This window comes from Pseudomonas sp. FR229a, assembly GCF_030209115.1.
In the GTDB taxonomy this organism is placed as follows: Bacteria; Pseudomonadota; Gammaproteobacteria; order Pseudomonadales; family Pseudomonadaceae; genus Aquipseudomonas; species Aquipseudomonas moraviensis_A.
Genome location: NZ_JARVSP010000009.1, coordinates 115,344 through 200,255 on the forward strand (window position 1 = coordinate 115,344; position 84,912 = coordinate 200,255).

Consider the following 84,912-nt stretch of genomic DNA (forward strand, 5'->3'; position numbering starts at 1 on the left):
GGTATCAGCTTGTCGCGTTTGAGGGTGAACAGCTCCGCAGTTGGCGCGCCGTCCTTGAGGGGCATCAGATACAGGTCTGGCCGCTTGCGGTCGAGCCGCGCGACCAATTGATCGCCCTCGAGGCGTTCATCGACATGAAACAGACTCAGCGACTTCGCTTCCTTGGGCACTTCCAGGCGCAAGTCGTAGATCAATTGCAGCGACGCCGTCGGTAGATGCACGTAGGCCCGTGGTCGCTCCAGCAATTGCAGGTTGGCGCAGCGCACCGGACGCGCCGAACCGGACAGCGGCGTCAGGCGAAACGGCAATGCCTCGCGATAATGCAGCGCAGCGGAGTAGGGCGCTGGCAGCCAGGTGTCGTTGAAACGCCCGCCGAGCCAGCCTTCCGGGGTTTCCAGCAGGCATTCTTCAGCAATTTCCTGAATCGCCGTATGCAGCGGAATGTTCAATTCGTGGGCCGGCACGTAACCGGAAATCAGCTTCAGCACCACGTCGCCGCGATCCTGCCGACGTTGGCGCACCAGCACCCAGTAATCGCGGTTCTGCCAATGCAGGGTCAGGCGCACGGATACGCCGAGATTGGCCAGCTCCAGGGCAAAGCGCTCGCTGTCGGCAACGCTGACCGGTTTGCGCCGTTGCAGGGTCTGGGCGAAATTCAGCGGCATGCCGACGCTCTGATAGCTCAGGCCCTCGGGCGTGGCTTCGACGAACAGCGGCAGCGTCTTGAAGTTGCTCGGGTTCTTGCGGATGAGCGTGCGCGGCATATCGGCTCCTGCTTAAGGCCGCGGGGCGGCGTCAGTGACCACGCAGGACCTGGGCAACGGTCGCGGCGTTGTGGGCGAGGTGCAGCGGATTGATCGTGCCGACAATAGCACTGGCGACGCCCGGCTGAGCGAACAGCAACTCGAAGCTGGCGCGCACCGGATCGACTCCCGGACTCAGACAGACATGACCGCTGGCCAGGGCTTTTTTCACCAGAATGGCTTTGCCGTGGGCAGCAGCATAGTCAATGACTGCCTTTTCGTTTTGTTCGTTCAGATTGTAGGTGACCATCGCGCAGTCGCCTTGCTCCAGCGCCTTCAACCCGCCTTCGACGGTTTTGCCGGAAAAACCCAAGCCGCGAATCTTACCCTCGGCCTTAAGCGCCGCGAGGGTGGCGTACACCTCTTCGTGCTCAAGGATGGCCATGTCATTGCCGTCGGAGTGCACCAGGACCAGATCGATAAAATCCGTTTCCAGACGTTGCAGGCTGCGCTCGACCGACATCCGCGTGTGCGCAGCGCTGAAGTCATGGCGTGACATGCCATCGGCAAACTCTTCGCCGACCTTGCTGACGATCACCCAGTCCTGACGCTGACCACGCAGCAGCGGGCCGAGGCGTTCTTCGCTGCGACCATAGGCCGGCGCAGTGTCGATCAGGTTGATGCCCAGGTCGCGCGCCTGGCGCAGCAGCATGCGCGCCTCGTCGTCGCCGGGAATCTGGAAACCGTTGGGGTATTTCACCCCTTGGTCGCGGCCGAGTTTGACCGTGCCCAGGCCCAGCGGCGAAACCGTCAGGCCGGTGCTGCCCAGCGGACGATGGAGTTGGTGCAGAGTGGCGATGGTCATGGCAGCAGTTGCTCCCAGGCGGGCACGCCGAGCGGCGGTTTCGGCAACGGCGGCAACGGCTCGGTCGCTTGCGGCTGGATGCCGTCGTGTTGCAGCGAAGCGATGACCCGGTCGGCGAAGTCCGGCGCCAGTGCCAGTTTGGTCGGCCAACCGACGAGCAGACGACCTTCCTCGGCGAGGAACGCGTTGTCCGGGCGGGTCAGACCGGTCTGCAGCGGCTCGGCACGGTCAACCCGCAGGGTCGCCCACCGCGTGGTGCTGAGGTCGATCCACGGCAGCAATTGGGCGATTTCCTTTTGCGCGGTGGCGATCTGCTCGGCCGGCTCTCGCGCCACGCCTTCGCTTTCGGCGATATCGCCGCCCATGTACCAGACCCATTGGCCGTCAGCCGCCGGGTGCGTGGTCACGGTGATGCGCGGTTTGCTGCCGCCGCCCAGGCAGTGGGCGTACAGCGGTTTCAGGCCAGGGCCCTTGGCGAGGATCATGTGCAGCGGCCGGCGTTGCATGGCCGGCCGGCTCAGGCCCAGGGCTTCAAGCAATTGGGCGGTGCCGGCGCCAGCGCTGAGGACAATGCGCTGGGCGCGGATTTCGCGGCCATCGACTTTCAGGCCGACCAGTACGCCTGCCTCCAGCAGCGGCTCGATGACCTGACCGGCGAGCAGGCCGTCACCGGCGAGATCAGCCAGACGCTGGATCAGGCTTGGCACATCGACCACCAATTCGGCGAGACGGTAGACCTTGCCCTTGAAACGCTTGTCTTGCAGGGCCGGCGGCAGGTCGTCGCCCTTGACCTGATCGACCCGGCCACGCACGGCTTTGCTGGCGAAGAAACTGGTGAGGTTGCCCGCCAGCGTGCCCGGCGACCACAAGTAATGCGCCTCCGATAGCAGGCGCACACCGGACAGATCCAGCTCGCCAGTCCCGGCCAGCGCTTCACGCCAGCGGCGCGGCATGTCGGCGATCGCTTCCGAGGCGCCGGTCAGTGCACCGTGCAGCGCGTACTTGGCACCGCCGTGGATGATGCCCTGGGACTTCACGCTCTGCCCGCCACCGAGGCTGGCGCTTTCCACCAGCACGGTCGAAAAACCCTGGCGGCGCAGGCGCGCATTCAGCCAGAGGCCGGCGACGCCAGCGCCGACAATCAGAACGTCGGTGGAAATAACGGATGGCATGCAGCGACCTCAGTGTTCAAGACGAGGGCGCAGTATACAGACTCGGGAAAAGGACGGATTTGTCGATGATCAACTGGCTGAGCGCGAAACCTGTAGGAGTGAGCCTGCTCGCGATGGCGGTGTAGCAGACGACATAAATGTTGAATGACAGACCGCTATCGTGAGCAGGCTCACTCCTACAGGGGAGATGTGTTTGTCGTTAATGCCCGGCGGTCTTGGAAAACAGCTGGATCACGACGACGCCGAGCACAATCAGCGCCATCCCCAGCATCGCCGGTACGTCGAGCTTCTGCCCGTAGATGAACAGCGCCGCGACGCTGACCATGACGATGCCCATTCCCGCCCAGACGGCGTAGGCAACGCCCACCGGTACAGTGCGCACCACCAGCGTCAGCATCCAGAATGCGATCCCGTAGCCGACGATGATCAGAATCAGCGGCAGTGGCGTGCTGAAGCCTTTGACCGCTTTCATCGAAACGGTGGCGATCACTTCGGCGCAGATGGCGATGGCCAGATAGACGTAGGCGTTCATGATTTCAATCCCTCAGATAAATCGTTGCTTGCTGAGGCGATATTCTAGGGATTGCCCAGATGGGGTAAAGTCATTACCTATCTGTTCTGAAGATGGGTTGAAACAGGCATGCAATGGAATCTCGAGCAGTTGCGGGTATTTGTCGACGTCGCCGAGCAGCGTTCGTTTTCCGCCGTGGCGCGGCGGCAGCGCAAGGCGCAATCAGCAATCAGCAGCGCCGTTGCGATGCTCGAAGACGATCTAGGCGTGAGCCTGTTCGAGCGCAGCAGTGGCCGCCAGCCGATTCTCACCGAGGCCGGCGAGGCATTGCTGGAAGAGGCCCGCGAAGTGTTGCGCCAGTGCGAGCGCCTCAATGGCCGCGCCATGGCCATGCTGCGCGGCCAGGAGGCGCAGCTGCGTGTGGCCCAGGACGAGGCGATGCCGTATCAGGCGCTGGTAGAAAGTTTCGGCGAGCTGGCCGAGCAGTTTCCCAGCCTGGAAGTGCAGTTGACCAGCGCCGCCCAAGGCGAAGTTGCGCGCAAACTGGTCGAACGTCGCGCCGACCTCGGCCTGCTGTTCTATCACGATGAAATCCCCGAAGCCCTTGAGCGCCGCGTGCTGGGTCGTGTCGAGATGGTTACGGTGTGCGGCGTCAACCACCCGCTGGCGCAGCAGTCTTACGTGACCTGTCAGCAACTGGCGCAACACCGACAACTGCTGATGTCGACGCAGACCAGCGTCTATCCCGGCAACGAGCCGGCCAGCCCACAGGTGTGGCGTGCCGACAGCTTCTACGTGATGTCCGAATGGCTGGTCCGCGATCTCGGCTGGGCCTGGCTGCCGCGCCACGTTGTGCAGTATTCGGCGTATCAAGGCCAGATGATTGAACTCGACAGCGAATGGACGCCGCCGGCGCTGGTGGTGGAGCTGGTCTGGCGCCGCGACGAACCGCTCGGCCCGGCCGCGCGTTGGCTGGCGGAACGTTTTGCCGTGCACTTGCGGGCGATCGGTGACAAAAGCCGATAAACTCCGCCGCCATGAATAGAACTCTCTACACCGTGCTGTTTTACCTGGGGCTGCCATTGGTGGCGATTCGGCTGTGGCTGCGCGCGCGCAAGGCGCCGGCGTATGCCAAACGCATTGGCGAGCGCTTCACGCTTGGTATGCCGACGCTGCAGCCCGGTGGCATCTGGGTGCACGCGGTGTCGGTGGGCGAAAGCATTGCCGCCGCGCCGATGATCCGCGCCTTGCTGCAGCGCTACCCGGCGCTGCCGATCACCGTGACCTGCATGACCCCGACCGGCTCGGAGCGGATTCAGGCGCTGTTCGCCAATGAGCCGCGCATCCAGCACTGCTATCTGCCGTATGACTTGCCGTGCGCAGCGGCAAGATTTCTTGATCGGGTGCAGCCCAAGCTTGCAGTGATCATGGAAACCGAGCTGTGGCCCAATCACATTCATCAGTGCGCGAAGCGCGGGATACCGGTGGCGCTCGCTAACGGACGCTTGTCCGAGCGTTCGGCGCGTGGTTATGGCCGCTTCAGCAAACTCACGGCGCCGATGCTGGCGGAAATGAGTTTGTTCGCCATACAGACCGAAGCCGAGGCCCAGCGCTTCCGTGATCTCGGCGCGCGTCCGCAAACAGTCGAAGTCACCGGCTCGATCAAGTTCGACCTGACCATCGACCCGCAACTGCTGCAACGCGCAGCCGAGTTGCGCAGCCAGTGGCAGGCACAGGACCGCCCGGTGTGGATCGCCGCCAGCACCCACGAAGGCGAAGACGAGGTGCTGCTTGATGCCCATCGTCGCTTGCTGAGCAGTCATCCCGATGCATTGTTGATTCTGGTGCCACGCCATCCGGAGCGCTTCAACTCGGTGTTCGAACTGTGCCAGCGCGAAGGCTTCGCCACGGTGCGTCGTTCGACCGGGGCAAATGTCGATGCGCAGACGAGCGTGTTGCTCGGCGACACCATGGGCGAATTGCTGTTTCTCTATGCCTTGGCCGACAGCGCCTTTGTCGGCGGCAGTCTGGTCCCGAACGGCGGGCACAACCTGCTCGAACCTGCCGCGCTGGCAAAACCGGTGCTCAGCGGCCCGCACCTGTTCAACTTCCTCGATATCGCCGCGCAGATGCGCGAAGCCGGGGCGCTGGTCGAAGTCGATGACGCCGAAGGCTTGGCGATTGAAGTGCAGCGTTTGTTCGAATTGCCCCGCGATGCGCAGCGTATGGCTGAGGTCGGGCTGGCGGTGATGCGCCGCAATCAGGGTGCGTTGCAGCGGCTGCTGGATAGCTTGGGCAGATTGATCAAGTAAGCAAAAAGATCGCCGCCTTCGGCAGCTCCTACAGGGAAATGCATTCCAACTGTAGGTGCTGCCGAAGGCTGCGATCTTTTGTTTTTAACGCTTAAGGCCGGGCTTTGAGCTGTGCTTCAGCAGCCTTGGCCAGATCCGGCGGCAGGAAGTCCTTGTCCGGGTTGTAGTCGGCTTTCAGATAGCGCCGCAGATCTTCCAGGTCACCCGGATTCAACGTTCCCGCCGCTTGCTTCAGGCGCAGGTTGTCGAGGATGTAGTCGTAGCGGGTGTTGTTGTAGTTGCGCACCGAGGTGTAGAGCTGGCGCTGCGCATCAAGGACGTCGACGATGTTGCGCGTGCCGACCTGATAACCGATTTCCGTGGCTTCCACGGCGCTCTGGTTGGAGATGATCGACTGGCGGCGCGCCTGCACCTGCTCGACATCGGTGTTCACCGCGCGGTGCAGATTGCGGGTGTTTTCCACCACCTGCCGGCGCAGCGATTCGCGCTGCTGTTCGCTCTGATCGAGTTGCGCATAGGACTGACGCACTTGCGAACTGGTCAGCCCGCCGCTGTAGATCGGGATGTTCAGTTGCAGGCCCAGGGTGCTCTGCTCGACGTTGCCGCCGTAGGGCACGCCGAAGGAATTCGGGTTGCCGAAACCCAGTGCGTCGTTGTCGCCTTTCTCGTATCTAGCCACCGCATCGAGGGTCGGCAAGTGGCCGGCCTTGCGCTGCTTGAGCGTCTGCTCGGCGGAGCTGACCGCGTAGTTGCTGGCGAGCAGATTAAGGTTCTGCCGCGCCGCCGTGTCGACCCAGGATTTCGCATCGTTGGGCGCCGGCGGCAGGATCGGCAGGGTATGGACGATGCCTTGAATCGAGTTGTACTGACGGTTGGTCAAGGTGATCAACGCCTCGAAGGCGTCATCGACCTGACGCTGGGCGACGATGCGGTTGGCCCGTGCGGTGTCGTAACTGGCTTGCGATTGCAGCACATCAGTCTTGTCCGAGAGGCCGACATCGAAGCGCTCGTTGGACTGGTCGAGCTGACGTTTGAACGCCGCTTCTTCAGCCTTGGTCGAGGCCAGATTGTCCTGGCTGCGCAGCACGTTGAAGTAGCTTTCGGCCGATTGCAGGATCAGGTTCTGCTCGGTGGCCGAGAGCTGCAGCGCGGCCTGTTCGTTGACGTCCTTGGCCGCTTGATACTGAAACCAGCGATCGGCGCGGAACAGCGGCTGCGCCAGCGTCGCCTGATAGGAATGCGCGCTGCGGTTGGCGATGGCCGAGGGCTGATCGATCGAGGTACGCACGTCGGCGACTTCGGCGCCACCGGACAGGTTCGGCAGCAGACCGGCGCGGGCCTGGGGCACTACTTCTTTCTGCGCACCGTACTGGGCGCGGGCCGCCGCGAGGTCGGCGTTGTTGTCGACCGCTTCCTGATAGACGCTGACCAGATCGGTTCTGGTCGACAAGGGTGCTTCCGCTGCCCAGGCCATTGTGTTGGACGCACAGGACACGGCAACAGCCAGTGAAAGTTTGCGCAGCATGAGGCGATCCCTAGCATGAATATTATGGAGGTAATCCGGGCGCCAAAGGTAAGGCGCAGCCCGCGCAGCGTCAAGGCTGAGCCGGGCCAAGCGAGTGTAGTTGCGCATTGCTCCGGCAACAATCGGGCAAGCCTGTGTATTTACGCCATTCATCAAGGCGTTCGCTGCGGTGTTGGCGTTCCCCGGCGGTTGTGTCTAGACTGGCCGGGTTCTTGTCGGGGTGCCTTGCTATGAGGCTGAGATCGAATAATTTCGGATCCCGTTGAACCTGATCAGGTTAGCGCCTGCGTAGGGAACAAGATTTCTCGTCACCCGGCGAGTCCTCTTGTGCTTCGTCCGGGATATTGTTCGACAATCGAACGCTCGTGACGAATGCACAGCACCGGTCCTGGTGCGTCCGTGCCTTTCAGGTTCTGCTCCGACAATCCACTGCTGGATGCTGTCTGGAGAGCCCGTGATGACAACAAAAGAAAATAACGCGATCAATCTGAGTGACTCGGCTAGGGTCGACGAGCAATCGGTCAAGCCGTTCACCCGTTCGCAAAAAATCTACGTTCAGGGCTCGCGCCCGGACATCCGCGTGCCAATGCGCGAAATCAGCCTCGATGTAACCCCGACCGACTTCGGCGGCGAGATCAACGCGCCGGTCACCGTCTACGACACCTCCGGCCCGTACACCGATCCGAACGTAGTCATCGATGTGCGCAAAGGTCTGGCCGATGTGCGTTCGGCGTGGATCGATGATCGCGGCGACACCGAGCGCCTCGCCGGTCTGAGCTCCAACTTCGGCCGCGAACGCCTGGCCGATCCGGAACTGACCAAACTGCGCTTCGCCCACGTCAACAACCCGCGCCGCGCCAAGGCCGGGCACAACGTCACGCAGATGCATTACGCACGGCAGGGCATCATCACGCCCGAGATGGAGTTCGTGGCCATCCGCGAAAACATGAAGCTGGAAGTGGCTCGCGCCGCCGGCCTGCTCGATCAGCAACACCCCGGCCACAGCTTCGGCGCCAGCGTGCCGAAGATCATTACCCCGGAATTCGTCCGCGACGAGATCGCCCGTGGCCGCGCAATCATCCCGGCCAACATCAACCACACTGAACTGGAACCGATGATCATCGGGCGTAACTTCCTGGTGAAGATCAACGGCAACATTGGCAACAGCGCCCTGGGTTCTTCGATCGAAGAAGAAGTGGCGAAACTGACCTGGGGCATTCGCTGGGGCGCGGACAACATCATGGACTTGTCCACCGGCAAGCACATTCATGAAACCCGCGAGTGGATCATCCGCAACTCGCCTGTGCCGATCGGCACCGTACCGATTTATCAGGCACTGGAAAAAGTCGGCGGCGTTGCCGAAGACCTGACCTGGGAGTTGTTCCGCGACACGCTGATCGAACAGGCCGAACAGGGCGTCGACTACTTCACCATCCATGCCGGCGTGCTGCTGCGTTACGTGCCATTGACCGCCAAACGCGTGACCGGCATCGTCTCCCGTGGCGGTTCGATCATGGCCAAGTGGTGCCTGGCGCATCACAAGGAAAACTTCGCCTACACCCATTTCGAAGAAATCTGCGAAATCATGAAGGCCTACGACGTCAGCTTCTCGCTCGGCGACGGCCTGCGTCCGGGCTCGATTGCCGACGCCAACGACGCCGCGCAATTCGGTGAACTGGAAACCCTCGGCGAGCTGACCAAGATCGCCTGGAAGCACGATGTGCAAACCATGATCGAAGGCCCGGGCCATGTGCCGATGCAGTTGATCAAAGAGAACATGGACAAGCAGCTCGAATGCTGCGACGAGGCGCCGTTCTACACCCTCGGCCCGCTGACGACCGACATCGCCCCGGGTTACGACCACATCACGTCCGGCATCGGTGCGGCAATGATTGGCTGGTTCGGTTGCGCGATGCTCTGCTACGTGACCCCGAAGGAGCACTTGGGCCTGCCGAACAAGGATGACGTGAAAACCGGGATCATCACTTACAAGATCGCCGCGCACGCAGCGGACTTGGCCAAGGGGCATCCCGGTGCGCAGATTCGCGACAATGCGCTGAGCAAGGCGCGTTTCGAATTCCGTTGGGAGGACCAGTTCAACCTCGGCCTGGATCCGGATACCGCGCGTTCCTATCACGACGAGACCCTGCCGAAGGACTCGGCCAAGGTCGCGCATTTCTGTTCGATGTGCGGGCCGAAATTCTGCTCGATGAAGATCACCCAGGAAGTCCGCGAATACGCGGCCAACCAGCGCATCGATGCGGTCGACGTGGACGTCGCCAAAGGCCTCGCGGAGCAGGCCGAGCGGTTCAAGAAGGAAGGCAGTCAGCTGTACAAGAAAGTCTGACCGAGCGGCGTTCACCTGTGGCGAGGGAGCTTGCTCCCGCTGGCCTGCGAAGCAGGCCCAAAATCAGTCACCGCGTTCTGGCAGTCAGAATCGTGGTGACCGGATGGGCGGCTGCTTCGCAGCCGAGCGGGAGCAAGCTCCCTCGCCACAAGGGTGATCAGCGACCCAAAATAATAAGCTCCCCTGAGATATTCCTGTGAACATTCAACCCGGCACCTATTCCCCCGATCTCGCCGTCCCCGCTGCAAAGCGTGTCTTCGGCGGGCGCGATCTGTTTTCCCTGTGGTTCTCCCTCGGCATCGGTCTGATGGTTTTGCAGACCGGCGCATTGCTCGCGCCGGGCCTGGGCCTGTCCGGCTCGTTGCTGGCGATTTTCCTTGGCACGCTGGTGGGCGTACTGCTGCTGGCTGCGGTCGGCGTGATCGGCAGCGACACCGGCCTGTCGTCGATGGCGGCGCTGAAGCTCAGCCTCGGCCGCAAAGGCGCGAGCCTGCCGGCGTTGCTCAATCTGCTGCAACTGATCGGCTGGGGCTCGTTTGAAATCATCGTCATGCGCGATGCCGCCAGCCTGCTCGGCACCCGAGCGTTCAGCGAAGGCTCGCTGTGGGCCAATCCGATGCTGTGGACGCTGTTTTTCGGGGCGCTGGCGACCTTGCTCGCCGTGAGCGGGCCGTTGACGTTCGTGCGGCAGATTCTGCGCAAGTGGGGCATCTGGCTGCTGCTCGCGGCGTGCCTGTGGCTGACCTGGAACCTGTTCGCCAAAGCCGACCTCCCGGCACTGTGGGCGCGTGCCGGTGACGGTTCGATGCCATTCGCCGTGGGCTTCGACATTGCCATCGCCATGCCGCTGTCGTGGCTGCCGCTGATTGCCGATTACTCGCGTTTCGGCAAGCGCGCGAAGAACGTGTTCGGTGGCACGGCGGTGGGTTTCTTCATCGGCAATTTCTGGCTGATGAGCCTTGGCGTCGCTTATACCCTGGCGTTTGCCCCGAGTGGGGAAGTCAACGCGTTGTTGTTGGCTCTGGCCGGCGCCGGTCTGGGCATTCCGCTGCTGCTGATTCTGTTGGATGAGTCGGAAAATGCTTTCGCCGATATTCATTCGGCGGCGGTTTCCAGCGGGATTCTGTGGCGTCTGAAAGTCGAGCATCTGGCCCTGGCCATCGGCGTGATCTGCACGCTGATCGCCCTGCTGGCGCCATTGGCGCAGTACCAGAATTTCCTGCTGCTGATCGGCTCGGTGTTCGCGCCGCTGTTCGGCGTGGTGCTGGTCGATCACTTCATCCTGCGCAAGCGCAGTGCGCAGGTCGCGTCAGCCGCATTGCGCTGGCCGGCGTTGCTGGCGTGGCTGGGTGGGGTCAGCACTTACCACTTGCTGGCGAATCTGTACCCGGAGGTCGGCGCCACCCTGCCGGCGCTGGTGCTGGCAGGGCTGCTGCAACTCCTCCTGGGCCGGGCTTTCAGTTACGGCCGGGAAACAGCTCAGGCTTGAGAATGCCGTTCAGGCGCGGATAAGGAATCTTCAGTTCGACGTGGCCCAGCGCGTAAGGTGCAATGGTGGTCACGTCGTACTTGAGGATCACGCCGCCGTAGGTCAGTGCTACGTGCGGGGTTTTGACGAACGGCCAGTTCGCCACGAATTCAGCCTCCTGATCGAGTTTGGTGCTGATCAGCCAGCTGTTGTGCGCCACTTGCGCGGCTTTCCAGAACGCCTCTTCCTGACCCGGCAGCAACATGTCCGACAGGTTCAGCACCTTGTGCTGCTGGCGCGAATAGTTGATGAAACCGCGACCCGGAGTGCCATGGGCGCCGCCGGTGTCGAGGTAGCTCGAGAGCTCTATGATCACCAGTCCGTCATGCTGCTCGCGTACTTTTGCTTGCAGGTAGCTGCTGTTGCGCGGGCCGGCGCTGGCCAGGAACTGCTCGCGGTAGGCGGCCAGGGTTGGCGCTACGGGTGCGTTCTTCTCGGTGCGGGTCATTTGCAGCAGACGCTTTTCGATGATGCCGTCCAGTGCCGGCTCATCCGGGAAACGCAGGGTGTCGATGTTCACCAACGGGCAATCGGGGTTGGAACAGCCGGGTTTGAGTTGTTCCGAAGCGTCGCGGGTGGTTTCCAGCGGCGTGCGGTAGTTGGGCTGGAACAGGCTGGCACACGCGCCCAGAGTCAGGGCAATAGCGGCCACAGAGGCGATTTTGAAAAGCGACATGGGCGTCCTTTCGAAAGCAGGGGAAGGCGAAAAGTTACCGCTTCGACTCTCAACGAGGCAGTCAGTTCGCCACTAAGCTAATTAGAGTGGGTTTCACCGTCACCGTCCATCCCGCTGACGGTAAAGGGGCTGCATCAAACGGTGCGGGCGCGTTAGGATGGCGCGAAGTCGAGGTTGCCGGTTGTACTCAGAAACCTCGTAATGGATGTGCAGTAAAGAGGATGATTATGACTGACTTTGCCAACGCCATTCCGACCGCCGTCGATATCGTGCGGCGCGAAAAATGCTACGAGGGCTTTTACAAGCTCGACCGTGTGCACCTGCGCCATGAATTGTTCGCCGGTGGCATGAGCCGCGAGATCAACCGTGAAATCTTCGTGCGCCACGATGCCGTGTGCGTGTTGCCTTACGATCCGCAGCGCGATGAGGTGGTGCTGATCGAGCAGTTTCGCGTCGGCGCCATGGGCAAGGCCGACAACCCGTGGCTGGTCGAACTGGTCGCCGGTCTGATCGACAAGGATGAGCAACCGGAAGAAGTTGCTCACCGCGAGGCGCAGGAGGAAGCTGGGCTGGACATCAAGGCGTTGTGGCCGATGACCAAGTATTTCCCGTCGCCGGGTGGCAGCAACGAGTTCGTGCATTTGTATCTGGGGCGTTGCAGCACCGACGGCGTCGGCGGTCTGCACGGGCTGGAAGAAGAGGCCGAAGACATTCGCGTAACGGTCTGGGCATTCGAAGATGCCTTGCAGGCCGTTCGTGACGGACGTATTGCCAACGCGGCGAGCATCATCGCCTTGCAGTGGCTGGCGCTGAACCGCGCCGAAGTGAGGGGGCTATGGTCGTAAACAAGCTGCGCGATCGTTATCGGGTTGACCTCGTGGGGCTGCAAGCCGCCTGCGAGGCCAACTACGCGCGCCTGATGCGACTGCTGCCGGACATGCGCAACGAACCCGAGGCGCGGCGTATCGCCGTGACCCAAGGCGAGCAGATGCTCGGCGTGCTCGCCCTCGAAGTGCTGCAGACCTGCCCGTACACCACGACCTTGCAGGTGCGCCAGGAGCACAGCCTGCCGTGGTTGCCGGTGCCGCAACTGGAGGTACAGGTCTATCACGACGCGCGCATGGCCGAAGTGGTCAGCGCCGAACATGCACGACGCTTTCGCGGCATCTATCCTTACCCGAACGCCGCCATGCACCAGCCTGATGAGAAGGCCCAGCTCAATGTGTTCCTGGGCGAATGGCTGAGTCATTGCCTGGCGTTGGGGCACGAGTACGAAGTCGTTCGCTAGTTGTGAACTGCGTCCGCTTCGGCGGTTTCCCCTTTGTGTCATCCCCCAGCATAATTGCCGCACCCATTCATTGCGTGCCTTAGCCCGGGAGAACGCTTTGTCCAGCGTATCGACATTGACCAGCGCCGACCCGGCACTGCTCGTGCAGTTGTCCGACAGCCACTTGTTCGCCGAAGCGGACGGCAAGCTGCTGGGCATGAAGACCCGCGAAAGCCTGCAAAAGGTCATCGACCTGGCGTTGGGGCAACAGCCGCGGATCGATCTGGTGCTGGCCACCGGCGATATTTCCCAGGACGGCACGCTGGAGTCGTATCAGGCCTTTCGCCAACTGAGCGCGCAGATCGATGCGCCAGCGCGCTGGATTCCCGGCAATCACGACGAGCCGATGGTCATGGCCGAGGCGGCGGTGCAGAGCACGTTGCTGGAGCCAGTGGTCGATATCGGCAATTGGCGGGTGACGATGCTCGACTCAGCCGTGCCGGGCTCGGTACCGGGCTATCTGCAGGACGATCAATTGCAGTTGCTGGCGCGCTCGTTGAGCGAAGCGCCGGAGCGTCATCATCTGGTGTGCTTGCATCATCATCCGGTGTCGATCGGCTGCGCGTGGATGGAGCCGATCGGCCTGCGCAACCCGGAAGCGTTCTTTGAAGTGCTGGATCGCTTTCCTCAGGTTCGCGCGGTGTTGTGGGGGCATGTGCATCAGGAAATCGACTGCGAGCGCAATGGCGTGCGCTTGATGGCCTCACCTTCGACGTGCATCCAGTTCGAGCCGGGGAGTGCGGATTTCAAGGTCGGCGAGCAGGCGCCGGGGTATCGGTGGTTGCGGTTGTTGCCGGATGGACAGTTGGAAACCGGGGTTGAGCGCGTTACCGGTTTTGCTTTTACCGTTGATTACGGTTCCGAAGGTTACTGATTTTCGATCAAGAGCCCCTCACCCCAGCCCTCTCCCGGAGGGAGAGGGGGCCGACCGAGGTGTCTTTCGCGATCCGCCGACCTGCAACGGCGGTGGCGATTATGGATTCGCCAAATCACTTTCAGGTCGGTGTATCTCTTCAATATCCCCCAATCAGTCCCCTCTCCCTTTGGGAGAGGGCTAGGGTGAGGGCCGCTCCCGCTGAATGACCAATTTCTCGAAACCACCCCCAATCCCATCTTCTCTCCCTGTAAACTCCGCAAACCCAAACCGACAGCCAGGGAGCTCAAATGTCCGGTTCGATTCTCTATATCCACGGTTTCAACAGCGCGCCGGCCTCGAAGAAGGCCTGTCAGCTGGTCGCGGTCATGGAGCGGCTGGGATTGAGCGGGCAATTGCGCGTGCCGGCGCTGCATCACCATCCGCGCGAAGCCATCGGTCAGCTCGAGCAGGCAATCGCCGAGCTGGGCCGGCCGTTGCTGGTGGGAAGTTCGCTCGGCGGCTACTATGCGACTCACCTGGCCGAGCGCCATGGCCTGAAAGCCTTGCTGGTCAATCCGGCGGTCAGCCCGCACCGGATGTTCGATGGTTATCTGGGCACGCAGAAAAACCTCTATACCGATGAAACCTGGGAACTGACCCACGACCACGTCACGGCGCTGGCCGAACTGGAAGTGCCGGCGCCGCAGGATCCGCAGCGTTATCAGGTCTGGTTGCAAACCGGCGACGAAACGCTGGATTATCGCCTCGCCCAACAGTATTACCGCGCCTGTGCCTTGCGCATCCAGGCGGGCGGCGACCACAGTTTTCAGGGCTTTGCCGGGCAATTGCCGGCGTTGCTGAGTTTTGCCGGCATGGCTGCCGATATGTATCAGGCAATCGATTTCACCACGCTGTGAAGTCTTGCCCCTCTTTCATGAATGACTGACGACGAGACCTTATGGCCACTCCCAGCGCTAGTTCTTATAACGCCGACGCCATCGAAGTCCTCTCGGGCCTCGACCCGGTGCGCAAACGCCCCGGCATGTACACCGACACCAGTCGGCCGAACCACCTCGCCCAGGAAGTCATCGACAACAGCGTCGACGAGGCCCTGGCCGGCCACGCCAAATCGGTGCAGGTCATCCTGCACGCCGACCATTCGCTGGAAGTCAGCGACGACGGCCGTGGCATGCCGGTCGACATTCACCCGGAAGAGGGTGTATCCGGTGTCGAACTGATCCTCACCAAGCTGCACGCGGGCGGCAAGTTTTCCAACAAGAACTACCAGTTCTCCGGCGGTTTGCACGGGGTGGGTATTTCCGTGGTCAACGCGCTGTCCACCGAAGTGCGCGTGCGGGTCAAACGTGACGGCAACGAATACCAGATGACCTTCAAGGACGGCTTCAAGGCCTCCGAGCTGGAAATCGTCGGCACCGTCGGCAAGCGCAACACCGGCACCAGCGTGTACTTCGCGCCGGACCCGAAATACTTCGACTCGCCGAAATTTTCCATCAGCCGCCTCAAGCACGTGCTCAAGGCCAAGGCTGTGCTGTGCCCTGGGCTGCTGGTCAGCTTCGAAGACAAAGGTACCGGCGAGAAAGTCGAGTGGCATTACGAAGACGGCCTGCGCTCCTATCTGGTGGATGCGGTCAGCGAATTCGAGCGCCTGCCGAACGAGCCATTCTGCGGCGCCTTCGCCGGTAATAAAGAAGCGGTCGACTGGGCGCTGCTGTGGCTGCCGGAAGGCGGCGACGCGGTGCAGGAAAGCTACGTCAACCTGATCCCGACCGCGCAGGGCGGTACCCACGTCAACGGTTTGCGACAGGGCCTGCTCGATGCGATGCGCGAGTTCTGCGAATTCCGCAGCCTGCTGCCGCGCGGCGTGAAGCTGGCGCCGGAAGACGTCTGGGAGCGCATCGCGTTCGTCCTGTCGATGAAAATGCAGGAACCGCAATTCTCCGGCCAGACCAAAGAACGTCTGTCATCCCGGGAAGCGGCGGCGTTCGTCTCCGGTGTGGTCAAGGATGCGTTCAGCCTGTGGCTCAACGCCAACCCGGAAACCGGTCTGGCCCTGGCCGAACTGGCGATTAACAACGCTGGCCGTCGCCTCAAGGCGAGTAAGAAGGTCGAGCGCAAACGCGTCACCCAAGGTCCGGCGCTGCCCGGCAAACTGGCTGACTGCGCCGGGCAGGACCCGATGCGTTCCGAGCTGTTTCTCGTCGAGGGTGATTCCGCCGGCGGTTCGGCCAAGCAGGCGCGGGACAAGGAATTCCAGGCGATCCTGCCGTTGCGCGGCAAGATCCTCAACACTTGGGAAGTCGACGGCAGCGAAGTACTCGCCAGCCAGGAAGTGCACAACATCGCCGTGGCCATCGGCGTCGATCCGGGCGCGGCGGACATGAGCCAGCTGCGCTACGGCAAGATCTGCATCCTTGCTGACGCCGACTCGGACGGTCTGCACATCGCCACGCTGCTTTGCGCTCTGTTCGTCCAGCACTTCCGCCCGTTGGTGGATGCCGGTCACGTCTATGTGGCGATGCCGCCGCTGTACCGCATCGACCTCGGCAAAGAGATCTACTACGCCCTCGACGAAGCCGAGCGCGACGGTATTCTCGATCGCCTGGTGGCCGAGAAGAAGCGCGGCAAGCCGCAGGTCACCCGATTCAAGGGGCTGGGTGAAATGAACCCGCCGCAACTGCGTGAAACCACCATGGACCCGAATACTCGGCGTCTGGTGCAGTTGACGCTGGGCGAAGACTTCGCCGAAACCTCGGAAATGATGGACATGCTGCTGGCGAAGAAGCGCGCCGGTGACCGCAAATCCTGGCTGGAATCCAAAGGCAACCTCGCCGAGGTGCTGGCCTGATGCAGTTTGGCTGGGCCTTGGCGGGTGCGTTGCTGCTGAGTGCGCTGAGCGTGTCGGCCGAGCCGTTGCAGGAACTGCGCGTGCTCTCCGAGCACCCGGTCGAGGGCATGCGCGGCGGCAACCTGTCGGGTCTGGCCATGTGCGGCAATGAACTGTGGACGGTGTCCGATCGCGATGACGAGCAGATCTACCGGCTCGATACCCGCGATCCGGTCTGGCAAGCGCAAACCGTGCACATCGACGTGCCGCCGGTGCCCGAAAGCGGCTTGCCTTGGGGCTTGAGCTCGCGTACCTGGGCGGCGTCGTTCATTCGCGGTGGCGATCTGGATTTCGAAGGCATCAGTTGCGACAGCGCTGGCAATCGCTACATCGTCAGCGAGGCTCACGCAGCGGTATTGCAGGTGCCGGTCAGCGGCCCGGCAAACTGGCTGAAGATCTCGCCGCTGCTGGTTCGCGAAGCGCGGGCGAGCGGCCTGCTGCTGAAGTTCAATTCGATCTTCGAGGGCCTGGCGATCAACCCGGCCGGTGATCAGATGTGGCTGGCCGCCGAACGGCAAAAGCGCGGCCTGCTGCTGATCAAGCGCCAGCAGACAGTGTGGGATTGCGACGGTCGCTGCGTGCTGCTCAGTGAGGGCGGCAAGGAGATGCAGCCGCCACAGTTTCCCAAGGCGAAAGCGGTTCATCGCGACTTTTCCGACATTTCATTGTTCAACGGCAAGCTGTTTACTCTTGAACGCAACGCTTATGAGATCTGTCGTCGCGATGCACAGACGGCCAAGGTCGAGAAATGCTGGTCGTATGCCGATGAACTGTTGCAGGAAAAACGTCGCTACTCGCAGAACTACGGGCTGGAAGAAGCGCTGATCGTTGACGCCGAGGGCGCGTGGATCGGCGTCGATAATAATTTCGGCCCGCGTGCCGACGGCGAGGCCCGCCCGGTGGTCTGGCGCTTCGCCGCACCGGACGGTGGCTGGAGCGCCAGGCCATGAGCCGGCAACCGCCGGGCAAGCGTGCCGGTCGGGTGTTGATGGTTCTCGCCTGGTGCGCGGCGCTGTTTCTCGCGACGAAATTTTTCGGTCAGTGGGAACAGCGCCAGCAGAATCCGAACATTGTTGTCACCTCGGAGCAGGGCGAAGGTTTTATCGAGGTGAAACTGGCGAGCAATGCCCAAGGGCATTTTGTCGCCAGCGGCCAGATCAACGGCGAGCCGGTCGAGTTCATGCTCGACACCGGCGCCACCGACGTCGCGATTCCCGCGGATCTGGCCAAGCGTTTGAAACTGCAAGAAGGTTTCGGCGTGACCCTAAGCACGGCCAATGGCCTGAGCCAGGGTTATCGAACGAAGATTGCCCGCCTGCAATTGGGCGACATTGTGCTGCGGGATGTCCGCGCACTGGTGGCGCCGGGACTGCACGGCGATCAGGTGCTGCTCGGCATGAGCGCCCTGAACAAACTTGAATTTACCCAGCGCGGTGGCACCATGCTGCTGCGCCAGACAACGAACCGATGAGGCCCGCATGAGCGACTCCCTTGATCTCAGCCTGGACGGTGTAGAACGCCGCTCGCTGGCTGACTTCACCGAAAATGCCTACCTCAACTACTCCATGTACGTGATCATGGACCGTGCCTTGCCGCATATCGGCGACGGCCTGAAACCGGTACAGCGGCGTATCGTCTACGCCATGAGCGAGCTGGGGCTGGATGCCGATTCCAAGCACAAGAAATCGGCGCGTACCGTCGGTGACGTGCTCGGCAAGTTCCACCCCCACGGCGATTCGGCGTGCTACGAAGCGATGGTGCTGATGGCGCAGCCGTTCAGCTATCGCTACACGCTGGTCGACGGCCAGGGCAACTGGGGTGCGCCGGACGATCCAAAGTCCTTCGCCGCCATGCGCTACACCGAAGCGCGGCTGTCGCGCTATTCCGAGGTGCTGCTCAGCGAACTCGGTCAGGGCACCGCTGACTGGGGCCCGAACTTCGACGGCACCCTGCAGGAACCGCTGGTGTTGCCGGCACGCCTGCCGAACATTCTGCTCAACGGCACCACCGGTATCGCCGTAGGCATGGCCACCGATGTGCCGCCGCACAACCTGCGCGAAGTCGCCACCGCCTGCGTGCGCCTGCTCGATGAGCCGAAAGCCACGGTCGAGCAGCTCTGCGAACACATTCAGGGGCCGGATTATCCGACCGAAGCGGAAATCATCACGCCGCGCGCCGACCTGCTGAAAATGTACGAAACCGGCAAGGGCTCGGTGCGTATGCGCGCCGTGTACCACGTCGAGGACGGCGACATCATCGTCACCGCGCTGCCGCATCAGGTCTCCGGGGCCAAGGTGCTGGAGCAGATCGCCGCGCTGATGCAGGCGAAACCGTCGAAAGCACCGCAGATCGCCGATCTGCGCGACGAATCCGACCACGAAAACCCGTGCCGCATCGTGATTATCCCGGTCAACAGCCGCGTCGATCACGAAGCGCTGATGCAGCATCTGTTCGCCAGCACCGAGCTGGAGTCGACCTACCGGGTCAACGTCAACATCATCGGTCTGGACGGCAAGCCGCAGCTGAAAAACCTCCGCGCCTTGCTGGTCGAATGGCTGGAATTCCGCGTGCTGACCGTGCGTCGTCGCCTGCAATTCCGCCTCGACAAGGTCGAACGTCGCCTGCACCTGTTGGACGGTTTGCTGATCGCCTACCTCAACCTGGATGAAGTGATCCACATCATCCGTACCGAGGAGCACCCGAAAGCCAAACTGATCGAGCGTTTCGCCCTCAGCGAAATTCAGGCCGACTACATCCTCGACACCCGTCTGCGGCAGTTGGCGCGACTGGAAGAGATGAAGCTGCGCGACGAGCAGGACGAACTGCTCAAGGAACAAGCCAAGCTGCAAGCCCTGCTGGGCAGCGAAGCCAAGCTGAAGAAACTGGTGCGCACCGAGCTGCTCAAAGACGCCGAAATCTATGGCGACGACCGCCGCTCGCCGATCGTCGAGCGCGCCGAAGCCAAGGCGCTGAGCGAACACGATCTGCTGCCGAACGAGAAAGTCACCGTCGTGTTGTCGGAAAAAGGCTGGGTACGTTCGGCCAAGGGCCATGACATCGACGCCACCGGTCTGTCCTACAAGGCGGGCGACGGCTTCAAGACCTCGGCGGCGGGGCGCTCCAACCAGTTTGCCGTGTTCATCGACTCCACCGGCCGCAGCTATTCGGTCGCCGCTCACACCTTGCCGTCGGCCCGTGGCCAGGGCGAGCCGTTGACTGGCCGCCTGACGCCGCCACCGGGTGCTTCGTTTGAATGCGTGCTGATGCCCGAAGACGATGCGCTGTACGTGATCGCGTCCGATGCCGGTTACGGTTTCGTGGTCAAAGGTGAAGACCTGCAAGCCAAGAACAAGGCTGGCAAGGCCCTGTTGAGTCTGCCGAACAACGCCAAGGTCATCGCGCCGCGCCCGGTCGCCGATCGTGAGCAGAACTGGCTGGCCTCGGTCACGACCGAAGGTCGCCTGCTGATCTTCAAGATCAGCGATCTGCCACAATTGGGTAAGGGCAAGGGCAACAAGATCATCGGTATTTCCGGTGAGCGCGTGGCCAGCCGCGAAGAATATGTCACGGACATCGCCGTCCTGCCGGAAGGCGCCACCCTGGTGTTGCAGGCTGGCAAACGGACCCTGTCGCTGAAGGCCGACGACCTCGAGCACTACAAAGGTGAGCGTGGACGTCGCGGAAACAAACTTCCGCGTGGCTTCCAGCGGGTGGATGCGCTGCTCGTCGAAAACCTCAATTAGGCTGGAACGCCTTCCTAGAGCGTTCGATCTGCGATTAAACGCGTAGATCGACGCTTTGGCGCTGGAGTCGGAACGCATATTCACGGATGATATGGCCTTTCAAGCGCCGGCGTGGTCGAGCGTTCTTCATATTTATTGAGTATTTTCACTGTGGTCAGCCTTGTGGCGGCCACCTGGACGGGATGATGACTGCTCTACGCCCCCTTATTTTGTTGCTCGCCGGCGTGCTTGGCCTGGCGGGTTGCAGCGTTCACCAGCCGGTGTCGCTGTATCAACTGGACAGCGGAAGTCCGGTTCAGCCTGCGCAAAGCGCGGGCATGGCGGTTTTGCTGGGGCCGGTGGTTGTGGCCGATTACCTTCAGCGCGAAACCCTGCTGCAACGTCAACCGGACGGCAGCCTGCAAGCGGCGACCGACGGTCGATGGGCTGGCAGCCTTTCGTCGGATATCGATCAGTTGCTGATGCGTCAGGTCGCCGGTCACCTGGACAGCCAGCGTGTGGTCCTGGCGCCTGCTACCGCCGGATTCACCCCGGATGTGCAGGTGCTGCTGACCATCACCCGTCTGGACTCGGGTGCGAAACAACCGGCGATTCTCGATGCGCAATGGCGTTTGATCGATCGTCGCGGCAAGGTGCGCGATAACCGCATCATTCATCTGCAGGAATTGCACGCTGGCAGCACCGCTTCGCAGGTGCAGGCGCAGGGGATCCTGTTGCAGCGTCTGGCCGAGCAACTGTCGGTGGCACTCAAGCCACTCGCCAACCAGCCGCCAGTGGCCGAGGCCCCGCGTAAAGCCGCGCCGAAACCTGCAGCGCCGGCGGCGGATGCCGAGAAGCAACCGAAGATTCCGATGGCCTCGCCGATTCGTACCGATATGGAAGTGTTTCGCTTCTGAGGCTGGAACGAGTCAGGACAGAGCCCGCCTTGTGCGGGCTTTGTTGTGTCTGGAGGTGGGGTGGAAGATCAAAAGCCCCTCACCCTAGCCCTCTCCCGGAGGGAGAGGGGACCGACCGAGGTGTCTGGCGTCTTACATCGACCTGAAAGATTTTGGCGATTATGGATTCACAGCCAAACGTTCATGTCGATGTAACTCTCAAATATCCCCCAATCTGTTCCCTCCCCCGGAGGGAGAGGGGACCAATCGAGGTGTCTGGCGTCTTACATCGACCTGAAAGATTTTGGCGATTATGGATTCAAAGCAGGGGGTTCAAGTCGGTGTAACTCTGGAATCTCCCCCAATGTGTTCCCTCTCCCCCTGGGAGAGGGCTAGGGTGAGGGGCTTTTCAGGGATACACACCATCCCAATAACGCCGCGCACAAAAAAGCCCGCAGACAATCACTCGTCTGCGGGCTTTTGCGTATGTTGCCTAAACCTTACGCCCGGCGCTCATGCATCCGCGCCAGTTGCCGCTCCAGCATCGACGGATAAGGCTCCATCAACCGCTCGACACAGCAAGCGCCTTCAGGGCTGGCGATCGGCCGGATCCGCGCACGTTGGCGGATCAGCGCGTCATCGCTGATCTTGCGCTCGACCAGCAGCAGGTTGCGGCTGTGCTGCGACAAGGCCAGTGCATCCTGGGCCGAATCGGTCAGCAGCAGATCAATCTGGCTCAGACCGAACAACTCATCGCCTAAGGTCAGGCCAAGCTGCAGTTGCAGGGTGATGCCGCTGTCCGCGACCTCGATCTGCAACTGATGACCCAGAGCACGCAGCAATTCGCCGCAGCAGATGGCATTGGTCAGGTAGTCGTCGCCGCAATCTTCGGTATGGAACAGCAGCAGCGTGCTGCCATCATTGAGGGTTTCGATTTCGCCCTGATACAGCGAAGCCGCCTGCTCGAGGCAGTCGCGATAGCGTACCTGCAATTCTTCCAGACGTGCGCGAGGCAGGCGGCGCAGTTGTTCCTGCGAACCCAGTTGCACGGCCAGTACCGCGGTGTGCTGTGGCACGTCAGGGGTCGGTTTGCGCGTCAGCGGTTGTGCGGCGCCGGTGATCGATTCGTCGCGCAGGTCGGCGAAAGCGTCATCGTCATCATCGTCTTCGACGGTGCTGACCAAGTGGCGCGGTGCGGGTTTCTTCGCGGCCAGCGGGCGGCTTTCGTCGAAGCTCGGATCACGCAGGTTACGCACCTCGAATTCCGGCTCGTCTTCATCCTCGGCGAATTCCGGCTCGGGTTCAGGCTCAGGCTCGGGTTCCGGGGCGTAGCTGGCGTGCAGCTGGCGCGCCAGATCGCCGATTTCATCCTGACGATCGATACCCGGCGTGTGTGCGTCGATCCGGCGCAGCCACACGCGCAATTGCAGCAGCGGCGTCGACAGATAACGACCCATGCGCAGGCTCAGGGCCAGCGACAGTGCCAGCAGAATCGCGCTCAAAATCCCCATGCTCTGCAGGCTGATGGTCATCGGCTGCTGGAACTGATCCATGTCCAGGCTGATGCGCAGTTGCCCGGCGGTCACGTCCTGGAAAGTGATCTTGCTCTCGTACATGCCCTCGGCTTCGCCCAAGAGGCTGTGCTTGGGCCGCTGACCGGACTCGGCGAGGATACGGTTATCCACACTGTAGATCGCCGCATGGGCCACCAGTTTGTTCTTGGTCAGGTTGTTGAGCAGCACGTTGAGGCTGAGGATGTCATTGGACACCAGCAGCTCGGTGGCGGAGGTGGCGGTCTGCGTGGTCAGGCTCTCGCCCAGCGCATCGGCCTGCTCGTGCATGGCCTGCTTGAATTGCAGCCCCATCACCCCGGCATAGATCACCAGGGCCAGAGCGACCAGGATCACGTTGTGGCTGGCAATGCGCAATGCAATCGGTACACGGCGGTGGCGCAGTGCACGGAAGATCAGCAGGAAGAAGTTATCGGTTTTGACTGGCGTGGGCCGGTTCACTTGAGCTCGGCTCTTTGTCCGTGAAGTTGACGCGCAGTATAGCGACAGGCCCCAGACCGGCAAAGCGCTCGCGGTGCCCGATGGTCACTGAAAGTGGGTAGAATGCGGTTTTTTTCCAGTTGCGGGGGTGCGCGTTGCGCGAAATCGTCCTGATTAACATCACGGGAGTCGACCGTCCGGGTCTGACGGCGGCCATCACCGGTGTTCTGGCACAAGGTGGTGTGAACATTCTCGACATCGGTCAGGCGGTGATCCACGACACCCTGTCGTTCGGCATCCTGGTTGAAATTCCCGATTCCGAGCAGGGCAAGTCGGTGCTCAAGGACATCCTGTTCAAAGGCTACGAACTCGACCAGCAAGTCCGCTTCACCCCGGTGTCCGAAGAGGATTACCAGCAGTGGGTGGGCAATCAGGGCAAGAAACGCCATATCGTTACTCTGCTGACGCGCAAAGTCACCGCCGGCCAATTGCAGGCTGTCAGCGCGATTACCGCCAAATATGGCCTGAATATCGACCATATCGACCGTTTGTCAGGGCGCATGCCGCTGGACACGCCGGCCGACAAGGGCAAGGGCTGCATCGAATTCTCCGTGCGCGGCGAAGCCGCCGATCCGCAGGCCTTGCGCGCCGAATTCCTCAGCGTCGCGCAGGAATTGAACGTCGACATCGCCTTTCAGGAAGATTCGCTGTTCCGCCGCAACCGGCGCCTGGCGGTATTCGACATGGACTCGACGCTGATCGAAGCGGAAGTCATCGATGAGCTGGCCAAGGCAGCAGGCGTGGGCGATCGGGTTTCGGAAATCACTGAGCGCGCGATGGCCGGCGAACTGGATTTCCGTGCCAGTTTCAAAGAGCGTCTGGCCCTGCTCAAGGGCCTCGACGTCAGCGTGCTTGACTCGATCGGCGCCTCGCTGCGTCTGACCGAAGGCGCCGAAACCCTGTTCGCCGAACTCAAGCGCCTCGGTTACAAAACCGCGATTCTGTCCGGCGGCTTCACTTATTTCGCCAAACAGCTGCAAGCCAGACTTGGCATCGACTACGTGTTCGCCAACGAGCTGGAAGTGGTCGACGGCAAGTGCACCGGCGTGGCGATCGAGCCGATTGTCGATGCACAGCGCAAGGCGGATCTGCTCAAGGAGCTGGCGCACAAGGAAGGTCTGCGCCTGGAGCAGACCATTGCCGTCGGCGACGGCGCCAACGACCTGCCGATGCTGGCAATTGCCGGTTTGGGTGTGGCGTTCCGCGCCAAGCCGCTGGTCAAGCAGTCGGCGAAGCAGGCGATTTCAACGCTGGGTCTCGATGGTGTGTTGTATCTGTTGGGCTTCCGCGATCGCGACGGGCAGCTTTGAGTTCTTGAGCGCCTGAACCGGCCCCTTCGCGAGCAGGCTCGCTCCCACAGGGAACCTCATTCCAGTGTGTGAGCGAGCCTGCTCGCGAAGGCCGCGCCTCGGTCTAGAGCGAATTCCATAACGAATCGAAATCCTCTTCACCCCCGCCATTCTGCGCAGGATCCAGCGAGCGATAGGCGAACTGGTTGAAACTGTGGGTACTCGCCACCCGCCGATCCAGCCCGGCGCGGTGTTCCTCTCCTTGAGTGTTGATCAGCACTTTGTTGCCTTCCTGAAACGGCAGGCGCGGCGCCAGTACGGTGGCCGGCAAGTCGATCGCGCTGATCTCCGGCAGCAGCAAAGCGCGCAAGTAATGGCCGTGATCGTCCTTTGAACGCACCAGTTGCAGGCCGCACGGCTGGGCGTGTGGCGCGACCAGTTCGATGCCCATCTGCGTGCCGCTGCCGCGTACCTGGCGGATCCAGCGAATCACCGCAATGCTCCAGCCTCTGCTTTCGCTGTCCTGAATGCCGAGCATTTCCCCGGCCTGTAATTCGGCGGGCACCTCGCTCGGCCAGGCCAGGCAATAGCCGCCGGGGCTGTGGTTGATCACGGGCAAGGCGTAGGTCGGATAGTTCGGCGCGTTGCCGGGGCCTTCATCCTCGGCTAATTGGTCGTACTGGATTTCTTCGTACGGCAACAGCTCATCGTTACTCTGCGGTGCGGCGTCGAACGCCTGACTCCAGCTGTCCTTTTCGCCGTTGGCCACCACGCTGCTGAAATTTGCCGCGCGGGCACCGGGGTGTTTGAGCAATTCGCTGAACGTGCGCTCGCCGCCGAGGTAGAAGTGCAGGGCGCTCATGCCGACGCACACGGTCAATGTGCCTTGCCCGGCGCTGCGCTGGAAGCTGCGTTCGGCAGCCTGGCCCCAGGTGGCGTGCAGATGTTGCAGGGTATCGATGCTGAGGCCGGCGGAGACGGGTAAGGGTGTCGAGGTCGGCTGCTGCCGTAAATGCGTTTCGAGCTGCTTGACCAGCGGTTGCGGATCGAAGCCCAGCAGTCCGCTCTGTTGTTCGCTGCGAAACATCTTGCGGTAGCGTGGGCCAACATCCAGTTCCGGGCTGACCGCAAACAAACCGTCGTCTGCGCGGCCTGGATGCAGTGTGAGCAGGGCGCTCCACGGTTCGATGACCTCGGCCAGTCTGGCAATCTGGCTCTGACGCAACTGATTGCAACGGGCACTGCCCAGCAGCAGGGCGGCGATGTAGGTCTGCTCCACGCTCAAATCGCTGGTCAGATAAGCCAGATCATCGCGCAGTCGCCGCTGCTGCAGCTGTAATTGCGCAGCGCTGCAATACAGCTGATGCAGTTCGAACCACACGTGTTCCGGCGGTGAGCTGTACAGCTGCGTGGCGCGCACCAGTTGCGCCTTCAGCGCATGCGCGGCGCGTTGCATTGCGGTGCTGACCAGCGTCGCGCGGTCCTTGCTGTATTTCGGCAGGATGCGCAGGACGATCTGTTTATAGCCGATGGCCAGCTGACCCTGCAGCGCCTGGCAGAGGTTGCTGACCTTGCGCGAGCGCTCGTCGAGCATGATCGCCTGATGCAAAAAATGCCGTTCCAGATGCTGGCAGACGAAATACACCTCGGGCCGCAGCAACTCCAGCAGTTGCAGGCGATTATCACTGGGGGTGAGCAGCAGGTTGAGTTCGCCCAGGCCCTGATAGAGCAGGCGCGCGGTTTCGCCGATGTTGGCTTTGGGCAGGCCAGCGATCCAGCGCTTGAGGTCGCGCGGGCTGGCGTCGCAGAACGACAGGCGCGTTTGCGTAGGAGTCGGAGCGCGTAACTTGGGAGGGAAGAGGTTTTGGCTCATGAGCAAAACCATAGCAGCAATTGCCGCGGTTTGCGGAAGCAGCCTCGGCTGCTTCCGCGAACAGGATCACGCTTTTGGCAGTGCCAGACCCTGGCCCATCTGCACTGGCGAGCCGGCCACCAGCTCTTCGGCCCACTTCACCTGATCCGGGCCAAACAGCACGATCGCCGTCGAACCCAGCTTGAAGCGCCCCAGTTCAGCGCCTTTCTCCAAGTGAATCGGTGCGCGCGCGGCTTCGTCGTAGCGGAAGGTTTTCAGCTCGCGCTTCGGTGGCGTGACCAGACCGGCCCACACGGTTTCGATCGAAGCGACAATCATCGCGCCGACCAGCACCACCGCCATCGGTCCGCGTTCGGTGTCGAAGATGCACGCCACGCGCTCGTTGCGGGCGAACAGCTCGGGAACGTTCTCGGCGGTGGTCTGATTCACCGAGAAGATCCGGCCCGGGATGTAGACCATTTCGCGCAGGGTGCCGGCCAGCGGCATGTGCACGCGGTGGTAGTCCTTCGGCGACAGGTAAATGGTGGCGAAGTCACCGCCCATGAATGGCGCGGCGTTGGCCGCATCACCGCCGAGCAATTCGAGCACGCTGAAACTGTGGCCCTTGGCCTGGAACACGCGACCGTGCTCGATCGGGCCGAGCTGGCTGACCGCGCCGTCGGCCGGGCTGAGGATCGCGCCCGGAGTTTCGTCCAGCGGACGCGCGCCGTCTTTCAGGGCGCGGGTGAAGAACGCGTTGAAGTGCTCGTAAGCGGTCAGGTCTTCGACCAGCGCTTGCGACATGTCCACTTGATAACGCTTGGCAAACCACTGGGTAAAGGCATTCTTGAACCAGCGCACGCGGCATTCGGCGATGCAACCGGCCAGGCGCGACAGCAGGTGATGCGGCAGCAGGTATTGGCTGAGGATAAACAGACGCTCTTTCATTAGTTGTCCTTGGAAGCTTGAATCTCGACAGGCGTGTCGGGGTGGTTGCCCCATTCGCCCCAGGAACCGGCGTAGCCCTTGACCCGCGGATAACCGAGGGATTTGGCCACCAGATAAGTGAAGCCCGACCGGTGATGGGTCTGGCAGTGGGTAATGATTTCCTTGTCCTTGGTGATCCCGAGGTTTTCGAGGATCTGCGGCATGTCGGTGCGAATGCGCAGCTGGCGTGCCTGATCCATGCCGGCAGTCCATTCGAAATTGACCGCGCCGGGGATGTGGCCGCCCTTGGCGGCGAGGACTTTCTCGCCGGAATATTCCAGCGGCCCGCGCGCATCCCAGATCGCCAGATCGGCGGCGCCGAGACGGCTTTGCAGGTATTCGCGGGTGGCGGTCGGTTCATCGTGCAGGGTCAGCGACACCGGGCCGCCGACCGCGGCGGGCACCTGGATCGACATGGGCATGCCGGCCGCCAGCCAGGCCGGCAGGCCACCGTCTATATAGTGGTACTTGTCGTGGCCAATGACGTCGAGCAGCCAGATGAAGCGCCCGGCCCAACCTCCGCCTTCATCGTCATACACCACGTAGACCGCGTCCTTGCGATGGCCAAGCTCACCGAACAACGCTTGCAGATCGGCTTTCGCCGGCATCAGTCCCGGCGCCGGCGGCTGGCCGAGCTGGGTGCGTTTCGGATCGACAAAGCGTGCGCCGGGCAAGTGACCTTCGGCATACCGGGCAGGGCTGGTCAGGTCCACCAGAATCAGTTCCGGGGACTCCAGGCGCGGCAGCAGGTCGCTCGGCTCGATGACGAGCGGCAAGCCAGAGAAGTCAGACATGTGAGGTCTCCAGAGCACAAAGGGGAGGATTGTAGCGCAGGCTCATTGGCCGCGGCTGCTAAAGCTGTGCAGGGCTTTTTCGATGCACTGCGCGGTTTTGCCGAAGGCCTGCACGGTGATGTCGGCGAACGGCCCGCCGCCCTGATCGGCGACGACAATCATGATCACCCGGCCATTGTTGACCAATGAACGCAGGAACAGATGCTCGCCGCGAAACAGCGTGCGCAGCCCCGCGGGTAACAAGGCGGAGAACTGAGCGTTGTTCTCCGGGGTGATTCGCACCTGTGCCTGCTGGGCGAGCAGACGCTGCAGGACTTTGCTTTGGCTGACGGCAAAACTCAGCGCTGCCGCGTCCTTCGGCAGGCCAGCGGTTTGCTGCACGCGAAGGGTCGAGTGGGTGCGGTCAGCCATCAGAATCATCACTCGGCGCATGCCGCTGGCCACCAGTGCCTCGCGGGCAGCGACGGTCAGGCTCATCGCGTTGGTGAAGCGGCTGGGCTCGGCGAGCAGCTCGGCGCATTGCCGACGCCATTGGCCCAGATCTTCCGAATTGGGTGCTGCTGCCGGGAGCATGCCGGCAGGCAAGCGACGGCTGCCCCACGGCCAGATCAGCGAAACCGCCGGGTGCCACAGATCGGGCATTGCATGCTGACGTGCGCTGTTCGCCGCTTGCTGGTGCAACTGCTGCTGCACTTCGTCCATCGAGATTTGCAGGTACAGGCTGGTCAGGTACTGCCAGCGCTTGCTGTGCGGACTGTCCCAGGCCTGTTGCGCCGACAGCGCCAGACCGTTGGCCAGCAGCACGGTATTCGCCGGTTGGTTGAGCCAGCGCCGTAGCGTCGGGTCATCGTCGAGGCGGTTCTGCTGGCGCAGCGGGTGTTCGCTGTCACGGGCGATGCGCAGCACTTTGACCAGTTCGCGTTGTTCGCTGAGCAGCAATTTGTAGCCTTGCTCGACCCAGATCGGCAGGTGCCAGGCATGCACCAGGGCCTCGGCAATCTTCAACAGGCGCACGCCGAACAACTGTTTTTCAACCACACGTGCCGATTCGCCCTTGTGGATCACCCGCAATTCCCACTCTTCGAGCAACTGGGGATAGGTCAGCGCCAACGGCCACAGCGGCGAGAGGAACAACAGGCTGCCCCAATGAATGTCCTGCCATAGCCGTGCCAGGCGACTGGCGAAAAAACCGTTGGCCTGTTGCGTCGCATGCTGGCTGATCAACTGCAACTGGCGCAGGGCCTTGGGGATCTGCATGTGCGCTTCGGCGGGCAGGCGCGCGAGCAGTTCTTCGGTACGGGCCAGGCCCAGGCGATTGATTGCCACCTCAAGATTTTCCGCCGGCGCAGCCATCGTACCGTGGGTGTGACGATTGGCCTCACGGATGATGCTCAAGGCCAGCGCCGGGCTGTCCTGCATCAGGTCGGCGATGTCGCGCAGCGAGCTGCGGTTGTCGCGGATTGCCCGGCAGACTTTGTCGTGAGCCTCTTGCGGCACGGGCAGGCGGACGCTGTCGAGCAGCTTGACCCACGCCTGGAGGGTGGTCGGTTTTACCGATGGAATGTTCGTTTCATTAGCCATGTCTGGACGAGATCTTCACTGACTGTAGACGCGCCCGGCATGGGCTAAATTGGCTTTTCGCCTGAACTGGCTATAGTCTGGCGCAGTTTTGCCGATAAGTAGAAGAAGAGATTTTTTAACTTCCGAATATGACCTTGAACCCGACTTAAACAAGTACCTTCTACCTATGGCTAAAATTATCGGCATCATCGTCGTATTCGCGAGCGTGCTCGGCGGATACGTGCTCTCCCACGGCAAGATTGCCGCCCTGATCCAGCCCTTCGAGGTGATGATCATCGGCGGTGCGGCCCTCGGCGCTTTCCTCCAGGCCAACCCCGGTTACATGACGATGCACGTGCTCAAGAAATCCCTGAGCATGTTCGGTTCGCGCTTCACCCACACCTTCTACCTGGAAGTGCTCGGGCTGATCTACGAGATCCTCAACAAGAGCCGCCGCGAAGGCATGATGGCAATCGAAGGCGACATCGAAGATGCCGCCGCGAGCCCGATCTTCGCCAAGTACCCCGCCGTGCTCAAGGATGAACGCATGACCGCGTTCGTCTGCGATTACCTGCGCATCATGTCCTCCGGCAACATGGCTCCGCACGAACTGGAAGGCCTGTTCGACATGGAGCTGTACAGCCTCAAGGAAGACCTCGAACACCCATCGCACGCGGTCAACGGCATCGCCGACGGCATGCCCGGTTTCGGTATCGTCGCGGCGGTACTCGGTATTGTGGTGACCATGGCCTCGCTGGGCGAGGGCGACCAGGCGTCGATCGGTCTGCACGTGGGTGCGGCACTGGTCGGTACCTTCTTCGGTATTCTCGCGGCGTACGGTTTCTTCGGCCCGCTGGCGCATTCCCTGGCCCACGATGCCAAGGAAGAGCTGAACGTCTACGAAGCCATCAAGGCCTCGCTGGTGGCTTCGGCATCCGGCATGCCGCCGTCGCTGGCGGTCGAGTTCGGCCGCAAGGTTCTGTACCCGGCGCACCGTCCAAGCTTTGCCGAGCTGGAACAAGCGGTTCGCGGTCGTTAAGTTATGGAAAATAATCAGCCGATCATCGTCAAGCGCGTCAAGCGCATTGCCGCCGGGCACCACGGCGGGGCGTGGAAAATCGCCTTTGCCGACTTTGCCACGGCGATGATGGCGTTCTTTCTGGTGCTGTGGCTGCTGTCCACCGCTACACCGGAACAGAAGATCGCCATCGCCGGTTATTTCAAGGACCCGGTCGGCTTCTCCGAAAGCGGCACGCCGTACATCATCGATCTCGGTGGCACGCCGACCCTGGCGCCGGAAAATACCCTCAACCCGGAAGTGAAGTCGCAGCCGCAGCCTGACAAGGTCACGGTCGACACCGAACAGGTGGAAGGCATGGCCGAACAGGTCGAGAAGGAGCGTCTCGAACTGCTGCTGCAAGAACTGCAGAACAAGGTCGACGAGAACCCGCAACTGCAGAAATTCAAGGATCAGATCCTCTTCGAAATCACGCCAAACGGCTTGCGCATCCAGATCATGGACGCTGAGAACCGGCCGATGTTCGACTCCGGTTCCGCGCGCCTGAAACCGTACTTCGAAGACATCCTGCTGGCCATGGCCGACACCATCAAAGCGGTGCCGAACAAGATCAGCATCAGTGGCCACACCGACGCCAAGCCATACATCGGCACTGGCGATTACGGCAACTGGGAACTCTCGGCCAACCGTGCCAACGCGGCTCGTCGTGCCTTGGTCGCCGGCAGCTATCCGGATGCGCAAGTAGCGCGGGTGGTCGGTTATGCCTCGTCGGCATTGTTCGACCGGGAAAACCCGTTCAACCCGGTGAACCGCCGGATCGACATTGTCGTGCTGACCAAAAAAGCCCAGGCGGCGATTGAAGGTGCGCAGGGTCCTGAGGCGGCGAAACCGGCGGATCAGGGGCAGAACGGTGCTGCTCCGGCAGCCCCGGTTGATCCGAACGCATTGCCGGCGGACAAGCAGCCAGTGCCGGCCCACGAGTTGCGCGAACGCTTGAATCTGTTCGATGACGCCGCGCCGAAGCCGGCTGAGCCGGGTGGGGCTGCGCCAGCGCCTGCGCCGAAGCAGTAAGTGACAAAAAAGCCGACAGTGATGTCGGCTTTTTTGTCAGGATTTTTTTCGGCTTGAGAGTTGTGTAACCAGACAGACCTCTGCCCCTCACCCCAGCCCTCTCCCGAGGGAGAGGGAGCCGATTTCCGGGGGGCCAAAACCTGAGTTCGACTGAGTAATTTCAAGTCGACGTTATTCTTGAACGCGACACGGTCAGTCCCCTCTCCCTCCGGGAGAGGGCTAGGGTGAGGGGCCTTTAGAAAGTGACTACATTCTAGAACCCACGACGAATCCGGTTCTTCAGCTGTTCATGAAACATCTCTGCATCACGCTTGTAGGCCCCTTTCACCGACTCGCTGATCGAGTCCAGCGTCATCGAGCGCTGGTTCGACACCTCATCCCGATACGCCTCGATAAAGAAATCCAGATCGCTGGCCGTGCTCAGCTTCGGCCACTTGTCCAGATAGATCGGCAGCTCCGCCGGCCCGGTCTTGAACGTACAGATCCGCCGGTTGCTGATCGTGGCCTCGCCAATCTCAAACGGCACCCACCACGACAGCGCTGTCCTCTCCGACACCACCGCCAGCAAATGCGTGCATTCGGTGATGTTGCGGGTGATGACCCCGGTGATGTCGTCGGTGGTCTGCGATTCCGGATCGAGCACGTCCAGGTAAGTCCTGATCTTCGCCTGAGTCAGGCGGGTGTTGATGGCAATCGCATGAGCGCGATCCATATGGCGGTAGCTGATAAAGACGGGCATCAGAAGTGTCCTTTGAGGGCGAGTTCGCGGTAATAAGCGCCGAGTGCCGTCAGGCGGCAGCCGATCGAGTGAATCGCGGCGTAATACATGTGCTCGGCGTCGACCGGTTCGATCAGGCTGTGGCGGTTGCACTTCTGCAACTGGGCGAAGACCTCGCCATGCTCGGGCAGGAACGCCTTTTCAGTCGGCTCATAGCTGGGATCGAGCGGGAACACCGATTCGGCCTCGGCGAACCAGTCCGGCAATTTGCGCAGGATGTCCTTGGGGATCAGCGGCGAGACTTCGCGCAGGGAAATGAACTGCGACACATTGGTCTTGAACACCGGACGCTGTTCCCAGGCACCGAGGGCGTTGTCCACGAAGGAATACAGGCTGCCGGGAGTGATCTTGCCGAGGATGTTCGCCGCGCCGCCATGCAGCGCTTGCAGGAGCAGGCCGGTGAATACGCCATGCTGCGCGCCCTCCATGGCCGGCTCGGTTTTTTTGCAAGCGGTGAGAATGCTCATGCCTTCGCCGACCATGCTGCTCTCGCTGCGCAAGGCGCGCACTTCGCCGGCCGAGCCGCTCTGGCAGCAGTCGAGGATGATCACTTTGTTTTTGATCCGCGTGGCTTTGTCCGCCCAGTTGAGAATGTCGCTGATGCGGATGCCGTCCTTGGGGGTACGGTAATCCTGGGGGATCAGCATGCCTTCATCGCTGTCGGCGTCGAAATCACCATGGCCGGCGAAGTACAGCAGAGCGACGTTGCTGTCGCCGGAAAACAACTCGCGGATCTGGTCCTCGATTTTCTCCCGGCTCAGATAATCCTCAGCGGACGTCAACACGACATTCTTGAAATTGGGGTCGCCATTTGCGTTGGTTTTGAGTACCGACGCCATGGCCATGGCGTCGTTGCAACAGCCGCTCAGCCCGCAAATATGCGCATAGTCATTGATGCCGATAAACAGTGCCTTGCGCATGGTTACACCACCGTGTGCAGGCTGTTCGCGCTGACGATTCTGTGGGGATTGCACACGTGGGCGATGCGAGACGATTGGCTGATGAATGAATGGCAGCTTTGCATTGGATTCCTCTTGGATCGCAGTAAGCGAAGGAGGAAACGAATGTAGGCCGCTGGTAAAGACCTACAAGGTCCGCGCGGCAAAACAGAAAGGTCCTGCAGGCAGGCGCGCAAAAGCCTACAGACAGGGCTGATGTTTAAGAAGGGCGTGATTGTGTCAGATGCGATCCGACAGCCGGCGGCCCATGGCGCAGGGCTGCCGGCGCGGCTGTTTAATAGCCGTTTTCAGGCAGGCTGGCGATGATCGAGCGGTAGCTGTTCATGCGCTGCTGCTGGATGCGGCCGTCTTCGAGCGCCTTGAGCAGCGCGCAACCCGGTTCGCGGTCGTGCTTGCAGTCGCGGAAGCGGCAGGTGCCGAGCAGGTCGTCGAACTCGATGAAACCGGCTTCGACGTCGGCGCGGCTGACGTGGCCCAGACCGAATTCGCGGATGCCCGGGGAGTCGATCAGTTCGCCGCCGCCGGGGAAATGGAACAGACGCGCGGTGGTGGTAGTGTGCGTGCCCTGTCCGGACAGCTCGGACAACGGCCCGACACGGGTTTCGACTTCCGGCAGCAGGCTGTTGACCAGCGACGACTTGCCGACGCCGGACTGGCCGACGAATACGCTGATGCGCCCGTCGAGCTGCTTTTGCAGCTGTTCCATGCCGTCGCCGTGGTGCGCCGAAACTTCCAGCACCGGGTAACCCAGCGTGCGATACACCGCCAGCAACGCGTTGAGCGCCGGGGCGTTCTGCTCGTCGATCAGGTCGAATTTGTTCAGCAGCAGAAGCGGGCGGATGCCGGCATGTTCGGCGGCAACCAGATAGCGGTCGATCAGGTTGGCGTGGGGCTCGGGCAGCGGCGCGAAAACGATGACGATCATGTCGACGTTGGCGGCAACCGGCTTGAGCTGACCACGGCTGTCCGGGCGGCACAGTTCAGTGCTGCGCGGCAGTTGCGCGACGATCACGCCGATGCCTTGGTTACCGGCGCGCCAGACGACTTTGTCGCCAGTGACCAGCGCCGGCAGGTTGGCGCGCAAGTGACAGCGGAACACTTGACCGGCGAGTTCGCCGTCAACGGCCTCGACTTCGACCTGTACACCGAAGTGAGCGATCACCAGACCGTGTTGCTCAGGGCCGAGGTCGCCGCCCTCTAGGGCTTCGACCGCCGAGGACTCGCGTTTGGCGGCGCGTGCGGCGCGCTCGCCCTGAATCTTTTCGATGCGCCAGTTTTGACGACGATTGAGTTGGCGTTTGGCCATGGGTGTTCCGTCTGAAGAATGCAGCGATTAGGTAAAACGGCCGCGAGTTTAGCACGCCCGGCCACCGGCCTAGGCTAAACTGCGCAGCATTGCCTAGGAGCCCGAATATGCAAAACCCGCAGAACCTGATCTGGATCGACCTGGAGATGACCGGTCTGGATCCAGACAACGACGTGATCATCGAAATGGCTACCATCGTCACCGACAGTGAGCTGAACACATTGGCTGAAGGTCCGGTAATCGCCATCCATCACAGCGACGAAGTCCTTGCGCGCATGGATGAGTGGAACACCCGCACTCACGGCAACTCCGGCCTGACCCAGCGTGTGCGCGAGAGCCGCATCAGCATGGCCGAAGCCGAGGCCGAAACCATCGCCTTCCTGGAACAATGGGTGCCGAAGGGCAAGTCGCCGATCTGCGGCAACAGCATCTGCCAGGACCGTCGTTTCCTTTACACCCACATGAAGGCGCTGGAAAGCTACTTCCACTATCGCAACCTCGACGTTTCCACACTCAAGGAACTGGCCGCGCGCTGGGCGCCGGACGTGCGTGACAGCTTCAAGAAGGGCAGCACGCACCTGGCGCTGGACGACATCCGCGAATCCATCGCCGAGTTGCAGCATTACCGTAAGCATTTCATCAAGTTCTGATGGTGTTGTGCAGGAGCCGCCACAGGTGGCTCCTGCATTGGAGCGTGGCGCCCCTGCGCGAAACGATCTCAAGGCGTTCACCCTGATCGGCGGCATCTGTTGCAATGACAGCCGCTGACCTTTCAACGCTGTTTATGCCGGCGTTAGTGCTGCAACTGTTTGGAAGTTGCATGTCATGTATTTATCTGTTGTTTCCATACTGACATTGGGTCTGGCGGTGAATTGTTCTCGCTCTGGAAGTGTAAGCTTGTGTCTGGAAGTTTGTTACTGTGTGTTTGCGTAAGGTCAGGCCTTTGAAGTTTTTCAATCAGGATGTCTCTTGAATGAGGGGTGCCTGCGTTCGTCTGTTTTATTAACACTTTCAGGTGATGGATTTTCCTTCCCGTATGTTATTCATGCTGCTCAGTGTTGCGAACCACGTAATGTTCGAGTTTATGTCTGGCAAGGAAGTAATTCATGAGTGAACAGTTGAATGCGTTACGTCGTCAATCCGATGAGTCTGGCGTCGCAGAAAGTATCGGTAGTTTTGCTGTAAAATTTGACGCCGGCGCATCCAGTCGCAGCAAAGTGCTCTACGCCAATGGGCGCATGCAGGTCAAAGTCCAGGTCGTAGTTGCTGGTCTGGATCGCGATGGTAACGTCGTTGCTGTGTCCGACGAGGTCATGGAGAGTATCCGTCTTATTCACTACGATAGCGGCAAAACCTTGCGCAATGGGTGGCGAGCCAGCGCGGAGCAGGGCCGTTTCACCTTGGCGGTAGCGCACAACCCCAACGCTATGGAAGATGAGGATGATGGCAACGAGGATGCCTCGGACCAGCGCCGGGTACGCACATTCTGGGTTTCCAGCGAAAATGTTGAAACCATTCAGATCGGTGCTTCCATAAAGTTTGCTGATACCGTCATCCGCAGTAATGGGACAACGCTGTCGAGCAGGCATGACAGCAGTATCAGCATTGAAGCCATCCTGCCGGTCACCTACGCGATTGAGCAATTCCGTTGGGAAGATGTCTGGTACGACGGCGGATTCAGGAATCAACGTATTTACAAATACTATCTCGGCCTTTATCCCCATTCGCAGCAAGTCAAGTTGGTGGACTGGATTGCTGAAGGTCCGGTAAAGAATGTTGTATTTGCTTTCGGTAATAAAGTCGAAGCATGGAATGCAGCGTTTCAGGCAGGAATTCTGCTTCGCCCGGACAGGGAAGTTTTTAACGTCTCGTTACCGTATGCCGAGACTTCCGGCTCGACGCCTGACTCCATCAGTTTCATTCATCGCGAGAAGGACTATGAGGTTCGAGTGAACGACCGCGTCGGAGAACTGACGGTTGTCCAGGTATTGTCCCCCGTGGCACGAGATCAATTGCCTGCCGACAGATCGGAAGTTTTTCGCTTCACCGCTCTGGATCAATTCGGCACTGAGCATAAGTTGGCTATCCGCACTGACTTCAAAGAGCGAAGCTTCAGGCTGGAACGCGGTTGATACTTCATTTTTTCTGAAATCCCACCGCCGGCATTCCGTTCCGTCACCCATGACGGCGGCTTTAAATCGGAGCGAGCTTAGCGTCATCTCTGTCGGTGCCGGCGCCTAGTGGCTAAACTGCGCGCCTCACTGCCAGGATTGCCCCCATGTTGCTGATGCTCTATCTGATTGCCATCACCGCTGAAGCCATGACTGGCGCGCTGTCTGCCGGTCGTCGCGGCATGGACTGGTTCGGTGTGGTGCTGATTGCCTGCATCACGGCGCTGGGCGGTGGCTCAGTGCGTGATGTGTTGCTTGGGCATTATCCGCTGACCTGGGTCAAGCACCCGGAATACCTGGTGCTGACCTCGGTTGCGGCAATGTTCACCGTATTCACCGCGCGCTGGATGCGCCATCTGCGCTCGCTGTTTCTGGTGCTCGACGCTGTCGGTCTGGTGGCGTTTACGCTGATCGGCTGCATGACCGCTCTGGAAATGGGCCATGGCATGTTGGTGGCTTCGGTCAGCGGCGTGATCACCGGGGTATTCGGCGGCATTCTGCGGGATATTTTCTGCAACGACATCCCGCTGATTTTTCGGCGCGAACTGTATGCGAGTGTCTCCTTCGCTGCCGCGTGGTGCTACATGCTGTGTCTTTATTTGAATGTGCCGAGCGAACAAGCCATTTTGATCACGCTATTCGGCGGGTTTTTGTTACGTCTGCTTGCCATCCGTTTCCATTGGGAAATGCCAAAATTCGTTTATAACGACGAGCATTAATATCTTTTGCATGGAATATTGGCCTGTCGAATAAAGGCTGGTAAACCGCCAGGGACTTGCAAGTGTATGTTTCTTACATTTTTCGCTTTGCTGTTTATTTGAAGGGTCTGTAGTTTTTTTGTTGGCATATTTTCGATGTCAATATTCAAATACAACTTTTCAAGGAAATGCATCATGAGTGAAAGCATGGACGCTACACACGGTCAGCAAACCGCTGCGCCAGTACTTACAGGCCTCGCCCGTTTAAGCGTCAAGTTCGACGCCAATGACAGTACTCGCAGCAAAACACTGTTTGGTAATGGCCGGATGCAGGTCAAGGTTCAAGTTCTGGTTACCGGGGTAGACGCCGACGGCAATACCATGCACGTACCGGCTGATGTAATGGACAGTATCGAACTCATTCATTACAGCACCGGCAATACGTTGCGCGACGGCTGGGCCGCGAGCACTGTGCAAGGTCGCTTTACCCTTGAGGCAAGGCCTTCACTCACTGCCTCAGAGGTTCACGACGATGATCTGGAAAATGATAGTGCCCATCCGCAGGTGCGCACGTTCTGGGTATCCACGTCCAGCGCCGGGACCACCCGGATTGGCGCGCGTCTGTCTCTGAACGGTGAGAGGATTCTCAGCAACGGAACCACACTTTCCAGTGTCCAGGACAGCAGTGTAACCATCGAAGCACAACCCCCTTCGGCGTACTCAATGGAAGAATTTCGTTGGTATCAAACCCGGCGCGGCGACGAGTTGCCGGGTAATCGGATCTGGAGCTATCGTCTGGGACTGTATCCGCGGGGGCAGCAGATCAAGCTGGTCGATTGGGTTGTAGACGGTATAGAGAAAGGGGCTGATCATGATTTTGCGGGGGGTAACAGGCTTAATGAAAGCAAAACCAATTATATGAAGGTCATTCTTGCCAGCCCTGAAACCCGTGAGGTGACAGTGTCCTTGCCGGTTAAAGGTGATCCTTTTGTATTCGCTTTTTTCCCCGACGCCCATACCTGGGAGGACGAGAATTATACTGTCAGGGTTCAGAGCGACGGCGAGTTTACCGTCGTACAAGCGCTGTCGGAATACTCGAAAATCGGAAAGGCATTCAAATACGGAAATAAACTTTATTTTCTGGCCATTGATGAACACGGCACGGAGCATAGGCTGGCGATTCGCGTGAACTTCTACGAGCGTAATTTATACCTGGAGCGAGGTTGAGTCTCCACTGATGCAATGTCGGTGGATGGAATAGATATATATATGCTTTTTGGCATGACGACTACCGATAAGCTGCGGTGTTCAGTTATCAGGTAATCGCACCCAACGTGCTGTTATTTATATCTAGCGTTGGCCCTCCAGCTATGCGAGGGCCAGCACACCCATATATCAAGGATGAGTAGTCATGACTGGCAAACCGCCCAGAGTCAAACCTGTACCCGCCCCAACCAAAACCCCCGATTTCAGCGTAGAGGATACTCACTGGTCATCCTCCGTTTCTTCATCAACCCCGGCTCTGCCCATCCCGCGCCGCCTGGAACCCGCGCATCCTTCTCTGGCGCCTGACCCGGCCGCATTGACGCCAGAGATCTGGGTGAGCGTGAACCCGAGCTCTTCCGTGATCAATGAACTCACGATGCACGTCGCGAAGTCTTCACTGGCAGATTACTGGATACCCACACCCAAAAAACTCGGCGAGTTCGATGCGCAAGGCATGCGGATCGTGAAGCAGCGTCAGTATGTTGCCGTAGACGATGACCATATGGTGCAAGTGGTGCTGGATGTCGAGAGTGGCCTGTTTCGTGCCACGCTGGCCAGTGAACTCGACCCTTCCGGCCCGCTGATGAAACTCGACAGCGAGGGCCGGTTCTGGGGCCCGCTTGACAGCGATTTCGCCACCGTCACCGATTCAATATCAGTACAAACCGCACAACTTTTCCGCCGGATGGGTCGTTCTGTGGCGCAGTTTTCCGACGCCACGGTTGCACGCCTGCTGGCAGTGAGTGGCGTCGATGAAGTCGCCCTGCGCGATGTGCTCATTAATGATCGTCCTGCGCCGTTTTTACTGGAGGACACCATCAGGCGCTTCGAACTTGATCAGAAGATTCAGGCGCAGGGACGCGGGGCCGCACCTGAGCGGTTTACGAGGTTCAAGGAACTGGAAGAAGCCTTTGAAGCCAATTGCGATGAACATACTTTACGGATGCGCCGGGTATTTCCAAATCTGCCGAAAACGGCTGCACTGGCGATATGGCGCAACATGAGCGCCACCGAGCGTTTACATATGCACAACCAGCCAGGCATGCCACAGCGAGTGGCGAAAGAGGCACTGCTGGCGCTTCGGGATATTCGCCTGGCGAGGGCCAGGGAAGGTATTTATCTGGAGGCGGTATCCAATCTGGACAGTGATCGGCTAGTGCTGCATATGCTCGGAAATCTCGCGAACTGGCCGCGGCAGATTGCTTTCGAGATTCGCCAGGGGGCCGGAGACGGGCCTGTCCTCAGCACTAGCGGCGACGCCCGGTCGCCGTTTCGTCACATACTGATTCGTGAGGGTGATGGCTATGTCATCCAAAGCAGCGACGCCCAAATACCTGAGGGCTCGAAGGATCTGTATTCAGCCATCTGGCTTGTGTTGTTGCCCGGGCATCGCCGTTTGCTGGGTGTGACAGAAGGTGGGGGTGCGGCACTGCAACAGCTGATTCGTGCACTGCCGTTGCCGTCGCACCATGCCGTGAACGAATTGCTGGGGCTGCCGACGCTTCCGGTTACCGCCGATCCAGCCATCGCGCGATATGGGCAAACGGGGCATCTGCGAGGGGGAGGTGACGACAACCCGTTATCGCCAAAGTCCGTTGTAGAGCGCGTACGCAATCTATATCCGCATCTTCCAGATGAGGAGGTGACGGCATTTATCACTGAGCGCTTGAAGAGTGATTCATCAGAGGTTTTGTTTCGCCTGGAAACAGAGCTTGCGACGTTGCGTGAGGAATTGGCGGTATGGACGGCCGAAGGGACATTACCCCATACGCCGACAGCGCAACCAGAAGGCGCGCCGACACCCGCCGGACAGCGCCAGGCTCGCGAGCAGTTCAGCGCAAAGTTGCAAGCTATCTGGCAACGCAAGTCGGTTTCGAAGTGGGACGAGGGAGACGATCATTTTTCTCACTACGTTGATTTTTCGGGTGTATTACCAAGGTTGTCAAGCCGGTTTGAATATGTAACAGAGTTAATATTGACCGCCAATGAACCGATAGCACGGATAGGTGCGTTTCTTGACAGTTTTCCAAATCTTCAACATTTGGGAGTGTTTGGCATAAAAACAGAGGAATTCCCGTCAGGAATATTTCAAATGCGCCAGTTAAGCGAGCTTGCGCTGGACGGGTGCTCGCTGACACTATCCGAGGCCACAGTTGAAGGATTGTCCAGAATTGAAACGCTTACCCGCTTGAATCTGGCAAACAATCCTCTGACAGTTACTCCGCATGTAGGCCACATGGCGGGCTTGACCGGATTGATGCTGAGCAACGCAAATCTTTCAAGCATTCCTTCAGGCATAGATCGGCTCACGAAACTGGGTGTCGTGGCATTGCATGATAATAATATTTCAGACGTGGGATATGAACTGTTAGAGATTCCGGATACCCAGGATCTGTTCATCGGTTTATTGAATAATCCGCTGAGTGCCGAGTCAAGGCAGCGGATTGGTCAGTATCTTGAAAATTCCAGTATGGATCGAAAGGTGGAAATCCATACGGAGGATGTAGTTTTACAGTCCGACTCCGATAGTGAGTCCTCGGAGAGCGGTTTTTCGACAGGTTCAGAGAGTGACTGAATATTGGTTAAAGTAACGACTCCTTTGTTTTGCTGACATAGCCAGACAAGAAATAGACTACTCGATGGCTCCGCTTCTGATTCTGTGACGTTCAGGTCGGGAGGGGAGCAATCATTGAGTGCCGGAACCAAAGGATGGCAGGGGAGTTGTTGCAGGCGGTTTTATAAAACTCACGATTCTTCAAGGTATTAGTATTTATGTAAGTTGTTGGAGGTGATGTTGAAATATTACTTCCTCATAATTTGTCTAATGTCGCAGCTGTTATTATTTAAATCTAGCCTCAATACTTTGCTGAGTCCTTAAAGGGCGAAATCTTCAGTCAGCCAGGTATTGTTAAATGTTTAATGATCATATTGGTATTTCTCGTATCGAGGTAAAACTCGACGCCACCAGGTCTGGCCAGCATAAAGTGCTATATGCCAACGGACGTATGCAGGTGCGCGTGCTGGTGCTTCTGCACGGGATCGATAACAACGGCGATGGTGCATCACTGCATGGGCACCCCGCCTTACAGTCCCTGCGACTTATTGACTATAACGGTGCTCGGCCGCTGGAAGGGGCCTGGAGCGTTTCGTTGCAGGAAAACCGTTATGCCCACGAAATGTCAGGTGGGGCACCGCGGATTACCGAAATCCCACGTGCCACGCATAACCGGATAAGCGACGACTCTGATCCGGTGCAGATTTTTCAGTATTGGGTTTCGGCCACCCGGCCTGGTGTCATGGAAGTAGCCGCTGAAATCGTTATGGATAACGTGGTATTGCGAAGTAACGGAATTGGTTTTGACAGCAGTGTCACGCTGGAGGCGATCCCGCCGAAAAAATATAACCAGAGTAGTTTTTCTCTTCACAAGTACGGCACGTTCAGCGAAAGAGTCTACGAGGAACGCGTTCAGTATTTTCATCTCGGACTTCACGCTGACGGTCGTCAGATTCAGCTGCTCGACTGGTATAGCAACGATATAGAGCTTAACCCGTATGATGCTGAAGATGCAGTGATGGTGTACTCGTCAGGCATGATAAACCACTACAGTGGCGGCGGCAGAACTTTCTATGGTTATCTGGCGCCGATATACGGACGATCGGCCTCGGTCAATACTCCTCTCGGTTACATTACCTTTCCGATTAACGATGTGCAGGGCGTGTTGACTCTTGTGCAGCGCACGACTCTGCAGACAGAGGAGAAGCCGGCAACCGGCGAAACCTTCGAAGTTGCCGTTATTGATGAGTTCGGTACGGAGCACTGGCTTGGTATCAAAGGTGATATAGAGCAGCGAACTTTCATTCTGGGTGAATCGAAGCGTTCAACAAAACAATTTGCCTGATTTCATCTGCATGGTCAGCGGGTTCTCGCTGGCCGTTTTTTGATCTGCCAGTAGCACAATCTTGAAATAAAGGGACGTTTTTCAATGGCAAGTAATTCATCTTCCGCTGTTCATTCAAACGCTTTCAACTTTGGTGAGTTTGTATCAGGAGGCGTTGACCCGCGCACCGGCATGTACACGAGCTCTTTTTCCTTGGGAAAGTTGCACTCGTCGGATCTTAATGGTCCTGAATTTTCACTTTCACTGAGCTTCAATCCGCTCAACCAGGCGGACTCCGGTTTCGGCATCGGTTGGTCTTTGACGATGACCAATTACGACATGCTCAGCAAAGTCATGACGCTGTCCAACGGTGAGCGCTACAAGGCTGCGGAAACATCCACCGGTCTGAAGTTCAGGGAAATGAAGCTGCAAACGGCGAAGGTATTGGTGACCGGAGCAGGGCGCTATGAAGTTCGATACAAGGATGGTCGGCGTGAACTGCTCAAGGTCCTGGCTGGCACTCAGGTCGCCGTAGCGGAAAAAATAATCGCGGCGAACGGTGTGAGCATTTCGCTCAAGCATGAATTATTCAATCAGTTTCCCAGACTGGCCGAAATCCGTGATGCCAAACGATGCCTGCTGAAAATTACCCGCACTGAAGGTCAAGTGAAGTTGACCCGGCATCCTGACACTTCGTCCAGTTCAACCTACAAGTTGATCTTGAAAAACAGTCGGGTAACGGCCATCGAGCTTCCGGTCGGTAACGGCTGGGAGCTGGAATATGAAATCATCGATGGGGCCAGCTACTTGTGGCGCGTCGTCAACCCGTTGCGTGGCGTAGAAATCATTCGCTACAAGCGCCAGGGTCACCATTTCGTCAATGACGGGGAAAAGACACTCCCGTTTGTCATAGCTCACGATGCTTATCCAGGACGTGGCCAGCCCCGGCTTTGCAGGGCATACACATACTCCGACCATAATTTTCTCGGACAAGGCCTTCTCCCGGCCACGGACAATGATCTGGATCCGCTCTATCTGGCGCCCGGTCACTATGTCTACACCTCGGACGAGCAGTTGCTGGTGAGCGGCAAAGTCCATACCCGCATTAAACGCAGCTACAACAAGTTCCATCTGTTGGTGGCTGAGGTTACAACCTGCGGCGACGCCCAGATCGCCACCGCCACGGAGTATCACGGTTCTGTCGCCAAACCTTTCAATGAGCAGTTGGCGCAATTCCGCCTGCCCAAGGTTCAGACGGTGACTTACCTCGATCGGCGCACTCAGCAGAAGCGCGAGGAAACGACCGTCACCGAGTTCGATGGCGAAGGCAACCTGATCAGGCACGTCGAGCCGAGCGGGGTGACGACTTCGACGGAGTTTCATCCGGCAAGCGGAGGCGACAATTGCCCCGAGGATCCGCTGGGGTTTTCCAGATTTCCAAGGAAGAGGACGGTCACCGCTGCCGCGTCGGGCGGTGCTGCGACGGTCACGTACTACGACTATGCCCTGCACCCGGCGTTGGAAGGTGCGGAACTGCCATCCGTATTACCGATCACGGAGCGTTTTTACGAAGTTGTGGAAGGTGTTGAGGTCTTGCGTTCGACTACCGAGCGCAGTTATCTGGACACGCCCAAGGACCCGCTCAAGCACGGGGCCACGAAAGAGCAAAGCATCATTCTGAATGATAAAAAAACCTCTACCGAATTTTCCTATGAGCTTGAGGGTGACAGGTTGCGGGTCAAGTCCAGCACACGCGGATTTGACGGCGCGCTACAGACCAGTGAGAAAGTGCTGTCGACGCTGACCGGATTACAGGTCTCTGAAATCGCTGTCGAGGGCGAGCGCATCGAGCATGAATACGATGCGATCGGCCGCGCAGTGTGCAAAACGGTTGCTTCCGGCACCCCCTATGCTGCTTCTACCCGGTGGGCCTATCTGGCCGCCAGCAAACAGCAGCCGGCTACCGTGGTGACTACCGATCCCGTTGGCGGCGAGCAAAGAGTGACCTATGACGGCCTGGAGCGGGTAGTCACCGTTCAGGAAAAGGACTGCGATCATCCCGACAAGGACGGTCTCATCCAGACGCGCACGCTTTATTCTGCCCTGCATGATTCGGTCGGTCACAGGGTGAAAGCGACGCTGACGGATTGGCGTGATGGCAAGCCGTATCCGGTCAGCACCCGCTACGAATTCGATTCCTGGGGCCAGGTCTGCAAGACGCTGCATGCCGATGGGCGTATCGAACACAGCGAGATGGATCCGGTCCTTCGCCAGCAAACCACCCGGCTCCAGGGGATGGGCAAGACACTCACCGTCATTAGCGACTTCGGTAAACCGCTCAGTGTCGAGAGCTTCAATCTGAAGAACAAGAGTCTCGGCAAGACCGTTTACACCTATGACGGATTCGGGCGCACAACCAGCGAGACAGATCCCGTCGGCAATACCACTCGATATGAATACGACGTTTTTGACCGGATAATTCGCACCGTCCTGCCTGACGCCAGTGAGGTAGTGACCGACTACGCCGAACATAGCGATGAAGGGCTGCCGATCGGCATCAAGGTCGGTGACAAAGCGTTGGGACAGCAGGCCTACGATGGTCTGGGTCGTTTGATACAAAGTACCGTGGGCGGACGAAAGTCCGAGGCTGGCTATGAAGCGGGCTTCACTCAGCCACAGTGGTTCAAGAGTGCTGATGGCCAGAAAACCGAATTCACTTACTTGCGCGATCTGGGCGGTTTGCTGACTGAGCGCAAGGCGGGGGGGCTGGTCACGACCATGACTTATGACCCCGTCAGCGGCAATCCCTTGACCTGTACCGAAAACGGCAGGGAACGCCGTTTCACCTATTACCCTTCCGGGCGCGTGAAAACCGAAACTACGACCCTTGGTGCCGTCACGAAAGCAACATCCCGTACCTGGTCCCTGCAGGGGCGGCCGATCACCCATGTCGATGTACTCGGAGCCGAAAGCACATCCGAATACGATCAGCATGGTCGCCTGCTATCCACCTCGCAGGGCACGCTGAAAACCGAGTTCCACTACAACATACAGACGGGGATGCTGGACTGGACTAAAACCGAAGAAACCTCGATCAAGCGTCAGATGATCACCCGGTTTGCCTATGACGATGTCGGTCGCGAAACCCGCCGTACATTCGAGATTCAGGGCCAACCCGACCAGACCCTGGAGTCGACCTACACGCTGGCTGGCAAACTGGCGCAGAAAGTCTCCAGGCGCGGCACGCAACTATTGCGTGACGAGCAATTCACCTACGATGTGCGCGGGCGTCTGATCCAGTACGACTGTGCCGGCACCCAAAAGCCCCGCGATCCGTATGGCAAGGAAATTGTCCAGCAAACGTTCACCTTCGATGCGCTGGATAACATCCTCACCGTGCAGACTAAGTTCCCGCTGGGCGTGAATCTGACCACGTTCAGTTATGACAATCCCGATCCCGCCCAGCTCAGCGCAGTCAAACATTCCCATGTCGACTATCCACCGGCAGTGACGCTGGAATACGACGCCAACGGCAGGATGATCAAGGACGACCAGGCGCGGACTCTGGCCTATGACGCCTTCGGACGTCTTGAGCAATTGTCCGGCGCAGGGGGATCAGTCATTCGTGGCTACCATTACGACGGTTTCGACGATCTGGTTGAACTGTCGCAACCCGAAAAGACAACTGTGCAGCGTTACTACCACGCAGGCCGGGTCGCCAATGAGGTGAGTGGTGAAAGCTCATCCAGTGTTGTGCGTCACGGTGGCGCGCTGGTGGGCCAACAGCAATTTGGTTTGCACGCTGGCGCGCAGCTATTTGGGACCGATCAGCAGCAAAGCGTGCTGGCAACGCTGGGCAAGGAACAGCTCACCGATTGCGCCTACAGCCCTTACGGCCATCGTCCTGCCGAGGGTGGTTTGTTCAGCTTGGCGGGGTTCAACGGCGAGCAGCTGGATCCGGTGACCGGGCTGTATCTGCTGGGTAACGGTTACAGGGCCTATAGTCCGACATTGATGCGATTCCTCGCCCCCGACAGCATGAGTCCGTTCGGCGCGGGCGGATTGAATGCCTACAGTTATTGCCTGGGCGACCCTGTCAATCGTGTCGACCCTACCGGGCATATCTCCTGGCAATCGATATTGGGCATCGGACTCAGTATTCTCGGGATCGTTGCCAGCGTGTTGACGATGGGCGCCGCGACGCCATGGGCAGTGGCGGCGCTGGGGCTGGCCGTGACTTCAGGCCTGGCGGGTATTGCCAGTGAAGTGGTCAATGAGCTGGCACCGGATTCTCAAGCAGGCGAGATACTGGGCTGGATCAGTTTCGGTCTCGGGCTGGCTTCGCTCGGTGCAGGTTTGGCGGCGGGTGCAAAAGCTGCTGTGAATGCGGGCAGGAAGATGGCTTCAGCGTTTAGCCAAGGGCTTAGTGGCAGGGGCGCAGGAAAAGCGGGGAAATATTTAAAGAAGACCGGGAAAGGCGCCAGGGCTGCGGCCAAAAAAGTCAATGCTCCTGTGGAGCCTGTGGCGGATGAACCTTGGCAATTGGTCAGGGCCACCGGGACGGATGACGTGTTGAGCGCCACCGGTTCCGTGAATTATCAGAAAAAGGCGGAGGATTTCTACAAACTCATTGAAAGCAATAAGTCTGCCCGCCAGGCAGCTGGGGAGGCGGGTCTGGCGTACTCGGAACTAGCCAAATACAGCCAAACCAGAAAGTTGACGCATGTTTATATGACGAAGATCACTGGAGGCGGGGATCGTATTTATCTTCTGGAGGATAGTGCAACGAGAGTTTGCAAAGTCCTTCAGTCGGGCGGCCATTGGTCTCCCGGGCAAACTTCCGCAAGAATAAGAGCGGCGGGAAATATGGATACAGCTCGCATGTGAGCAACCTGAGTACTTGGCTTGCCCTTCATGGGTTTGAAGGTCTGGAGTGCCGTTCCAGTGCCCACTCCACATGTTCCCTGACCAACTCTGACGGATGATCCCGTCGCGCCTTCAACGCTTCCAGCACCGGAATCGTTGAAGGCGCATTGCCCAGTCCTACCGCCAGATTCCTCAACCAGCGCTCATACCCCGCCCGCCGCAACGGCGAGCCTTCGGTGCTGCTCAGGAACGTCTCTTCATCCCATAAAAACAGCTCGGCCAGCTCGGCGTTGTCGAGGTTGTGCCTTGGCTTGAAATCGCCTTCCCCGGAGGGCTTGGCGAAGCGGTTCCATGGGCAGACGATCTGACAGTCATCACAGCCAAATACGCGATTGCCGATCAACGGACGCAGGTCTGCAGGGATGGCGCTTTTCAGTTCGATGGTCAGGTAGGAAATGCAGCGCCGCGCATCCAGCACGTACGGGCCGACGAAGGCGTTGGTCGGGCAGATGTCCAGACACGCAGTGCAACGGCCGCAATGTTCGCTGCTATGCGGTTCATCCACCGGCAACGGCAGGTCGACAAACAGCTCGCTGAGGAAGAAATAACTGCCTGCCTTGCGATTCAGTACAAGGGTGTTTTTGCCGATCCAGCCCAGCCCGGCTTGCTCGGCGATGGCTTTTTCCAGCACCGGCGCGCTGTCGACAAAGGCGCGAAAACCGAACGGGCCGATCTGCGCCTGAATCCTGTCGGCCAATTGCTGCACACGTTTACGGATCAATTTGTGGTAATCGCGGCCCAAGGCATAACGCGACACGTAGGCTTTTTCCGGTTCAGCCAGGCGTTTGGCCATTTCGGTATCGCCGGGCAGGTAGTCCATGCGCAGCGAGACCACGCGCAGCGTGCCCGGTACCAGCTCTTCGGGGTGCGAGCGTTTGCTGCCGTGGGCGCCCATGTAGTCCATTTCGCCGTGGTAGCCGGCCTCGAGCCAGCGCGCGAGGTGCTGCTCATGCTCGGCCAGATCCAGACCGCTGATGCCGACTTGCTGAAAGCCCAGCTCGCGGCCCCAATCCTTGATCGATTGGGCGAGGGCGGGCAGGTCTGTGGTGATGGCGGACATGAGGCGAGAGAAACCGGAGCTGAGGTGCGTATAATTCTGCCAGACATCGGAGCCCGAAGACGCATGCCGCAGACGAAAGATGATTTACCCGACGCGCTGTACCGCGCCGTGCAGGTGCGCGAACTCGACGCACGGCTGATCGCCGCCGGGACGCCGGGCTTCGAATTGATGCAGCGCGCCGCCCGCGCCACCTGGCGCGCACTGCTGCGCAAATGGCCAGCAGTGAATGAACTGACGGTGCTCGCCGGGCACGGCAACAATGCCGGTGACGGTTATCTGGTGGCCGCACTGGCGCTGCGGGCAGGTTGGACCGTGCGCGTACTGGCAGTCGGCGATCCGCAGCGTTTGCAGGGTGATGCCGCACTGGCCCGTGCCGAATCCATAGCTGCTGGCGTTGCGGTGCAGAGCTGGCAGGCAGAGAACGAGCTGCGCGGTGCCGTTCTCGATGCCCTGCTCGGCACGGGTCTCAGTGGCGAAGTGCGTGAGCCGTACGCCGCTGCCATCGCCGCCATCAATGCCAGCGGTTTACCGGTGGTGGCCGTCGATATTCCCTCCGGGCTGTGCGCCGACACCGGTCGGGAACTGGGCGTCGCGGTGCGTGCCGATCTGACGGTGACATTCATCGGCATGAAGGTCGGGCTGTTGACCGGCGACGCAGCGGATCATATCGGTGAACTGGTCTTCAACGATCTGCAAGCCACCGATGACATTTTCAATGACATTCCTGTCTGCGCTCGACGCCTCAGCGCCGCTAATCTTCCGGCAATTGCGCCGCGCGCGCCGACTTCGCACAAGGGCCGCTCTGGCCATGTGCTGTTGATCGGCGGCGATCATGGTTTCGGCGGGGCGATTCTGCTCAGCACTGAAACGGCGTTGCGCAGCGGCGCGGGCATGGTGTCGCTGGCGACCCGTCCCGAGCATGTGCCGGCAGCGCTCACTCGCGTGCCGGAAGCCATGGCCCTCGGCACCTCGTCTGCCAATCAACTGATGGGCCTGCTGGAAAAGGTTTCGGTATTGGTCGTCGGACCGGGCCTTGGCCAGGCAAGCTGGGGCCGCGCCTTGTTGTCGGCAGCCGCCAATGCGTCGGTACCGCAGGTTTGGGACGCCGACGCGTTGAACCTGTTGGCCGGCGGTTTTGTCCAGTTGCCCAGGGATTGCGTGATCACCCCGCATCCGGGCGAGGCGGCGCGGCTGCTCGGCATCAGTACTGGCGAAGTACAGGCCGATCGTCCGGCCGCTGCATTGGCGTTGAGCAAAAGGTATTCAGCGGTAGTGGTTCTGAAAGGCGCCGGTAGTTTGATCGCGCATCCCGATGGGCGTCTGGCCCTGTGTCATCAAGGCCATCCGGCAATGGCCACGGGCGGGCTCGGTGATGTGCTGGCCGGTCTGACCGGCGCATTGCTGGCGCAAGGCATGGACGCTTTCGACGCTGCAAGCCTGGCCGTCTGGCTGCACGCCAATGCCGGCCTGCAACAAGGCAAATTCGGCCGTGGGCTGGCGGCCAGTGATCTGATTCCAGCCATTCGTCAGTTGTTGGAGGAGCATGCACCGTGTCTGAAGTAACCCTGTACCTGGCCGATGAACAGGCCATGAGCGACTTTGGCGCACGGATCGCCCGCGTGACCCAGGGCCATGGCCTGATTTTTCTCGAAGGCAATCTGGGCATGGGCAAAACCACCCTGTCGCGGGGCATCATTCGCGGGCTGGGTCATGTCGGCGCGGTGAAAAGTCCGACCTTCACCTTGGTCGAACCCTACGAGATCGGTGACATCCGCGCCTTCCACTTCGACCTGTATCGCCTGGTCGATCCGGAGGAGCTGGAGTTTCTCGGCATCCGCGACTACTTCGAAGACGACGCGATGTGCCTGATCGAATGGCCCGATAAAGGTGCAGGCTTTTTGCCAAAGCCTGACCTGACCATTACCATTGGCCCGCAAGACAGCGGGCGTTCGCTGAAAATTTTAGCCGAGGGCTCGCGTGGCGAGGCCTGGTGTGCCGCTTTGGCATTGGAATCCAATTAAATGATGGGGTTTGGTATGCGCTTTCGCGCGTTGGTGGCTGCCGCTGGACTGATGTTGATGGCAGTAACCGTCAACGCTGTGGCCGATTCAAAGGTCAACAGCGTGCGCCTGTGGCGGGCGCCGGACAACACGCGACTGGTCTTCGACCTGAGCGGCCCGGTGCAGCACAGCGTCTTCACCCTGACCTCACCGGACCGGCTGGTGATCGACATCAACGGCGCCACCCTCGGTGCGCCGCTGAATGTACAGACCGCGAACACGCCTATCACCGCGATGCGCTCGGCTCAGCGTACGCCGACCGACCTGCGCGTGGTCATCGACCTGAAAAAAGCCGTCACCCCGAAAAGCTTCTCGCTGGCGCCGAATGCGCAGTACGGCAACCGTCTTGTGGTCGACCTGTTCGACAACCCGGCCGACGCCGCACCGCCGCCTGCGCCAACGCCGCAGGTCGCCACCGTGCCAGCGGTGCCGGTAACTCCAACCGAACCTGCAATCAAGTTGCCGCCAGCCCCCGCCGGCAAGCGCGACATTATTGTCGTGATCGACGCCGGCCACGGTGGCGAAGACCCGGGTGCGTCCGGTTCGCGCGGTCAGCGTGAGAAAGACGTGGTACTGCAGATCGCCCGCGAACTGCAGCGTCAGGTCAACGGCATGAAAGGCTTCCGCGCCGAACTGACCCGTACCGGCGACTACTTCATCCCGCTGCGTGGCCGTACCGAAATCGCCCGCAAGAAGGGCGCTGACCTGTTCGTATCCATTCACGCTGACGCTGCGCCGTCGGCTGCAGCCTTCGGTGCTTCGGTGTTTGCCCTGTCTGATCGCGGCGCCACGTCGGAGACCGCCCGCTGGCTGGCCGACAGTGAAAACCGATCCGACCTGATCGGCGGCGCCGGCAACGTCAGCCTCGACGACAAGGACCGCATGCTCGCCGGCGTCCTGCTCGACCTGTCGATGACTGCGTCGCTGACCTCCAGTCTCAACGTCGGCCAGAAGGTTCTGACCAACATCGGTCGGGTCACGCCACTGCACAAACAGCGCGTGGAACAGGCCGGCTTCATGGTGTTGAAGTCGCCGGATATCCCGTCGATCCTGGTCGAAACCGGCTTTATCTCCAACGCCAACGAAGCGAACAAACTGTCTGCATCCAGCCACCAGCAGGCGCTGGCCCGATCGATCAGCAGCGGCGTGCGCCAGTTCTTCCAGCAGAATCCGCCACCGGGCACCTACATCGCCTGGCTGCGTGATTCCGGCAAGATTGCCCAGGGCCCGCGCGACCACCGCGTCGGCCCTGGGGAAACCCTGGCGATGATCGGCGTGCGCTATCAAGTCTCCCCGGCCACTCTGCGCGCCGCCAACAACCTGAAAAGTGATGAGCTGAAAGTCGGTCAGCACCTGACCATTCCCGGCACCGAACTGGCGTCCAAAGAATGAACCAGGTATTGAACACTGCGCGCATCGAGCTGCTCAGCCCGCGGCTGGCGAACCAGATCGCCGCCGGTGAAGTGGTTGAACGTCCGGCCTCTGTTATCAAGGAGCTGCTGGAAAACAGCCTCGACTCCGGCGCCAAGCGTATCGACGTCGATGTCGAGCAGGGCGGCGTCAAGTTGCTGCGGGTGCGCGATGACGGCAGCGGCATTTCTGCCGATGACCTGCCGCTGGCTCTGGCCCGTCACGCCACCAGCAAGATCCGCAACCTCGAAGACCTTGAACAGGTGATGAGCCTGGGGTTTCGTGGCGAGGCGTTGGCGTCGATCAGCTCTGTGGCGCGCTTGACCCTGACCTCGCGCACCCGCGATGCCGATCAGGCCTGGCAGGTCGAGACCGAAGGCCGCGACATGGCACCGCGCGTGCAGCCGGCGGCGCATCCGGTCGGCACCTCGGTGGAAGTTCGCGACCTGTTCTTCAACACCCCGGCCCGGCGCAAATTCCTCAAGACCGAAAAAACCGAATTCGATCACCTGCAGGAGGTGATCAAGCGTCTGGCGCTGGCGCGTTTCGACGTGGCATTTCATCTGCGCCACAACGGCAAGACCATCCTCAGCCTGCACGAGGCCCATGACGATGCGGCCCGTGCGCGGCGCGTGGCGGCGATCTGCGGTTCCGGTTTCCTCGAACAGGCGCTGCCCATCGAGATCGAGCGCAATGGTCTGCACCTGTGGGGCTGGGTCGGTTTGCCGACTTTCAACCGCAGTCAGGCGGACTTGCAGTATTTCTTCGTCAACGGTCGGGCGGTGCGCGACAAACTGGTGGCCCATGCGGTGCGCCAGGCTTATCGCGACGTGCTGTTCAACGGCCGGCATCCGACCTTCGCGTTGTTTTTCGAGGTCGATCCGGCAGCAGTAGACGTCAACGTCCACCCGACCAAGCACGAAGTACGCTTCCGTGACGGGCGCATGGTTCATGACTTCCTGTACGGCACGCTGCACCGTGCGCTGGGCGACGTGCGACCGGAGGATCAACTGGCCGGTTCGGTCACCACGGCGATCGTTCGACCCAGCGGAATCGAGGCGGGCGAATTCGGCCCGCAGGGCGAGATGCGTCTGGCCGCCAATGCGCTGCTCGAGCAGCCGCAGGCGCAACCTGCGTTCAACACGTCATCCGGTGCCAGCGCTGGCGGTGCCTATCAGTACCAATACACGCCGCGGCCGCAATCGACAGTGCCTGCCGCCGAGGCGCAAGCCGCTTACAAAGAGTTTTTCGCGCCGCTGCCAGAAGCCAATGCCAACGCGCTTCCGGCTGGTCAGGAAGATATTCCGCCGCTCGGCTATGCACTGGCGCAGCTCAAGGGCATCTATATCCTGTCTGAGAACGCCCATGGCCTGGTGCTGGTGGACATGCACGCCGCCCACGAGCGGATCATGTACGAACGCTTGAAAATCGCCATGGCCAGCGAAGGCCTGAGTGGTCAGCCGTTGCTGGTGCCGGAGTCGTTGGCGGTCAGTCAGCGCGAGGCCGATTGCGCTGAAGAACATGCGGCGTGGTTTCAGCGACTTGGTTTTGAGTTGCAGCGGCTTGGCCCGGAAACCCTGGCGATCCGGCAGATTCCTGCGTTGCTCAAACAGGCGGAAGCCAATCGGCTGGTCGGCGATGTTCTGTCGGACCTGATGGAATATGGCACCAGCGACCGCATTCAGGCGCACCTCAACGAACTGCTCGGCACCATGGCCTGCCACGGCGCGATCCGCGCCAACCGGCGTCTGGCCCTGCCGGAAATGAACGGCCTGCTGCGCGACATGGAAAACACCGAGCGCAGTGGCCAATGCAACCATGGCCGACCGACCTGGACCCAACTGGGCCTGGACGATCTGGACAAACTGTTCCTGCGCGGTCGTTGATGAGCCAGCTCCCTCCAGCGATATTTCTGATGGGCCCGACCGCTGCGGGCAAGACCGATCTGGCCATCGAGCTGACCAAGGTGCTGCCGTGCGAATTGATCAGCGTCGATTCGGCGCTGGTCTACCGCGGCATGGACATCGGCACCGCCAAGCCTTCGAAAGAGCTGCTGGCCCAATACCCGCACCGGCTGATCGATATCCTCGACCCCGCTGAGGCGTATTCCGCTGCCGATTTCCGCCGCGACGCCCTGCAAGCCATGGCCGAGATCACCGCGCGGGGAAAGATCCCGCTACTGGTCGGCGGCACCATGCTCTATTACAAGGCTCTGGTCGAAGGTCTGGCCGACATGCCGGCGGCCGATCCCGAGGTGCGCGCGCAGATCGAGGAAGAAGCTGCACGTCTGGGCTGGCAAGCGCTGCACGATCAGTTGGCGCAAATCGATCCGGTGTCGGCGGCGCGGATTCATCCAAATGATCCGCAGCGCTTGAGTCGGGCGCTTGAAGTCTATCGAGTCAGCGGGCAGAGCATGACCACCCTGCGTGAGCAACAATCTGCGCAAAGTACTGAAGCAGCCGCTTCGGGACGCCAACAATTGCCCTATACTGTCGCGAACCTGGCCATTGCTCCGGCGAATCGTCAGGTTCTGCACCAGCGAATTGAACAAAGATTCACAAATATGTTGGAACAGGGATTCATCGACGAGGTCGTAGCCCTGCGTAAAAGAAGTGACCTGCATGCCGGGTTGCCGTCTATACGTGCGGTAGGCTACCGCCAAGTCTGGGATTATCTGGACGGCAAGCTGACATTGGCCCAGATGCAGGAGCGCGGCATCATCGCCACGCGCCAATTGGCCAAGCGCCAGTTTACCTGGCTGCGCAGCTGGGACGATTTACACTGGCTGGACAGTCTTGATTGCGACAATCTGCCACGCGCCTTGAAATACCTCGGGACCATCTCCATATTGAGCTGAGTCCTTGCAATTGCCGTCTATCCTTGGGGGTGTGACGGCCGAAGCCATCTGAATTTACCTGTTTTTATTATTGAATCCTTAAAGGAGTGCGGCACATGTCAAAAGGGCATTCGCTACAAGACCCTTACCTGAACACTTTACGTAAAGAGAAAGTCGGGGTTTCCATCTACCTGGTCAACGGTATCAAGCTGCAAGGAACGATCGAGTCGTTCGACCAGTTCGTGATCCTGCTGAAAAACACCGTCAGCCAGATGGTCTACAAACACGCTATCTCGACCGTCGTGCCGGTTCGTCCAATTCGTCTGCCTAGCGCAACCGAAAACGAACAGGGCGATGCCGATGCAGCGCCGGGTAACGCCTGATAGGAGTCTCCTTTGTTCTTTGAGCGCCACGGTGGTGGTGAGCGAGTCATCCTCGTTCACTTGGATGGACAGGACCCTGAGGCGCGCGAAGATCCGCAGGAGTTTCAGGAGTTGGCAAATTCGGCTGGCGCCGAGACCGTTGCGTTTTTTAACGTGCCGCGTCATCGGCCAACCGCCAAATATCTGATCGGCAGCGGCAAGGTCGAGGAACTGCGCGACCTGGTCAAGGCTGAAGAAGCCGATCTGGTGATTTTCAATCACATCCTCACGCCCAGTCAGGAACGCAACCTCGAACGTGTTTTCGAGTGTCGCGTGATCGACCGCACCGGGCTGATTCTCGATATTTTCGCTCAACGCGCACGTACCCATGAGGGCAAGCTGCAGGTCGAACTGGCCCAGCTTGACCACATGAGCACGCGACTGGTTCGCGGCTGGACTCACCTTGAACGTCAGGGTGGCGGCATCGGTATGCGCGGCCCGGGTGAAACCCAGCTGGAAACCGACCGCCGTCTGTTGCGGGTCCGTCTGCGCCAGATCAAGGGGCGGCTGGAGAAGGTGCGCAGTCAGCGCGAGCAGTCGCGCCGTGGCCGATCCCGTGCAGACATTCCTACCGTGTCGCTGGTGGGCTACACCAACGCCGGCAAATCGACACTCTTCAACAACGTGACGAAGTCCGACGTGTACGCGGCCGATCAACTGTTCGCCACACTCGACCCGACCCTGCGCCGCCTGGAGCTTGACGACCTCGGTCCGATTGTCCTGGCCGACACCGTGGGTTTCATTCGTCACCTGCCGCACAAGCTGGTCGAGGCATTTCGGTCTACGCTCGAAGAGTCGAGCAATTCCGACCTGTTGTTGCACGTGATCGATGCGGCCGAACCGGATCGCATGTTGCAGATCGAGCAGGTGATGGTGGTGCTGGGCGAGATTGGCGCTCAGGACTTGCCGATCCTGGAGGTCTATAACAAACTCGATTTGCTTGAAGGCGTCGAGCCGCAGATCCAGCGCGATGCCGATGGCAAGCCGCAACGGGTCTGGCTGTCGGCGCGTGATGGCAGTGGTCTGGAGTTGCTCGAACAAGCGATCGCCGAGTTGCTCGGCAGTGACCTGTTCGTGGGGACCTTGCGCCTGCCGCAACGATTCGCTCGACTGCGTGCGCAGTTCTTCGAACTCGGAGCGGTGCAGAAAGAAGAATACGATGAAGAAGGTGTCAGCCTGCTGGCCGTTCGTTTGCCCCGGATCGAGCTGAATCGATTGGTAAGCCGCGAAGGATTGCAGCCGATGGAATTCATCGAGCAACACACTTTGCAATAAAAGCCTGAAAAAGCGGTTGTGCCGCGACGGCAGGCATTCTGTAGCATTGGTCGGCGCGCCGTGGGTGCGTCTTTGCTTTATCAGATGGAGAGCGCTATGGCTTGGAATGAGCCGGGTGGCAACTCGAATAATCAGGATCCCTGGGGTGGCAAGCGCCGCAATAACGGCGACCGCAAGGGACCACCGGATCTCGACGAGGCCTTCCGAAAGCTGCAGGAAAGCCTGAACGGGTTGTTCGGTGGTGGTAAGAAACGCGGTGATGACGGCGGCGGTTCCGGCAGGAGCAGTGGCGGCTTCGGCGGTCTGCTCGGCATCGGCCTGGTCGTGCTGGCGGCCGTCTGGCTGTACAGCGCGGTTTACGTGGTGGACGAGCAGGAGCAGGCCGTGGTGCTGCGCTTCGGCAAGTACTACGAGACTGTCGGCCCGGGCCTGAACATCTACTTCCCGCCGATCGACAAGAAGTACATGGAGAACGTGACGCGTGAGCGTGCGTACACCAAGCAGGGCCAGATGCTGACCGAAGACGAGAACATCGTCGAAGTGCCGCTGACCGTGCAGTACAAGATCAGCAACCTGCAGGACTTCGTGCTGAACGTCGATCAGCCGGAAATCAGCCTGCAGCACGCGACCGAAAGTGCACTGCGTCACGTGGTCGGTTCCACCGCCATGGACCAGGTCCTGACCGAAGGCCGTGAATTGATGGCGAGCGAAATCAAGGAGCGTCTGCAACGTTTCCTCGATACCTATCGCACCGGTATCACTGTCACCCAGGTCAACGTACAGAGCGCAGCGGCACCGCGTGAAGTGCAGGAAGCCTTCGATGACGTGATCCGCGCCCGTGAAGACGAGCAGCGTTCGCGTAACCAGGCCGAAACCTACGCCAACGGCGTGGTGCCGGAAGCCCGTGGTCAGGCCCAGCGCATCATCGAGGATGCCAACGGTTACCGCGACGAGACCATCTCGCGCGCCAAGGGTGAGGCCGATCGCTTCACCAAGCTGGTCGCCGAGTATCGCAAGGCTCCTGAAGTCACCCGCGAGCGTCTGTACCTGGACACCATGCAGGAAGTCTTCAGCAATACCAGCAAGGTCCTCGTGACCGGCAACAAGAACGGCCAGAGCAATCTGCTCTACCTGCCGTTGGACAAGATGATCCAGAACAGTTCGGGTAATGCACCGGTGACCGGTTCGGCCGCCAGCAACAACACGGACGTCACGCCGCATGTCACTGACGTGCCGCAGACGCGTACAAGGGAGACCCGCTGATGAGCAATAAATCGCTGATCGCCCTGATCGTTGGCGTCGTCGTGGTACTGGTGGGCTGGAATTGCTTCTACATCGTCGCTCAGACCGAGCGCGCGGTGCTGCTGCAATTCGGTCGTGTGGTTCAGGCCGATGTCCAGCCGGGTCTGCATGTGAAGGTGCCTTACGTCAACCAGGTGCGCAAATTCGACGCGCGCCTGCTGACGCTGGATGCACCGACGCAGCGCTTTCTGACCCTGGAAAAGAAAGCCGTGATGGTCGATGCCTACGCCAAGTGGCGGGTGAAAGATGCCGAGCGCTTCTACACCGCGACTTCGGGTCTGAAGCAGATCGCCGACGAGCGTCTGTCCCGTCGTCTGGAATCCGGTCTGCGTGACCAGTTCGGCAAGCGCACCCTGCACGAAGTGGTGTCGGGTGAGCGTGATGCGCTGATGGCTGACATCACTGCATCGCTGAACAAGATGGCGGAAAAAGAGCTGGGTATCGAAGTGGTCGATGTGCGGGTCAAGGCCATCGATCTGCCGAAAGAAGTGAACCGCAGCGTGTTCGAGCGCATGAGCACCGAGCGTGAGCGTGAAGCTCGCGAGCACCGCGCCAAGGGTAACGAGCTGGCCGAAGGCATCCGTGCCGATGCCGATCGTCAGCGCCGCGTGTTGCTGGCCGAAGCCTATCGTGAATCCGAAGAGGTTCGCGGTGACGGTGATGCCCAGGCTGCAGCGATCTACTCCAAGGCCTACGGTCAGGATCAGGAGTTCTACGGTTTCTACCGCAGCCTGCGTGCCTACCGTGAAAGCTTCGCGAACAAATCCGACGTCCTGGTCCTCGACCCAAGCAGCGACTTCTTCCGTTACCTGGAAAAAGCCAAGCCTTGACACGACGTTGACCTGAATCATTCCGCCCGGCGGCTAAAACCTCGGGCGGGGTGATCCTTTCGGAAAACGTGTGTATGATGCGGCAGCCGGGAAATTCCCGGCTTTTTTGCGTCTGCATGTTTGATTGCTGTTTTTGTTGCAGGCGTCGGGTTGAACGGCCCGAGCGTTTTTCGAGGAAAGTGATGGGCGAAGCCGGTAACAGGCCTTTCGCTGCGTCGTTCATGCGCGTGCGTTTTGAACGCCCCGGTCATTTTCTGCTTCACTCAAGGCTCGCCCTCGTGCTGGCCGCCCGGATCAAAGGGGAATGGCGTAATGGCAACGGTAGACCGCTGGCTGCTGCCAGATGGCATCGAAGAAGTACTGCCACCGGAGGCGGCGCGCATTGAAGTCGCGCGTCGTCAGGTGTTGGATCTGTTCCAGAGCTGGGGTTACGAGTTTGTCGTGACTCCCCATATCGAGTACCTGGAATCCCTCCTGACCGGCGCGGGCCAGGACCTGGATCTGCGTACCTTCAAGGTCATCGACCCACAATCGGGCCGGCAGATGGGTTTCCGCGCCGACATCACGCCACAGGTCGCGCGTATCGATGCGCACACCCTGCGTCGCGAGGGTCCGAGCCGTCTGTGCTACGCCGGCAGCGTCCTGCACGCCCAGCCCCGTGCATTGTCGTCCTCGCGCAGCCCGATCCAGCTGGGCGCCGAGTTGTACGGCGATGCCAGCCCGAGCAGCGACGTCGAAGTCATCAGCCTGATGCTGGCCATGCTGCAACTGGCCGATGTGCCGGATGTGCACATGGACCTCGGGCATGTCGGCATCTACCGTGGTCTGGCGCGCGCCGCCGGTCTATCCGGTGAAGTCGAGCAGCAGTTGTTCGATGCCCTGCAGCGCAAGGCCATCGATGAAGTGATTACCCTGACCGAAGGTCTGCCGGCCGATCTGTCGGGCATGCTGCGCGCCTTGGTTGATCTGTGTGGCGGCCGTGAAGTGTTGAATGCTGCGCGCGAGCGTCTGGCCAATGCGCCGGCGCCGGTTCTGGCAGCGCTGGAAGATCTGCTGGCGATTGCCGAGCGGCTTTCCGTGCGCTTCCCGCAGTTGCCGTTGTATTTCGACCTCGGCGAATTGCGCGGCTATCACTACCACACCGGTGTGGTGTTCGCGGTGTTCGTGCCGGGCGTTGGTCAGTCCATCGCTCAGGGCGGTCGTTACGATGACATCGGCGCCGACTTCGGTCGCGCGCGTCCGGCGACTGGCTTCTCTACCGATTTGAAAACCCTGGTGACCCTGGGGCGTGCTGAGATCGAGCTACCGTCTGGCGGTATCTGGATGCCTGACAGTACGGATGCGGCACTCTGGCAGCAGGTTTGCCAGTTGCGCAGTGAGGGTCAGCGTGTCGTTCAGGCGTTGCCTGGACAACCTTTGGCCGCCGCCCGTGATGCGGACTGCGACCGGCAATTGATTCAGCAGAACGGGCTTTGGCAAGTATCGCCACTGGCTTCTTGAGTTTTCCTGCCGGCCATCGCCGGCACCAAGTTTGCGCGAATGAGGACAAGTGTTATGGGTAAGAATGTCGTAGTCCTGGGCACCCAGTGGGGTGATGAGGGCAAAGGCAAGATCGTTGATCTGCTGACCGAACATGCTGCCGCCGTAGTGCGCTACCAAGGTGGCCACAACGCGGGTCACACGCTGGTGATCGACGGCGAGAAAACCGTTTTGCACCTGATTCCGTCGGGCGTGCTGCGCGAAGGCGTGCAATGCCTGATCGGCAACGGCGTGGTGGTTGCACCTGACGCCCTGCTGCGCGAGATCACCAAGCTGGAAGAGAAAGGCGTACCGGTGCGCGAGCGCCTGCGTATCAGCCCGTCCTGCCCGCTGATCCTGTCCTTCCACGTCGCGCTGGACCAGGCCCGTGAAAAGGCCCGTGGCGAGCTGAAGATCGGTACTACCGGTCGCGGCATCGGCCCGGCTTACGAAGATAAAGTTGCCCGTCGTGGCCTGCGTGTCGGCGACCTGCTGAACATGCCACGTTTCGAAGACAAGCTGCGTGAACTGGTGGACTACCACAACTTCATGCTGGTCGGTTACTACAAAGAGCCAGCCATCGAGTTCGAAAAGACCCTGGCCGAGTGCAAGGAATACGCTGAGCTGCTCAAGCCGCTGATGCTCGACGTGACCGCCGAGCTGCACGACCTGCGTCGTGCCGGCAAGGACATCATGTTCGAAGGCGCGCAAGGTTCGTTGCTCGACATCGACCACGGCACCTACCCGTACGTGACCAGTTCCAACACCACCGCTGGTGGCGTAGCGACCGGTTCGGGCGTTGGTCCGATGTTCCTCGACTACATCCTGGGCATCACCAAGGCTTACACCACTCGCGTCGGTTCCGGCCCGTTCCCGACCGAGCTGTTCGATGACGTCGGCGCGCACCTGGCCAAGCAAGGTCACGAGTTCGGCGCTACCACCGGCCGTGCTCGTCGTTGCGGCTGGTTCGACGCCGTTATCCTGCGTCGCGCTATCGATGTGAACAGTATCTCGGGTATCTGCCTGACCAAGCTGGATGTGCTCGACGGTCTGGAAACCATCAACATTTGCGTCGGCTACAAGGATGCCGAAGGCAATGCCGTTGCCCCGACCGATGCGGACAGCTACGTAGGCCTGCAGCCTGTGTACGAAGAAGTGCCGGGCTGGAGCGAATCGACCGTGGGTGCCAAGACCCTGGAAGAGCTGCCGGCCAATGCTCGTGCCTACATCAAACGCGTTGAAGAGTTGATCGGCGCGCCGATCGACATTATTTCGACGGGTCCGGACCGCAACGAAACCATCGTCCTGCGTCATCCGTTTGCCTGATAAGTCGTTGATGCGAAAAACAAAGGCCCCTTAATCGGGGCCTTTGTCGTTTATGCCTGTTGGACGGCATGACCTTTGCTGTGAATCTGTCTACAAGAGTGCCATCAAATTAATGGCGTCAGAAGTAGAGGGATTTAAAGTGTCAGCCGTTCTCTCACTGTTACAAAGCCGTTTGTTGCGGCCGGTGTTCGTTACCCTTGGTATCGCCCTTTTGGTGCAGGTGCTGGTCGCAGTCGCCCTGACGCGGAGCACGGTCACGGCGCTGGAAGCCGATCTGGCCGTGCGCCTGGGTGCCGACAGTCAGAAGCTCTCCGGTGAGCTGGAGCAGGCCGGGCGTGAAGTGACCTCGAGTCTTGATGCGTTATCGGCCAGCACTCGTCAGCGCCTGACCGCCGGTTTGTCTGCCCGCCTCAAAGAAGAGCAGGCGCAACTACGGGCGACCCTCGAAAAGGATCTCAAGGATTCGGCCAACGACATGGCGCAGTTGCTTGCATCCGTAGCGCCGCGTGCCATGTGGGACAGCGACGTACCGACGCTGTCGGAGTTCGCCCGCCGTGCCCAGCGCAACCCCAACGTGCTGTTCGTGGTGTACGACGACGCCACCGGCCAACATCTGACTCGTTATCTCAATCGCGAAAACCCGATCAACAAGGCCTTGCTGGAGAAAGGCCAGGGCGAGCGTGCGCTGGATAAAGTGCTGGATGCGGCGAAAAACGATCCTTCGGTTTACTACCTCGAAGCCTCGATCAATCCCAACGGCGTGGAAATCGGCAAGGTGCTGATGGGCGTGTCCACGGCCTCGGTGGAAACCGATCTGGCAGAGCTCGACAAGCGCTTTCTGGCGCTGATTGCCAGCAGCGATCAACTGGTCGGTGACAGCCTCAAAGGCGCGGCTGCGGACAGTGCCAAGGCCATGCAGGCGCGCCTGCAATCGGCACAGGCCACCGCTGGCGAAATGAAAGCCAACACCGCACAAACCGTTCAAGAGGCGGCTGCGACATTACGCTGGCGCATCGGCCTCGGACTGGCACTGGTCGGTTGCGGCGTGCTGCTGTTGCTGGCGGTGGTGCTGGGTCATCGGGTGGTCAATCGCCTGAAAATGCTCAACGCGGCGATGGATGATCTGGCGGCAGGCGAGGGCGATCTCACCAAGCGTGTGCAGATCAATAGCAAGGATGAGATTGGCGACATGGCATCGGCGGTCAATCGCTTCGTCGACAAGTTGCAGCCGATCGTACGCGAGGCGGGCGACGTCGCTCAGCGCACCGGCGTGGAAATAGGTGCGATGACCTTGCGCAATGCCGGCGCCGATGCGGCTGCCGGGATGCAGCGCGATGAGGTCGCAGAAAGCCTGCGCGCTCTGTCGCAAATGGCCGACGAGGCGCAGTCGGAAAGTCAGGCGATGCAGGCGGCGTTAAAGCAGGTTGTCGACATTCGCCAGGCCACTGATGAGAACACTCGTACTTCCGCCAAAGTCGGCAGCCTGATTGAGGCACTGGCAGGGCAGGTCGATACCGGAGCGAAAGTCATCGAGCGGCTGGCGCAGCAGAGCGAACAGATCGAAGTGGTGCTGACGGTGATTCACGGGATCGCCGAACAAACCAACCTGCTGGCGTTGAACGCTGCGATCGAGGCGGCGCGGGCCGGTGAAACCGGGCGTGGGTTTGCCGTGGTGGCGGATGAAGTGCGTGCCCTGGCGAGCAAGACGCAAAGCTCCACCGGCGATATTCAGGCGCACATCGTCGCTCTGCAGCAGGGCGCGCGTGAAGCGGTCGAAGCGATTGGCCAGGCCGGACGGCAGGCCAGCGAAGGTTTGCTGGTATTGCGCGACAGTGCGCGGTTGCAGCAGTCGGTGCAGGCTTCGGTTGAGCAGGTGCATGCGGCGATCGGTCTGGCGACGCAAGCAGCAGCGCATCAGGCGCAGGGCGCGCAGGCAGTGCGGGGGCGTGTCGAGACGATCCATGCACAGGCCGAAAAAGCGGCGCAGGCAGTGGTGGAAACCACGGCCAGTGGCAAGGTGCTGGATGGTCTGGCGGCGCAGCTGAAAGCCAGCCTGGGGCAGTTCCGCGCTTGATGTTGGCTGGGCTGGCCGCATCGCGAGCAGGCTCACTCCTACATTTGGAATACGTTCCCCTGTAGGAGTGAGCCTGCTCGCGATGGCTGTTTCAGCGGCTCAAATACATCCGCGTCGTTAGCAGATATACCGGCAGTCCGGAAACCAGAATCAACAACGCCGCATACGGCGCCGCTGCCGCAAACTCGACATTCGCCGTGTGCGCCCAGACCTCTGTTGCCAGCGTATTCAGTCCAGTCGGACTGAGCAGCAACGTCGCCGTCAATTCCTTCATCGCATCGAGAAACACCAGCGCAAACGCCGCGCCCAGTGCCGGGAAAATGATCGGCAGGGTCACCCGGCAAAACGCCGTGAACGACGACGCGCCCAGCGTACGCGCTGCTTCTTCCAGCTGCGGTGCAGCCTTGTTCAGCGCGGTACGGATCGGCGCTTGCGCCAGTGGCAGGAACAGCAGCGCATAGGCGATCAGCAACAAGCCCGACGTCTGATACAGCGCCGGCACGTAATGCAGGGCGAAATACACCAGCGTCAACGCAATCACCAGTCCCGGCAGCGCGTGCAGCAGATAAGGCAAGCGTTCGGCCCAGATTGCCAATTGGCCTTTATAGCGCACCACCAGCAGTCCGACCGGAACCGCCAGCAGCAGGCACAACGCCGCGCCGCCCAGTGACAATGCCAGCGACGACAATAACGCCTCGCTGATCGCTGCTACCGGGAACGCTGCTGACGAACCGACCGCCAGCCAGTACGCCAACATTCCCAACGGAATTCCGCTGCCGATGATCGCCAGCAACAGGCAATACACCTGACCGAGCGCAGCCCACGGCCCAAGCTTTACTTGTTCGGCCTGTCGGGCTGCGCCCTGGCCGGTGCGCACATGCCGGCCCTTGCCGCGCACGCGCAACTCCAGCCACAACAAGAGCAGACACAGCGCCAGCAACACCGCAGAAAGCATTGCGGCATTGGCGTTGCTGAATTCCAGTTCGAATTGCTGGTAGATCGCCGTGGTAAACGTCTGCAGGCCGATGATCGACAGCGCGCCGAACTCCACCAGCATGTGCAGGGCAATCAGCAACGAGCCGGCCAGCAGCGATGGCCACAGCAGCGGCAGGGTGACGCGGAAAAACACGCCCCAGCGATTCTGCCCCAGCGTGCGAGCGGACTCTTCGAGAGAGGGATCGAGATTGCGCAGGGTCGCCGCGACTGGCAGAAAGATCAGCGGGTACTTCGACAGGCTCATCACCAGAATCGCGCCGCCGATGCCTTCGAACTGCGCACTCAGCGACACCCAGGTGAAGCTGCTGACGAATGCCGGCACTGCAAACGGCAGGCACAGGATCACGCCCCACAGGCGTCGACCTGGCAGATTGCTGCGTTCCAGCAGCCATGCCAGCGACAGGCCGATCACGCCGCAGGTGATCGTCACGCCGATCATCAGTGCCAAAGTATTGCGCAACAGGCCAAACACATACGGGCGCCACAACAAGTGCAACGCCTCGGCCCAGCCGGCCTGCCAGGCTTTCACTCCGACGTAGGCCAGGGGCAACAGGCTTAATACCACCAGTAGCAGAACCGGCAGCACCAGCCAGATCGACGGCCGTTTGCGTCTTGGCACATAACCCCCGCGCGCGGCGGGGGCCGATAACGATGCTGCCATCAGTTCAGGCCAACTTCGCGTTCCAGCTCCAGGGCTTCTTCAGCATTGCCCAGATCCGCCGGAGTGACGTTCGGCGCTTCCAGTTCGCTGAATGGCTTGAGGCCGCGATCCGATTCCATGCCTTTGTGCAGCGGGTATTCGGCGGTGGTTTGGGTGATCACGCGCTGGCCTTCTTCGCTGGCCATGAACGCGAGGAATTGCTGGGCTTCTTTTGGATGTTTGCTGGATTTGAGAACCGCAGCGCTGGACACGGTGATCAAGCCGCCAGCGTCGCCGCCGGTGAAATAATGCAGTTTGGAGTCGAGCTTGCCTTTCTCGCGCTGCAGGGCGAACCAGTAATAATTGTTCACCAGCACCGTGGCGACTTCGCCGTTCTCCACGGCTTTGAGCGCGACCATGTTGTTGCTGTAGGTCTTGCCGAACGCGCGCAGACCGGTCAGCCATTCTTCGGCAGCGTCGCGACCGTGCAGTTTGATGATCGCAACGGCCTGCTCCTGGAAGGCGCCGCTGGTCGGAACGAAACCGACTTTGCCCTGCCATTGTGGCTCGGAGAACTCCATGACCGATTTCGGCAGGTCTTTTTCATCGATCAGTTTCGGGTTGAACGCTACCACGCGCACCCGGGCGGTAACACCGATCCAGGTGCCATTGGCGGCGACATATTTTTCCGGCAGAACCGCCAGTGTGGCGTCATCGGCCTTGGCCAGCAGGCCCTGTTCGCCGAGGTTGTTCAGCGGCGGCGACTCTTCGGTGTAGATTACGTCGGCGGGGGAGCGATCGCCTTCTTCGATGATCTGGCTGGCGAGCTGATTGCTGCTGCCTTTGCGCACGTTGACGTGAATGCCAGTCTTGGCCTCGAAAGCCTTGGCAATCGCATCGCCGACTTCCTTGTGCTGGCCGTTGTAGAGGGTCAGGGAAACCGCATCGGCAGCCTGGGTGAGGGGAGTGGCGAGCGCCAGGCCGAGGAGGGTGAAGGTCAGGCCTCGGCGCAGGGTATTTCGAAACGTCATTCGCAGGGTTCCTCACTGTCGCATTGCAAAAACTTGCAACAATGATAAACGATATTGTTTCTCAAGTGCGCCTTGTGCGGGACAAGGGGATCGGGTAGACCTGCGGAAATTCAGGGAGCCAGAAACGCAAAAACCCGCTTTCGCGGGTTTTTGGGAAATCCAAGGCCTGAACCTTGGATTTGAATTGGTGCCCAGAAGAAGACTCGAACTTCCACGACCGTAAGGTCACCAGCACCTGAAGCTGGCGTGTCTACCAATTTCACCATCTGGGCAATCATCGCAAGCGTTGCCGCTGTTGATGTGGCGCACTATACGGAGGCCTTTTTGATCTGTAAACCCCTGATTTGGTTTTAATAAATCAGTGTGAACAAAAGCTTTCCCGCAAATGCAAAAAACCCGCTTTCGCGGGTTTTGTGTGAGTCTTGAAACTGATCTAGTCTCAAACTCGAAATTGGTGCCCAGGAGAAGACTCGAACTTCCACGACCGTAAGGTCACCAGCACCTGAAGCTGGCGTGTCTACCAATTTCACCACCTGGGCATCATCGAAAGCGCTTGTGCGTCGTCGATGGCGCGCACTATACGGAGCGTCTTTTTAACTGTAAACCCCTGCTGCAGAAAAAACTGAATTTTTTTACCAGCGGCGTTCAAAAGCGTATCTGCGCGTCGATACAGGGCCTTGTAAGGCCTTATAGAGTCGGAAATTTCCCGTTTCCCGGCGCCTATGCCAAACTAACCCGCATATAGACAAGGTGAAAACTCTCTAATGGCCGATTGGCAGTCCCTCGATCCCGAGGCCGCTCGTGAAGCGGAAAAATACGAAAACCCTATTCCCAGCCGCGAACTGATCCTGGCGCACCTCGCCGATCGGGGTTCGCCTGCTGCCCGCGAGCAACTGGTCGAAGAGTTTGGTCTGACCACAGAAGACCAGATCGAGGCCCTGCGCCGCCGCTTGCGCGCTATGGAGCGCGACGCTCAATTGATCTACACCCGCCGCGGCACTTACGCGCCGGTGGACAAGCTCGACCTGATCCTCGGCCGCATCAGCGGTCACCGTGACGGCTTCGGCTTCCTCGTGCCGGACGACGGCAGCGACGACCTGTTCATGAGCCCGGCGCAAATGCGCCTGGTGTTCGACGGTGACCGCGCACTGGCGCGGGTTTCCGGGCTCGACCGGCGTGGTCGCCGCGAAGGCGTGATCGTCGAAGTGGTATCCCGCGCTCATGAAACGATCGTCGGCCGCTACTTCGAAGAAGGCGGCATCGGTTTCGTCGTTGCCGACAATCCGAAGATCCAGCAGGAAGTGCTCGTCACCCCGGGCCGCAATGCCAACGCGCAGATCGGTCAGTTCGTCGAGGTGAAGATCACCCACTGGCCAACGCCGCGCTTCCAGCCTCAGGGCGATGTGGTCGAAGTGGTCGGCAACTACATGGCGCCGGGCATGGAAATCGATGTTGCCCTGCGCACTTACGACATTCCGCACGTCTGGCCTGAAGCCGTTCTGAAGGAAGCCGGCAAGCTCAAGCCGGAAGTCGAAGAGAAGGACAAAGAGAAGCGCATCGACCTGCGCCATTTGCCGTTCGTCACCATTGACGGCGAAGATGCCCGCGACTTCGACGACGCGGTCTACTGCGAAGCCAAACCGGGCAAACTGCGTCTGTTCTCCGGTGGCTGGAAGTTGTACGTGGCGATTGCCGACGTTTCCAGTTATGTGAAGATCGGCTCGGCGCTGGATAACGAGGCTCAGGTTCGCGGCAACTCGGTGTATTTCCCCGAGCGCGTGATCCCGATGCTGCCGGAACAGCTGTCCAACGGCCTGTGCTCGCTGAACCCGCAGGTCGATCGTCTGGCCATGGTCTGCGAGATGACCATCTCCAAGTCCGGCGAAATGACCGACTACTGCTTTTATGAGGCAGTGATCCATTCGCACGCCCGTCTGACCTACAACAAGGTCAGCGCGATGCTGGAAACGCCGAAAGCTACCGAAGCGCGCAAATTGCGTGGCGAATACACCGACGTCGTGCCGCACCTCAAGCAGCTCTACGCGTTGTACAAAGTATTGCTGGCTGCCCGTCATGTGCGTGGCGCGATCGATTTCGAGACCCAGGAAACCCGGATCATCTTCGGCTCGGAGCGCAAGATTGCCGAAATCCGTCCGACCGTGCGCAACGATGCGCACAAGCTGATCGAGGAATGCATGCTGGCGGCCAACGTCGCCACCGCCGAATTCCTCAAGAAGCACGAAATTCCTGCGTTGTATCGCGTTCACGCCGGCCCGCCGCCAGAGCGTCTGGAAAAGCTGCGCGCTTTCCTGGGTGAGCTCGGCCTGTCCCTGCACAAGGGCAAGGACGGTCCGTCGCCGAAGGATTACCAGGCCCTGCTGGCCAGCATCAAGGATCGTCCGGATTTCCATTTGATCCAGACCGTGATGCTGCGTTCCTTGAGCCAGGCGGTGTACAGCGCTGAAAATGACGGTCACTTCGGCCTGAATTACGAAGCCTATACCCACTTCACCTCGCCGATCCGTCGTTACCCGGACCTGCTCACGCACCGCGCGATCCGTAGCGTGATCCATTCCAAACACGACACCCCGCACGTTCGTCGTGCCGGTGCGATGACCATTCCCAAGGCGCGCATCTATCCGTACGACGAAGCGGCGCTGGAGCAACTCGGCGAGCAGTGCTCGATGAGCGAACGCCGCGCCGACGAAGCGACCCGCGACGTGGTGAACTGGCTCAAGTGCGAGTTCATGAAGGATCGCGTCGGCGAGTCGTTCCCGGGCGTGATCACCGCTGTGACCGGTTTTGGCCTGTTCGTCGAATTGACCGACATCTACGTCGAAGGTCTGGTGCACGTCACCGCGCTGCCGGGCGATTACTACCATTTCGATCCAGTGCATCACCGCTTGGCGGGCGAGCGTACCGGTCGCAGTTTCCGTCTTGGCGACACCGTTGAAGTGCGGGTCATGCGCGTTGATCTCGACGAACGCAAGATCGACTTCGAGATGGCGGAAAAAACCATCAGCGCGCCGATCGGTCGCAAGAAACGTGGCGCCGAAACTGCTGCGCCTGCTGCCAAGGCTTCGGAAGAAAAGGCTCCAGCGAAAACCGCCAGCCGTCGTCCGGCCAAGGAAAAGGTTGCCGAAGCCTATCGCCCGAGCGATGCCGTGGCGAAAAACGCCGAGCTGCGCAAAAGCCGTGAATTGAAGAAGGCCTTGCTGGCCGATGCGAAAAACGGTGGTAAAGCGGCGTCCGGGGGAAAGACCGGGCGGTCGGCGTCTGACAGGGCGACCGACGGCAAGCCAGCCAAGCCGAGCAAACACCGTAAGGGCCCGCCAAAAGCGGGTTCCGCTCCAGCCAAAAGCGGCGGGGCGCGTAAACCGAAGGCGAAGTCATGAGTCAGTTGGAAAAAATCTACGGCGTTCACGCGGTAGAAGCGTTGCTGCGTCACCACCCCAAACGCGTCAAGCAGATCTGGCTGGCGGAAAGCCGCAACGATCCGCGCGTGCAGACGCTGGTCGAACTGGCCAACGAAAACCGTGTGCAGGTCGGCCAGGCCGAGCGTCGCGAAATGGACGCCTGGGTTGAGGGCGTGCATCAGGGTGTGGTCGCGGAAGTCAGTCCGAGCCAGGTCTGGGGCGAGGCAATGCTCGACGAGTTGCTCGATCGTACTGAAGGCGCGCCGCTGTTGCTGGTACTCGACGGCGTGACCGATCCGCACAACCTCGGCGCCTGCCTGCGTTCGGCCGATGCGGCCGGGGCGCTGGCGGTGATCGTGCCGAAAGACAAGTCGGCCACGTTGACCCCGGTTGTGCGTAAAGTCGCCTGCGGAGCAGCGGAAGTGATTCCATTGGTGGCCGTGACCAACCTGGCACGCACGCTGGAAAAGCTTCAGCAGCGCGGCCTCTGGGTAGTCGGCACGGCCGGTGAAGCCGAGGTCAGCATTTATGACCAGGACCTGACCGGCCCGACCATCCTGATCATGGGCGCCGAAGGCAAAGGCATGCGTCGCCTGACCCGTGAGCATTGCGACTATCTGGTAAACCTGCCGATGGCCGGCAGCGTCAGCAGCCTCAACGTCTCGGTCGCCACCGGCGTGTGCCTGTTCGAGGCCCAGCGCCAGCGCGGGGCGAAGGCCAAGGCTGCCGCGAAAAAATAAGCTTCACGCAATCAATTGTAGGAGTGAGCCTGCTCGCGATAGCGGAGTTACATTCAGCACATAAGTTGAATGTTGCACCCTCATCGCGAGCAGGCTCACTCCTACATTGCTTTGCGCCAAGGCGAAGATCGGTGGTTGTTCAAATAATCACCAATTGCCTTGCGCCCCCGCAGTCCCTTCTCTACAATTGCGCCCCTTGCTGTGACGGCAGGCACGCATGTGCCCCGCGCCAGCAAGTCCATAAGTGTCATTCACTCCTTGTCTGACCGTTTTTGAGCGGCAGGCTACAACCCGTAAGGAGCATTCATGCGTCATTACGAAATCATCTTTCTGGTCCACCCGGATCAGAGCGAGCAAGTCGGCGGCATGGTTGAGCGTTACACCAAGCTGATCGAAGAAGACGGCGGCAAAATCCACCGTCTGGAAGACTGGGGCCGTCGTCAACTGGCCTACGCAATCAACAATGTTCACAAGGCTCACTACGTGATGCTGAACGTTGAGTGCACTGGCAAGGCCCTGGCCGAGCTGGAAGACAACTTCCGCTACAACGATGCAGTGATCCGTAACCTGGTCATCCGTCGCGACGAAGCCGTTACCGGCCAGTCCGAGATGCTCAAGGCTGAAGAAAACCGCAGTGAGCGCCGTGAGCGTCGCGACCGTCCTGAGCACGAAGGCGCCGAAGGCACCGACAGTGATGACAGCGACAACAGCGATAACGCTGACGAGTAATCCACGGACCTTATTAAGGAGCCTATCAAATGGCACGTTTCTTCCGTCGTCGTAAATTCTGCCGCTTCACCGCTGAAGACGTGAAAGAGATCGATTACAAAGATCTCAACACTCTGAAAGCCTACGTATCCGAGACCGGCAAAATCGTTCCAAGCCGCATCACCGGTACCAAAGCTCGTTATCAGCGTCAGCTGGCCACCGCTATCAAGCGCGCCCGCTTCCTGGCCCTGCTGGCCTACACCGACAGCCACGGCCGCTGAGACCGGGCAGTCGACAAGTAGCAAAGGATTGAATGCATGCGCGCCTTAGCTGAGTTCATCATGCGAGGCCGAATGCAGGCCACTCTCGTGGTGGCCGGATGTGCAACATTGCCGTTGTTGTATTGGTTGGGTGCTGCCGCCGGGAGCCTTGTGCTGCTGCGGCGCGGATTGGCGGACGCCCTTGGCGTTCTGTCCCTGGGACTGCTGCCAGCCTTGATCTGGTGGCTGTATGCCGACGACCCACGGGCACTTCTGGTGCTGCTGGGGTCTGCGGTGCTTGCGTTGGTTTTGCGCGCAAGCGAATCCTGGGTCCGTACGCTGCTGGTCAGCGTAGTGATCGGAGTGGTGTTTTCAGTGGTGCTCGGGGTCGCGTTTGCGGCCCAGATCGAGATGCTCGCACAGGCCCTTATAAAGGTCATGCCGGCGCTTCTCGGTGAGACCTACAAGCAATTGTCGGTCGATGAGCAAGCGCGTTTCGCGTCCCTGATTGCACCGGTCCTGACCGGACTGATTGCGGCCTTGTTGCAGATCGTCAGCGTGCTGAGCCTGATTGTCGGGCGGCATTGGCAGGCGTTGTTGTACAACCCGGGTGGTTTCGGTCGCGAGTTTCGCGCCATCCGCATCCCGCTGGGGCCGGCGATGTTACTGCTGGCGTTGATGCTTCTGGGCCCGAATCTCGGTGCACAGATGGCCATGTTGACGCCGTTGTGCAGTGTACCGCTGGTGTTCGCCGGGCTGGCCCTGATTCATGGGCTGGTCGGGCAGAAGCGACTGGCCGGTTTCTGGCTGGTGGGGTTGTACGTCACGCTGCTGTTGTTCATGCAGCTGATCTATCCGTTGCTCGTGGTTCTGGCCATTGTCGACAGCCTGATTGATTTTCGCGGTCGTCACGTGTCGAAAGACACCGACAGCGCGAACGGTGAAGGTTAAAAGTTAGAGGATTTTCACATGCAACTGATCCTTCTGGAAAAAATCGCCAACCTGGGCAACCTGGGCGACAAAGTAAACGTTAAGGCCGGTTACGGCCGTAACTACCTGCTGCCTTTCGGCAAGGCTACCGCTGCGACCGCTGCCAACCTGGCTGCGTTCGAAGAGCGTCGCGCCGAGCTGGAAAAAGCTGCCGCAGACCGTAAGGCATCGGCTGAAAGCCGTGCTGCCCAACTGGCCGAGCTGGAAGTGACCATCACTGCCACCGCTGGCGACGAAGGCAAGCTGTTCGGTTCGATCGGTACTCACGACATCGCTGACGCACTGACCGCTTCCGGCGTTGAAGTGCAGAAGAGCGAAGTTCGTCTGCCGAACGGCACCATCCGCAACGTGGGTGAATTCGACGTGGCCGTGCACCTGCACGCCGAAGTTGAAGCCACCGTACGCGTTGTCGTGGTAGCAGCTTAAGCAACATCGATCGGCTGGCGGCTTGTCCGTCAGACGGTTAACATCGGGCACGATCCTGTTTACAGGTCGTGCCCTTTGTCTTTCTGAATTCCCCGCTTTTCACTAATACTCAAGTGGCCATGAACGATATCTCCGCTCCCGAGCAATACGATCTGCAAACCGCTGCCCTGAAGGTGCCGCCGCATTCCATCGAGGCCGAACAGGCCGTACTCGGTGGTCTGATGCTGGACAACAACGCCTGGGAACGCGTGCTCGATCAAGTCTCCGACGGCGATTTCTATCGACATGACCACCGCCTGATCTTCCGTGCCATCGCCAAACTGGCCGATCAGAACTCGCCGATCGACGTCGTGACCCTTGCCGAGCAATTGGACAAGGAAGGTCAGACGTCGCAAGTCGGCGGCCTCGGCTATCTTGGCGAACTGGCGAAAAACACGCCGTCCGTCGCCAACATCAAGGCCTATGCGCAGATCGTCCGCCAGCGTGCGACGTTGCGCCAACTGATCGGGATCAGCACCGAGATCGCCGACAGCGCCTTCAACCCGGAAGGCCGTACTGCCGAAGAAATCCTCGACGAAGCCGAACGGCAGATCTTCCAGATCGCCGAAGCGCGGCCGAAGACCGGCGGCCCGGTCGGCGTCAACGAGCTGCTGACCAAGGCCATCGACCGCATCGATACCCTGTTCAACACCGCAGACGCGATCACCGGCCTGTCCACCGGCTACACGGATCTCGACGAGAAAACCAGCGGCTTGCAGCCGTCCGACCTGATTATCGTCGCCGGCCGTCCGTCGATGGGTAAGACCACCTTCGCAATGAACCTGGTGGAAAACGCCGTGTTGCGCAGCGAGAAAGCGGTGCTGGTCTACTCCCTCGAGATGCCAGGCGAATCGCTGATCATGCGTATGCTGTCGTCGCTCGGCCGGATCGACCAGACCAAGGTGCGTTCCGGTCAGCTCGAAGACGATGACTGGCCGCGCCTGACTTCGGCCGTCAACCTGCTCAACGATCGCAAACTGTTCATCGATGACACCGCGGGTATCAGTCCTTCGGAAATGCGGGCGCGAACCCGGCGCCTGGTGCGTGAGCATGGCGACGTCGGTCTGATCATGATCGACTACCTGCAACTGATGCAGATCCCCGGGTCCAGCGGTGACAACCGAACCAACGAGATCTCCGAGATTTCGCGATCGCTGAAAGCGCTGGCCAAGGAATTCAACTGCCCGGTAGTCGCCCTGTCGCAGCTCAACCGTTCCCTTGAACAACGTCCCAACAAGCGCCCGGTGAACTCCGACTTGCGGGAATCCGGAGCGATCGAGCAGGACGCCGACGTGATCATGTTCGTTTACCGTGACGAGGTGTATCACCCGGAAACCGAGCACAAGGGCATCGCCGAAATCATCATCGGCAAGCAGCGTAACGGTCCGATCGGGTTCATTCGGCTGGCGTTCATCGGCAAGTACACGCGTTTTGAAAACCTTGCGCCTGGCAGCTACAACTTCGACGACGACGAGTGACAGCAGGCCGAAATCGATCGGCCCGCTGTCACGCTGCACCGCTTACCCAGTCGCGCCGCTTGGTCCCGGACTTTCATCCGCAGGCGTGCCGTCGACAGCAGGTGCCTCGATGGTCGCTCGGGGCTGCAGTTCCTTGCGCGTCAGCGTTTGAATCAAAGTCGCTTCGACAATCGCCAGCTGCGCCGTCACATCATCGGTTTTTGATCTGTATTGAGCGTCGGTCAGCAGGCGTTGCGCTGACTGGCTGTCCAGCATCTCTTGCCGATCCTGAAACGGCTGGCGGCTCGCATCGAATTGCGCCTGGTATTTGTGAACGATGAAGTCCTGCCAGAAATCCATCGATACCAGCGCCTGAAATTCTTCAGGCGAACCGTCCAGCGCAATGACCTTTTTATAAGCCACCTCCAGCATGGCCGGAGTCACCCCGGCCATGCCGATAAAAGTGAGGGATTGCGGTTGAAACGGTAATTGCAGCCGATCCTTGAGGCCAAAGCGATAAGCCATGGTCATTTCATGGGGATCGCGGATGCGCAGGCTGTGGCTGTTTCGCAGCTCCGGGGATGTTGCCGGATTGTCGATGATTGCCTTGCTCGACGCGATCTCTGCTGCCGCAATCTCGTCAACGTGCTTCAAACGAAACAATCCTTTGGACAATTCCACCAATGGCCCGCCCTGCAGGTCCTGTCTGGCCTGCACGCGAGCCTTGTGCGTCATGGCCAGCACCTGCAGGTCGGTGAACGTCGCTGCGGCGAGGTCAGTGCAACCGGCTTCGCATGCGCGAGCGAACAGCTCCCTGCGCAAGGTTCGCGACTGTTGATTATCTTGGCTGATGACATCGATCACGTCCCAGGCCTGGCGCCGGAAATCGGCGTGGTGAACGCGGCTTGCCAGGATGTTGAAGAAGCCGTCCGAGCCTTCATGTTCGCGCAATGTGCGCCATTGCGCATTTCTGCGGGAGACTTCATCGACGGTTAATCCCGCGGTCCATTGGGGGTCCGGTTCCATGTTGTTTCTTGTAATGGGGCGCCGGGTAACGGTGACAGACGTCGAGATCAGGTTGGATCTTCGGTTCAGTGGCGTTCTCGCCAGCCTCAGTCGCTCGCCGTAGGCTTGCAACTGCAGGCGGCTGGCGTCAGACAACGGGTTATTGCTCACCAGCGTGCCACTGTTGACCTGAACCGAATGCGCCAGGCGCTCGACGGCCACTGGGGTGACAAACTCAGGAATCGTGGTGATCTGATTGTCGCTCAGATCGATTCTGGTCAGCCTGGGTTGATCGAACAGGCCGGTCGGCCACTGTGAGATTCCGGTATTCGCCAGACTGGCTTCACGCATATCGGGGATCTGGCTGAAGTCCGGTAGCACGCCAAGATGCGGATTATTGTCTATCCAGAGTGCTCTGAGGGTAGTGCGTTCGGCCAGTATTTGCGCCGTTTCCGCGTTGAGTTCAAGTTGGTTGTTCTGCAAGAACAGCCGCGTCATCCCATGCATTTCGCCCACGGCCGGCGGTAAGTCCCCCAGCCCGTTGCTCGACATGTCGAGCCAGCGCACATGACGAAAGCGGGTGAGGAAACCTTCCGGAGACGCCGTCAGGCTCATTCCTCTCAACCGCAGTGAGCCAACGTGACTGAAGTCCATGCTCAGATCCGGCAGCGTCGGCAAGGTCAGGCCGCTCAAGTCAAGTTCCAGGCCAATTGGCGAGCCATCAAAGGCGTGCACCTGCGCCGTTTCACGCCGCCAGCAACTGATGATTCGATCTCGCGCGGTGGTGCGGTCATTGCGGGTCATGGCGTTGATTTGCAGTTCATTGGCACGCACGTAATGCTGCCTGTTGCCAGCGCCGGAAAACACCCAATCGTCGAGCTGGCCTTTCAGCTGTTCGAACTCTTGTTCCAGCGCGAGCAAGCGCGGGGCAACGGTGCCTCGGTCATGATTCCAGATGAATTCTCTGCACTCTTTAATGGTTTTGGCCGGATACAGAGTTCGATAGCGTTGCGCCCTCGAGTTTTCGCTATCGAACACGGCGGGGTGGGCGGGCTCCATCAGTTCGGGGTGAGATTCTTTGAGGCGCTTCCAGTAGCTGTCGAATTTTCGCCAGTACGCAGCCGGAAAGTCGTTGCCTTCTAGCCGCGTGACATTGTTGATTCGCGCGACAACGGACAGCGTCTCGGGTGTCGGGTTGAGGTTCGCCTGGGGAACCTCGCTCAAGCGATTGTCGCGCAGGTCCAGGCTGGTCAAGCCGGTTTTATCCAGCAGCCCGACCGGCCACTGATTGAGGCCGGTGTTTTTCAGGTTCAAGACCTGCAAGCCGGGCATGGCGCTGAAGTCGGGCACTGTACGCAGTTGGTTGTTGGACAGATCGATGTGTTTCAACTGATGCGATGCACTCACTGCCGAAGCGCTTTGCTCATCCAGCTTTATCCGGTTTGAACTCAGGTTCAGATGGCTGAGTTTGTCCAGCTCGGCAATCCTGGCGGGTAATTTTTCAAGGCCTGAGTGGACGATGGTCAGGCTTTGCAGATTGGGGCAGTTGGACAGCAGAGTAGTGGCCGTGTCCGACCAGATCACCGAGTCGAGTTCGAGGGTTCTGACGTGACTGAAGTCCACGGTCAGCAACGGCAGCGGGCCGTACATCGGTGGCAGTTTCAGCACGCCATCCGAGTCGCCGAGCCAGCAGCCTCTGATGATTCTCGCCAGGCGCGTTGCGTTGATCCTGTCCGGCCCCATGACGCTGGCCGGGCCGGGTTGACTGTCGGCTATATAGGCTTGCAGTTGCGTTTCCAGCAGTTCGAAACCGGCAATCCGTTGGGCTATCCGAGTCTCGGCGCCATCACCCAGGCCAATCAGATACTCCCTGGCGGCTTGCACATCCTTGTCCGGGTACATGCGTCGTACCATCGCTAATTCAGGAATTTCCCCATCCAGTCTGAACGCATCTGCACGAGAGTCAGTGCGCATCGATGGAAAATCGTTCGCCACACGCCGCCAGTACACTTCGAGGGTTCGCCAATAGCCGGCGGGGAAGGGGTTGCCTTCAATCAGGGTGACCGAGTTGATACGGGCGCTGGCCAAGAATTGATCGCTGGGCGGATTGAGGATCGCCTGGGGAATTTCGCGCAGTTGGTTGTTGCGCAGGTCGACCACCTGCAGTGCCCCCTGCTCGCGCAGACCGCTCGGCCAGCTCTGCAGTCCGGCGTTGCTCAGGTTCAATGACCGCAGTTGCGACATGCCGCTGAAGTCCGGCGTTTTTCCGAGCGGGTTACCCGATAGATCCAGTTGTTCGAGCTGGTGGAGCGCGCCGAGTTCTATCGCCGTTTGCTCACTCAGCTCGATGTGATTGGAATTCAGCTCCAGGGTTTTGAGACCGGACATCTTCGCAATGCCGGCGGGCAGCTTATCCAGAGAGGAGTGGGTCACCGAGAGTTTTTCGAGGTTGGGAAAACTGCCGAGGAAGGTGTTGGCGCTGTCAGTCCAGGCAAGCGCTTTCAACTCCAGCGTGCGTACATGGCTGAAATCGGCAGTCAGTGGGGCGAGGATTGCATCCCCCAGGTCAAGTTTCAGCGTCTCCCCGGTCTGGCGCTTCCAGCAGCGTTTGATTTCTTCGACCGCATGCTCCACCGCGGGGTGCACAGGGTCGGTGGCGGACTCTGGGGAAGTCTTCTTGATCCAGGCAGCGAGTTCTGCCTTGAGCAACGTGTATTCATTCTCGCGCTGGCTCAGAAAGCTGCTGACGTTTTCCCCCTTCGAGCGCAGAAGTCGAGTGATTCCCTCGCTGTCGAGTGCCGGAAAGAGCTTTCGTGCACGCGACTCAGGGGTACGCAAACGATTGACCGCCGTGGCAAGCCGTTGCAACAGGCCTGGGTGCGCGGGGGCGCCCGACTCGCTACGGAACATGCCGCCGGCACCGCCGACCTCGGTTCCCAGCCAGCCTTCGCGGGCATCGAAAATAATCGGTTCCGACCGCCCCGGACGCGTGGCGATATACGTATTGGCGCTGTCGCGGGCAACCGGATCCTGCGCACGGACGATACGCATCACCGTCGTCGACGGGGTTGACGCATCAACGTCGTGCAGCACTTGATAGCTGTGGTTGTCGATCACCGCATACAGTTTGCCGTTGAACCGGTGCAGACCATCGTTGCCGCTTTGCAAGCCGCTGAAGTCCAGCGGTGTACGGAATGCCTCCAGGCGGGTGGCCGACAACGCGATACCGATCGGTTCGAATTGTTCCAGCACATGCCAGACACCTGAACTGGAGTCGCGCAGCAGCACCGGGCCCGAGGGGCTGGACTCGCTGGGCCGTCTGGCTCTGTACAGTCCCGTTTCCGGATCCTTGCCGACCAGTACGACGCCACCGGGCACGTCGACGTACTGGCGGCCCTTGTGCGTTCTCAAACCGTCAACGTTGCGATCCGACAAGCCGCTGGCCGCGGGCACCCAGTAGTGCTCCAGGGACTGGCTTGCCCCATGCGCATTATCAATGGGCGACCCGGGCTGATGAACCGTGACGCCTGGTGCCGGCTCGATCGCGTCGATATCGGCTGGCGTTGGCAAGCGGCCCGGTCGTGATGACTGCCCACCGGGTATCGAGATCTCTGAAGCTGTGCGCAGTGGCAGGTCGAGACGCGGGGTGTCCACGTCTGGCACAGCGTTTTGCCGAACCGGGGGGTTGCCGGAACTGTTTCCTCTGGGAGGCGATTTAACGGGCATGTCTTTCTATCCTTGCAGGGTTTGCGCATCAGCCCGACTGAACGGGAACTGATGGCAGGGTCGGCGTCATTGCCTGATGGATGGTGTTGTCCTGAGTCCTTCACTCAGCCCTGGCGGGCACAGCAGCCGGGTTGGCCAGTGCAAATATTTTGCTCGCGGTCTTGCCATCGAAGGTCTGGCGCCAGATCGCCACGTGCGGCAAGCCGGCCTGTTCGTCGCGGCGCTGAGCGTCGATGCCGCGTCGGCTCTGTTCTAGGGTTTTAAGGTGGCCGCCCCGTGTGGTGAAACTCAGGGGCGGGGCGTCGCGCTGGTCATAGTGGAAATGTGCCTCCCACAGCGGTGCGTCATTGGCGCGATCAGTGATCGAATAAACGTCGAGAAACGACTTGCCCTTGCCTTTGCCCAACTGCTTGCGATCAACGGTTTTGCTCACGCTGACTTCGTCGGCATCCATCAGATAATTCAAACGCATGATGTCGAGCACGTCGCTGTTCTTGTACATGCGCACAAGAACGCTTCGGCCATGAGCTTCCAGTAACTTGGCAGCGGTTCGCAAACGCGCAGCCAGGTCGAGGATTTCGCGGTCACCGGGCGCGTCCTCATGGCCTTCCAGGCGTCTCGCCTGCTCGTTCATACGCTCGGTTTCTTTGCTCAGGTCTTCGACAATCTCGCTCGGATTGGCTTTTCTCGTTTCATCCACCCTGGCCTTGGCAACGTGTTGTTCGACATCGGTCAGTAACCGTTTCGCCTCGGCGACCAGATGGGGTCTTGGGGTGCTGGCGATAGGCGGTCGCACTGGCAACCATTCACCCTGTCTTTTTTCATAGCGGGCGGAGGGAGAGCCTGGGCGCAACGGGTCTGGAACCCTGACGATGACATTGCCGTCCTGAGCGGTTTCCGTTTCGCCGACCAGAACCCGGTAGGTGCCGTGTTGGCGGACCCGGAAAACTTTTCTCGGTGTCAGGGGGCGGGGACTTTCGGAAGGGTCGGGCTGCGCTGGCAGGAAATCGAAATCGATATCGTGGTCGATGTCGGGCAGTTCCCGATCGCGGCCGATCGATTCCAGAATGCCGCTGAGCCTGTTTTCGATCCGCGTCTCAAGTGGATCAATCAGATTGAGGATTTCCCTGAGATACCCGGCCTTCACAGCATCGGTGTCAGCGTTGGCGACCAGTTGCATTGCAAATCGGGACCTGTCCGCCCTGATCTGGTCAAGGCTCAAGAGCAGCGCCATCGGGTGCTCGTGTTGCGGAATGTTTTTCAGGTCTCCGGTGACCAGGTCGACACAGGAAAGCGATGGCATGGTGGTATTGGGCGAATGGTCTGGCGTGCCCGCATAAAGGTGTACGTAAAGGGTCAGCTTGTTGAAGTTGATGCGCTCGGCCGACGGTACTTGCTGCCTGATTTCTTCGAGTATCGGCTCCGCTCCAGGCGCGGCTTTTCTGATTTCTGCCAACACCACTTCACGTTCTTCGATAAACCTCAGTTTCTTGTTCAAGTGAGGAATGATCTTTTTGCAACTGTCGGCATCCAGCCTGGAAATCGTAGGCTTGACCCTCAGGTCCATGACCGCCATGAGCCGGTTGAGGAATTCGCCGCGTTCTATGCGGAAGGTGTGCAGTTCCTCCTTGAACAACCCGCCGGCTTTTGCAAGGACCAGCCATTTCCTGTTGAGCACCAGCGATTCCACGAAATCCGCCTGCTTTTGCACATGCTTGAGCAGGTGCACTTCAAGGCTCAGCAATTTTGCGTTTCGCTCTGCGCTGCCCTCTGGCAGTTTCCGGGTTTCTTCCCAGAGGGTGTTATGACGTGCCGACGAGTTGGTCAAATCGGTGTGGGCCTTGTGAAAAGGCTCATACATCTGCATCAGCGTATCTTTACTCAAGCGCGCAATCTCTGCGTCCTGAATGACTTTCTTCAGGTCTGGCAGGTGATAGACCCAGCGACTGCCGTCATCGCGCCTGACCGGCCGCGTCTCGGCGCTGCGGCTGGCCCGGTAGATGTTTGCGCTGTCGGCTGCCACGGGGTCTTTCTGGTTGACGATACGCCAGGCTTTTTGTGTCGCAGTGGAGGCGCTCACATCGTGCATGACCTGATAAACGTGATTGTGCAGGGTCAGGTATAGCCGACCCTCATGGCGCACCAACCCGTCGCTGTCGACCTTGGCGTCGGTGATAGGCACAGGCGTGTGAAACGTCTGCAGGTGAGTGTCGGCCAAGGTAACGGCGTCACCGTCGTTGAGCGAATGCCACAGTCCGCTGCCAGTGTCACGCAGCATGAGCGGACCCGAGGCAACCCGCTCGGCGGCGAGTTGGGCGCGGTAGAGGCCGGTCTGCGGATCGACTCCGACCAACACGATGCCGCCATCCGCGACATCGACGTATTCGCGTCCTTTGTACGTCCTCAAGCCCTCGGTATTGGCGAGGGACAAGCGTTCAGGAGCCGGGATTCGATAGCGCTCCAGCGATTGTGGCCCTGTGGCGCCCCTTTCTACCGAGCCCGTAGTCGCATGCGCGATGACGACTGGAGATTGTCTTGTCAGCTCAGGGCCGGCTGTGCCGTGAGTGCCGAGCGGCCGCACCGGAGGAGGGGTGGACAGGGACGGTTCAGGCTGCGTCCGTGGCGCTCGCCCGCTATGGCCTGGCTGCGGCGAATCCGGGCTGGTCGGAGGATTGACTTTGATGCTGCCCTTGGCGGGCTGTTTGGGTGACATTGCTTCATCCTTGAAGGGTTGTCACATCAGTCGGCACAGATGCTCGACTAATGGATGTTGTATTGGAGCGCTGATTTTTTTCACTGTGACGGGCTGTCAGGCGGGCTCGACGTGGTTGTAAGAGAAACCGACCATTGCCGTCGGAATTGGTTAATTTTTGTGCTATATTCCGCGCCCGCGATTTTTCACTTCAACACCGGTCGTCGACATGCAAGCAGCCAAGCCGTTATTTGACTATCCAAAATATTGGGCCGAATGTTTCGGGCCAGCGCCATTCCTGCCGATGAGCAGGGAGGAGATGGATCAGCTTGGCTGGGATTCGTGTGACATCATCATTGTTACCGGAGATGCCTACGTCGATCATCCGTCGTTCGGCATGGCAATCATCGGCCGGCTGCTGGAGTCGCAAGGCTTCCGCGTCGGGATCATCGCGCAGCCGAACTGGCAGTCCAAAGACGACTTCATGAAGCTCGGCGAGCCGAACCTGTTCTTCGGCGTCGCGGCGGGCAACATGGACTCGATGATCAACCGCTACACCGCGGACAAGAAAATCCGCTCCGATGACGCGTACACGCCCGGCGGCATGGCCGGCAAGCGTCCGGATCGCGCGAGCCTGGTCTACAGCCAGCGCTGCAAGGAAGCCTACAAGCACGTGCCGATCGTGCTCGGCGGCATCGAAGCCTCGCTGCGCCGCATCGCCCACTACGACTATTGGCAGGATCGCGTGCGCAACTCGATCCTGATCGACGCCAGCGCCGACATTCTGCTGTACGGCAACGCCGAGCGGGCCATCGTTGAAGTCGCCCAGCGGCTGTCGTGGGGTCACAAGATCGAAGACATCACCGATGTCCGCGGCACTGCGTTCATCCGTCGCGACACGCCGCAGGGCTGGTACGAAGTCGACTCCACGCGCATCGACCGTCCGGGCAAGGTCGACAAGATCATCAACCCGTACGTCAACACACAAGACACCCAGGCCTGCGCCATCGAGCAGGAAAAAGGCCCGGTCGAAGATCCGCAGGAAGCCAAGGTTGTGCAGATCCTCGCCAGCCCGCGCATGACCCGCGACAAGACCGTGATCCGCCTGCCGTCGATGGAGAAGGTGCGAAACGACCCGGTTCTGTACGCCCACGCCAACCGCGTGCTGCATTTGGAAACCAACCCGGGCAACGCCCGTGCGCTGGTGCAGAAGCATGGCGAGGTCGATGTCTGGTTCAACCCGCCGCCGATTCCGATGACCACCGAAGAAATGGACTACGTGTTCGGCATGCCGTACGCCCGGGTGCCGCACCCGGCGTACGGCAAGGAAAAGATCCCCGCCTACGACATGATCCGTTTCTCGGTGAACATCATGCGTGGCTGCTTTGGCGGCTGCACCTTCTGCTCGATCACCGAGCACGAAGGGCGGATCATCCAGAACCGTTCCGAAGAGTCGATCATTCGCGAAATCGAAGAGATCCGCGACAAGGTCCCGGGCTTCACCGGCGTCATTTCCGACCTCGGCGGCCCGACCGCGAACATGTACCGCATCGCCTGCAAGAGCCCGGAAATCGAATCCGCGTGCCGCAAGCCTTCCTGCGTGTTCCCCGGCATCTGCCCGAACCTGAACACCGACCACTCGTCGCTGATCCAGCTGTACCGCAGCGCCCGTGCATTGCCGGGTGTGAAGAAGATTCTGATCGCCTCCGGCCTGCGTTACGACCTCGCCGTCGAGTCGCCGGAGTACGTCAAGGAGCTGGTGACCCACCACGTCGGCGGTTACCTGAAGATCGCCCCGGAACACACCGAGGAAGGCCCGCTCAACCAGATGATGAAACCGGGCATCGGCAGCTATGACAAGTTCAAGCGCATGTTCGAGAAGTACACCAAGGAAGCGGGCAAGGAGCAGTACCTGATTCCGTACTTCATCGCCGCCCACCCGGGCACCACCGACGAAGACATGATGAACCTCGCGCTGTGGCTCAAGGGCAACGGCTTCCGCGCCGACCAGGTGCAGGCGTTCTACCCGTCGCCGATGGCCACCGCCACGGCGATGTACCACTCGGGCAAGAACCCGCTGCGCAAGGTCACCTACAAGAGCGACGGCGTGACCATCGTCAAGAGCGAAGAGCAGCGTCGCCTGCACAAGGCGTTCTTGCGTTACCACGATCCGAAAGGCTGGCCGATGCTGCGTGAAGCGTTGGTGCGCATGGGCCGCGCCGATCTGATCGGTTCGGGCAAGGATCAGTTGATTCCGGCGCATCAGCCGACGACCGACAGCTACCAGAGCGCCCGTCGCAAGAACTCGACGCCGGCCGGCAGCCACAAGGTCGCCAAAGAGAAGACCACCAAGATCCTCACCCAGCACACCGGCCTGCCGCCGCGTGCCAGTGATGGCGGTAATCCGTGGGACAAGCGTGAACAGGCCAAGGCTGCGGCATTTGCCCGCAACCAGCAGGCGGCCAAGGAGCGCAAGGATGCGGCGAAGGGCAAAGGACCGAAGCCGACGCGCAAGCCGGTCGTGCCGCGCTAAATACTGCTTAAGCTGAACAGAACGCCAACCTTCGGGTTGGCGTTTTGCATTTCTGTCGTTGGATTTATTCAGGCCCCAAGATCCATCCCCCTCACCTGATCTGGCTTAATGATTCTGGACACTCCTAAAGGGCGGTAATCTACGCCCATAG

General features: G+C 60.1%; 63 protein-coding genes, 2 tRNA genes and 1 riboswitch (1 of these 66 cut by a window edge). Of the genes, 43 read left to right on the forward strand and 22 right to left on the reverse strand.

All coding sequences use genetic code 11. From position 1 onward, the window contains the following. The 4 genes from QRN33_RS09510 to QRN33_RS09525 all read right to left on the reverse strand — a co-directional run. Window positions 1-764 carry the 5' portion of a hypothetical protein gene (locus tag QRN33_RS09510; protein ID WP_042607772.1) on the reverse strand. 202 nt of this gene lie to the left of the window's left edge, so the window shows 764 of its 966 coding nt (coding positions 1-764); the start codon lies at window positions 762-764; its stop codon lies off the left edge, out of view. 31 nt (window positions 765-795) lie between these two features. Next, window positions 796-1,608 (reverse strand): aldo/keto reductase, encoded by an 813-nt coding sequence (locus QRN33_RS09515; protein WP_285408254.1) that lies wholly within the window; start codon window positions 1,606-1,608, stop codon window positions 796-798. Then, window positions 1,605-2,780 carry an NAD(P)/FAD-dependent oxidoreductase gene (locus QRN33_RS09520; protein WP_116657173.1) on the reverse strand — a complete coding sequence of 392 codons (1,176 nt, stop codon included), beginning with the start codon at window positions 2,778-2,780 and terminating at the stop codon, window positions 1,605-1,607. The genes QRN33_RS09515 and QRN33_RS09520 overlap by 4 nt, the downstream gene beginning before the upstream one ends. Before the next feature lie 199 nt (window positions 2,781-2,979). Further along, on the reverse strand, window positions 2,980-3,312 hold the full coding sequence (locus QRN33_RS09525) for a DMT family transporter (protein WP_042607775.1): 333 nt from the start codon (window positions 3,310-3,312) through the stop codon (window positions 2,980-2,982). Between the two features lie 108 nt (window positions 3,313-3,420). Between QRN33_RS09525 and QRN33_RS09530 the strand changes: the two genes are divergently transcribed. Together QRN33_RS09530 and waaA are read left to right on the forward strand one after the other, a co-directional pair. Next, on the forward strand, window positions 3,421-4,317 hold the full coding sequence (locus QRN33_RS09530) for a LysR family transcriptional regulator (RefSeq protein ID WP_285408256.1): 897 nt from the start codon (window positions 3,421-3,423) through the stop codon (window positions 4,315-4,317). An 11-nt stretch (window positions 4,318-4,328) separates the two neighbouring features. After that, window positions 4,329-5,603, forward strand: a complete 1,275-nt coding sequence (gene waaA / locus QRN33_RS09535) for a lipid IV(A) 3-deoxy-D-manno-octulosonic acid transferase (RefSeq protein ID WP_285408257.1) — start codon at window positions 4,329-4,331, stop codon at window positions 5,601-5,603. A gap of 91 nt (window positions 5,604-5,694) precedes the next feature. Here waaA and QRN33_RS09540 read toward each other — a convergent pair whose 3' ends face one another. Then, window positions 5,695-7,128 (reverse strand): TolC family outer membrane protein, encoded by a 1,434-nt coding sequence (locus QRN33_RS09540; RefSeq protein WP_064363155.1) that lies wholly within the window; start codon window positions 7,126-7,128, stop codon window positions 5,695-5,697. A gap of 206 nt (window positions 7,129-7,334) precedes the next feature. Next, window positions 7,335-7,440: riboswitch (TPP riboswitch) on the forward strand. 145 nt (window positions 7,441-7,585) lie between these two features. Here QRN33_RS09540 and thiC point away from each other — a divergent pair. Together thiC and cytX are read left to right on the forward strand one after the other, a co-directional pair. Continuing rightward, window positions 7,586-9,475 (forward strand): phosphomethylpyrimidine synthase ThiC, encoded by a 1,890-nt coding sequence (gene thiC, locus QRN33_RS09545; protein ID WP_116657175.1) that lies wholly within the window; start codon window positions 7,586-7,588, stop codon window positions 9,473-9,475. Window positions 9,476-9,671: 196 nt separating this feature from the next. After that, window positions 9,672-10,964 (forward strand): putative hydroxymethylpyrimidine transporter CytX, encoded by a 1,293-nt coding sequence (cytX, locus tag QRN33_RS09550; protein WP_227973538.1) that lies wholly within the window; start codon window positions 9,672-9,674, stop codon window positions 10,962-10,964. Here cytX and QRN33_RS09555 read toward each other — a convergent pair. Next, the gene (locus QRN33_RS09555) at window positions 10,933-11,679 is read right to left on the reverse strand and encodes an RsiV family protein (protein WP_016771974.1); all 747 of its coding nucleotides are present in this window, start codon (window positions 11,677-11,679) and stop codon (window positions 10,933-10,935) included. The genes cytX and QRN33_RS09555 overlap by 32 nt on opposite strands. Window positions 11,680-11,906: 227 nt before the next feature. Here QRN33_RS09555 and QRN33_RS09560 point away from each other — a divergent pair, with 227 nt between their 5' ends. The 9 genes from QRN33_RS09560 (at window position 11,907) to QRN33_RS09600 (ending at window position 21,406) form a co-directional block, all read left to right on the forward strand. Further along, window positions 11,907-12,524, forward strand: a complete 618-nt coding sequence (locus QRN33_RS09560) for an NUDIX domain-containing protein (protein WP_024011344.1) — start codon at window positions 11,907-11,909, stop codon at window positions 12,522-12,524. Then, on the forward strand, window positions 12,515-12,967 hold the full coding sequence (locus tag QRN33_RS09565) for a DUF1249 domain-containing protein (RefSeq protein ID WP_016771972.1): 453 nt from the start codon (window positions 12,515-12,517) through the stop codon (window positions 12,965-12,967). The genes QRN33_RS09560 and QRN33_RS09565 overlap by 10 nt, the downstream gene beginning before the upstream one ends. Window positions 12,968-13,064: 97 nt before the next feature. After that, window positions 13,065-13,880 carry a 3',5'-cyclic-AMP phosphodiesterase gene (gene cpdA / locus QRN33_RS09570; RefSeq protein ID WP_285408258.1) on the forward strand — a complete coding sequence of 272 codons (816 nt, stop codon included), beginning with the start codon at window positions 13,065-13,067 and terminating at the stop codon, window positions 13,878-13,880. Between the two features lie 290 nt (window positions 13,881-14,170). Continuing rightward, window positions 14,171-14,779 (forward strand): YqiA/YcfP family alpha/beta fold hydrolase, encoded by a 609-nt coding sequence (locus QRN33_RS09575; RefSeq protein WP_042607782.1) that lies wholly within the window; start codon window positions 14,171-14,173, stop codon window positions 14,777-14,779. A gap of 41 nt (window positions 14,780-14,820) precedes the next feature. Then, window positions 14,821-16,728 (forward strand): DNA topoisomerase IV subunit B, encoded by a 1,908-nt coding sequence (parE, locus tag QRN33_RS09580; protein WP_024011346.1) that lies wholly within the window; start codon window positions 14,821-14,823, stop codon window positions 16,726-16,728. Continuing rightward, window positions 16,728-17,717, forward strand: coding sequence for an esterase-like activity of phytase family protein (locus QRN33_RS09585; protein WP_042607783.1), 990 nt, complete (start codon window positions 16,728-16,730; stop codon window positions 17,715-17,717). Before parE ends, QRN33_RS09585 begins: the two co-directional genes overlap by 1 nt. After that, window positions 17,714-18,238 (forward strand): retropepsin-like aspartic protease family protein, encoded by a 525-nt coding sequence (locus QRN33_RS09590; protein WP_042607784.1) that lies wholly within the window; start codon window positions 17,714-17,716, stop codon window positions 18,236-18,238. The genes QRN33_RS09585 and QRN33_RS09590 overlap by 4 nt, the downstream gene beginning before the upstream one ends. 7 nt (window positions 18,239-18,245) lie before the next feature. Continuing rightward, window positions 18,246-20,510: a DNA topoisomerase IV subunit A gene (gene parC, locus QRN33_RS09595; protein WP_285408259.1), complete on the forward strand. Its 2,265-nt coding sequence runs from the start codon at window positions 18,246-18,248 to the stop codon at window positions 20,508-20,510. A gap of 185 nt (window positions 20,511-20,695) precedes the next feature. Then, window positions 20,696-21,406 carry a PqiC family protein gene (locus QRN33_RS09600; protein WP_039756820.1) on the forward strand — a complete coding sequence of 237 codons (711 nt, stop codon included), beginning with the start codon at window positions 20,696-20,698 and terminating at the stop codon, window positions 21,404-21,406. A 479-nt stretch (window positions 21,407-21,885) separates the two neighbouring features. Here the strand turns inward: QRN33_RS09600 and QRN33_RS09605 are convergent, their stop codons facing one another. Next, window positions 21,886-23,397 (reverse strand): AhpA/YtjB family protein, encoded by a 1,512-nt coding sequence (locus QRN33_RS09605; protein WP_285408260.1) that lies wholly within the window; start codon window positions 23,395-23,397, stop codon window positions 21,886-21,888. Between the two features lie 134 nt (window positions 23,398-23,531). On the opposite strand from QRN33_RS09605, the gene serB reads away from it, so the two are divergent. After that, window positions 23,532-24,746: a phosphoserine phosphatase SerB gene (gene serB / locus QRN33_RS09610; RefSeq protein ID WP_041477650.1), complete on the forward strand. Its 1,215-nt coding sequence runs from the start codon at window positions 23,532-23,534 to the stop codon at window positions 24,744-24,746. A 103-nt stretch (window positions 24,747-24,849) separates the two neighbouring features. On the opposite strand, the gene QRN33_RS09615 is transcribed toward serB, so the two are convergent. The 4 genes from QRN33_RS09615 to QRN33_RS09630 all read right to left on the reverse strand — a co-directional run bounded on the left by QRN33_RS09615 (window position 24,850) and on the right by QRN33_RS09630 (window position 29,939). After that, complete coding sequence (locus QRN33_RS09615) at window positions 24,850-26,598, reverse strand: cyclic-di-GMP receptor FimW-related protein (protein WP_285408261.1); 1,749 nt, start codon at window positions 26,596-26,598, stop codon at window positions 24,850-24,852. Window positions 26,599-26,664: 66 nt separating this feature from the next. Further along, the gene (gene asd, locus QRN33_RS09620; RefSeq protein WP_024011354.1) at window positions 26,665-27,525 is read right to left on the reverse strand and encodes an archaetidylserine decarboxylase; all 861 of its coding nucleotides are present in this window, start codon (window positions 27,523-27,525) and stop codon (window positions 26,665-26,667) included. Continuing rightward, on the reverse strand, window positions 27,525-28,358 hold the full coding sequence (gene rhdA, locus QRN33_RS09625) for a thiosulfate sulfurtransferase (RefSeq protein WP_064363127.1): 834 nt from the start codon (window positions 28,356-28,358) through the stop codon (window positions 27,525-27,527). The genes asd and rhdA overlap by 1 nt, the downstream gene beginning before the upstream one ends. A gap of 42 nt (window positions 28,359-28,400) precedes the next feature. After that, window positions 28,401-29,939, reverse strand: coding sequence for an HDOD domain-containing protein (locus QRN33_RS09630; protein WP_252881199.1), 1,539 nt, complete (start codon window positions 29,937-29,939; stop codon window positions 28,401-28,403). A gap of 166 nt (window positions 29,940-30,105) precedes the next feature. On the opposite strand from QRN33_RS09630, the gene motA reads away from it, so the two are divergent. Both motA and motB read left to right on the forward strand, forming a co-directional pair. Next, window positions 30,106-30,957 carry a flagellar motor stator protein MotA gene (motA, locus tag QRN33_RS09635; protein WP_024011357.1) on the forward strand — a complete coding sequence of 284 codons (852 nt, stop codon included), beginning with the start codon at window positions 30,106-30,108 and terminating at the stop codon, window positions 30,955-30,957. Between the two features lie 3 nt (window positions 30,958-30,960). Continuing rightward, entirely contained in the window at window positions 30,961-32,007 is a 1,047-nt protein-coding gene (motB, locus tag QRN33_RS09640; protein ID WP_064363123.1) for a flagellar motor protein MotB, read from the forward strand. A gap of 253 nt (window positions 32,008-32,260) precedes the next feature. Here motB and QRN33_RS09645 read toward each other — a convergent pair whose 3' ends face one another. The 3 genes from QRN33_RS09645 to rsgA all read right to left on the reverse strand — a co-directional run bounded on the left by QRN33_RS09645 (window position 32,261) and on the right by rsgA (window position 35,050). Next, the gene (locus QRN33_RS09645) at window positions 32,261-32,746 is read right to left on the reverse strand and encodes a toll/interleukin-1 receptor domain-containing protein (RefSeq protein ID WP_042607791.1); all 486 of its coding nucleotides are present in this window, start codon (window positions 32,744-32,746) and stop codon (window positions 32,261-32,263) included. Then, window positions 32,746-33,705 carry a caspase family protein gene (locus QRN33_RS09650; protein WP_285408264.1) on the reverse strand — a complete coding sequence of 320 codons (960 nt, stop codon included), beginning with the start codon at window positions 33,703-33,705 and terminating at the stop codon, window positions 32,746-32,748. The genes QRN33_RS09645 and QRN33_RS09650 overlap by 1 nt, the downstream gene beginning before the upstream one ends. A gap of 313 nt (window positions 33,706-34,018) precedes the next feature. Next, on the reverse strand, window positions 34,019-35,050 hold the full coding sequence (gene rsgA, locus QRN33_RS09655) for a small ribosomal subunit biogenesis GTPase RsgA (RefSeq protein ID WP_024011360.1): 1,032 nt from the start codon (window positions 35,048-35,050) through the stop codon (window positions 34,019-34,021). 107 nt (window positions 35,051-35,157) lie between these two features. On the opposite strand from rsgA, the gene orn reads away from it, so the two are divergent. From orn to QRN33_RS09690, 7 genes are all read left to right on the forward strand, one after another. Continuing rightward, window positions 35,158-35,700: an oligoribonuclease gene (orn, locus tag QRN33_RS09660; protein ID WP_042607793.1), complete on the forward strand. Its 543-nt coding sequence runs from the start codon at window positions 35,158-35,160 to the stop codon at window positions 35,698-35,700. Between the two features lie 456 nt (window positions 35,701-36,156). After that, the gene (locus QRN33_RS09665) at window positions 36,157-37,182 is read left to right on the forward strand and encodes a hypothetical protein (RefSeq protein ID WP_123419888.1); all 1,026 of its coding nucleotides are present in this window, start codon (window positions 36,157-36,159) and stop codon (window positions 37,180-37,182) included. 146 nt (window positions 37,183-37,328) lie between these two features. After that, entirely contained in the window at window positions 37,329-37,940 is a 612-nt protein-coding gene (locus QRN33_RS09670) for a trimeric intracellular cation channel family protein (protein WP_042607795.1), read from the forward strand. Between the two features lie 174 nt (window positions 37,941-38,114). Further along, complete coding sequence (locus QRN33_RS09675; RefSeq protein ID WP_285408267.1) at window positions 38,115-39,146, forward strand: hypothetical protein; 1,032 nt, start codon at window positions 38,115-38,117, stop codon at window positions 39,144-39,146. Between the two features lie 184 nt (window positions 39,147-39,330). Then, window positions 39,331-41,760: a leucine-rich repeat domain-containing protein gene (locus tag QRN33_RS09680; RefSeq protein ID WP_285408269.1), complete on the forward strand. Its 2,430-nt coding sequence runs from the start codon at window positions 39,331-39,333 to the stop codon at window positions 41,758-41,760. Between the two features lie 337 nt (window positions 41,761-42,097). Next, on the forward strand, window positions 42,098-43,084 hold the full coding sequence (locus QRN33_RS09685; protein ID WP_285408271.1) for a hypothetical protein: 987 nt from the start codon (window positions 42,098-42,100) through the stop codon (window positions 43,082-43,084). An 84-nt stretch (window positions 43,085-43,168) separates the two neighbouring features. Then, entirely contained in the window at window positions 43,169-47,950 is a 4,782-nt protein-coding gene (locus QRN33_RS09690; RefSeq protein WP_285408272.1) for an RHS repeat domain-containing protein, read from the forward strand. A gap of 25 nt (window positions 47,951-47,975) precedes the next feature. Here the strand turns inward: QRN33_RS09690 and queG are convergent, their stop codons facing one another. Further along, on the reverse strand, window positions 47,976-49,049 hold the full coding sequence (queG, locus tag QRN33_RS09695) for a tRNA epoxyqueuosine(34) reductase QueG (protein ID WP_285408273.1): 1,074 nt from the start codon (window positions 49,047-49,049) through the stop codon (window positions 47,976-47,978). Between the two features lie 63 nt (window positions 49,050-49,112). On the opposite strand from queG, the gene QRN33_RS09700 reads away from it, so the two are divergent. The 9 genes from QRN33_RS09700 (at window position 49,113) to hflC (ending at window position 59,184) form a co-directional block, all read left to right on the forward strand. After that, window positions 49,113-50,612, forward strand: coding sequence for an NAD(P)H-hydrate dehydratase (locus tag QRN33_RS09700; protein WP_285408275.1), 1,500 nt, complete (start codon window positions 49,113-49,115; stop codon window positions 50,610-50,612). Beyond that, window positions 50,600-51,070 (forward strand): tRNA (adenosine(37)-N6)-threonylcarbamoyltransferase complex ATPase subunit type 1 TsaE, encoded by a 471-nt coding sequence (gene tsaE, locus QRN33_RS09705; RefSeq protein ID WP_042607801.1) that lies wholly within the window; start codon window positions 50,600-50,602, stop codon window positions 51,068-51,070. The genes QRN33_RS09700 and tsaE overlap by 13 nt, the downstream gene beginning before the upstream one ends. Window positions 51,071-51,121: 51 nt before the next feature. Continuing rightward, complete coding sequence (locus tag QRN33_RS09710; protein ID WP_502944974.1) at window positions 51,122-52,501, forward strand: N-acetylmuramoyl-L-alanine amidase; 1,380 nt, start codon at window positions 51,122-51,124, stop codon at window positions 52,499-52,501. Next, window positions 52,498-54,405 (forward strand): DNA mismatch repair endonuclease MutL, encoded by a 1,908-nt coding sequence (gene mutL / locus QRN33_RS09715; RefSeq protein ID WP_042607803.1) that lies wholly within the window; start codon window positions 52,498-52,500, stop codon window positions 54,403-54,405. Before QRN33_RS09710 ends, mutL begins: the two co-directional genes overlap by 4 nt. Then, window positions 54,405-55,376 (forward strand): tRNA (adenosine(37)-N6)-dimethylallyltransferase MiaA, encoded by a 972-nt coding sequence (gene miaA, locus QRN33_RS09720; RefSeq protein WP_064363106.1) that lies wholly within the window; start codon window positions 54,405-54,407, stop codon window positions 55,374-55,376. Before mutL ends, miaA begins: the two co-directional genes overlap by 1 nt. A gap of 95 nt (window positions 55,377-55,471) precedes the next feature. Further along, window positions 55,472-55,738 carry an RNA chaperone Hfq gene (gene hfq, locus QRN33_RS09725; RefSeq protein ID WP_016771947.1) on the forward strand — a complete coding sequence of 89 codons (267 nt, stop codon included), beginning with the start codon at window positions 55,472-55,474 and terminating at the stop codon, window positions 55,736-55,738. A gap of 12 nt (window positions 55,739-55,750) precedes the next feature. After that, entirely contained in the window at window positions 55,751-57,052 is a 1,302-nt protein-coding gene (gene hflX / locus QRN33_RS09730) for a ribosome rescue GTPase HflX (protein WP_042607805.1), read from the forward strand. Window positions 57,053-57,148: 96 nt separating this feature from the next. Beyond that, a complete protein-coding gene (gene hflK, locus QRN33_RS09735) occupies window positions 57,149-58,315 on the forward strand; it encodes an FtsH protease activity modulator HflK (protein ID WP_024011368.1) in 1,167 nt (388 codons plus the stop codon). Beyond that, complete coding sequence (gene hflC / locus QRN33_RS09740) at window positions 58,315-59,184, forward strand: protease modulator HflC (protein WP_016771945.1); 870 nt, start codon at window positions 58,315-58,317, stop codon at window positions 59,182-59,184. The genes hflK and hflC overlap by 1 nt, the downstream gene beginning before the upstream one ends. Before the next feature lie 17 nt (window positions 59,185-59,201). On the opposite strand, the gene QRN33_RS09745 is transcribed toward hflC, so the two are convergent. Further along, window positions 59,202-59,447: a hypothetical protein gene (locus tag QRN33_RS09745; RefSeq protein WP_133247382.1), complete on the reverse strand. Its 246-nt coding sequence runs from the start codon at window positions 59,445-59,447 to the stop codon at window positions 59,202-59,204. A gap of 49 nt (window positions 59,448-59,496) precedes the next feature. Between QRN33_RS09745 and QRN33_RS09750 the strand changes: the two genes are divergently transcribed. The 3 genes from QRN33_RS09750 to QRN33_RS09760 all read left to right on the forward strand — a co-directional run bounded on the left by QRN33_RS09750 (window position 59,497) and on the right by QRN33_RS09760 (window position 64,102). Further along, window positions 59,497-60,684 carry an ATP phosphoribosyltransferase regulatory subunit gene (locus QRN33_RS09750; RefSeq protein ID WP_042607806.1) on the forward strand — a complete coding sequence of 396 codons (1,188 nt, stop codon included), beginning with the start codon at window positions 59,497-59,499 and terminating at the stop codon, window positions 60,682-60,684. Window positions 60,685-60,738: 54 nt separating this feature from the next. Then, window positions 60,739-62,028 carry an adenylosuccinate synthase gene (locus QRN33_RS09755; RefSeq protein WP_042607807.1) on the forward strand — a complete coding sequence of 430 codons (1,290 nt, stop codon included), beginning with the start codon at window positions 60,739-60,741 and terminating at the stop codon, window positions 62,026-62,028. Between the two features lie 139 nt (window positions 62,029-62,167). Next, a complete protein-coding gene (locus QRN33_RS09760) occupies window positions 62,168-64,102 on the forward strand; it encodes a methyl-accepting chemotaxis protein (RefSeq protein WP_083354083.1) in 1,935 nt (644 codons plus the stop codon). Window positions 64,103-64,193: 91 nt separating this feature from the next. Here QRN33_RS09760 and QRN33_RS09765 read toward each other — a convergent pair whose 3' ends face one another. The 4 genes from QRN33_RS09765 to QRN33_RS09780 all read right to left on the reverse strand — a co-directional run bounded on the left by QRN33_RS09765 (window position 64,194) and on the right by QRN33_RS09780 (window position 67,308). Continuing rightward, complete coding sequence (locus QRN33_RS09765) at window positions 64,194-65,759, reverse strand: ABC transporter permease (protein WP_285408283.1); 1,566 nt, start codon at window positions 65,757-65,759, stop codon at window positions 64,194-64,196. Beyond that, window positions 65,759-66,769, reverse strand: coding sequence for an extracellular solute-binding protein (locus QRN33_RS09770; protein ID WP_016771941.1), 1,011 nt, complete (start codon window positions 66,767-66,769; stop codon window positions 65,759-65,761). Before QRN33_RS09770 ends, QRN33_RS09765 begins: the two co-directional genes overlap by 1 nt. Before the next feature lie 185 nt (window positions 66,770-66,954). Then, window positions 66,955-67,041, reverse strand: a tRNA-Leu gene (locus QRN33_RS09775). A 180-nt stretch (window positions 67,042-67,221) separates the two neighbouring features. Next, window positions 67,222-67,308 (reverse strand) — tRNA-Leu (locus tag QRN33_RS09780). 225 nt (window positions 67,309-67,533) lie between these two features. Between QRN33_RS09780 and rnr the strand changes: the two genes are divergently transcribed. The 7 genes from rnr to dnaB all read left to right on the forward strand — a co-directional run bounded on the left by rnr (window position 67,534) and on the right by dnaB (window position 74,826). Beyond that, on the forward strand, window positions 67,534-70,164 hold the full coding sequence (gene rnr / locus QRN33_RS09785) for a ribonuclease R (protein ID WP_285408284.1): 2,631 nt from the start codon (window positions 67,534-67,536) through the stop codon (window positions 70,162-70,164). Then, complete coding sequence (rlmB, locus tag QRN33_RS09790) at window positions 70,161-70,925, forward strand: 23S rRNA (guanosine(2251)-2'-O)-methyltransferase RlmB (protein ID WP_024011372.1); 765 nt, start codon at window positions 70,161-70,163, stop codon at window positions 70,923-70,925. The genes rnr and rlmB overlap by 4 nt, the downstream gene beginning before the upstream one ends. Window positions 70,926-71,231: 306 nt before the next feature. Further along, window positions 71,232-71,654, forward strand: coding sequence for a 30S ribosomal protein S6 (gene rpsF, locus QRN33_RS09795; protein WP_016771938.1), 423 nt, complete (start codon window positions 71,232-71,234; stop codon window positions 71,652-71,654). A 29-nt stretch (window positions 71,655-71,683) separates the two neighbouring features. Continuing rightward, entirely contained in the window at window positions 71,684-71,914 is a 231-nt protein-coding gene (rpsR, locus tag QRN33_RS09800) for a 30S ribosomal protein S18 (protein WP_002551829.1), read from the forward strand. Between the two features lie 36 nt (window positions 71,915-71,950). Further along, window positions 71,951-72,844 (forward strand): hypothetical protein, encoded by an 894-nt coding sequence (locus QRN33_RS09805; protein WP_042608968.1) that lies wholly within the window; start codon window positions 71,951-71,953, stop codon window positions 72,842-72,844. Window positions 72,845-72,862: 18 nt separating this feature from the next. Continuing rightward, the gene (gene rplI / locus QRN33_RS09810) at window positions 72,863-73,309 is read left to right on the forward strand and encodes a 50S ribosomal protein L9 (RefSeq protein WP_003221136.1); all 447 of its coding nucleotides are present in this window, start codon (window positions 72,863-72,865) and stop codon (window positions 73,307-73,309) included. Window positions 73,310-73,428: 119 nt separating this feature from the next. Then, complete coding sequence (dnaB, locus tag QRN33_RS09815) at window positions 73,429-74,826, forward strand: replicative DNA helicase (RefSeq protein ID WP_016771936.1); 1,398 nt, start codon at window positions 73,429-73,431, stop codon at window positions 74,824-74,826. Between the two features lie 42 nt (window positions 74,827-74,868). Here dnaB and QRN33_RS09820 read toward each other — a convergent pair whose 3' ends face one another. Both QRN33_RS09820 and QRN33_RS09825 read right to left on the reverse strand, forming a co-directional pair. After that, window positions 74,869-79,263, reverse strand: a complete 4,395-nt coding sequence (locus tag QRN33_RS09820) for an NEL-type E3 ubiquitin ligase domain-containing protein (RefSeq protein ID WP_285408285.1) — start codon at window positions 79,261-79,263, stop codon at window positions 74,869-74,871. 373 nt (window positions 79,264-79,636) lie between these two features. Next, window positions 79,637-82,249, reverse strand: coding sequence for a hypothetical protein (locus QRN33_RS09825; RefSeq protein ID WP_285408286.1), 2,613 nt, complete (start codon window positions 82,247-82,249; stop codon window positions 79,637-79,639). A 208-nt stretch (window positions 82,250-82,457) separates the two neighbouring features. Between QRN33_RS09825 and QRN33_RS09830 the strand changes: the two genes are divergently transcribed. Continuing rightward, window positions 82,458-84,761, forward strand: coding sequence for a YgiQ family radical SAM protein (locus QRN33_RS09830; protein ID WP_064363086.1), 2,304 nt, complete (start codon window positions 82,458-82,460; stop codon window positions 84,759-84,761). Window positions 84,762-84,912 lie beyond the last annotated feature (151 nt).

What these genes read in the sequence shown, in the direction of transcription:
- QRN33_RS09515 (WP_285408254.1), bottom strand. Translation starts at nt 1,608, where the DNA reads ATGACCATCGCCACTCTGCACCAACTCCATCGTCCGCTGGGCAGCACC.
- QRN33_RS09520 (WP_116657173.1), bottom strand. Translation starts at nt 2,780, where the DNA reads ATGCCATCCGTTATTTCCACCGACGTTCTGATTGTCGGCGCTGGCGTC.
- QRN33_RS09525 (WP_042607775.1), bottom strand. Translation starts at nt 3,312, where the DNA reads ATGAACGCCTACGTCTATCTGGCCATCGCCATCTGCGCCGAAGTGATC.
- QRN33_RS09530 (WP_285408256.1), top strand. Translation starts at nt 3,421, where the DNA reads ATGCAATGGAATCTCGAGCAGTTGCGGGTATTTGTCGACGTCGCCGAG.
- waaA (WP_285408257.1), top strand. Translation starts at nt 4,329, where the DNA reads ATGAATAGAACTCTCTACACCGTGCTGTTTTACCTGGGGCTGCCATTG.
- QRN33_RS09540 (WP_064363155.1), bottom strand. Translation starts at nt 7,128, where the DNA reads ATGCTGCGCAAACTTTCACTGGCTGTTGCCGTGTCCTGTGCGTCCAAC.
- thiC (WP_116657175.1), top strand. Translation starts at nt 7,586, where the DNA reads ATGACAACAAAAGAAAATAACGCGATCAATCTGAGTGACTCGGCTAGG.
- QRN33_RS09555 (WP_016771974.1), bottom strand. Translation starts at nt 11,679, where the DNA reads ATGTCGCTTTTCAAAATCGCCTCTGTGGCCGCTATTGCCCTGACTCTG.
- QRN33_RS09560 (WP_024011344.1), top strand. Translation starts at nt 11,907, where the DNA reads ATGACTGACTTTGCCAACGCCATTCCGACCGCCGTCGATATCGTGCGG.
- QRN33_RS09565 (WP_016771972.1), top strand. Translation starts at nt 12,515, where the DNA reads ATGGTCGTAAACAAGCTGCGCGATCGTTATCGGGTTGACCTCGTGGGG.
- QRN33_RS09575 (WP_042607782.1), top strand. Translation starts at nt 14,171, where the DNA reads ATGTCCGGTTCGATTCTCTATATCCACGGTTTCAACAGCGCGCCGGCC.
- parE (WP_024011346.1), top strand. Translation starts at nt 14,821, where the DNA reads ATGGCCACTCCCAGCGCTAGTTCTTATAACGCCGACGCCATCGAAGTC.
- QRN33_RS09585 (WP_042607783.1), top strand. Translation starts at nt 16,728, where the DNA reads ATGCAGTTTGGCTGGGCCTTGGCGGGTGCGTTGCTGCTGAGTGCGCTG.
- QRN33_RS09590 (WP_042607784.1), top strand. Translation starts at nt 17,714, where the DNA reads ATGAGCCGGCAACCGCCGGGCAAGCGTGCCGGTCGGGTGTTGATGGTT.
- parC (WP_285408259.1), top strand. Translation starts at nt 18,246, where the DNA reads ATGAGCGACTCCCTTGATCTCAGCCTGGACGGTGTAGAACGCCGCTCG.
- QRN33_RS09600 (WP_039756820.1), top strand. Translation starts at nt 20,696, where the DNA reads ATGACTGCTCTACGCCCCCTTATTTTGTTGCTCGCCGGCGTGCTTGGC.
- QRN33_RS09615 (WP_285408261.1), bottom strand. Translation starts at nt 26,598, where the DNA reads ATGAGCCAAAACCTCTTCCCTCCCAAGTTACGCGCTCCGACTCCTACG.
- asd (WP_024011354.1), bottom strand. Translation starts at nt 27,525, where the DNA reads ATGAAAGAGCGTCTGTTTATCCTCAGCCAATACCTGCTGCCGCATCAC.
- rhdA (WP_064363127.1), bottom strand. Translation starts at nt 28,358, where the DNA reads ATGTCTGACTTCTCTGGCTTGCCGCTCGTCATCGAGCCGAGCGACCTG.
- QRN33_RS09630 (WP_252881199.1), bottom strand. Translation starts at nt 29,939, where the DNA reads ATGGCTAATGAAACGAACATTCCATCGGTAAAACCGACCACCCTCCAG.
- motA (WP_024011357.1), top strand. Translation starts at nt 30,106, where the DNA reads ATGGCTAAAATTATCGGCATCATCGTCGTATTCGCGAGCGTGCTCGGC.
- motB (WP_064363123.1), top strand. Translation starts at nt 30,961, where the DNA reads ATGGAAAATAATCAGCCGATCATCGTCAAGCGCGTCAAGCGCATTGCC.
- QRN33_RS09645 (WP_042607791.1), bottom strand. Translation starts at nt 32,746, where the DNA reads ATGCCCGTCTTTATCAGCTACCGCCATATGGATCGCGCTCATGCGATT.
- QRN33_RS09650 (WP_285408264.1), bottom strand. Translation starts at nt 33,705, where the DNA reads ATGCGCAAGGCACTGTTTATCGGCATCAATGACTATGCGCATATTTGC.
- rsgA (WP_024011360.1), bottom strand. Translation starts at nt 35,050, where the DNA reads ATGGCCAAACGCCAACTCAATCGTCGTCAAAACTGGCGCATCGAAAAG.
- orn (WP_042607793.1), top strand. Translation starts at nt 35,158, where the DNA reads ATGCAAAACCCGCAGAACCTGATCTGGATCGACCTGGAGATGACCGGT.
- QRN33_RS09665 (WP_123419888.1), top strand. Translation starts at nt 36,157, where the DNA reads ATGAGTGAACAGTTGAATGCGTTACGTCGTCAATCCGATGAGTCTGGC.
- QRN33_RS09670 (WP_042607795.1), top strand. Translation starts at nt 37,329, where the DNA reads ATGTTGCTGATGCTCTATCTGATTGCCATCACCGCTGAAGCCATGACT.
- QRN33_RS09675 (WP_285408267.1), top strand. Translation starts at nt 38,115, where the DNA reads ATGAGTGAAAGCATGGACGCTACACACGGTCAGCAAACCGCTGCGCCA.
- QRN33_RS09680 (WP_285408269.1), top strand. Translation starts at nt 39,331, where the DNA reads ATGACTGGCAAACCGCCCAGAGTCAAACCTGTACCCGCCCCAACCAAA.
- QRN33_RS09685 (WP_285408271.1), top strand. Translation starts at nt 42,098, where the DNA reads ATGTTTAATGATCATATTGGTATTTCTCGTATCGAGGTAAAACTCGAC.
- QRN33_RS09690 (WP_285408272.1), top strand. Translation starts at nt 43,169, where the DNA reads ATGGCAAGTAATTCATCTTCCGCTGTTCATTCAAACGCTTTCAACTTT.
- queG (WP_285408273.1), bottom strand. Translation starts at nt 49,049, where the DNA reads ATGTCCGCCATCACCACAGACCTGCCCGCCCTCGCCCAATCGATCAAG.
- QRN33_RS09700 (WP_285408275.1), top strand. Translation starts at nt 49,113, where the DNA reads ATGCCGCAGACGAAAGATGATTTACCCGACGCGCTGTACCGCGCCGTG.
- QRN33_RS09710 (WP_502944974.1), top strand. Translation starts at nt 51,122, where the DNA reads ATGTTGATGGCAGTAACCGTCAACGCTGTGGCCGATTCAAAGGTCAAC.
- mutL (WP_042607803.1), top strand. Translation starts at nt 52,498, where the DNA reads ATGAACCAGGTATTGAACACTGCGCGCATCGAGCTGCTCAGCCCGCGG.
- miaA (WP_064363106.1), top strand. Translation starts at nt 54,405, where the DNA reads ATGAGCCAGCTCCCTCCAGCGATATTTCTGATGGGCCCGACCGCTGCG.
- hfq (WP_016771947.1), top strand. Translation starts at nt 55,472, where the DNA reads ATGTCAAAAGGGCATTCGCTACAAGACCCTTACCTGAACACTTTACGT.
- hflK (WP_024011368.1), top strand. Translation starts at nt 57,149, where the DNA reads ATGGCTTGGAATGAGCCGGGTGGCAACTCGAATAATCAGGATCCCTGG.
- hflC (WP_016771945.1), top strand. Translation starts at nt 58,315, where the DNA reads ATGAGCAATAAATCGCTGATCGCCCTGATCGTTGGCGTCGTCGTGGTA.
- QRN33_RS09750 (WP_042607806.1), top strand. Translation starts at nt 59,497, where the DNA reads ATGGCAACGGTAGACCGCTGGCTGCTGCCAGATGGCATCGAAGAAGTA.
- QRN33_RS09755 (WP_042607807.1), top strand. Translation starts at nt 60,739, where the DNA reads ATGGGTAAGAATGTCGTAGTCCTGGGCACCCAGTGGGGTGATGAGGGC.
- QRN33_RS09765 (WP_285408283.1), bottom strand. Translation starts at nt 65,759, where the DNA reads ATGGCAGCATCGTTATCGGCCCCCGCCGCGCGCGGGGGTTATGTGCCA.
- QRN33_RS09770 (WP_016771941.1), bottom strand. Translation starts at nt 66,769, where the DNA reads ATGACGTTTCGAAATACCCTGCGCCGAGGCCTGACCTTCACCCTCCTC.
- rnr (WP_285408284.1), top strand. Translation starts at nt 67,534, where the DNA reads ATGGCCGATTGGCAGTCCCTCGATCCCGAGGCCGCTCGTGAAGCGGAA.
- rlmB (WP_024011372.1), top strand. Translation starts at nt 70,161, where the DNA reads ATGAGTCAGTTGGAAAAAATCTACGGCGTTCACGCGGTAGAAGCGTTG.
- rpsF (WP_016771938.1), top strand. Translation starts at nt 71,232, where the DNA reads ATGCGTCATTACGAAATCATCTTTCTGGTCCACCCGGATCAGAGCGAG.
- rpsR (WP_002551829.1), top strand. Translation starts at nt 71,684, where the DNA reads ATGGCACGTTTCTTCCGTCGTCGTAAATTCTGCCGCTTCACCGCTGAA.
- QRN33_RS09805 (WP_042608968.1), top strand. Translation starts at nt 71,951, where the DNA reads ATGCGCGCCTTAGCTGAGTTCATCATGCGAGGCCGAATGCAGGCCACT.
- rplI (WP_003221136.1), top strand. Translation starts at nt 72,863, where the DNA reads ATGCAACTGATCCTTCTGGAAAAAATCGCCAACCTGGGCAACCTGGGC.
- dnaB (WP_016771936.1), top strand. Translation starts at nt 73,429, where the DNA reads ATGAACGATATCTCCGCTCCCGAGCAATACGATCTGCAAACCGCTGCC.
- QRN33_RS09825 (WP_285408286.1), bottom strand. Translation starts at nt 82,249, where the DNA reads ATGTCACCCAAACAGCCCGCCAAGGGCAGCATCAAAGTCAATCCTCCG.
- QRN33_RS09830 (WP_064363086.1), top strand. Translation starts at nt 82,458, where the DNA reads ATGCAAGCAGCCAAGCCGTTATTTGACTATCCAAAATATTGGGCCGAA.